Annotated in this window: 114 protein-coding genes, 1 pseudogene and 1 riboswitch (2 of these 116 cut by a window edge); of the genes and pseudogenes, 43 read left to right on the forward strand and 72 right to left on the reverse strand. The window is 59.7% G+C overall.

What is annotated here, in order from left to right; genetic code table 11:
• From ACR0C9_RS08475 to ACR0C9_RS08485, 3 genes are all read right to left on the reverse strand, one after another.
• Positions 1–514, reverse strand: partial view of a branched-chain amino acid ABC transporter permease gene (locus ACR0C9_RS08475; RefSeq protein ID WP_480780795.1) — the 5' portion only. 473 nt of this gene lie to the left of the window's left edge; the window shows 514 of its 987 coding nt (coding positions 1–514); the start codon lies at positions 512–514; its stop codon lies off the left edge, out of view.
• Between the two features lie 29 nt (positions 515–543).
• On the reverse strand, positions 544–1,362 hold the full coding sequence (locus ACR0C9_RS08480; protein ID WP_170453417.1) for an ABC transporter ATP-binding protein: 819 nt from the start codon (positions 1,360–1,362) through the stop codon (positions 544–546).
• A 75-nt stretch (positions 1,363–1,437) separates the two neighbouring features.
• Positions 1,438–3,381 (reverse strand): AMP-binding protein, encoded by a 1,944-nt coding sequence (locus tag ACR0C9_RS08485; protein WP_170453692.1) that lies wholly within the window; start codon positions 3,379–3,381, stop codon positions 1,438–1,440.
• A gap of 380 nt (positions 3,382–3,761) precedes the next feature.
• Here ACR0C9_RS08485 and ACR0C9_RS08490 point away from each other — a divergent pair, with 380 nt between their 5' ends.
• Positions 3,762–4,883: an amidinotransferase domain-containing protein gene (locus tag ACR0C9_RS08490; RefSeq protein WP_170623438.1), complete on the forward strand. Its 1,122-nt coding sequence runs from the start codon at positions 3,762–3,764 to the stop codon at positions 4,881–4,883.
• A 113-nt stretch (positions 4,884–4,996) separates the two neighbouring features.
• Here ACR0C9_RS08490 and ACR0C9_RS08495 read toward each other — a convergent pair whose 3' ends face one another.
• On the reverse strand, positions 4,997–5,386 hold the full coding sequence (locus tag ACR0C9_RS08495; RefSeq protein WP_170623440.1) for a MerR family transcriptional regulator: 390 nt from the start codon (positions 5,384–5,386) through the stop codon (positions 4,997–4,999).
• Between the two features lie 94 nt (positions 5,387–5,480).
• On the opposite strand from ACR0C9_RS08495, the gene ACR0C9_RS08500 reads away from it, so the two are divergent.
• Both ACR0C9_RS08500 and ACR0C9_RS08505 read left to right on the forward strand, forming a co-directional pair.
• Complete coding sequence (locus ACR0C9_RS08500; RefSeq protein ID WP_170520999.1) at positions 5,481–5,804, forward strand: hypothetical protein; 324 nt, start codon at positions 5,481–5,483, stop codon at positions 5,802–5,804.
• A 4-nt stretch (positions 5,805–5,808) separates the two neighbouring features.
• Positions 5,809–6,027: a GDCCVxC domain-containing (seleno)protein gene (locus tag ACR0C9_RS08505; protein WP_480780796.1), complete on the forward strand. Its 219-nt coding sequence runs from the start codon at positions 5,809–5,811 to the stop codon at positions 6,025–6,027.
• Between the two features lie 62 nt (positions 6,028–6,089).
• Here ACR0C9_RS08505 and mutT read toward each other — a convergent pair whose 3' ends face one another.
• The 3 genes from mutT to ACR0C9_RS08520 are packed head-to-tail and all read right to left on the reverse strand — an operon-like array spanning position 6,090 to position 8,566.
• On the reverse strand, positions 6,090–6,488 hold the full coding sequence (mutT, locus tag ACR0C9_RS08510; protein WP_480780797.1) for an 8-oxo-dGTP diphosphatase MutT: 399 nt from the start codon (positions 6,486–6,488) through the stop codon (positions 6,090–6,092).
• Complete coding sequence (gene argJ, locus ACR0C9_RS08515) at positions 6,485–7,711, reverse strand: bifunctional glutamate N-acetyltransferase/amino-acid acetyltransferase ArgJ (RefSeq protein WP_480780798.1); 1,227 nt, start codon at positions 7,709–7,711, stop codon at positions 6,485–6,487. Before argJ ends, mutT begins: the two co-directional genes overlap by 4 nt.
• Before the next feature lie 6 nt (positions 7,712–7,717).
• Positions 7,718–8,566, reverse strand: a complete 849-nt coding sequence (locus ACR0C9_RS08520; RefSeq protein WP_480780799.1) for a peptidylprolyl isomerase — start codon at positions 8,564–8,566, stop codon at positions 7,718–7,720.
• A 176-nt stretch (positions 8,567–8,742) separates the two neighbouring features.
• Here ACR0C9_RS08520 and secA point away from each other — a divergent pair, with 176 nt between their 5' ends.
• The 3 genes from secA (at position 8,743) to ACR0C9_RS08535 (ending at position 14,062) form a co-directional block, all read left to right on the forward strand.
• Positions 8,743–11,460, forward strand: coding sequence for a preprotein translocase subunit SecA (secA, locus tag ACR0C9_RS08525; protein WP_170453411.1), 2,718 nt, complete (start codon positions 8,743–8,745; stop codon positions 11,458–11,460).
• Between the two features lie 100 nt (positions 11,461–11,560).
• Positions 11,561–12,481, forward strand: coding sequence for a hypothetical protein (locus ACR0C9_RS08530; protein WP_480780800.1), 921 nt, complete (start codon positions 11,561–11,563; stop codon positions 12,479–12,481).
• 24 nt (positions 12,482–12,505) lie between these two features.
• A complete protein-coding gene (locus tag ACR0C9_RS08535; protein ID WP_480626497.1) occupies positions 12,506–14,062 on the forward strand; it encodes a phosphate ABC transporter substrate-binding/OmpA family protein in 1,557 nt (518 codons plus the stop codon).
• Between the two features lie 74 nt (positions 14,063–14,136).
• Here the strand turns inward: ACR0C9_RS08535 and radC are convergent, their stop codons facing one another.
• The 13 genes from radC to dnaK form a co-directional block, all read right to left on the reverse strand.
• Positions 14,137–14,892 (reverse strand): RadC family protein, encoded by a 756-nt coding sequence (gene radC / locus ACR0C9_RS08540; protein WP_170453408.1) that lies wholly within the window; start codon positions 14,890–14,892, stop codon positions 14,137–14,139.
• A gap of 35 nt (positions 14,893–14,927) precedes the next feature.
• Complete coding sequence (locus tag ACR0C9_RS08545; RefSeq protein ID WP_480780801.1) at positions 14,928–15,662, reverse strand: ABC transporter permease; 735 nt, start codon at positions 15,660–15,662, stop codon at positions 14,928–14,930.
• Positions 15,659–16,384 (reverse strand): ABC transporter ATP-binding protein, encoded by a 726-nt coding sequence (locus ACR0C9_RS08550; RefSeq protein ID WP_480626496.1) that lies wholly within the window; start codon positions 16,382–16,384, stop codon positions 15,659–15,661. The genes ACR0C9_RS08545 and ACR0C9_RS08550 overlap by 4 nt, the downstream gene beginning before the upstream one ends.
• Positions 16,381–17,055: a thiaminase II gene (gene tenA, locus ACR0C9_RS08555; protein WP_480780802.1), complete on the reverse strand. Its 675-nt coding sequence runs from the start codon at positions 17,053–17,055 to the stop codon at positions 16,381–16,383. Before tenA ends, ACR0C9_RS08550 begins: the two co-directional genes overlap by 4 nt.
• On the reverse strand, positions 17,052–17,987 hold the full coding sequence (locus tag ACR0C9_RS08560) for an ABC transporter substrate-binding protein (RefSeq protein WP_480780803.1): 936 nt from the start codon (positions 17,985–17,987) through the stop codon (positions 17,052–17,054). Before ACR0C9_RS08560 ends, tenA begins: the two co-directional genes overlap by 4 nt.
• Before the next feature lie 20 nt (positions 17,988–18,007).
• On the reverse strand, positions 18,008–18,970 hold the full coding sequence (locus ACR0C9_RS08565; protein ID WP_480780804.1) for a HesA/MoeB/ThiF family protein: 963 nt from the start codon (positions 18,968–18,970) through the stop codon (positions 18,008–18,010).
• Positions 18,967–19,563, reverse strand: a complete 597-nt coding sequence (locus tag ACR0C9_RS08570; RefSeq protein ID WP_170623459.1) for a thiamine phosphate synthase — start codon at positions 19,561–19,563, stop codon at positions 18,967–18,969. Before ACR0C9_RS08570 ends, ACR0C9_RS08565 begins: the two co-directional genes overlap by 4 nt.
• A complete protein-coding gene (locus ACR0C9_RS08575; protein ID WP_480780805.1) occupies positions 19,560–20,324 on the reverse strand; it encodes a thiazole synthase in 765 nt (254 codons plus the stop codon). Before ACR0C9_RS08575 ends, ACR0C9_RS08570 begins: the two co-directional genes overlap by 4 nt.
• Before the next feature lie 2 nt (positions 20,325–20,326).
• Positions 20,327–20,521 carry a sulfur carrier protein ThiS gene (gene thiS / locus ACR0C9_RS08580; protein WP_170520974.1) on the reverse strand — a complete coding sequence of 65 codons (195 nt, stop codon included), beginning with the start codon at positions 20,519–20,521 and terminating at the stop codon, positions 20,327–20,329.
• Entirely contained in the window at positions 20,505–21,482 is a 978-nt protein-coding gene (locus ACR0C9_RS08585) for an FAD-dependent oxidoreductase (protein WP_480780806.1), read from the reverse strand. The genes thiS and ACR0C9_RS08585 overlap by 17 nt, the downstream gene beginning before the upstream one ends.
• A complete protein-coding gene (gene thiD / locus ACR0C9_RS08590) occupies positions 21,479–22,282 on the reverse strand; it encodes a bifunctional hydroxymethylpyrimidine kinase/phosphomethylpyrimidine kinase (protein ID WP_170453398.1) in 804 nt (267 codons plus the stop codon). Before thiD ends, ACR0C9_RS08585 begins: the two co-directional genes overlap by 4 nt.
• A gap of 46 nt (positions 22,283–22,328) precedes the next feature.
• Positions 22,329–22,435: riboswitch (TPP riboswitch) on the reverse strand.
• Positions 22,436–22,702: 267 nt separating this feature from the next.
• Complete coding sequence (gene dnaJ / locus ACR0C9_RS08595; RefSeq protein WP_480583346.1) at positions 22,703–23,848, reverse strand: molecular chaperone DnaJ; 1,146 nt, start codon at positions 23,846–23,848, stop codon at positions 22,703–22,705.
• Between the two features lie 74 nt (positions 23,849–23,922).
• On the reverse strand, positions 23,923–25,830 hold the full coding sequence (gene dnaK, locus ACR0C9_RS08600; RefSeq protein WP_170453396.1) for a molecular chaperone DnaK: 1,908 nt from the start codon (positions 25,828–25,830) through the stop codon (positions 23,923–23,925).
• Between the two features lie 214 nt (positions 25,831–26,044).
• Between dnaK and ACR0C9_RS08605 the strand changes: the two genes are divergently transcribed.
• Positions 26,045–26,647 (forward strand): alpha-ketoglutarate-dependent dioxygenase AlkB, encoded by a 603-nt coding sequence (locus ACR0C9_RS08605; protein WP_170453395.1) that lies wholly within the window; start codon positions 26,045–26,047, stop codon positions 26,645–26,647.
• Here ACR0C9_RS08605 and ACR0C9_RS08610 read toward each other — a convergent pair.
• Positions 26,644–27,465 (reverse strand): ABC-2 transporter permease, encoded by an 822-nt coding sequence (locus ACR0C9_RS08610; RefSeq protein ID WP_170453394.1) that lies wholly within the window; start codon positions 27,463–27,465, stop codon positions 26,644–26,646. The two genes, ACR0C9_RS08605 and ACR0C9_RS08610, sit on opposite strands and share 4 nt — an antisense overlap.
• A 122-nt stretch (positions 27,466–27,587) precedes the next feature.
• Here ACR0C9_RS08610 and cysQ point away from each other — a divergent pair, with 122 nt between their 5' ends.
• The 7 genes from cysQ to ACR0C9_RS08645 all read left to right on the forward strand — a co-directional run bounded on the left by cysQ (position 27,588) and on the right by ACR0C9_RS08645 (position 35,612).
• A complete protein-coding gene (gene cysQ / locus ACR0C9_RS08615) occupies positions 27,588–28,385 on the forward strand; it encodes a 3'(2'),5'-bisphosphate nucleotidase CysQ (protein ID WP_480780807.1) in 798 nt (265 codons plus the stop codon).
• Positions 28,385–29,185: a 3-deoxy-manno-octulosonate cytidylyltransferase family protein gene (locus ACR0C9_RS08620; RefSeq protein ID WP_480780808.1), complete on the forward strand. Its 801-nt coding sequence runs from the start codon at positions 28,385–28,387 to the stop codon at positions 29,183–29,185. The genes cysQ and ACR0C9_RS08620 overlap by 1 nt, the downstream gene beginning before the upstream one ends.
• 70 nt (positions 29,186–29,255) lie before the next feature.
• Positions 29,256–30,239, forward strand: a complete 984-nt coding sequence (gene galE, locus ACR0C9_RS08625; protein WP_170631519.1) for a UDP-glucose 4-epimerase GalE — start codon at positions 29,256–29,258, stop codon at positions 30,237–30,239.
• A gap of 55 nt (positions 30,240–30,294) precedes the next feature.
• The gene (locus ACR0C9_RS08630) at positions 30,295–31,290 is read left to right on the forward strand and encodes a glycosyltransferase family 2 protein (RefSeq protein ID WP_170453691.1); all 996 of its coding nucleotides are present in this window, start codon (positions 30,295–30,297) and stop codon (positions 31,288–31,290) included.
• Positions 31,291–31,476: 186 nt separating this feature from the next.
• A complete protein-coding gene (locus tag ACR0C9_RS08635) occupies positions 31,477–32,463 on the forward strand; it encodes a glycosyltransferase family 2 protein (protein WP_170453690.1) in 987 nt (328 codons plus the stop codon).
• A complete protein-coding gene (locus ACR0C9_RS08640) occupies positions 32,460–34,160 on the forward strand; it encodes a DUF5927 domain-containing protein (RefSeq protein ID WP_480780809.1) in 1,701 nt (566 codons plus the stop codon). The genes ACR0C9_RS08635 and ACR0C9_RS08640 overlap by 4 nt, the downstream gene beginning before the upstream one ends.
• A gap of 6 nt (positions 34,161–34,166) precedes the next feature.
• Positions 34,167–35,612, forward strand: coding sequence for a nodulation protein NodH (locus tag ACR0C9_RS08645; protein WP_480780810.1), 1,446 nt, complete (start codon positions 34,167–34,169; stop codon positions 35,610–35,612).
• On the opposite strand, the gene ACR0C9_RS08650 is transcribed toward ACR0C9_RS08645, so the two are convergent.
• From ACR0C9_RS08650 to hslO, 8 genes are all read right to left on the reverse strand, one after another.
• The gene (locus ACR0C9_RS08650) at positions 35,596–36,114 is read right to left on the reverse strand and encodes a L,D-transpeptidase family protein (RefSeq protein WP_170453388.1); all 519 of its coding nucleotides are present in this window, start codon (positions 36,112–36,114) and stop codon (positions 35,596–35,598) included. The two genes, ACR0C9_RS08645 and ACR0C9_RS08650, sit on opposite strands and share 17 nt — an antisense overlap.
• Before the next feature lie 58 nt (positions 36,115–36,172).
• Positions 36,173–36,958 (reverse strand): ion transporter, encoded by a 786-nt coding sequence (locus ACR0C9_RS08655; RefSeq protein WP_170453387.1) that lies wholly within the window; start codon positions 36,956–36,958, stop codon positions 36,173–36,175.
• A 15-nt stretch (positions 36,959–36,973) separates the two neighbouring features.
• Positions 36,974–38,203 carry a class I SAM-dependent RNA methyltransferase gene (locus ACR0C9_RS08660; protein WP_480780811.1) on the reverse strand — a complete coding sequence of 410 codons (1,230 nt, stop codon included), beginning with the start codon at positions 38,201–38,203 and terminating at the stop codon, positions 36,974–36,976.
• A gap of 139 nt (positions 38,204–38,342) precedes the next feature.
• Positions 38,343–40,175 (reverse strand): ABC transporter ATP-binding protein, encoded by a 1,833-nt coding sequence (locus ACR0C9_RS08665; protein ID WP_170520946.1) that lies wholly within the window; start codon positions 40,173–40,175, stop codon positions 38,343–38,345.
• Positions 40,172–42,010 (reverse strand): ABC transporter ATP-binding protein, encoded by a 1,839-nt coding sequence (locus ACR0C9_RS08670; protein ID WP_480780812.1) that lies wholly within the window; start codon positions 42,008–42,010, stop codon positions 40,172–40,174. Before ACR0C9_RS08670 ends, ACR0C9_RS08665 begins: the two co-directional genes overlap by 4 nt.
• Before the next feature lie 192 nt (positions 42,011–42,202).
• A complete protein-coding gene (locus ACR0C9_RS08675; RefSeq protein WP_480780813.1) occupies positions 42,203–43,357 on the reverse strand; it encodes a CCA tRNA nucleotidyltransferase in 1,155 nt (384 codons plus the stop codon).
• Complete coding sequence (locus ACR0C9_RS08680; protein ID WP_170631535.1) at positions 43,354–43,968, reverse strand: CoA pyrophosphatase; 615 nt, start codon at positions 43,966–43,968, stop codon at positions 43,354–43,356. The genes ACR0C9_RS08675 and ACR0C9_RS08680 overlap by 4 nt, the downstream gene beginning before the upstream one ends.
• On the reverse strand, positions 43,943–44,929 hold the full coding sequence (gene hslO, locus ACR0C9_RS08685; RefSeq protein ID WP_480780814.1) for an Hsp33 family molecular chaperone HslO: 987 nt from the start codon (positions 44,927–44,929) through the stop codon (positions 43,943–43,945). Before hslO ends, ACR0C9_RS08680 begins: the two co-directional genes overlap by 26 nt.
• Positions 44,930–45,005: 76 nt before the next feature.
• Between hslO and ACR0C9_RS08690 the strand changes: the two genes are divergently transcribed.
• Positions 45,006–45,449: an NUDIX hydrolase gene (locus ACR0C9_RS08690; protein ID WP_170453380.1), complete on the forward strand. Its 444-nt coding sequence runs from the start codon at positions 45,006–45,008 to the stop codon at positions 45,447–45,449.
• Here the strand turns inward: ACR0C9_RS08690 and ACR0C9_RS08695 are convergent.
• Positions 45,446–46,717 (reverse strand): SpoIIE family protein phosphatase, encoded by a 1,272-nt coding sequence (locus tag ACR0C9_RS08695; protein WP_170453379.1) that lies wholly within the window; start codon positions 46,715–46,717, stop codon positions 45,446–45,448. The genes ACR0C9_RS08690 and ACR0C9_RS08695 overlap by 4 nt on opposite strands.
• Before the next feature lie 158 nt (positions 46,718–46,875).
• Here ACR0C9_RS08695 and ACR0C9_RS08700 point away from each other — a divergent pair, with 158 nt between their 5' ends.
• The gene (locus ACR0C9_RS08700; RefSeq protein ID WP_170453378.1) at positions 46,876–47,205 is read left to right on the forward strand and encodes an Hpt domain-containing protein; all 330 of its coding nucleotides are present in this window, start codon (positions 46,876–46,878) and stop codon (positions 47,203–47,205) included.
• Here ACR0C9_RS08700 and ilvA read toward each other — a convergent pair.
• Positions 47,202–48,428, reverse strand: coding sequence for a threonine ammonia-lyase IlvA (gene ilvA / locus ACR0C9_RS08705; protein ID WP_480780815.1), 1,227 nt, complete (start codon positions 48,426–48,428; stop codon positions 47,202–47,204). The genes ACR0C9_RS08700 and ilvA overlap by 4 nt on opposite strands.
• 58 nt (positions 48,429–48,486) lie before the next feature.
• Positions 48,487–49,254 carry a hypothetical protein gene (locus ACR0C9_RS08710; protein WP_480780816.1) on the reverse strand — a complete coding sequence of 256 codons (768 nt, stop codon included), beginning with the start codon at positions 49,252–49,254 and terminating at the stop codon, positions 48,487–48,489.
• 142 nt (positions 49,255–49,396) lie between these two features.
• Between ACR0C9_RS08710 and ACR0C9_RS08715 the strand changes: the two genes are divergently transcribed.
• The gene (locus tag ACR0C9_RS08715) at positions 49,397–50,623 is read left to right on the forward strand and encodes an argininosuccinate synthase (protein ID WP_480780817.1); all 1,227 of its coding nucleotides are present in this window, start codon (positions 49,397–49,399) and stop codon (positions 50,621–50,623) included.
• A 153-nt stretch (positions 50,624–50,776) separates the two neighbouring features.
• Positions 50,777–51,058, forward strand: a complete 282-nt coding sequence (locus tag ACR0C9_RS08720) for an SCP2 sterol-binding domain-containing protein (protein WP_170453374.1) — start codon at positions 50,777–50,779, stop codon at positions 51,056–51,058.
• Between the two features lie 18 nt (positions 51,059–51,076).
• On the opposite strand, the gene ACR0C9_RS08725 is transcribed toward ACR0C9_RS08720, so the two are convergent.
• On the reverse strand, positions 51,077–51,658 hold the full coding sequence (locus ACR0C9_RS08725; RefSeq protein WP_170453373.1) for a peroxidase-related enzyme: 582 nt from the start codon (positions 51,656–51,658) through the stop codon (positions 51,077–51,079).
• A gap of 139 nt (positions 51,659–51,797) precedes the next feature.
• Here ACR0C9_RS08725 and ACR0C9_RS08730 point away from each other — a divergent pair, with 139 nt between their 5' ends.
• Positions 51,798–52,904 (forward strand): hypothetical protein, encoded by a 1,107-nt coding sequence (locus tag ACR0C9_RS08730; protein WP_170735548.1) that lies wholly within the window; start codon positions 51,798–51,800, stop codon positions 52,902–52,904.
• Here ACR0C9_RS08730 and ACR0C9_RS08735 read toward each other — a convergent pair.
• The 4 genes from ACR0C9_RS08735 to ACR0C9_RS08750 are packed head-to-tail and all read right to left on the reverse strand — an operon-like array spanning position 52,893 to position 55,812.
• Positions 52,893–53,945, reverse strand: a complete 1,053-nt coding sequence (locus ACR0C9_RS08735; protein ID WP_480780818.1) for an aromatic ring-hydroxylating dioxygenase subunit alpha — start codon at positions 53,943–53,945, stop codon at positions 52,893–52,895. The genes ACR0C9_RS08730 and ACR0C9_RS08735 overlap by 12 nt on opposite strands.
• A 5-nt stretch (positions 53,946–53,950) precedes the next feature.
• Positions 53,951–54,286 carry a carboxymuconolactone decarboxylase family protein gene (locus ACR0C9_RS08740; protein ID WP_170453370.1) on the reverse strand — a complete coding sequence of 112 codons (336 nt, stop codon included), beginning with the start codon at positions 54,284–54,286 and terminating at the stop codon, positions 53,951–53,953.
• A gap of 14 nt (positions 54,287–54,300) precedes the next feature.
• Complete coding sequence (locus ACR0C9_RS08745; protein ID WP_170453369.1) at positions 54,301–55,062, reverse strand: amino acid ABC transporter permease; 762 nt, start codon at positions 55,060–55,062, stop codon at positions 54,301–54,303.
• Positions 55,063–55,071: 9 nt separating this feature from the next.
• Positions 55,072–55,812, reverse strand: a complete 741-nt coding sequence (locus ACR0C9_RS08750) for an amino acid ABC transporter ATP-binding protein (protein ID WP_170453368.1) — start codon at positions 55,810–55,812, stop codon at positions 55,072–55,074.
• Between the two features lie 121 nt (positions 55,813–55,933).
• Here ACR0C9_RS08750 and ACR0C9_RS08755 point away from each other — a divergent pair, with 121 nt between their 5' ends.
• Positions 55,934–56,704, forward strand: coding sequence for a transporter substrate-binding domain-containing protein (locus tag ACR0C9_RS08755; RefSeq protein WP_170453367.1), 771 nt, complete (start codon positions 55,934–55,936; stop codon positions 56,702–56,704).
• Positions 56,705–56,738: 34 nt separating this feature from the next.
• Here the strand turns inward: ACR0C9_RS08755 and ACR0C9_RS08760 are convergent, their stop codons facing one another.
• Entirely contained in the window at positions 56,739–57,347 is a 609-nt protein-coding gene (locus ACR0C9_RS08760) for an XRE family transcriptional regulator (protein WP_170453366.1), read from the reverse strand.
• A 55-nt stretch (positions 57,348–57,402) separates the two neighbouring features.
• On the opposite strand from ACR0C9_RS08760, the gene ACR0C9_RS08765 reads away from it, so the two are divergent.
• On the forward strand, positions 57,403–58,152 hold the full coding sequence (locus tag ACR0C9_RS08765) for a creatininase family protein (RefSeq protein WP_480780819.1): 750 nt from the start codon (positions 57,403–57,405) through the stop codon (positions 58,150–58,152).
• 100 nt (positions 58,153–58,252) lie between these two features.
• On the forward strand, positions 58,253–58,924 hold the full coding sequence (gene msrA, locus ACR0C9_RS08770) for a peptide-methionine (S)-S-oxide reductase MsrA (protein WP_170623512.1): 672 nt from the start codon (positions 58,253–58,255) through the stop codon (positions 58,922–58,924).
• Here the strand turns inward: msrA and ACR0C9_RS08775 are convergent.
• Entirely contained in the window at positions 58,921–59,793 is an 873-nt protein-coding gene (locus ACR0C9_RS08775) for a ribokinase (protein ID WP_170453363.1), read from the reverse strand. The two genes, msrA and ACR0C9_RS08775, sit on opposite strands and share 4 nt — an antisense overlap.
• 3 nt (positions 59,794–59,796) lie before the next feature.
• Positions 59,797–62,052, reverse strand: a complete 2,256-nt coding sequence (locus ACR0C9_RS08780; RefSeq protein ID WP_480780820.1) for an NADP-dependent malic enzyme — start codon at positions 62,050–62,052, stop codon at positions 59,797–59,799.
• Between the two features lie 161 nt (positions 62,053–62,213).
• Here ACR0C9_RS08780 and mutS point away from each other — a divergent pair, with 161 nt between their 5' ends.
• Entirely contained in the window at positions 62,214–64,829 is a 2,616-nt protein-coding gene (gene mutS, locus ACR0C9_RS08785; protein WP_480780863.1) for a DNA mismatch repair protein MutS, read from the forward strand.
• Positions 64,830–64,887: 58 nt separating this feature from the next.
• On the opposite strand, the gene ACR0C9_RS08790 is transcribed toward mutS, so the two are convergent.
• A complete protein-coding gene (locus ACR0C9_RS08790; RefSeq protein WP_170453361.1) occupies positions 64,888–65,451 on the reverse strand; it encodes a nucleotide exchange factor GrpE in 564 nt (187 codons plus the stop codon).
• A gap of 10 nt (positions 65,452–65,461) precedes the next feature.
• On the reverse strand, positions 65,462–66,526 hold the full coding sequence (hrcA, locus tag ACR0C9_RS08795) for a heat-inducible transcriptional repressor HrcA (RefSeq protein WP_480780821.1): 1,065 nt from the start codon (positions 66,524–66,526) through the stop codon (positions 65,462–65,464).
• Between the two features lie 112 nt (positions 66,527–66,638).
• Between hrcA and rph the strand changes: the two genes are divergently transcribed.
• Genes rph through ACR0C9_RS08815 form a run of 4 tightly spaced genes read left to right on the forward strand, consistent with a single transcriptional unit; the run spans position 66,639 to position 69,464 of the window.
• Positions 66,639–67,352, forward strand: coding sequence for a ribonuclease PH (gene rph, locus ACR0C9_RS08800; protein WP_480780822.1), 714 nt, complete (start codon positions 66,639–66,641; stop codon positions 67,350–67,352).
• Complete coding sequence (gene rdgB / locus ACR0C9_RS08805) at positions 67,349–67,963, forward strand: RdgB/HAM1 family non-canonical purine NTP pyrophosphatase (RefSeq protein WP_170453358.1); 615 nt, start codon at positions 67,349–67,351, stop codon at positions 67,961–67,963. Before rph ends, rdgB begins: the two co-directional genes overlap by 4 nt.
• Entirely contained in the window at positions 67,953–69,107 is a 1,155-nt protein-coding gene (hemW, locus tag ACR0C9_RS08810; RefSeq protein WP_480780823.1) for a radical SAM family heme chaperone HemW, read from the forward strand. The genes rdgB and hemW overlap by 11 nt, the downstream gene beginning before the upstream one ends.
• A gap of 3 nt (positions 69,108–69,110) precedes the next feature.
• On the forward strand, positions 69,111–69,464 hold the full coding sequence (locus ACR0C9_RS08815; RefSeq protein ID WP_170453356.1) for a YbaN family protein: 354 nt from the start codon (positions 69,111–69,113) through the stop codon (positions 69,462–69,464).
• Here ACR0C9_RS08815 and ACR0C9_RS08820 read toward each other — a convergent pair.
• The 7 genes from ACR0C9_RS08820 to ACR0C9_RS08850 form a co-directional block, all read right to left on the reverse strand.
• Entirely contained in the window at positions 69,454–70,350 is an 897-nt protein-coding gene (locus ACR0C9_RS08820; protein WP_170453355.1) for a ParB/RepB/Spo0J family partition protein, read from the reverse strand. The two genes, ACR0C9_RS08815 and ACR0C9_RS08820, sit on opposite strands and share 11 nt — an antisense overlap.
• Positions 70,351–70,370: 20 nt before the next feature.
• A complete protein-coding gene (locus ACR0C9_RS08825) occupies positions 70,371–71,174 on the reverse strand; it encodes an AAA family ATPase (RefSeq protein WP_170453354.1) in 804 nt (267 codons plus the stop codon).
• The gene (gene rsmG, locus ACR0C9_RS08830; RefSeq protein WP_170453353.1) at positions 71,167–71,787 is read right to left on the reverse strand and encodes a 16S rRNA (guanine(527)-N(7))-methyltransferase RsmG; all 621 of its coding nucleotides are present in this window, start codon (positions 71,785–71,787) and stop codon (positions 71,167–71,169) included. Before rsmG ends, ACR0C9_RS08825 begins: the two co-directional genes overlap by 8 nt.
• Positions 71,784–73,652: a tRNA uridine-5-carboxymethylaminomethyl(34) synthesis enzyme MnmG gene (mnmG, locus tag ACR0C9_RS08835; protein ID WP_480780824.1), complete on the reverse strand. Its 1,869-nt coding sequence runs from the start codon at positions 73,650–73,652 to the stop codon at positions 71,784–71,786. Before mnmG ends, rsmG begins: the two co-directional genes overlap by 4 nt.
• A 12-nt stretch (positions 73,653–73,664) precedes the next feature.
• Positions 73,665–74,951, reverse strand: a complete 1,287-nt coding sequence (mnmE, locus tag ACR0C9_RS08840; protein ID WP_480780825.1) for a tRNA uridine-5-carboxymethylaminomethyl(34) synthesis GTPase MnmE — start codon at positions 74,949–74,951, stop codon at positions 73,665–73,667.
• Between the two features lie 30 nt (positions 74,952–74,981).
• Entirely contained in the window at positions 74,982–76,253 is a 1,272-nt protein-coding gene (gene rho, locus ACR0C9_RS08845) for a transcription termination factor Rho (protein ID WP_170520887.1), read from the reverse strand.
• Between the two features lie 122 nt (positions 76,254–76,375).
• A complete protein-coding gene (locus ACR0C9_RS08850; RefSeq protein ID WP_480780826.1) occupies positions 76,376–76,825 on the reverse strand; it encodes a CopD family protein in 450 nt (149 codons plus the stop codon).
• A gap of 404 nt (positions 76,826–77,229) precedes the next feature.
• Here ACR0C9_RS08850 and ACR0C9_RS08855 point away from each other — a divergent pair, with 404 nt between their 5' ends.
• Genes ACR0C9_RS08855 through dnaQ form a run of 4 tightly spaced genes read left to right on the forward strand, consistent with a single transcriptional unit; the run spans position 77,230 to position 79,964 of the window.
• Entirely contained in the window at positions 77,230–77,829 is a 600-nt protein-coding gene (locus ACR0C9_RS08855) for a nucleoside triphosphate pyrophosphatase (protein WP_170453348.1), read from the forward strand.
• Complete coding sequence (locus tag ACR0C9_RS08860; protein WP_170623523.1) at positions 77,826–78,659, forward strand: shikimate dehydrogenase; 834 nt, start codon at positions 77,826–77,828, stop codon at positions 78,657–78,659. Before ACR0C9_RS08855 ends, ACR0C9_RS08860 begins: the two co-directional genes overlap by 4 nt.
• Positions 78,656–79,249, forward strand: coding sequence for a dephospho-CoA kinase (gene coaE / locus ACR0C9_RS08865; RefSeq protein WP_170453346.1), 594 nt, complete (start codon positions 78,656–78,658; stop codon positions 79,247–79,249). Before ACR0C9_RS08860 ends, coaE begins: the two co-directional genes overlap by 4 nt.
• Entirely contained in the window at positions 79,242–79,964 is a 723-nt protein-coding gene (gene dnaQ, locus ACR0C9_RS08870) for a DNA polymerase III subunit epsilon (protein WP_170453345.1), read from the forward strand. The genes coaE and dnaQ overlap by 8 nt, the downstream gene beginning before the upstream one ends.
• 24 nt (positions 79,965–79,988) lie before the next feature.
• Here dnaQ and secB read toward each other — a convergent pair whose 3' ends face one another.
• Both secB and ACR0C9_RS08880 read right to left on the reverse strand, forming a co-directional pair.
• The gene (gene secB, locus ACR0C9_RS08875) at positions 79,989–80,489 is read right to left on the reverse strand and encodes a protein-export chaperone SecB (protein WP_170453344.1); all 501 of its coding nucleotides are present in this window, start codon (positions 80,487–80,489) and stop codon (positions 79,989–79,991) included.
• 54 nt (positions 80,490–80,543) lie between these two features.
• Positions 80,544–81,044: an FxsA family protein gene (locus tag ACR0C9_RS08880; RefSeq protein WP_480780827.1), complete on the reverse strand. Its 501-nt coding sequence runs from the start codon at positions 81,042–81,044 to the stop codon at positions 80,544–80,546.
• A gap of 108 nt (positions 81,045–81,152) precedes the next feature.
• On the opposite strand from ACR0C9_RS08880, the gene ACR0C9_RS08885 reads away from it, so the two are divergent.
• Genes ACR0C9_RS08885 through ACR0C9_RS08895 form a run of 3 tightly spaced genes read left to right on the forward strand, consistent with a single transcriptional unit; the run spans position 81,153 to position 83,436 of the window.
• The gene (locus ACR0C9_RS08885; protein ID WP_480780828.1) at positions 81,153–81,812 is read left to right on the forward strand and encodes a Tim44/TimA family putative adaptor protein; all 660 of its coding nucleotides are present in this window, start codon (positions 81,153–81,155) and stop codon (positions 81,810–81,812) included.
• Positions 81,809–82,849 (forward strand): murein transglycosylase A, encoded by a 1,041-nt coding sequence (mltA, locus tag ACR0C9_RS08890; RefSeq protein WP_170623530.1) that lies wholly within the window; start codon positions 81,809–81,811, stop codon positions 82,847–82,849. The genes ACR0C9_RS08885 and mltA overlap by 4 nt, the downstream gene beginning before the upstream one ends.
• On the forward strand, positions 82,849–83,436 hold the full coding sequence (locus tag ACR0C9_RS08895; protein ID WP_170623532.1) for a Smr/MutS family protein: 588 nt from the start codon (positions 82,849–82,851) through the stop codon (positions 83,434–83,436). The genes mltA and ACR0C9_RS08895 overlap by 1 nt, the downstream gene beginning before the upstream one ends.
• On the opposite strand, the gene ACR0C9_RS08900 is transcribed toward ACR0C9_RS08895, so the two are convergent.
• The 3 genes from ACR0C9_RS08900 to hslU form a co-directional block, all read right to left on the reverse strand.
• Entirely contained in the window at positions 83,433–84,653 is a 1,221-nt protein-coding gene (locus tag ACR0C9_RS08900; protein WP_170623535.1) for an MFS transporter, read from the reverse strand. The two genes, ACR0C9_RS08895 and ACR0C9_RS08900, sit on opposite strands and share 4 nt — an antisense overlap.
• Complete coding sequence (locus ACR0C9_RS08905) at positions 84,650–85,750, reverse strand: alpha/beta fold hydrolase (protein WP_170520864.1); 1,101 nt, start codon at positions 85,748–85,750, stop codon at positions 84,650–84,652. The genes ACR0C9_RS08900 and ACR0C9_RS08905 overlap by 4 nt, the downstream gene beginning before the upstream one ends.
• 96 nt (positions 85,751–85,846) lie before the next feature.
• Positions 85,847–87,154 carry an ATP-dependent protease ATPase subunit HslU gene (gene hslU, locus ACR0C9_RS08910; RefSeq protein WP_480583233.1) on the reverse strand — a complete coding sequence of 436 codons (1,308 nt, stop codon included), beginning with the start codon at positions 87,152–87,154 and terminating at the stop codon, positions 85,847–85,849.
• Between the two features lie 200 nt (positions 87,155–87,354).
• Here hslU and ACR0C9_RS08915 point away from each other — a divergent pair, with 200 nt between their 5' ends.
• Both ACR0C9_RS08915 and ACR0C9_RS08920 read left to right on the forward strand, forming a co-directional pair.
• Positions 87,355–87,756 carry a DM13 domain-containing protein gene (locus ACR0C9_RS08915; RefSeq protein WP_170453336.1) on the forward strand — a complete coding sequence of 134 codons (402 nt, stop codon included), beginning with the start codon at positions 87,355–87,357 and terminating at the stop codon, positions 87,754–87,756.
• Between the two features lie 105 nt (positions 87,757–87,861).
• A complete protein-coding gene (locus tag ACR0C9_RS08920) occupies positions 87,862–89,103 on the forward strand; it encodes an MFS transporter (RefSeq protein WP_170453335.1) in 1,242 nt (413 codons plus the stop codon).
• On the opposite strand, the gene hslV is transcribed toward ACR0C9_RS08920, so the two are convergent.
• Positions 89,095–89,652 (reverse strand): ATP-dependent protease subunit HslV, encoded by a 558-nt coding sequence (gene hslV / locus ACR0C9_RS08925; RefSeq protein WP_170520858.1) that lies wholly within the window; start codon positions 89,650–89,652, stop codon positions 89,095–89,097. The two genes, ACR0C9_RS08920 and hslV, sit on opposite strands and share 9 nt — an antisense overlap.
• Before the next feature lie 197 nt (positions 89,653–89,849).
• On the opposite strand from hslV, the gene ACR0C9_RS08930 reads away from it, so the two are divergent.
• Entirely contained in the window at positions 89,850–90,044 is a 195-nt protein-coding gene (locus tag ACR0C9_RS08930) for a DUF1127 domain-containing protein (protein ID WP_170453333.1), read from the forward strand.
• Positions 90,045–90,105: 61 nt separating this feature from the next.
• Here ACR0C9_RS08930 and ACR0C9_RS08935 read toward each other — a convergent pair whose 3' ends face one another.
• The 10 genes and pseudogenes from ACR0C9_RS08935 to regB form a co-directional block, all read right to left on the reverse strand.
• Positions 90,106–90,468, reverse strand: a complete 363-nt coding sequence (locus ACR0C9_RS08935) for a Lin0512 family protein (RefSeq protein WP_170520856.1) — start codon at positions 90,466–90,468, stop codon at positions 90,106–90,108.
• Entirely contained in the window at positions 90,465–90,815 is a 351-nt protein-coding gene (locus ACR0C9_RS08940) for a Lin0512 family protein (RefSeq protein ID WP_170623541.1), read from the reverse strand. Before ACR0C9_RS08940 ends, ACR0C9_RS08935 begins: the two co-directional genes overlap by 4 nt.
• A gap of 75 nt (positions 90,816–90,890) precedes the next feature.
• Positions 90,891–91,229: pseudogene (trxA, locus tag ACR0C9_RS08945) on the reverse strand (thioredoxin); the annotation flags it as partial.
• Positions 91,230–91,271: 42 nt separating this feature from the next.
• A complete protein-coding gene (gene addA, locus ACR0C9_RS08950; RefSeq protein ID WP_480780829.1) occupies positions 91,272–94,631 on the reverse strand; it encodes a double-strand break repair helicase AddA in 3,360 nt (1,119 codons plus the stop codon).
• The gene (gene addB / locus ACR0C9_RS08955; RefSeq protein ID WP_480780830.1) at positions 94,628–97,552 is read right to left on the reverse strand and encodes a double-strand break repair protein AddB; all 2,925 of its coding nucleotides are present in this window, start codon (positions 97,550–97,552) and stop codon (positions 94,628–94,630) included. Before addB ends, addA begins: the two co-directional genes overlap by 4 nt.
• Entirely contained in the window at positions 97,545–98,231 is a 687-nt protein-coding gene (locus ACR0C9_RS08960; protein WP_480780831.1) for a nucleotidyltransferase family protein, read from the reverse strand. The genes addB and ACR0C9_RS08960 overlap by 8 nt, the downstream gene beginning before the upstream one ends.
• Positions 98,228–99,232 (reverse strand): aminoglycoside phosphotransferase family protein, encoded by a 1,005-nt coding sequence (locus tag ACR0C9_RS08965; RefSeq protein ID WP_480780832.1) that lies wholly within the window; start codon positions 99,230–99,232, stop codon positions 98,228–98,230. Before ACR0C9_RS08965 ends, ACR0C9_RS08960 begins: the two co-directional genes overlap by 4 nt.
• Positions 99,229–99,702 (reverse strand): tRNA (adenosine(37)-N6)-threonylcarbamoyltransferase complex ATPase subunit type 1 TsaE, encoded by a 474-nt coding sequence (gene tsaE / locus ACR0C9_RS08970; protein WP_480780833.1) that lies wholly within the window; start codon positions 99,700–99,702, stop codon positions 99,229–99,231. The genes ACR0C9_RS08965 and tsaE overlap by 4 nt, the downstream gene beginning before the upstream one ends.
• A 41-nt stretch (positions 99,703–99,743) precedes the next feature.
• A complete protein-coding gene (locus ACR0C9_RS08975) occupies positions 99,744–101,252 on the reverse strand; it encodes a PAS-domain containing protein (RefSeq protein WP_480780834.1) in 1,509 nt (502 codons plus the stop codon).
• Between the two features lie 68 nt (positions 101,253–101,320).
• Positions 101,321–102,718 carry a sensor histidine kinase RegB gene (gene regB / locus ACR0C9_RS08980; protein WP_170453323.1) on the reverse strand — a complete coding sequence of 466 codons (1,398 nt, stop codon included), beginning with the start codon at positions 102,716–102,718 and terminating at the stop codon, positions 101,321–101,323.
• A gap of 90 nt (positions 102,719–102,808) precedes the next feature.
• Between regB and ACR0C9_RS08985 the strand changes: the two genes are divergently transcribed.
• The gene (locus tag ACR0C9_RS08985) at positions 102,809–103,435 is read left to right on the forward strand and encodes an SCO family protein (protein WP_170453322.1); all 627 of its coding nucleotides are present in this window, start codon (positions 102,809–102,811) and stop codon (positions 103,433–103,435) included.
• 80 nt (positions 103,436–103,515) lie between these two features.
• The gene (locus ACR0C9_RS08990; protein ID WP_050604676.1) at positions 103,516–104,070 is read left to right on the forward strand and encodes an ActR/PrrA/RegA family redox response regulator transcription factor; all 555 of its coding nucleotides are present in this window, start codon (positions 103,516–103,518) and stop codon (positions 104,068–104,070) included.
• Positions 104,071–104,114: 44 nt separating this feature from the next.
• On the opposite strand, the gene ACR0C9_RS08995 is transcribed toward ACR0C9_RS08990, so the two are convergent.
• From ACR0C9_RS08995 to ACR0C9_RS09005, 3 genes are all read right to left on the reverse strand, one after another.
• Positions 104,115–104,603, reverse strand: coding sequence for a CHAP domain-containing protein (locus ACR0C9_RS08995; protein ID WP_480708456.1), 489 nt, complete (start codon positions 104,601–104,603; stop codon positions 104,115–104,117).
• A gap of 355 nt (positions 104,604–104,958) precedes the next feature.
• Entirely contained in the window at positions 104,959–105,675 is a 717-nt protein-coding gene (locus ACR0C9_RS09000) for a DUF2059 domain-containing protein (protein WP_480780835.1), read from the reverse strand.
• 14 nt (positions 105,676–105,689) lie between these two features.
• Positions 105,690–106,280, reverse strand: a complete 591-nt coding sequence (locus ACR0C9_RS09005) for an HD domain-containing protein (RefSeq protein ID WP_170623554.1) — start codon at positions 106,278–106,280, stop codon at positions 105,690–105,692.
• Positions 106,281–106,486: 206 nt separating this feature from the next.
• On the opposite strand from ACR0C9_RS09005, the gene ACR0C9_RS09010 reads away from it, so the two are divergent.
• The 3 genes from ACR0C9_RS09010 (at position 106,487) to ACR0C9_RS09020 (ending at position 109,053) form a co-directional block, all read left to right on the forward strand.
• On the forward strand, positions 106,487–106,801 hold the full coding sequence (locus tag ACR0C9_RS09010; RefSeq protein WP_170623556.1) for a hypothetical protein: 315 nt from the start codon (positions 106,487–106,489) through the stop codon (positions 106,799–106,801).
• Positions 106,802–106,904: 103 nt separating this feature from the next.
• Positions 106,905–108,293 carry an adenosylhomocysteinase gene (ahcY, locus tag ACR0C9_RS09015; protein WP_170623557.1) on the forward strand — a complete coding sequence of 463 codons (1,389 nt, stop codon included), beginning with the start codon at positions 106,905–106,907 and terminating at the stop codon, positions 108,291–108,293.
• A gap of 13 nt (positions 108,294–108,306) precedes the next feature.
• A complete protein-coding gene (locus tag ACR0C9_RS09020) occupies positions 108,307–109,053 on the forward strand; it encodes an extensin family protein (protein ID WP_170623559.1) in 747 nt (248 codons plus the stop codon).
• Between the two features lie 14 nt (positions 109,054–109,067).
• Here ACR0C9_RS09020 and ACR0C9_RS09025 read toward each other — a convergent pair whose 3' ends face one another.
• On the reverse strand, positions 109,068–109,715 hold the full coding sequence (locus ACR0C9_RS09025; RefSeq protein ID WP_170453317.1) for a DUF899 family protein: 648 nt from the start codon (positions 109,713–109,715) through the stop codon (positions 109,068–109,070).
• A gap of 191 nt (positions 109,716–109,906) precedes the next feature.
• On the opposite strand from ACR0C9_RS09025, the gene ACR0C9_RS09030 reads away from it, so the two are divergent.
• On the forward strand, positions 109,907–110,248 hold the full coding sequence (locus ACR0C9_RS09030; protein WP_170453316.1) for a DUF2853 family protein: 342 nt from the start codon (positions 109,907–109,909) through the stop codon (positions 110,246–110,248).
• 225 nt (positions 110,249–110,473) lie between these two features.
• Here the strand turns inward: ACR0C9_RS09030 and ACR0C9_RS09035 are convergent, their stop codons facing one another.
• The 3 genes in view from ACR0C9_RS09035 to ACR0C9_RS09045 are tightly spaced (at most 1 nt apart) and all read right to left on the reverse strand, a layout consistent with a single transcriptional unit that may run on beyond the window.
• Positions 110,474–110,896, reverse strand: coding sequence for an EVE domain-containing protein (locus ACR0C9_RS09035; RefSeq protein WP_170453315.1), 423 nt, complete (start codon positions 110,894–110,896; stop codon positions 110,474–110,476).
• On the reverse strand, positions 110,896–111,165 hold the full coding sequence (locus tag ACR0C9_RS09040; protein ID WP_170453314.1) for a YciI family protein: 270 nt from the start codon (positions 111,163–111,165) through the stop codon (positions 110,896–110,898). The genes ACR0C9_RS09035 and ACR0C9_RS09040 overlap by 1 nt, the downstream gene beginning before the upstream one ends.
• 1 nt (position 111,166) lies before the next feature.
• Positions 111,167–111,838, reverse strand: partial view of an NAD(P)H-dependent glycerol-3-phosphate dehydrogenase gene (locus ACR0C9_RS09045; RefSeq protein WP_480780836.1) — the 3' portion only. Its footprint extends 291 nt past the window's final position; the window shows 672 of its 963 coding nt (coding positions 292–963); its start codon lies beyond the right edge, outside the window — the gene reads right to left on this strand; it ends in the stop codon at positions 111,167–111,169.

Here is a 111,838-nt window from a genome sequence, read left to right on the forward strand (position 1 = left end):
CGATGAAGAACCCGTAATCAAAGATCTGATACGTCGTCTCATCAATCCAAAGGTTGATCCCCTGCGGCAACCCCACATCCAGCGTCTTGATCTCGGACCCCCACATCAGGTCGGCCACACCTTCAAGGAAATAGGCCAGACCGATTGTGGCCATGAACAGGATGATCGGTTCCTGCCCGACCAGATGGCGCATGACGAACCGCTGCACCGCCCAAGCCAGCAGGACCATCACCGCCATGGTCAGCAGGATCGCCAGCAGCGCGGGCACGTTCCAGCCGAAATAGTGGATATGCGTGCCGAAAATCGCGTTGATCAGATGCGCAAACGGCACCTGTCCGTTCATGATCCCCACCAGAGTCATCGCCGCAAACAGCGCCATAACCCCTTGGGCATAATTGAAAATCCCCGACGCCTTGTAGATCAGCACAAAGCCCAGCGCGACCAGAGCGTAAAGCACCCCGGCCATCAGACCGTTGAGGATGACCTCCATCGCAAAAACGAGTTGTTCAGGCATGCTTGCCTCCCCAAATATCTGCCCGGATATCAGTCATGGCTGACCCCCAGATAAGCGTCGATGACTTCCTGATTGTTGCGCACCTCGTCCGGTGTGCCGTCGCCGATCTTCTTGCCGTAATCCATCACGACCACCCGGTCGCTCAGGTCCATAACCACGCCCATATCATGCTCGATCAGGGCGATGGTGGTGCCGAACTCGTCATTCACGTCGAGGATAAAGCGGCTCATGTCCTCTTTCTCTTCGACATTCATCCCCGCCATCGGTTCGTCCAGCAGCAGCAGCTTGGGCTCGGCGGCCAGCGCGCGCGCCAGTTCGACGCGCTTTTTCAAACCGTAAGGCAGGCGCGCGACGGGTGTCTTGCGGATGTGCTGGATTTCCAGAAAATCGATGATCTTCTCGACCGCCTCGCGGTTTTCGGTCTCTTCCGCCTCGGCCTTGCCCTTCCACAGTGCCTGTTGAAGGATGTTGGTTTTCATATAGTTCAGCCGCCCGGTCATGACGTTGTCCAGCACGCTCATGCCTTCGAACAGAGCGATGTTCTGGAACGTCCGCGCGATCCCCTGCCGCGCCACCTCATAGGGGCGCATCGGCGGGCGTTTCGCGCCGTGAAACCAGACCTCGCCTTCCTGCGGGACATAGAACCCCGAAATCACGTTCAGCATCGAGGATTTACCCGCCCCGTTCGGCCCGATGATGGCGCGGATCTCACCCTCGCGAATGTCGAACGAGATATCCTTGATCGCCACCACACCGCCAAAGCGCAGGGTGATGTTCTTCATCTCCATCACCACACCGCCGATCTTGCGGCCGTCTTCGGTGACATATCCTTCGGAACTATCCAGCATCAGTCACTCCCTGACACAAAAAACGGGACGGCGGGCGGGGCGATGACCGCAGGTCGAGCGGCGCTCGAACGGCCCTCATTCCGCCGCCACCTTATGCTGTGCGACCGGCACAACCGGCGCGTCGACAATCTCCAGCGTGGCGCTGATCGAGCCCTTGCGACCGTCCTCATACGTCACCTCGGTGGTGGTCGAGACCGACTGAGATCCGTCATAAAGCGCATCGATAATGTCCTGGAATTTCTCTTCCACGAACCGACGTCGCACCTTGCGCGTCCGGGTCATCTCACCATCGTCTGCATCCAGTTCCTTGTGCAGCACCACAAAGCGATGCACCTGACAGCCCGACAGCATCTCATCGGCGGCAACCGACTTGTTCACCGCTTCCACATGGGCCTTGATCGTCTCTAACACACGGGGATGTCCCGCCAGTTCCTGATAGGACGCATAGGCCACATTGTTGCGTTCGGCCCAGTTGCCTACCGCTGTCAGGTCGATATTGATGAACGCCACGCAGCGATCCTTGCCGTTGCCAAACAGCACGACCTCAAGAATGTCAGGATAGAATTTCAGCTTGTTCTCGACATATTTCGGCGCAAACATCGACCCGTCAGCCATCTTGCCCACATCCTTGGCGCGGTCGATGATCCGCAGATGGCCGCTGCCTTCCTCGATGAACCCCGCATCGCCGGTGGCCACCCAACCCTCGGCATCCTTGGTCGAGGCGGTCGAATCCGGGTTGTTGTAATATTCAACAAACACCCCGGGCGAGCGGTAGTGAATCTCTCCACTGTCGTCGATTTTCAGCTCAACATCCGGCGCAGGCACGCCCACCGTATCCGCGCGTACTTCACCATCCGGCTGAACGGTGATGAACACCGTCGCTTCGGTCTGGCCGTAAAGCTGTTTCAGGTTGATCCCAAGCGAGCGGTAGAAATCGAAAATCTCCGGCCCGATCGCCTCGCCCGCGGTATAGCCCACGCGGAAACGACCATAGCCCAGGGTGTCCTTGAGCGGTCCATAGACCAGCAGATTACCCAGCGCGTATTTCAGCTTGTCACCAAAACCCACCGGCTTGCCGTCCAGCAGCAAGCCACCAACCTTCTTGGCATGGGCCATGAAGTGATGGAACATGCGCTGCTTCAGCTTGCCCGCATCCTCCATCCGGATCATCACATTGGTCAGCTGAGTCTCAAAAACGCGCGGCGGGGCAAAGAAATAGGTCGGCCCGATCTCGCGCAGGTCGGTCATCATTGTGTCGGCGCTTTCGGGGCAGTTCACGCAGAAACCGCACCAATAGGCCTGACCAACGGAAAAGATGAAATCGCCCACCCAGGCCATCGGCAGATAAGACAGGATGTCTTCGTTCCGGGTCAGATGATCGAATTCGGCCGAGTTCTTGGCGCTTTCGATCACGTTCCGGTTCGACAACACCACGCCCTTGGGCTTGCCCGTTGTTCCGCTGGTATAAAGCATCACGCAGGTGTCGTCATAGGTGATCGCGGCGATACGCTTGTCCAGTTCCGCATCAAACCGCGCGTGACCGGCGCTGCCCTCGGCCATGATGTCCTCAAGCGCATTCATCTGGGAATGGTCGTATTTCCGCATCCCTCGCTTGTCGGTATAGAGGATGTGTTTGACCTGATGCACGTTTTCCTGAATTTCGATGACCTTGTCGACCTGCTCCTGATCGCCGCAGACAACGTATTTCGCGCCGCAATGTTCCAGCACATAGGCCATCTCTTCGGCGACCGAGTCCTGATACAGCGGCACAGGCACCGCGCCGACCATCTGTGCGGCGACCATCGACCAGTAATGCGCCGGGCGGTTGCGGCCTATGACGGCGATATGGTCGCCCTTTTCAACACCCAGCTCCAGAAAGCCCAGCGCGATGGCGCGGATTTCCCGCGCGGCCTCGGCCCAGGTCCAGCATTGCCAGATCCCGAATTCCTTTTCGCGGTACGCCGGGGCATCCCCGAACTGCGTGACATTGCGGTGTAACAGCGCCGGAAGGGACTGCATCCCCTCAGCGCCCGACTGCGTCTGAGCCAATCTTCCTCTCCTCCCCATCCGGCCCCTCCTCCGGGCCGGAAATGGCGGGTCCGGGTCGTTGCCCGAACACCTGCGCCCCGATAAGGGACGGTTGCACGATCAGCGTCAACTTTTTCCTGATGTTTTCTCAATTCTTACGAATTGTAACAGGGGTCGTGCCGCCAATCCGGGTGACCTTGGCAACGCCCTTCTTCCCAACGCCTGCAAGCAATGCTATGTGGCCCGTCAAGCTCTTTGGCGATGGCGTCGCCAGAGGTAAATCAGCGACGAACCCCATATCCTGTACGCCGGGACTTTCAATCAGGAGATTGAGGGCCCCGTCCTGATCTCCGCCACAACAGGAGACAGCCATGGCCTGGTCCCCCGACAAAACCGAAGTCAAAAGCTGGAATGAATGGGACACCCTGCGCCACGTCATCGTGGGCCGCGCGGATGACTGCCACATTCCGCCCGAGGAACCCGCGCTGGACGCCAAGGTGCCCGAGGACAGCGACATGCGCGGCCAGTGGGGCCGCCGCCCGCAGGAAACCATCGACCGGGCCAACGAGTTGCTGGACAATTTCGCCGATCAACTGCGCAAGCGCGGTATTCGCGTGGATCGCCCGACGTCGATTGATCATTCGCAACCGGCTACCACTCCGGATTTTCACACCGAAAGCCAGTTCGGCTGTATGCCCCCGCGCGATGTGCTGCTGACCGTTGGGCACGAAATCCTCGAAGCGACGATGTCCTACCGCTGCCGCTGGTTCGAATACCTGAACTATCGCCCCCTGATGCAACAATACTGGGACGAAGACCCGAACTTCCGCCACGAGGCTGCACCCAAGCCGCGCCTGACCGATGCGGATTACCATCCCGATTACCTCAGCGACAAAATCGGCGTCGAAAAGCGCCTGCAATGGGCGGCCGAGAAGTTCTTTGTCACCACCGAAGAAGAGCCCCTGTTCGATGCCGCCGACGTGCTGCGTTTTGGCCGCGATCTGGTGGTCCAGCATGGGTTTACCACCAACCTCAAAGGGATCGAGTGGCTGCGCCGTCACTTCCCCGACCACCGCGTCCACACAGTGAACTTCCCCGGTGACCCCTATCCGATCCATATCGACGCGACGTTTACGCCGCTGCGCCCGGGCCTGATCCTGAACAACCCGCAGCGCCGCCTGCCCGAAGACCAACGCGGCATGTTCGAGAAAAACGGCTGGGAGATCGTGGACGCCGCCCAACCCGCCCACAACACGCCGCCGCCGCTGTGCTATTCCTCGACCTGGCTGTCGATGAACGTGCTGGTACTGGACCCGAAAACCGTCTGTGTCGAAAAGTCCGAGGTCTATCAGGCCGAACAGATGGACAAGCTGGGCATGGAAGTGGTCGAAGTCGAACTCCGCGACGCCTACGCCTTTGGCGGCGGTCTGCATTGCTGCACGGCAGACGTCTACCGCGACGGCGAATGCGAGGATTACTTCCCGAATATGTAAGGTGTTCGGATTGAAGACAGGGTGCCCGGGTTATGCTCGGGCATCTGTGTCCTGCGCCGGAAGACGGTGCTGCTTTGGTGTTGTGGGAATGGAAGCAATGAGCCCAAAGCCCACTATTCAGTGCGCAGCTTAGAGAGCATTGGACACGAGACATTCCCGCTGTCACAGTTGGCTGTAAGCTCGACTAACGCCGCTTCCAAGCGCCTCAGCTCGTCTACCCTTGCACGCACGTTGAAGATATGGAGTTCGGCCAGCTGCTTGACGGATTGACAATCCTCGGCATCGCCTTCGGACAGGTTAAGTAGCGTCTTTGCGTCTGCGAGCGAGAAGCCCAAATCGCGGCATTTCTTTAGGAAACGAAGCCTTCCAATATCATCTGCAGAGTACATCCGCCGGTTATTCGGTGCCCGTGCTGGCTTTGGCACAATCCCTTCGCGCTCGTAGTAGCGGATCGTTTCAATGCCGACGCCGCTTTGACGGGATGCTTCCCCAATCGCAAACACGTGAGATTCCCCAGCTTGATCCTGTAGCGACTACAGAAGTTATACGGAAGAATGTCACTTAGACAACTCCGCGCGAAAAGGGCCGTCAGAAAAAATGCAGAAGTACCTTAGCCTCAGTTACCTGGGATCGCTGTCCGCGCTTGGCGTCGCAACTTGCTGCGTATTGCCCATGACGATGATGCTGCTGGGATTGGGCGGCAGTTGGATGGCAATCTTCGGGAAGATCGCGGCGGCAAGCTACTATGTGCTGGCGATTTCGACCGTACTTGTCGCGGTAACTTGGCGAGTGTCTCATCAGCGCGGATTAATACCAAAGTTGAAGTGGTGGCTTTGGGGAACGACCGCGATAACCGGTTTAGCTTGGGTTGTCGTATTCTACGAGGCCCGGATCAACGATTTCCTGATTATGCAGATGTGAGACAATGACGGACCAAACTGTAGTGCTTGAAAGCACACTGACGTGCCCAAACTGTGGACACAGCGAAACCGAAGAAATGCCGACAGATGCCTGCCAGTGGTTCTATGAATGCAAGTCGTGCGAAACAGTTTTGAAACCCATGGAAGGCGATTGTTGTGTATACTGCTCTTACGCCACTGTTCCATGCCCACCAATCCAATTGGGCAGTAGCTGTTGCGGTTAAAGCCAAGGTCGGCTTTGTTCGCAATTCAGGCATATGACTACAACGCTGACACCAACCCGCAACTACAACCAATCCCGCAGGATCGGGATCAGCGGTACATCCGCCGCAGGCATCGGGTAGTTCCGCAGGTCATTCGCCCGCACCCATTTCAGCGCCTGCCCTTCTTTCGACTGTGGAATGCCCTCCCATTTGCGGCAGGCAAAGAGCGGCATCAGCAGGTGGAATTCGTCATAGCTGTGGCTGGCGAAGGTCAGCGGCGCGAGGCACGAGGCCCAGGTGTCGATGCCCAGTTCCTCGTGCAGTTCGCGGATCAGCGCGGCCTCGGGGGTTTCGCCGGGTTCGATCTTGCCGCCCGGAAACTCCCACAGACCGGCCATGGATTTGCCCTCGGGGCGTTGGGCCAGCAGAACCCGGCCCTCGATGTCAATCAGGGCCACAGCAGACACTAACAAGGTCTTCACGAGCGATAATCCGCGTTGATCTCGATATAGCCGTGGGTCAGATCGCAGGTCCAGACGGTGGATTGCCCCGCGCCCAGCCCCAGATCGACGGCAATCACCAGATCCTGACCCTTCATATAGGCGGCGGCGTCATCCTCGCGGTAATCGGGGCTGACCCAGCCTTTTTCGGCCACCAGAATGTCCCCAAAAGAAATGCTCAGCAGATCACGATCCGCTGCCGCGCCGGATTTGCCGATGGCCATGACGATGCGGCCCCAGTTCGGGTCTTCGCCCGCGATGGCGGTTTTCACCAGCGGAGAGTTGGCAATCGCCAGCCCGTGCACCTTGGCGTCTGCGTCCGAGGCAGCCCCGGTCACACGAATTTCCACGAATTTCGTGGCCCCCTCACCGTCGCGCACCACTTGCTGCGCCAGATCCAGCATCACACCTTCCAGCGCTTCGGCAAATGCCGCGTTGGTGGTGGCATCGACGCCCGAAGCCCCGGTGGCGCACAGCAGCAGGCTGTCCGAGGTCGAGGTATCGCTGTCCACGGTGATGCAGTTGAACGTCCGATCCGTCTGCGCGCCCAGCATCGCCTGAAGCGCCGATTGGTCCACCTGCGCATCAGTGAAGATGTAAACCAGCATGGTCGCCATATCCGGCGCGATCATGCCGGAACCCTTCGCAATCCCCGCAATAGAGACTGTTTTGCCGTCAATCTCGACCTGCGCCGATGCCCCTTTCGGGAAGGTATCCGTGGTCATGATCGCGCGCGCGGCGTCTTCGACGGCGTGGCGGCTGAGGCCCGATTTCAGCGTCTCAAGCTGGGTCACGATACGCTCATGCGGCAGGGGTTCCCCGATCACGCCGGTGGACGAGGTAAAGACGCGGTTGACCGGGACGCCGGTGGCATCCGCAACGGCCTGCGTCACCTCGGAAACCGAGGTCTGGCCGTAATGCCCGGTGAAGGCGTTGGCATTGCCCGAGTTCACAAGGATAGCCGCCGGGCCGTCACTTGGCCCGCCGATCTTGTCCTGACAATCCAGCACCGGAGCGGCGCGGGTGGCGGATTTGGTGAATACGCCTGCCACAGATGTTCCGGGGTCCAGCACGGCCAGCATGACATCCGTGCGACCCTGATACCGCACACCTGCCGCGACGGTGGCAAAGCGCACACCGTCAATCGCAGGCAGATCGGGGAAACTGGCCGGGGCCAGCGGCGAAACCTTGGTGATCGTGGCCACGGCAGATTACTCCTGCAGCAGTTCGATCTGGCGCAGCGTTTCGGGGCCTGCCCCTTCCAGCGCCGGACGCTCGATCTGAGCCTGCTGGGTCAGTTCATCGATGCGGGCCTGGATCGCCTCTTGCTGGATGGTCTGAGCCAGTTGATCGCGGATCGTGTCCAGCTCGGGCGCTTCGGATTTGCGGGTATCGTTCAGAATGATGACATGCCAGCCGAACTGGGTTTGAACCGGATCCGACACCTGACCTTTTTCCAAGCCAATCACGGCCTCTTCAAATGCAGGCACCATCTGGCCCTTGCCAAACCAGCCCAGCGCACCGCCATTGGGGCCCGAGGGGCCTGTGGACCGTTCACGCGCAAGCTCGGCAAAATCGGCACCATCGTCCAGTTGCGATTTGATGACCTTGGCCTCTTCCTCGGTATCTACCAGGATATGGTTGGCGTCGAACTCATCCTCGCCCGCAAAATCGGCAAACTGGGCGTCGTAAGCGGCCCGAATGGCCTCATCCGTGACGGCGGCATCGGTCAGGGCCTCGACCGCCTGTACCGCTTTCAACGAGCGACGCTCATTTTCAAGCGCGATTTCGTTCAGTTTGGACAGGTCGCCCTGTTCCTGGCTCAGCAATTGCTGCTGGATCAGCTGTTCCAGGATGAAGTCGAACAGCACGTCATCTTCAGCCTGCTGATACTGCGCCGGAAGGTTCGTGGCCATGGCGATGACGTGACCCAATGTGATCTCATCCCCGTTCACACGGGCGACGACGGTGCCTGCATCAGGCTTGGTTTCGGCGGCCAGCGGCAGGGCCATCACGGCAGCAAGCGCCAGAGATGGCAGAAAAGTGAGGCCTTTGGGCATGGATCAATCCTATTTCTTTGCCGCGACAGGGCGCAGCGTTGACACTTCAGAACCTGCCGCTTACATCGCTTTGAAGCCTTGGACAGGGCCGCCTTTCACCCCCCGTATCTATGGGTTGCGCGCAAGGTGGGCAAGCCTGTCGCAACCAAGACAAGAACAGATCCGCTGGAGTGAACATGCTGGGACTCGGAACGCTCGCCAAAAAGGTGTTCGGAACACCGAACGACCGCAAGATCAAGGCGACCCGCCCCCTGATCGAAAAGATCAACGCGCTGGAGCCCGAGTTCGAGAACCTGTCCGACGAAGGGCTGATCGAAAAGACCGCCGAGCTGCGCAAACGCGCGCTGGATGGCGAAAGCCTGGATGACCTGCTGCCCGAAGCCTTTGCCAATGTGCGCGAAGGGGCCAAGCGCGCGCTGGGTCTGCGCGCCTTTGACGTGCAGCTAATGGGCGGTGCGTTTCTGCATCAGGGCAACATCTCGGAAATGAAAACGGGTGAGGGCAAAACACTGGTCGCCACCTTCCCCGCCTATCTGAACGCGCTGACCGGCAAGGGTGTGCACGTCGTCACCGTCAACGAATACCTCGCCAAGCGGGATGCCGAGTGGATGGGCAAGGTGTTCGCCGCCGTGGGTATGACCACCGGCGTGATCTGGTCCGGCCAACCGGATGCCGAGAAAAAGGCCGCTTATGCCTGTGACGTGACCTATGCCACCAATAATGAGCTGGGTTTCGACTATCTGCGCGACAATATGAAGGCCGATCTGGCCGAGATTTACCAGAAGCACCACAATTTCGCGATTGTGGACGAGGTCGACTCGATCCTGATCGATGAGGCGCGGACACCGCTGATCATCTCGGGCCCGTCGCAGGACCGCTCGGATCTTTACACCGCGATTGATGCGCTGATCCCGTCGCTGAGTGACGATCATTTCTCGCTGGATGAAAAGTCCCGCAACGTGACCTTCACCGATGAGGGCAACGAATTCCTTGAACAGCAATTGCTGGACGCGGGACTGATCCCCGAAGGCCATTCCCTGTATGATCCGGAAAGCACCACGGTGGTGCATCACGTCAACCAGGGTCTGCGCGCGCATAAACTGTTCCAGCGCGACAAGGATTACATTGTCCGTGACGGCAATGTGGTGTTGATCGACGAATTCACCGGCCGAATGATGCCGGGCCGCCGCCTGTCCGAAGGTCTGCATCAGGCGATTGAGGCCAAGGAAAACGTCCAGATCCAGCCCGAAAACGTGACGCTGGCCAGTGTGACCTTCCAGAACTACTTCCGCCTTTATGACAAGCTGGGCGGCATGACCGGCACGGCGCTGACCGAGGCCGAAGAATTTGCTGAAATCTACGGCCTGGGCGTCGTCGAAGTGCCGACCAATAAACCGATTGCCCGTCTGGACGAGGACGATCAGGTCTATCGCACCGCGATGGAGAAATACGGCGCGATCATCCAGGAGGCGAAAGAGGCCAGCGCCAAGGGTCAGCCGGTGCTGATCGGCACCACCTCGATCGAGAAATCCGAAGTGCTCAGCCAGATGCTGACCAAAGAAGGCATCGAGCATAACGTCCTGAACGCCCGCCAGCATGAACAAGAGGCCCAGATCGTTGCCGATGCTGGCCGCTATGGCGCGGTGACCATCGCCACCAACATGGCCGGTCGGGGCACCGATATTCAGCTGGGCGGCAACGTGGAAATGAAGGTTCTGCAGGCACTGGCCGAAAACCCCGAGGCCGATCCCGTCGAACTGCGCGCTGCGGAAGAGGCGCGTCATGCTGAAGAAAAACAGAAGGTGCTGGAGGCCGGTGGCCTTTACGTCATGGCCTCGGAACGGCACGAAAGCCGCCGTATCGACAACCAGCTTCGCGGCCGCTCGGGCCGTCAGGGCGACCCGGGCCGCACTGTGTTCTACCTGAGCCTCGAAGACGACCTGATGCGCATCTTCGGCTCGGAACGGCTGGACAAGGTGCTGACCACGCTGGGCATGAAGGAAGGCGAGGCCATCGTCCACCCCTGGGTGAACAAGTCGCTGGAACGGGCGCAATCCAAGGTCGAAGGCCGTAACTTTGACATGCGCAAGAACGTGTTGAAGTTCGACGATGTGATGAACGATCAGCGGAAAGTGGTCTTTAGCCAACGGCGCGAGATCATGTCCGCAGACGACCTGTCCGAGATCGTGTCGGACATGCGCGAGCAGGTGATCGACGATCTGATCGACGAATACATGCCGCCGAAATCCTATGCCGATCAGTGGGATACCGATGGTCTGCACGAGGCGATCAAGGACAAGCTGACCATTGACGCGCCGGTTCAGGACTGGGCCGCCGAGGAAGGCGTGGATGACGAACAGGTCCGCGAGCGTCTGATCAAGGCCGCCGATGAGATGATGGCGCAGAAGGCCGTGGCCTTTGGCCCCGAGAACATGCGCAACATCGAAAAACAGGTCCTGCTGCAAACCATCGACAGCAAATGGCGCGAGCATCTGCTGACGCTGGAGCATCTGCGTTCAGTCGTGGGTTTCCGCGGGTATGCCCAGCGCGATCCGCTGAACGAATACAAGACCGAAAGCTTCCAACTGTTCGAAGGCATGCTGGACTCCTTACGCGAAACCGTATCGCAGCAACTGTCTCGCGTACGCCCGCTGACCGAGGAAGAGCAAAAGGAAATGCTGGCCCAGATGGCCGCGCAACAGGCGCAGGCGCAGCAGGCGGTCGATCAGGCCGCAGGTCAGGCCGAGGCAAAGGCAGAAGCCGCCGCCTCGGGCGATGCGTTGCCGGGCTTTGACGAAAACGATCCCGCGACCTGGGGCAATCCAAAGCGCAATGATCCCTGCCCGTGCGGGTCTGGCAAGAAATTCAAACATTGCCATGGCAGACTGACCTGACGTCAACGTTAACCAATCACAATGAGTCCGTCTCGCGGCCACAAATTGGCCTCGATTCGGGGCGAATGTCCGACTCGCTCCTTCAACTGGGGAGGGTGTCTTGTTTGTAGTACGGAATTACGTGACCATGTGCGGCACAGTAGCCTGTGCCCTGGCGATTGGTTACCTGATGCAAAATGGAAGTGCTGCGCAGCCGAACGGGGCGCAGGATACTGCCTCTTTGACCAATCAGAATTCGGTTCTGGCAGGGCTGGACAGCATCGTCCTGACATCTGCCTCCCCCAATGACGCCGACAGCGGCCAAAAGACCGTCACAGTTGAACCCACGCGCGCTGAACCGCAGGCCAGAGAACCGCATCAAAACTGCAACCTGACCGCGCGGGCCATTGCCGTACCCGGTGCGCAGGCCCGGCTAAGCATCAAATCCCCCTGCCAAAGCAACGCACGGGTGAATATTCATCACAGCGGCCTGACCGTGACTCAGATCACCGACGAAAACGGTGCGCTGAACGTGACCATCCCGGCGCTTTCGGAATACGCGATCTTCCTGATCTCGTTCCCGGATCAATCCGGTACCGTCGCCACAACCCATGTGCCTGACATCAACCAATTCGACCGCGTCGCGCTGCAATGGCAAGGCGATACGGCCCTGCAGATCCACGCATTGGAATTTGGTGCAAGCTATGGCGGTGACGGCCATGTCTGGGCGGACAGCACAACAGCAGGGGCGGGCAGCGTCGTAAGCCTGGGCCACACCGGTCTTGTCGACGCCAATAATATCGAGATCTACTCTTTCCCGGCGGGCCAATCGCAACAATCCGGAACCATCGATCTGACGGTCGAGGCCGAGGTCACAGAAACCAACTGCGGTCGCGATCTGAACGTGCAATCCATCGAATTGCGGGCAGACAACCGCCTGCGGTCCCGCGACCTGAGCCTCGCCGTGCCGGACTGCACGCAAACCGGTGAGTTTCTGGTGTTGCATAATCTGCTCTCAGACCTGACAATTGCGGCAAAGTAATCCGCAGGCAGGCTCGGCTCTCTTATGACATTTTTCCGTGTGGCGGTGGCCGCGCTGATTTCCGCAATCCTTGGAACCGGTGCGGCAGCACAGGACATCACGCTCACCTCGCATGACGGCAAAGTCGAAATCACTGGCAACCTGCTGGGTTTCGACGGCGAATTCTACCGCGTGGACACTCAGTTCGGCGAGCTGACGGTCGACGGCTCGGGCGTCACCTGCGACGGCCCCGCTTGCCCGAACCTGATCGATTTCGTGGCCGAGGTCCGGTTTTCCGGCTCGTCCGTGATGGCCGAAACAGTTCTGCCCGCGCTGATCATCGGCTTTGCCCGGCAAGAGGGGCTGACTGCCACGCCAAAGCGCGTGGATGAACGCACCTTTGCATACGAACTGTTTCAGGCCGACCGGCAGGCCCCGCTGGCCCGTCTGTTCTTCCGCGTAGGCAATACGGATCAGGGATTTGCCGACCTGACCCAAAACACCGCCGACATCGTCATGGCCCTGCGCGAAATCCGCGAGGGCGAAGTTGATGCGGCCCAACAGGCCGGGCTGGGCGATCTGACCCACGCGCGCCAGTCCCGCGTCATTGCACTGGATGCCATCGTGCCGGTGGTGGCCAAAGACAATATCGCGGCGCAGATTTCTCCGGCTGATCTGGCCCGCGTACTGGCGGGTGAGGTCACCAACTGGTCCGATCTGGGCGGGCCCGACGCGCCGATCGCGTTGCATATGCCCGATGCCGGGTCTGGTCTGGCCCAGGCGGTTGAGGACCAGATTTTGGCACCCGTGGGCACAGACCTGACATCCGGCGTAATACGCCACGCACGCAACAGCGATCTGGTGCAGGCGGTGGCAAAGGACTCATTCGCCATTGGGATCACCAGCCATGCCTCGGCTGATGCCGCCCGTGCCCTGCCCCTGACGGGCGGATGCGGCCACGGGCTGGCCGCAACGCGCCACGCCATCAAGACCGAAGATTACCCGCTGACCCTGCCCATGTTCCTCTATCTGCCGGAACGCCGCCTGCCCCGGATCGCGCGGCAGTTTCTGGCCTATAGCCAAAGCGCTGACGCCCAGATGGCGATCCGGCAAGCCGGGTATGTGGATCAGGCGCCTGAAACCACGCGGATCGGGTTGCAAGGGGATCGCCTGTCCAACGCCATCGTCTCGGGCGGGGCCGAGGTCGGGCTGGAGGAAATCCAGCGCATGATCCAAGCCCTGCGCCCCATGGCCCGCCTGTCCCTGTCGGTTCGGTTCGAGCCCGGATCGTCCCGTCCCGACGCGCAATCGCGGTCGAACATCCTGTATCTGGCACAGGCGCTGGAGACCGGCACCCTGAACGCGCGCAAGCTGGCCTTTGTTGGCTTCAGCGATGGGGACGGGGCCGCCGCCACCAATGCCCGCATTGCCCTGCGCCGCGCTCAAACCGTTCGCAACGCTGTCCTGGCTGCGGTTGAAACCGAAATCCCCGACAGTATCGACATCTCGGTCGAAGGCTTTGGCGAGGCCATGCCCATGGCCTGCGATGACACTGAATGGGGCCGCAAGGTCAACCGGCGTGTCGAAATCTGGATCGAGTAACTCCCGCATCTTCTTCTCGTAAAAAATACGGTGGGGGTGAATTGACCCGCAGGATCAAAAGGGGGCAACGCCCCCTACAAATACCCCTCGGACCGAAAACTCAGCTCGGTCGATTTTCCGATGATCAGATGATCATGCAACGTCAGACCCAGCGCCGTGCAGGCATCGTGAATCCGGTTGGTCATGTCGATATCCGACTGAGACGGAGTCGGGTCGCCGGACGGGTGATTATGCACCAGTATCAGGGCCGAGGCATTCAGCTCCAACGCCCGTTTCGCGACCTCGCGCGGATAGACAGGTACATGATCCACCGTCCCCTTGGCCTGCTCCTCATCCGCGATCAGCACGTTCTTGCGGTCCAGATAGAACACCCGGAACTGTTCGATCTCGCGATGGGCCATGGTGGTGTGGCAGTAGTCCAGCAGGGCATCCCATCCGGAAATCACATGCCGCTGCATCACCCGCGCGCGGGCCATCCGGTGGGCGCAGGCTTCGAGGATTTTCAGGTCGGTGATCACTGTCTCGCCAACACCTTTGATCTGGCGCAGCCGTTCTTCGGGCGCGGTCAGCACGCGATTGAAATCCCCGAACGTATCCATCAGCCGCCGCGCCAGGGGTTTCACGTCCTGCCGGGGGATCGAGCGGAACAGGACCAGTTCCAGCAACTCATAATCCGGCATCGCTGCCGACCCGCCCGACATGAACCGCTCACGCAGTCGTTTGCGGTGGTCCTTGATGTATGACGGCAACCTGCCACTCGGCAGTGGCTGTGCTGGTGCTTCGTCCGTATCGAACAGCATGGGGGCTTCGGCAAAGGCGTCCTGTGTCATGGGCTAACCTTGACGCAGAATCGGTTTCTGATTTGTTAACGCACCTCACCCGCCAGCCGCGTCGTGGCCCGGCGAACCCCCATGTGCAGCAGGATGGAAAAGACCCCCAAAGTCAGCATCGCCGCAAACATCAGGTCCGTCTTCGCGCGGCCATTGGCCAGCAGCATCAGATAGCCCAACCCTTGCGACGACCCCACCCATTCACCGATCACCGCCCCGATGGGCGCATAGACCGCCGCCAGACGCATCCCCGAGGCCAAGGACGGCAGCGCCGCCGGAATACGGATATACCACAGCACCGCCCGCTTGCTGGCCTGCATGGTCCGCGCAAGGTCCAGATAACCGGGCGGCGTCCGCATCAGACCGTCAAAGAAAGACGAGGTGATCGGGAAATAGATGATCAGCACCGCCATCGCCACCTTGGACCAAAGCCCATAGCCCAGCCACAGGGTCAGCAGCGGGGCCAGCGCAAAGACCGGCAGCGCTTGCGTAAAGACCAGCATCGGCTGCACCAGCACCCGCGCCGCCCGCGAATTGGCCAATTGCAGCGCCGTGACGACGCCCAGCACCGTACCAACACCCAGACCGATCACCACTTCGACCGCAGTGATCCATGTGTGCTCGGCGATCAGCCAGCGATTCTGCCACCATGTCTCGGCCACAAGCGCCGGGCCAGGCAGGATGAATTTCGGCAGGCCGGTGATCCAGACGATCCCCTGCCAAACCGCCACCGAGAACACAGCCGCCGCTAGGGCCGAAAGGTATCTCATGCCGCCTCCCGCATCAGGCGCAACAGGGCCCCTTGGGTTTCCAATGTCTCAAGATCGTCCACATGGCGCGGTGCGCGCGCGCGCGGAGGTTCACACGCAGTCAGCCCCTGCTGCGTCATCACTACGATGGACTGACCCAGCCGCGCGGCCTCGGCCGGATCATGGGTGACCAACAGCACGGTCCGGCCCTGCAACGCCTCTGCCGCCAGATCCTGCATATCCGCGCGCGTGCGGGCATCGAGGGCCGAGAACGGCTCATCCAGCAGCACAATCGGCCGATCCTCCATCAGCGTTCGGGCCAAAGCCACGCGCTGTCGCTGGCCGCCGGACAATTCACAAGGTTTCTTGGCCATGTGGTCCTGCAGGCGCATTCGCTGGATAAGGCGGTCGCGCCGCCCCAGGTCGGGCTTCTCACCCCGCAGCCGTGCACCCAACGAGACATTCTGCGCCACTGTGGCCCAAGGCAGCAGCAAATCGTCCTGCGCCATATAGGCCACGCGGTCCGGGACTGGTTGCGCGTCGCTTGCGGTGATCTCGCCGGTGAACGCCGCTCCGGTTTCCAAACCGGCAATCAGGCGCAGGACCGTGGTTTTGCCAACGCCCGATCCGCCCAGCAGGCAGGTCCACTGCCCCGCCGCAAGGGTCAGGGTCAGCGGCGCGAACAAAGGCGCGTCGCCAATATTCGCCCGCCCATTGACGGTCAGATCGGGTGCGGGGGTCACGGGGTCAGACCCATTTGCCAGAAATTGACCTCCAGCTCGGTGGCCGTTCGGAAGGTCTTGCACAGGCGATCCCAACGAGGTGAGGCCCTGAAATCCGGTCCAATCCGCCGTGTCAGAGCCGAATCCATCAACTCACCAATCGCCTTGCACCCGGCTTGGTACTCGTCGCTGGCATAGGTGTTGATCCAATCGCGATATGTCTCGGATGTGGCCTCGGACGCCAACCGGGTGCCGATCTCGCCATATCCCATAACGCAGGGCGCCAAAGCGGCAAGCAGATCCAGCAGATCCCCGCTATACCCCGCCTCAAGCACAAAGCGGGTATAGGCAAGGTTCTCGGTCCGTTCGGGCGTCGCGAACAACGCCTTCTGAGTAATCCCGGCCGCCTGACATATCGCGATATGCAACTGCATCTCTTCCCCGACCAGAGCATTCACGGTTTCCGCTGCCGCCAGCATTTCCGCATGCGTTTCCGACTTGACCACCGCCAGCGCCCAGGCGCGACTAAAATGGATCAGGAACACATAATCCTGACGCAGGTAATGCAGGAACGCGTCGCGCGGCAGCGTCCCGTCCTTCATCCCTTCGACAAAGGCGTGGCGGGTATAGTCCCGCCACGGCCTCTGCGCCGCATCGCGCATCAGCGCGAAGGCGTTGCCGTACCCCCTCATTGCGCGGTCACGTCGATGGTGATGTCGCTGACCGGTGTAAGGCTGTCGACCATGCCGCTTTCGTTCAAAAACGCCTCGAACCTTGCATAACGACCGGCGTCAAAGCCCGCAGGACGCAGCGCAAAACGCGGCAGCGTGTCGATCCAGGCACGGGCGTTCAGCTCATCCTGCAACTCGGGCGAGGTAGAGGCAAAGATCTCCCAGCTTTGTTCCGGGTTGTTGACGATGAACTGCGTCGCCTTTTCGGTGGCTGCCAGGAACCGGGCGATCATGTCTTTGTCCATCGTTTCGGGGTTTGCGACATAGATCAGCTCGTCATAGGACGGCACACCCTCTTCCTCGATATAGAAACAGGTGCCCGGACGGCCTTCGATATCCATCTGGTTCAGTTCGAAATTGCGATAGGCGCCGATGACGGCATCCACCTGCCCGGACATCAGCGAGGGCGAGAGCGAGAAGTTGACGTTGATCAGTTCAACGTCGTCCAGCGTGACGTCGTATTTGCCCAGCACGGTGCCCAGAACAGCCTCTTCCACGCCCGCAACCGAGTACCCGATTTTCTTGCCCTTCAGGTCCGCAGGCGATTTGATCGGACCGTCTTTCAGCACCAGAAGGCAACTCAACGGGGTCGCAACCAGCGTCCCAACACGTTTCAGCGGCAGACCCTCGTGGATCTGAAGATGCAGTTGCGGCTGATAAGACACGGCAAGTTCCGCCTGACCGGCGGCCACCAGACGCGGCGGGGCCGAGGGGTCGGCGGGCGGAATGATCTCGACCTGCAATCCTTCGTCGGCGAAATATCCGTTTTCCTGAGCCACGATGATCGGGCCATGGTCGGGGTTGATGAACCAGTCCAGCAGCACGGTCATCTTGTCTTCGGCCCAGGCCGGCGCAGCGGCCAGAAGGGCGATGGCTTTCATCAGCTTTTTCATGTCTCGCGTTTCCTTTTCACTCACGAGGTTGAGGCCGCGACGAGGACAATCTCGCCCGACCAATCCGGTTCAATCTGTTCTGCAGCGCGCCAGGCCCGCAGGCCGGTGGCGCAGCACAAAGCCAGTCTTTTTTCTTTGTTAGGCTCTGTTTTCAGGTCTTCGACACTCAGGCGTTGCGCCAACGGGTGGATCGGGTCCGGGGCTTCGCCCGTGTCCCGCAATTCGACGATCATGTCATAGGCGTCCAGTTGCGAGGCGGCCAGAAAGGGAAAGGCCCGCTGAGGCTCGGGCGCTGCATCAAAACGGAAGCTGGTGCTGCGCAGGGTGCGGGCATCGAGTTGCACCATCTGACCCAACGGCGAGGGGTCGATCCCCAAAATCAACGCCAGCGCCATCTGCGCCTGCATCGCGCCGATCATTCCCACGACGGGCCCCAGAACACCCGCCGTGGCGCAGCTTGCCCCGCTGTCCGGCGCATCCGGAAACACCGCGCGCAGTGAGGGCGCACCGCCGCAAAACCCGCCGACATAGCCAGACAGGCCCAGAACCGAGCCGCTGATCAGCGGCTTGCTCGCGATCAGACAGGCATCCGACAAGGTATAGCTGGCGGCATAGCTGTCCGCACAATCAAGGATCACGTCAGCCTGCCCGGTGAAATCCATCACATTGACGTTTGTTAGAGCCTGTTTTGCTGCAACAACCACAATCCCGGAATTCAGCGCACGACAGCGCTCTGCCGCAGCTTCGGCTTTGGACCGACCGCATTCCGCCTCGGCAAACAACGTCTGTCGATGCAGGTTCGACAGGGCGACATGATCCGCATCCATGACCGTCAGATGTCCGACACCCGCCCCAGCCAGCAACGGCAGGACCGGCGCCGCCAGCCCGCCCGCGCCCACAACCAGAACCCGCGCGCGCGACAGGCGGGCCTGCCCTTCGGCGCCGACCTCGGGCAGGATCATCTGGCGGGCATAGCGGCTCATCTGGTGACCTCGATCCATTGGCGCACGCGCGCCTCGGGGTCGGGGTTCAGGGTGATGTCTGTCACGACCGAAACGATGTCCGCCCCAGCCTCAAGCACCCCTTCCGCGCGTTCAACGCTCATGCCGCCGATCCCGACCAGAGGGATGTCGCCCACGCGGGCCTTCCACTCGGTGACTTTGGGCAGGCCCTGCTGTTCCCATTTCATCTTTTTCAGAATCGTCGGATAAACCGGGCCCAGCGCCACATAATCGGGGTTCATGGTCAGCACACGCTCAAGCTCATCATCATCATGGGTCGAGACGCCCAGCTTCAGCCCAGCCTTGCGGATCGCTTTCAGATCAGCGTCGTCCAGATCCTCCTGGCCCAGATGGATCCAGTCACAGCCTGCATCGATGGCGGCCTGCCAATAGTCGTTGACCACCAGCACCGCGCCATACTCGCGGCAGAGATCGCGAGAGGTCACGATCTGCGCCCGAACAACCGCGTCCGGTTGGTCCTTGACGCGTAGCTGCACCAGCTTCACACCCAAGGGCAGCATCCGCCGCAGCCAGTCCGAATGATCGAAGATCGGATAGAAACGGTCCAGCGTCATGACAGGAACGCCTTTCCAATGACGGGGGTTGAGGGTTCGGCCATATCCCGCGCCTCGATCGGGTCGGCCTGATGCGCCAGTTGCCCGGCCTCAACCGCCATCGCCATTGCCTGCGCCATTCGCACCTGATCACCGGCCCGCGCGACTGCGGTGTTCAGAAGAACGGCGTCATAACCCAGTTCCATCGCATGGGCCGCATGGCTGGGCAGGCCAATCCCGGCATCGATAACCAGCGGCACATCGGGAAATTCCGCTCGCATGGCACGCAGCGCGTATTCGTTGTTCAGACCACGACCCGACCCGATGGGAGCACCCCAGGGCATCAGAACCTCGCACCCGGCCCCTAACAACCGTTCGCCCACGATCAGATCATCGGTGGTGTAGGGAAAGACCTGGAACCCGTCCTCGGTCAGAATTCGCGCGGCCTCGACCAGTTGGAACACGTCCGGTTGCAGGCTGTCGGTGTGGCCGATCAGTTCCAGCTTGATCCAAGGGGTCTCGAACACTTCGCGCGCCATATGCGCGGTTGTCACCGCCTCTTTCACCGTGTGGCACCCGGCGGTGTTGGGCAGCACGCGTACCCCCAGATCGCGGATCATCTGCCAGAATGTCTGCCCCGCCCCGGATTCGCGCCGCAGAGACACCGTGGCCACGCCAGCACCACTTGCGCGGAAGGCCTGTTCCAGAATCGCAGGGCTGGGATATTGCGCGGTGCCCAGCATCAGCGGATTGGGCAAGTCGATACCATAGAAACTGCGCATCCTCACCCCCCCTGCATCGGCGACAGGATTTCGACCCGGTCGCCTTCGTTCAAAGCATGGGCAATGCGCAGGCCCGAGGGCACAAATTCTTCATTCACCGCCGTCGCGACGCGACCCGAGAAACCGCATTCCTCTAACAACTCGGCCAAAGTGACGGCCATCACGTTCTTGGGTTCACCGTTAAGCACGATCTTCATCGACCATCTCCGACTGTTTGTTGTCCAACGCCAGATCGGCCACGCCCTGCGCCAGCGCCGGGGCCAGCAAATAGCCGTGACGGTAGAGCCCGTTGGCATAGATCGTCCCGCCCAGACGCCGAATGCGCGGCAGGTTGTCCGGAAAGGCGGGGCGCAGATCGACGCCGATTTCCAGCACCTCGGCCTCGCCAAATGCAGGGTTCAGCGCATAGGCGGCGCTGAGCAGCTCCAGCATCGACCGGGCCGTGATACGGCTGCTGTCTTCGCTTTCGATCATCGTGGCACCCAGCATGTAGATGCCATCGCCACGCGGCACGATATAAAGCGGGATACGCGGATGCAGCAGACGAACCGGACGCGTCAGGGTCACGTCAGGGCAGCGCACGACCAGCATCTCGCCCTTCACGCCGCGCAGGTCCTGCAACACATCCCGCGCCGTCAGCCCGCGGCAGTCGATGAGGTTATCCAACTGCGCAGGCGCGTGATCGTTGCGGAATTCGACACCCTGTTCCTTGAGATTGCGGTACAGGTCATGCAGCGCCTGTCGTGGATCAAGGTGAGCCTCCCCTTCAAAAAACAAGCCCTGTCCGAATCCATACAAATCAGGCTCTAATTCAGACAATTTCGCACGATCTACTTCGGTAAACGCTTCGGTCCGACGCGCGAAGCGGCGCAAGTCCGGCACATCCCTGGCATTCGCCACGACCAGAGTGCCATTGCGATGCACCTGCGTTCGCTCCGCCCACCAGGCAATGGCCATCTGACCCAACCGCAAAACGGGTTCCTCGGCGTTTTCGTATTCGCACCACGGGGCCAGCATGCCGCCCGCCCACCACGAACACCCATGCGGACCGGGCGGGCCAGCGGGGTCAAAGACCTGCACCCGTTCGCCGCGCGAGACCAGCTCGCTGGCAACGGCCAATCCGGCAACCCCGGCCCCTATGACAGACCAGTGCGTCACGCGGGCCAAACCCGGTGAAAGTGATGCACCGGCCCGTGCCCCGATCCGACATTCAACTCATCCGCCCGCGCAATCGCGCCTTGCAGATAGTCATGCGCTTCGGCCACCGCCTCGGGCAGCGCCAAACCCTTTGCCAAACCGGCCGCAATCGCCGAGGACAGGGTGCAACCCGTTCCATGCGTGTTTCTGGTGTTTTGCCTTGGTGCCTGAAACTCGGCCACAACACCTGTTTCACCGATCAGCACATCGTGGCAGATGTCACCTGTGCCATGGCCACCCTTCATCAGAACCGTGCGCGCTCCCATTGCGCACAGCGCCTTGCCCTGTTCGATCATCTCGCTTCGCGACACCGCAGCTTTCTGATCCAGCAGGCAAGCCGCCTCGGGCAGGTTCGGTGTCAAAACACTCGCGCGGGGCAACAGGACGTCACGGAGGGTCTGCACAGCCGCGTCCGCCAGCAAGGCGTCGCCGGATTTCGCAATCATCACCGGGTCTAGAACAACGGGGCCGTCAAACCCCGATAATGCCCGCGCTACGGTTTGGATGATTTCAGGCGTTGCCAGCATGCCGATCTTGATCGCGTCAACGTTCAGATCGGTCAGCACCGCCTCGACCTGCGCGGCGATCACGTCCGGCGGGATACCGTGCACAGCCGTAACCGCCTGCGTGTTCTGCGCCGTAACGGCAGTGATGACGCTGGAGCCGTAAACTCCCAAAGCCGACATCGCCTTCAGATCGGCCTGAATCCCCGCGCCGCCGCCGCTGTCGGATCCTGCTATGGTCAGGGCAATTGCTGCCACTTCGTCGCTCCATCATTTTGGGGGCAACGCGGGCATGGAAAACGTCTGTATGCGTTAGACCGTTCCCTACGCCGGTATTGCCCGGATCAGGTTCGATGGGTTAGCGCATTCACGCCTCTCAGCCCTTTGATCAGGGCACCCCAACGGTTGATGCGGACAATCTCAGGGCAGGCGCTGGAAATCAAGCGCCAATCCACAGGTCATAAGGCCACTTTGGGCAAGAGATTAAGACCAAAGCGGCGTTTGAATTGCGGGGGGAATATGCGAGGCTCTGCCTCGCGCTCCGAGGTATTTTGGGCCAGATGAATAAAGGATCCCTTGCTTCATCTGGCTACAAATATCTCGGGGGAGACGCCCGGTACGGGCGGCGGGGGCAGAGCCCCCAATAGCGGACGACCTCCCCTATAGAGGCAGTCCGCCTTAACCCTTCATCCCGTCCCAAAAGGACTTGACGGACGAGAAAAAGCTTTTGGATTCCGGGTGGTTATCTTCCCCCAGATCATCAAACTCACGCAGAAGCTCTTTCTGTCGGCTGGTCAGGTTGACCGGAGTTTCCACGGCCAGTTCGATGAACATGTCGCCAACACCGCCACCGCGAAGGGCGGGCATGCCCTTGCCGCGCAGACGCATCTGACGGCCCGACTGGCTGCCTGCCGGGATTTGCACCCGACCGCGGCCACCGTCGATGGTTGGAACTTCGATCGACCCGCCCAGCGCAGCCTTGGCCATGCTTACCGGCACGCGGCAGTAAAGGTTCACGCTGTCGCGTTCGAACAGCTTGTGATCCGAAACCTCTACAAAGATATAGAGATCGCCCGGAGGGCCACCGCGCATTCCGGCTTCGCCTTCACCGGCCAAGCGGATACGGGTGCCGGTTTCAACACCGGCAGGGATGTTCACCGACAGGGCGCGTTCTTTTTCGACACGGCCCGCACCATTGCAGGATTTACATGGGTTCTTGATGATCTGGCCCAATCCCGAACAGGTCGGGCAGGTGCGTTCAACGGTAAAGAACCCCTGCTGCGCGCGAACCTTGCCCATACCGGAACAGGTCGGACAGGTGGTGGGCTCTGCACCGCCTTCGGCCCCCGTTCCTTCGCAGGATGAACAGGCCACTGCGGCGGGTACGTTGATGGTTTTCTGCAGCCCCGCGTAAGCCTCTTCCAACGACACACGCAGATTATAGCGCAGGTCCGAACCACGCGCCGCGCGACGTCCGCCACCGCCCCGCTGCCCGCCCATGAAATCGCCGAACAGATCGTCGAAAACGTCCGAGAACGCGCTGGAAAAATCGCCCTGACCAAAGCCGCCGCCGGGACGGCCCCCGCCGCCCATACCGTTTTCGAATGCGGCATGACCAAACCGGTCATAGGCCGCTTTCTTGTCGGCGTCGCGCAGCACGTCATAAGCCTCGTTGGCTTCCTTGAACTGCGCCTCGGCATCCGGGTTGTCCTTGTTGCGGTCGGGATGCAACTCTTTGGCTTTCTTGCGAAAACCCTTTTTGATCTCGTCCGCCGATGCGCCCTTGGTCACGCCGAGCACATCGTAGTAGTCGCGTTTTGACATCAGTGTTTCCTTCTGCCTCAACGTAATCGGGCCGGCCCGGCAACCGGACCGGCCCGCATTGGCCCGGTTACCCGTTAGTTACGCTTGTCGTCGTCCAGATCTTCAAACTCGGCGTCGACAATATCATCATCGCCCGGCGCGGCATCTGCTGCTGCCGGTTCTTCTTCGCCCTCTTCGGCTTGCGCCTTGTAGATGGCTTCGCCCAGCTTCATGGCCGCTTCGGTCACGTTCTGAATGCCCGACTTGATCTTGTCGGCATTCTCGGTCTCCAGCTCGTCCTTCAGCGCGGCAATCGCCAGCTCGATGGCTTCGATGGTGGTCGGGTCAACCTTGTCGGCATGCTCTTCCATCGACTTTTCGGTCGAGTGGATGAGGCTTTCCGCCTGGTTCTTGGCATCGACCAGCTCGCGGCGTTCCTTGTCGGCTTCCGCGTTCTCTTCGGCGTCCTTGACCATCTTTTCGATGTCCTCGTCGGACAGGCCGCCAGATGCCTGGATGGTGATCTTCTGCTCTTTGCCGGTGCCTTTGTCCTTGGCCGAAACCGAGACAATGCCGTTGGCGTCGATGTCAAACGTCACCTCGATCTGCGGCATACCGCGCGGTGCGGGCGGGATGTCTTCAAGGTTGAACTGACCCAGGATCTTGTTGTCCGAGGCCATTTCACGCTCACCCTGGAACACGCGGATGGTCACGGCGTTCTGGTTGTCTTCGGCGGTCGAGAAGACCTGAGACTTTTTCGTCGGGATGGTCGTGTTGCGGTCGATCAGACGGGTGAACACGCCGCCCAGAGTTTCAATCCCCAGCGACAGCGGGGTCACGTCCAGCAGAACAACATCCTTGACGTCGCCCTGCAGAACACCGGCCTGAATGGCGGCGCCCATGGCGACAACTTCGTCCGGGTTCACGCCCTTGTGCGGCTCTTTGCCGAAGAATTTGGTGACCTCTTCGATCACTTTCGGCATCCGGGTCATACCACCGACCAGAACAACCTCATCGACGTCGCCCGCCGACAGACCGGCGTCTTTCAGCGCGGCGGCGCAGGGCTTCATCGATTTCTTGATCAGATCGCCCACCAGCGATTCCAGCTTGGCACGGGTCAGTTTCATGACCATGTGCAGCGGCTGACCGTTCGAGCCCATCGAGATGAACGGTTGGTTGATCTCGGTCTGCGAGGTCGAGGACAGTTCGATCTTGGCTTTTTCAGCGGCTTCTTTCAGACGCTGCAGAGCCATCTTGTCCTGAGACAGATCAACGCCGTGTTCCTTTTTGAACTCATCCGCCAGGTAGTTGACGATGCGCATGTCAAAGTCTTCACCACCCAGGAAGGTGTCACCGTTGGTCGATTTGACCTCGAACAACCCGTCGTCGATTTCCAGAATGGTCACGTCGAAGGTACCACCGCCAAGGTCATAAACCGCGATGGTTTGGGTATCTTCCTTGTCCAGACCATAGGCCAGCGCGGCGGCGGTCGGTTCGTTGATGATCCGCAGCACTTCCAGACCGGCGATTTTACCGGCGTCTTTGGTGGCCTGACGCTGTGCGTCGTTGAAGTAGGCGGGAACGGTGATAACCGCCTGCGTGACGTCCTCACCCAGATAGCTCTCGGCGGTTTCCTTCATCTTGCCCAGAGTGAAGGCCGAGATCTGGCTTGGGGAGTATTTTTCACCGCGGGCTTCGACCCACGCGTCGCCATTGCCGCCATCGACGATGGCGTAGGGCACCATTTTCTTGTCTTTTTCGACTTCTGCATCATCCACGCGACGACCGATCAGGCGCTTGACGCCAAAGATCGTGTTGTCGGGGTTGGTGACCGCCTGACGTTTCGCAGGCTGACCGACCAGACGCTCTTCTTCGGTGAAGGCGACGATCGAGGGCGTGGTCCGCGCCCCTTCGGCGTTTTCGATGACCTTCGGCTGCGAGCCGTCCATGATGGCCACGCACGAGTTTGTGGTACCGAGGTCAATCCCGATGACTTTTCCCATTTTTGCAATCCCTTTCTCTTCAAGGCGATGTCCCGAGGGCCGGACCCGTTATGGCATCCTGTCCCCGATCTGATGTGCGCGACAGCACTACACCAACGCGCGTCCCGGCGTATATAAGGGCCGGACCAGAGGCCTGCAAGCACTCTGAATCGCAGCTTTTCGCGAATCTGCGGCCTTTTTGGGCAAGGATTAAGTAAGGAATGGGGAATCTGGGATGGCGCGGCTGCTTTTGCGGGGGTTCGACATCAGGAAAGGGTATCTGGACAGCGCCGCGCAGACCCGGGTGATCGAAGCGCTGCGCCCGATTCTGAAAGCCGCGCCGCTGTTCCGGCCCGTGACGCCGTCGGGGAAAGAGATGTCCGTGCGCATGACCTCGGCCGGGGATCTGGGTTGGGTCACCGACAGATCGGGCTATCGCTATCAGGATCGCCACCCCAAAGGCGCCAAATGGCCTGCCATACCCGAGGCGGTTCTGACCATCTGGCGCGATCTGGTCAGCCCGGATCGCGCGCCCGATTGTTGCCTGATCAATTACTATGACGAGGACGCAAAGATGGGGCTGCATCAGGACAAAGATGAGGCTGATTTTTCCTGGCCCGTTCTGTCCGTGTCACTGGGCGACGACGCGCTGTTCCGGATCGGCAATACGACACGCGGCGGCAAGACGGAATCGATCTGGCTGAGTTCGGGCGACGTCGTCATCATGGGCGGCCCGGCCCGGCTGACCTATCACGGCGTTGATCGCATCCGGCCCGGATCATCGCGGTTGTTGCCCAAAGGCGGACGGATCAACCTGACGATGCGCATGGCAACCTAACGGCGGGCGTTCCAGCTTTGGGACATGTGCTTGCGGGAAAAAAACTCGCCCAGCAAACCGATCATCAGCAGCGCTATTCCAACCCACAACGCGTATTCCCAACTGGTGTTGCGGGGGAAATAGTTGCGAAACACGAAGCCCCGACACTGATCGATCAGGTGAAACAGAGGGTTCCACGCAAACATCAACAGAACGCTTCCGCCCAATGCGTTGGCAATGAACATCTTACCGGAAAACACCATGTTCAGACGGCGGTAAATGTTGCTGAGCATCCCGGCGGCCGTCGGAAACCATGGGGTTAAGGCCATAAACACCAAACCAACCGAACAGCCGGTGAACCAGGACAGAATGAACATCCCAAACGCGCCGCCGGGATCCTGAACCTCAAGCGGCGCGACCGCCAGGCTGTAGACGAACAGGATCACCAGAACTGACATCAATTGCTTGTAAAGCGTGCCGAACGCGGCGGCCAGGATCATGACCATCGGGTTCATGGGCGAGTGCAGCATCATCGGACTGTTCTTGCCGCCAAGTTTCGAAATGCTGCCAACCGATTGAATATGCGTCATGAACAGGAAAACACCTGACAAAACATACAGGACAAATTCGCCCCGGATTTTGGCGACGCGTGTACCCATGAAGGACATGATCAGGTAAAACACCGAAGCCATCAGAACGACCTGCAAAATGTTGATCAGGATCGCAATAACCGCGTTGGAATGCCGCGCGCGCACGCTGCGCACCACGGCGTGGAACACCAGTTCGGCTGTGGTGAACGCACCGCTCAGCAGCGTTTGGTTACGCCTAAAATAAAACACTCGAAGGGTCTTTCCCGTTTTGCTGCCGTCAATCTGGCACGAATACCTTGCCGTTCGGTAACCGGCACATCATAAATCCGTCAGAGATTTGGATCAACAAACCACGTAAACGGAGCTTTTTTGTGACCTACGACGCGCTTATCCCCGTCATCCGACGTCTGGCCCTGGAAGCAGGCGACAAGATCATGGAGATCTACAACTCGGATGATTTCGACGTAAAGGTCAAATCTGACGCCAGCCCCGTGACCGAAGCGGATGAGGCCGCAGATGCCCTGATCTCGGCCGGGCTGCGCGCAGCGTTTCCCGATATTCTGCTGGTGACCGAGGAGCAAGCCGCCTCGCATTCCGAGAAAGGTGACACTTTCCTGATCGTCGATCCGCTGGATGGCACCAAGGAATTCATCAACCGGCGTGGGGATTTCACGGTCAATATTGCCCTGGTCGAAAACGGGGTTCCGACGCGGGGCGTTGTTTACGCGCCAGCCAAGGGGCGCATGTTCTACACGCAGGCCGATGGCCAATCGGTCGAGGAAACCGGTGCGCTGGATAAGGACCAGCCCGGCGACCTGACCGCAATATCAGTCTCTGAACCAGACAATTCGGCGCTTTTGATCGTTGCGTCCAAATCGCACCGGGATCAGGCGACCGAGGATTACATCAACAAATATCAGGTGCAGGACAGCAAAAGCGCGGGCTCGTCGCTGAAATTCTGTCTGGTGGCAACGGGTGAGGCTGATCTTTACCCCCGTGTCGGGCGCACGATGGAGTGGGATACCGCCGCCGGTCACGCGGTGCTGGCGGGCGCGGGCGGTCAGGTGGTTCGCTTTGACGACCATTCCCCGCTGACCTACGGCAAGGACGGCTATGCAAATCCGTTCTTTATCGCCTACGCTCCGGGTGTTGAGTTGAAGGAAGCCTGATGTCTGTTCTGATCGCCATCCCCGCCCGCTATGCCTCGACCCGGTATCCCGGCAAGCCTCTGGTTCCGTTGACCGGCGCGACCGGTAAGGCGATGACACTGATCGAACGGTCCTGGCGCGCGGCCTGTTCCGTCTCGGGCGTCGACAAGGTGGTTGTTGCCACCGATGACGACCGTATCCGCGAGGCCGCCGAGGCCTTCGGGGCCGAAGTCGTCATGACTTCCGAAGCATGCCAGAACGGCACCGAACGCTGCGCCGAAGCGCATGCCGCACTGGGCGGTGGCTATGAGATCGTCGTGAACCTGCAAGGCGATGCACCTTTGACGCCACATTGGTTTGTCGAGGATCTGATCTCGGGCCTGCGCGCGGCACCTGATGCGGGTGTGGCCACCCCGGTTCTGCGCTGTGACGGCGATGCGCTGAACAGTTTGCTGAACGACCGCAAACATGGGCGTGTCGGCGGCACCACAGCCGTTTTCGCGCGCGACAACAGCGCGATGTATTTCTCGAAAGAAGTCGTGCCGTTCACAGCCGAAACCTATGAAGACGACGCACCCACCCCGGTCTTTCATCACGTCGGCGTCTATGCCTATCGGCCCGATGCTTTGGCCGCCTATCCCGGCTGGCCAACCGGACCGCTGGAACAGCTGGAAGGTCTGGAACAGCTGCGCTTCATGGAAAACGGGCGCAAGGTTCTGTGCGTCGAGGTCGAAGCCAAAGGTCGCCAGTTCTGGGAGCTGAACAACCCGCAGGACGTACCGAAGATCGAAGAGATGATGGCCGCTATGGGTCTGGAGTGACCTCTTTTCCCCATGACCTTCGCACCTGCCATGGCGTAGGAACCTCCAACTCTGACCTTACGGATCGCATATGAAAACTGTTCTTGTAACCGGTGGCGCTGGCTATATCGGATCCCATGCCTGCAAGGCGTTGTCACAGGCCGGGTATGTGCCCGTCACCTATGACAACCTGATCACCGGCTGGCAGGATGCGGTCAAATTCGGCCCGTTCGAACAGGGCGACCTTCTGGATCGCGCCCGTCTGGACGAGGTTTTCGCGAAACACCAGCCAGTGGCGGTGATGCATTTCGCCGCGCTCAGCCAGGTGGGCGAGGCGATGAAAGAGCCCGGTAAATACTGGTCCAACAACGTGACCGGCTCGCTGACGCTGATCGAGGCCGCGGTTGCGGCAGGGTGTCTGGACTTTGTGTTCTCATCGACCTGCGCCACCTATGGTGAGCATGACAATGTCGTTCTGGACGAGACAACCTCGCAGCACCCGCTGAACGCTTATGGTGCCTCAAAGCGCGCGATCGAGGATATTCTGCACGATTTCGAGGCCGCGCATGGGCTGCGACACGTAATCTTCCGCTATTTCAACGTCGCGGGCGCGGACCCGGATGGCGAAGTTGGTGAATTTCACCGCCCTGAAACCCATCTGGTGCCGCTGATGCTGGACGCAATTGACGGCAAACGGGACGGGCTGACTGTATTTGGCACCGATTACGACACGCCAGACGGCACCTGTATCCGCGACTATGTCCATGTCTGCGATCTGGTTGACGCGCATGTACTGGGTTTGAACTGGCTGGAAGAGGGCAAAGGCAGCCGGGTCTTCAACCTTGGCACCGGCTCGGGCTTTTCGGTTCTGCAAGTCATCCAACATTCCAAGGCCGTCACCAACCGCGCGGTGCCCTATACGGTCGGGGCGCGCCGCGAAGGCGATTGCACCAAACTGGTCTCAGGGTCTGTCCGGGCCGAGGCCGAGTTGGGGTGGAAGCCCAAAAGGTCAACGTTAGAGACGATGATCGCCGACGCATGGCGCTGGCATCAGAACGGCCATTACGAGCAATGAGGCCCGGTTGACCAGCGCATCGGTACAGACCCTACCCCAAATCGGATGGGCCCAGATGTACCGTCTGCGCTGGAAACGCCGCCGTCTGCTAATGCGCGCTTGGCGCAGCCGACATCAACTGAGCAGCGCGAACGATCAGACCGACAAGATCACGCGCGGCAGCATTCTGGCCTTCACCACGCTGCGCAACGAAATCACGCGCCTGCCCTGGTTTCTGCACCATTATCGCAGCCTCGGGATCGATCACTTTCTGATCGTGGACAATGGTAGCGATGATGGCTCGGCTGAATTGCTGCTGGACCAGCCCGATGTCTCGCTATGGCAAACCCATGCAAGCTATCGGGCTTCGCGCTATGGGCTGGACTGGCTGACATGGCTCCAAATGCGCCATGGCCATCGCCATTGGTGCCTGATGGTGGATGCGGATGAGTTGTTGATCTATGCCCATCACGACACACGCTCGCTGCACGATCTGACAAAATGGCTGGACCAGACGGGGCGCGGGGCATTTGGCGCTTTGATGCTGGACCTGTATCCCGAAGGTCCGTTGGGGGATCAAAGCCATGACCCCGAAAGTGATCCGACGGCAGTACTGAGTTGGTTCGATGCCGGGCCTTATCGGGCCCAGCGTCAAAGCCCGGCGGGCAATCTTTGGGTGCAGGGCGGTGCGCGTGAACGCATGTTCTTTGCCACGACGCGACAGCGATCTCCGACCCTGAACAAGATCCCGCTGATACGCTGGTGCCGCCGCTACGCCTATGTGAATTCCTGCCACTCGGCCCTGCCCCGGCACTTGAACGCAGCCTATGACGGACCCGGAGGCTCGGCCCCTTCCGGTATCTTGCTCCACACAAAATTCCTGCCCGAGATCGTCGAGAAGTCGCGGATTGAGAAGCAGCGCCGCCAGCATTTTCATGACCCTGACCAATTCGGGCCATATTATGATGGGATTATCAATCGCCCGACCCTTTGGACCGCTCAATCGACGCGCTATGCAGGGTGGGAACAATTGCAGCAACTTGGGTTAATGAATGCCGGAGGATGGACGTAATGGGCGAAAACATGTGCATAAAAACCATGTTCACCGCTAACCGGTTCTAAATCCATTGCCCTGCAAGATGCATAGGTGGCATAAATCGGCATTAACCCGACCCTTTTTGCACGTTGAGGGGGGCGGAGGACGCTCGCGGCAAAACAAAGGTTGGATAATCACGTGAGCCTGTGGGACTCGTATCGGATGAGGTTGCGGCGCAAACGCCGTATCCTGCGCGGCGTCAGACGACGGCGCGAGCTTGGGCCCGTCAGCAACAACACCGCCGCCATTCGCCGCGAAGATATTCTGCTGATGAGCGTGGTGCGCAACGAAAAGATACGCCTGCCCTTTTTTCTGGACTACTACCGCAAACTGGGTATCGACCATTTTTTGTTTGTGGACAATGACAGCGATGACGGCACTTGCGAGTTCCTGAAATCACAACCCGATGTCTCGGTCTGGCGAACAAAGACCAGCTATAAACGCGCGGGGTTCGGGCTGGACTGGTCGAATTACTTGCTGCGCAAATACGCCCATAAACACTGGGTACTGACCGTCGATCCCGATGAGTTCTTCATCTATCCCTTCTGCGACACACGGCCCATCCGGGCGCTGACCGATTGGCTGGATGGATGCGCGGTGCGCAGTTTCGGGACCATGCTGATCGATATGTATCCGCAGGGGCCGGTGGACGCAGAGCCTTATCACGAAGGGCAGGACCCGTTCGAAATCGCGCGCTGGTTTGATGCCGGCAATTACATGATCACCAAGAACCCCGAGTATAAGAACCTGTGGATTCAAGGCGGCCCCCGCGCGCGCGTGTTCTTTCGCGACAACCCGTCAAAGGCGCCTGCGCTGAACAAGATCCCTCTGGTGAAATGGGACCGGCGCTATGTCTATGTCAGCTCGACCCATTCGCTGCTGCCGCGCGGCTTGAACCAGGTCTATGACGAATGGGGCGGTGAAAAAGCCAGTGGCGCGTTGCTACATGCCAAACTGATCGACACGCTGGGCGACAAGGCGCGTGAGGAGTTGCAGCGCGGTCAGCATTATCGCGGGTCGGGCGAATACAAAGCCTATGTCGATGGTCTGGACGAAAAGCCCGTCTTCTGGTGCGACTGGTCCGAAACCTATATCAACTGGCGACAGCTTGAGATTCTGGGCCTCATGTCAAAAGGAAACTGGGCATGAGTTCTTTGGGCATCGTCATGCTGGTGCATACCGCATTGGACCGCGCCGAACAGGTCGCCCGGCATTGGACGGCAGCGGGATGCCCGGTGGTGATCCATGTGGATCGTAAGGTGCCGGGCGATGTGTTCTCGAAATTCGTCGCCTCTTGCGCGGATGATCCGCTGATCGTGTTTTCCGAGCGTCACAAATGCGACTGGGGCGGTTGGGGCATCGTTGCCGGATCGCAGGCCGCATCCGAACTGATGTTGGAGCGGTTTCCGGACGTGCGGCATGTGTTCCTGTCCTCAGGGGCCTGCCTGCCGCTGCGCCCGGTGCAGGAGCTGGTTGACTACCTGTCCGACCGGCCCCGCGTCGATTTCATCGAAAGCGCCACCACCGCCGATGTCAGTTGGACCATTGGCGGGCTGGATCACGAACGCTTCACCCTGCGCTTTCCGTTTTCATGGCGTAAGCAGCGCAAATTGTTTGATGCCTATGTCAAGCTGCAACGCCGCCTGGGCCTGCGCCGCAGTATCCCCGAGGGACTGGTTCCCCATATGGGCAGCCAATGGTGGTGTCTGACCCGCCAAACCCTGTCCGCGATCCTGCAAGACCCGAAACGCAAGACCTATGACCGCTATTTCCGGCAGGTCTGGATACCGGATGAAAGCTATTTCCAGACGCTGGCACGGCTGTATTCGACACATATCGAAAGCCGCTCGCTAACCCTGTCCAAGTTCGACTATCAAGGCCGGCCGCATATCTTCTACGACGATCACCTGCAATTGCTGCGCCGGTCGGATTGTTTTGTTGCACGCAAAATCTGGTGGCGGGCGGATCGGTTGTATCAGGCCTTTCTGATCGATCAGACCGGCGCGATGAAACCGGCCGAGCCGAACCCCGGCAAGATCGACCGGGTGTTTTCCAAAGCGGTCGAGCGGCGCACCCATGGCCGCGACGGTCTTTATATGCAGGGCCGCTTCCCCCGGCATGGCAGTGAAAACGGCCTGACCTCATCGCCTTATTCCATGTTTCAGGGCTTTGGCGAATTGTTCGAGGATTTTGAAACCTGGCTGACCTCGGTCACCGGGGCACGGGTGCACGGGCGCTTGTTCGGACCCGATCGGGCCGAGTTCGCCCAAGGCCAGACAATCACCAACGGCGCGCTGAGCGATTGCGCCACCCTTCGGGACTACAACCCGACCGCTTTCCTGTCGAACCTGATCTGGAACACACGGGGTGAGCGTCAGTGTTTTCAGTTCGGCCCAAATGACACGCAGGCCATCAACTGGTTCATGGCCCGCGACAAGAACGCCCAGGTCTCGGTCATTACCGGGGCATGGGCCATTCCGCTATTCCGCTCGAACATGAATTTCGCGGATATCCGGTGCGAGGCAGCGCGCCTGCAACGGATCGAAAGCAAACAGCTTGAGGTTCTGACCTCGGTCTGGACCAAGGCAAATGTGCGCAGCTGGACCCTGGCCGATTTCATCGAGGCCCCGATGGAGCCTTTGCAGACAATCATCGATGAGATCGGCACCCAAGGTGCCAGTCACCTGACGGAAGCGCCGACCATGGTCGATCTGTCCGGCTTTGGTCAATTCCTGCAAAACCTGAAGAACCAGGGCATGCACCCGCAATTGATGGGGGATTTCCCTGCCGACGACGTTTTCGGCACACAAACCAAGCCATATCGCAAACCCTATCTGGTGCAGTGATCGCCGATGATGCGTAAGTTTGACTATTTCATCGTATTGGCTGCGATGCGAACCGGTTCGAACCTGCTGGAGTCGAACCTGAACGCGCTGGACGGTGTCACCTGCCATGGCGAGGCATTCAATCCTCATTTCATTGGCCGCGTCAAAGCGCAGGACGTGCTGGGCATCTCGCTGGAAGAGCGCGACGAAAATCCGGCGCGGCTGATCGAGGCGATGCGCGCAGACACAGGCGATCTGAACGGTTTTCGCTATTTTCAGGAACACGACCCAAGGGTGCTTGACCCTGTCCTGAACGACCCGCGCTGCGCCAAGATCATTCTGACGCGTAACCCTCTGGACAGCTACCTGTCGCTGAAGATCGTGCGCAAAACCAAGCAGTGGCAGTTGAAGAACATCAAACGCCGGCTTGAAGCACAGGTCGAGTATGATGGGCCAGAGTTCTCGGACTATCTGGATCAGCGCCAAGGCTTCCTGCATCAGGTCCACACCCACCTGCAACGCACCGGCCAAAGCGCATTTTACATCGATTATGACGATCTGACCCGGTTGGACGTTCTGAACGGGCTGGCCGACTGGCTGGGCATTCCGGCGCGCCTAAGCCAGTTGGACGACCTGCTGAAACCGCAAAACCCGATCCCGGCGCTGTCCAAGGTCACAAATCCGGACCAGATGCAGAGCGACCTGTCCGGGCTTGACCTGCTGTCCATGCACCGCAGCCCGTATTTCGAACCAAAACGCGGACCGGCGGTTGAAGGGTATGTGATCGCGCCAAAATCTCGGCTGCTTTATATGCCGGTGCACGGCGGAATCGATCCGGTCATTCATCAGTGGATGGCCACGCTGGACAATGTTGGCACAGATGGCCTGATAACAAGCCCCTCGCGGCAGGAGGTGCAAGACTGGATGCGCGCCACGCCCGGACACCGTAAACTCACCGTGCTGCGCCACCCGCTGGCGCGCGCGCATACGGCCTTTTGTCGACATATCCTGAACACCGGACCAGAGTGTTACGAGGACATCCGCAAACAATTGCGCAACCGCTTCAAACTGCCGATCCCCGGTCAGATACGTGCGCATAACTATTCAATGGATCAGCATTATGAGGCGTTTTCCGCCTTCCTGACCTTCCTGCGCCATAACCTTGCCGGGCAGACGCCGATCCGGGTGGATGCAACTTGGTGCACCCAATCAGAAGCGCTGGCAGGGGTTTCGAAATTCGCCCTGCCCGACCTGATCCTGCGCGAGGGTGAGCTGTCCGTTGCCCTGCCTGATCTGGCCCGCAGGATGGGCCACGCAAACCCGCCAATGCCCAACAATGGCACTTCGGAAGAACCCTATCGCCTGGACGAAATCTGCGATGCCAAATTGCAGGTGCTGGCAGCAGAAACGTACCAGCGCGACTTCGTGCAATTCGGATTCGGCGATTGGCGACCGATCAGGGGCGCAGAGTGATCAGCGTACCCCGGCCAACCATCGCGTAGATCTCTTCCATCTCGTCATTCTTGACCGCGATACAACCCGCTGTCCAATCCGGCGTCTTTTTCGCGCGCCGCAGTTCTGACCGCAGGTTGGGCTGGCCGTGAATGAAAATGTCACCGCCCGGATCAACACCTGCCGCCTTAGCCTGCGCGATGTCTTCCGAGTTGGGATAGGAAATCCCCAAAGACAGATGATACCGGCTGCGCGGGTTGCGGCGGTCGATCAGATAGGTGCCTTCGGGTGTGCGACCATCTCCACGCTTGGTCTTGGTGCCCCGGGGCGCAAAACCCAGATCAACGTCATAGTCACGCAAGACCTGCTCGTTATGCAGAAGATAAAGCTTGCGCGCGCCCTTGTTCACCACAAGAGACGTCACCTCGGGTCCGTTATAGGTCAGAAATCTGGGGCTGGCTGAGGCACAAGCCGAAAGGCTCAGCGTTGCCATCGCCCCCAATCCAAATGCTCGACGATCCATGTTTCACTGCCTGCTGCTCTTTTTTTGCGTATTATGCCAAAAAATCAAAAAACTGAAATCACTTTTTGATGTTTGATTGCTGAATAAGCCGTTGTTCAATGGCTTCCAGCCGTTCCAGCACCTCATCCCGGTAGGCGTCGGTTTTCACCTCATCCTCGGCATGGTGCGCATCCTGCATCGAATTCACGATCAGACCGACCAGCAGGTTCACCACAGCAAAAGTGGTGACCATGATGAAGGGCACAAAGAACAGCCAGGCGTAGGGATAAACCTCCATCACCGGGCGCACGATGCCCATGGACCAGCTTTCCAGTGTCATGATTTGGAACAGCGTATAGGCCGACAGACCCAGATCGCCGAACCAGTCCGGGAAGGAATACGAGAACAGCTTGGTCGAGATCACCGCGCCGATATAGAACAGGATCGCCATCAGCAGGAATACGCTGGCCATGCCCGGCAGGGCCGAGATGAACCCTTCGACCACCCGGCGCAGTCGCGGCGCGACCGAGATCACGCGCAGAACCCGCAGGATTCGCAGCGCCCGCAACACGGACAGGCCACCCGCACTGGGGACAAGGGCAACGCCCACGATCAGAAAATCAAACAGGTTCCAGCCGCTTTTGAAGAAGTTACGCCCGGTGGCGATCAGCTTCATCGCAATTTCGGCGACAAAGATCGCTAGGCACAACTTGTCGAGCGTCACGATCAGCGGGCCTGCAGCTTCCATCAGCACGGGCGAGGTTTCCATCCCCAACAGAATCGCATTGAAGATGATGACGCCGGTGATGAACCGACCAAAAGCCGGTGCCTCGATAATGTTCAGCAAACGCTGTTTGGACCCCATGCCTTGCCTGTCTCCTTAGGATGCGGGGTTCAGCACGAACCGCGCGGCCAGTTCCGTATGTGACGACCACCGAAATTGGTCAACGACCTGCACCCATTCAAGGGTATAGCCCGCATCGACAAGCGCTTTGGCATCGCGCGCAAAGGTGACCGGATTGCATGAGACATAGGCAATGACCGCTGGGCGTGCCTGCGCCAGTTCTGCCACCTGTGCCTCGGCCCCGGCGCGGGGTGGGTCAAGAACAACGGCGTCGAACGGCTTTAGTTCATCCGGCATCAAGGGGCGGCGAAACAGGTCGCGCGCCTCGACCGTGATGCGTTTCAGACCGGTCGTGCTGCGCCAGCCCTGATCCAAGGCTTGCGTCATCTCGGCCTCGCCCTCGACCGCATGAACCTCGGCCATCTGCGCCAGTGGCAGTGAGAATGTGCCGCTGCCTGCAAACAGGTCGACGACCCGCTTTGCCCCTTGAGTTGCCTCCAAAACAGCCTGTGTTAGAGCCTGCTCTCCGTCCTTTGTCGCCTGCAAAAACGCCCCGGGCGGGGGCGTGACTGCGGCCGATCCGAACCGCTGCGACGGGGCCTGCCGCATCGCGATCACCTCGCCATCCCAGCTGAGCCTTGCCAGCCCGTGTTTCTCGGTTTCTTGCGCCAGAGCCAGCTCCAGCGGGCCGTCCAGCGGTTTACCGCCTTTGACCGCCGCATCCAGCCCGCCCTCGGACAGGGTCAGCGTCACAGCCAGCACACCCTTGCGGCTGCCACCCAACAGGGCCAAAGCCTCGGCCACCGGAATGGCGGCGATCAATGCGGGGTCCAGCAGGTGACAATCCGGGATATCGGTGATCGTGTCCGACGCCCGTCCGTGAAATCCGGCCAGCGCGCCCTTTTTCGTCCGCCGTACGGCAATCGTCGCCCGACGACGGGACCGATCGGGCGACGTGTGAATGGGCCGCATCGGGGCATCGAGCCCCTGCGCGGCCAGCGCGTTGCGCACCACCGCAACCTTCCAGTCGGCCACGAACGCGTCTGAGGCATGCTGCAATTGGCACCCACCGCAGGCCTTGTAATGCCGACATGGGGCCTTCACGCGCTGATCGGATGGGCTGTCCACCCGGATATCGGTCAGAACCTGACCGTGCAGAGTACCGCTCACCACCTCACCGGGTAAGGTTCGCGGCGCATAGACGGGGCCATCGGCGATACCGTCGCCCTGATGCCCCAGGCGGATTATGGTGAAGGTCTGCGTCATGACGTGGCTGATAACGGCGGTTTGCCCGCAACAAAACCCCCTAGGGCACTTTGCGTTTACTTTGGATCGCAATACGCTGCCTCTCCCTTCGGTCGAACGCGCATTTCGATGCTGTTTGGTTCAAGAACCGCAAAGGCCCCTATTCCGCAGCTTCAGCCTGAATGAACCCGCCCGACTGGCGATGCCAGAACCGCGCATACAGCCCGCCCTGATCCAAAAGCGCCTCATGCGTGCCGGTTTCAACGATCCGCCCGTGATCCAGAACAACGATCCGGTCCATCTCGCTGAGAGTTGACAGGCGGTGCGCGATCGCCAGAACGGTTTTGCCCTGCATGACCCGATGCAACGCGGTTTGGATCGAAGCCTCAACTTCGGAATCCAGTGCCGATGTCGCCTCGTCCAGCACCAGAATTGGCGCGTCTTTCAGGATGGCGCGGGCTAAGGCGATCCGCTGCCGCTGACCACCGGATAGCTTCACACCACGCTCGCCCAGATGCGCATCGTATCCTTTGCGACCCTGCGCATCTTCAAGGCTCAGAATGAACTCATGCGCCTCGGCCTTTTCGGCGGCTTCGATCATGTCCGCCTCGGACGCATCCGGGCGACCATAGAGGATATTCTCACGGGCCGAACGGTTGAACATCGCGGTTTCCTGCGTGACCATGCCGATCTGACGGCGCAGACTGTCCTGCGTAACCTGCGACACGTCCTGCCCGTCGATGCGAATAGCGCCGTTTTCCCCGTCATAGAGCCTGAGCAGAAGCGACACGAGCGTCGATTTCCCTGCCCCGGACGCGCCGACGATGCCCAGTTTCTCACCCGGTTTGACGGTCAGATTCAGGTCGGCCACACCGCCGATATCGCGGCCATAGGCAAAGCTGACCGCGTCAAAGGCGATGCCACCTTCGGTCACCACCAAGTCCGTGGCCTGCGCGGCATCCTCGACCCGGTCGCGCTTGGCCAGTGTCTTCATCCCGTTCTCGATCTCACCGACATTTGCGTAAAGGCCCATCAGCGTAAAACTGACCCAACCGGTCATCTGCGCGATCCGGATCGAAACAGCACCTGCGGCCACGATATCGCCAGCGGTTGCCATGCCGAACTGCCACAGCCACAGGGTCGCGCCCAGCAGTAGCACGGGCAAAACGCCAGCCAATGTCATCAGGATGAAACGGAAACTGGCAGAGAGTTTGCCGAAATCCAGCGACCGCTCGCGCAGTTCCACCATCGAATCACGCGCGGCCTGATCCTCGAACGCGGAATGGGCGAACAGCTTGACCGTTTTGATGTTGGTGATCGTGTCAACGACCTGTCCCGACACCATCGCCCGTGCCCCGGCCCGAGCCCCCGACAGCTTGCGAATGCGCGGCAAGTACCAGCGAACCAGCAGAAAATAGACCGCCAACCAGCCGGCGAAGGGCAGCATCACCAGCGGATGAATAGACCCTAACAAAAGCAAAGAACCGACCAATGAAGCCAACGCAAACACAATCGCGCTGATCGTTTCCGAGACGACCGAGGCCATGGCGTTGGACGTTTGCATCTGCTTCTGGGCGATCCGCCCGGCGAAATCATCGTCGAAATAGGTCACCGACTGGCCCAGCGTCCAGCGGTTCAGCTTGGCCAGAACCAAAGGTGGGATATTGGGCATGACGATATAGTTGTTCGACACCGACGAGAGGCCAAACAGGATCGGACGCAGCAGCATGAAAAAGACCACCGCTGCGAAGATCATCCACATGTTCTCGGCGGTCAGAAAGTTTTCGGGGCCGCTGGAGGTTGCGACATCGATCACCTCGCCCAGAATCCAGGCCGTGACCGCCTCCATCGCGCCAGCGGTGGCCGAGAAGAAGGCCGCGACAAACAGCATGGGCCAGGCGCCGGACAGGCTCCAGCGAATGAACGCCCCCAACGTCTGCGGTGGGGGCGTTTCGATGTTTTTGAACGGGTTTATGAGGTCAGCAACCCTCATTCCGCGGCCTCCGGGTTCATGAAGCCGCCAGATTGCCGCGCCCAGAACTGCGCGTAAAGGCCACCCTGCGCCAAAAGATCGGAATGCGCGCCCTCTTCGACGATGCGACCGGCATCCATCACCAGAATGCGGTCCATCTGCGCAATGGTGCTGAGCCTGTGGGCAATGGCGATCACGGTTTTACCTTGCATCATGCCGTAGAGGGTTTCCTGAATCGACGCTTCGACCTCGGAATCTAGGGCAGAAGTCGCCTCGTCCAACAACAGGATCGGCGCGTCCTTCAGAATCACCCGTGCCAGAGTTACCCGTTGCCGTTGACCGCCGGACAGCTTAACGCCCCGCTCGCCCACATGGGCGTCATAGCCGGTGCGGCCCTGCGGGTCTTGCAGGTCCAGAATGAACTCATGCGCTTCGGCCTGTTTTGCTGCGGCAACCATCTGTTCTTCGGTCGCGTCGGGACGACCATAGAGGATGTTGTCGCGCACCGATCGATGCAGCAATGCGCTGTCCTGCTGGACCATCCCGATATGACTGCGCAAGCTGTCCTGTGTGACACCCGCGATGTTCTGGCCGTCGATCAAAATCGCACCGCGTTCAACGTCGTAAAACCGCAAAAGCAGCTTAACTAGGGTCGATTTCCCCGCACCGGACCGCCCGATCAGGCCGATCTTTTCACCCGGATGGATGGTCAGGTTGATGTGATCCAGACCACCGGTTTCACGGCCATAATGATGCGACAGGTCGCGAATTTCGATCTCACCTTTGCCCAGCTGTAATGGCTTTGCATCAGGTGCATCCAGCAATTGGATCGGCTGCGCAATTGTCTCCAACCCCTCGGCCACGACACCAAGCTGGCGGAACAGGCTGGTCAGCGCCCACATGATCCAACCGGTCATGGCGTTCAAACGCAGGGTCAGAGCGGTTGCCGCTGCCACAACACCAACTGAGGCTTGGCCTTGCATCCACAGAACGATGGCCCAGCCGACTACGCCCACAATCAGGAAGCCATTCAGAACGACCAGAATGGCGTCCATGATGGTGAAAATCCGCATCTCGACCTGAACGGTGCGACGCGTTTCGGAAATCGCTTCCTTCGCGTAGCCCAACTCTTGATCGGCATGCGCGAACATCTTGACCGAGTGAATGTTTGTATAGCTGTCCACCACGCGGCCCGTCACGGTTGAACGCGCATCCGATGCGGCCTGTGACGCCGGACCGACGCGCCGAACCGCCCAGTTGACCAGCACGACATAAAGCGCAAACCAGATCAGCAGCGGCAACAACAGCCGCGTGTCTGCGGCCATAAGCAGGATTGCAGCCCCGACCAGATAGGCCAGCGAGAAAGAAATCGCGTCGAAAACCTGAAACACCACCTCGCCAGCGGCGGGCGGGGTCTGCATGATCCGGTTGGAGATGCGCCCGGCAAAGTCGTTTTCAAACCAGCTAACCGACTGGCGCAGAACGTGCTTGTGGGCCCGCCAGCGAAACAGAGTGCCATACTGAGGCAGGATCGCGTTGTTGATCACAAGCACGTCCAGAATGTGCAAAATTGGCCGCAACAAAAGGATAAACGCAGCCATCAACAGCAGTTCTGTCCCGTGATCCTTCCATACATTGGCCGGAGACCCGCCAAGCAGGTCCACAACGCGTCCCATGTAATAGATCAGGCCGACCTCGACCCCAGCGACAACAATGGATAGCAGCGTTGCCCATACGAACACGCGGAAGAATGGCCGCGAGTATTCCAGCATGAAGGGCCACAGCCGCGTCGGCGGCGTGTCGGTCTCATGATAGGCGACAAAAGGGTCAACAAGGTTTTCGAAATAGCGAAACATGGAAGCGTGCTCCGATTGAGCAAAACAAAAGACGTGCGAAGAAGAATGGCGCCTGAACACCACCCTTTACGGGGCAAGTGTCCCGGCTTTAGCCGAACCAGATCCCGTAATACATTCGCATTCCTCCATCCATGTGACAGGCGCACGTAACCACAAACCCGTTGGTTTGTCATCCCCTTTTGAGACTTCCCGTCAGCCGGTCAGCAAATCCTCGCGGGTCAGGGTGAAGCCCGACGCGATCCAGCGCGCCTCAAGCTCTGCCAGTTTTTGGCCCAGCGCGGGGCCGGTGAAATCGGGGATCAGATCTGCCGCCTTGATCGGAAAGCGCGCGGCTGCGCCGCTGTGCAACTGGGTCCTCAGGTCGTCGGACCACGGTTGTTCCAGAAACGCGCAGCGCAGCAGGGTTTCGTGCAGGCCGCCCTCATCGCCATAGCGATAGCCCAGTTCGGCCACGCTGGTCGGTGCCTGTGCTTCGTCCCGCATTCGGGTCAGCCGTTGCAATTGAGACCGGCTGAGGCGCAGGGTGGCGGCGTTTTCGGGCGTGGCGATGGCGGCAAGGCGGCGCACTGGCTCGGGTTCGGCCCCTGCGGCCTGTTCAATCGCCACCAAGGGCGCAAGCGCGCGGTCATTGGCACCGGGCAAAAGACGCGCCAGAACGCCGGTGCTGCGCATCGCGGCAACTGACGGGGCCGGATCGGGCGCAGCCAGCAGTTTCAGCAACTCGGCCCCGACGCGTTCGCGGGACAGGGTGGACAGCCCGTCCAGATTGCCCGCAATCGCCGCCAAGGCATCCGCATCGAACCCGGCCTCGGCATCGCCGTACCAGGCGTGAAACCGGAAGTACCGCAGAGAACGCAGATAATCCTCGCGGATACGGTTTTGGGCGGTTCCGATAAAGCGCACGCGGCGTGCCTCAAGATCGGGCAGGCCCAAAAGCGGGTCTAACACGGTGCCATCTGGCCGGGCATAGATCGCATTCATGGTGAAATCGCGCCGCGCTGCGTCTTCCTCGACCTTCTCGGAAAAGGCGACAACGGCCCGGCGACCATCGGTTTCAACATCGCGGCGAAAGGTGGTGATCTCATGCGGGATGTGATCGCAGACCACGGTGACTGTACCATGGTCAATCCCGGTCGGAATCGCCTTGAGGCCTGCGGCCTGTGCCAGCTCAACCACCCGGTTCGGCAGCGCATCGGTCGCAATGTCGATATCCAAGACCGGCGCGCCCAGCAGGGCATTGCGCACGCAGCCCCCGACAAACAGGGCCTGCGCCCCGCCTTTGGTCAGGGCCGCGCAAACCCTCTGAGTTGCTGGGTCTGAAACCCAGGCCGCGCTGATCTGCTTCATTCACTCACCCGTGCTGCCAACCCGCGCAATATGCGGGCGGTCGCGCCCCAGATGTAATAGGGGCCATAGGGCACGGCGTAATACCTGCGCCGCTGACCCCGCCATCTGCGCGACTCGATCACATAATTCGCAGGGTCCAGCACATGTGCAAGCGGAACCGAGAAAACCTCGTCGACTTCGCCGGGTTCGGGCACGGGGTCAAACCCCTGCCGGACGATGGCAACCACCGGGGTCATCGAAAACGAGGTCACGGTTTCATGTTCCGGCAAAAACCCGATCACATCGGGCAGATCGGGCGGCAGGCCGATTTCCTCGCGCGCCTCACGCAAGGCTGCGGCGGTGATGTCCACATCCCCTTCATCCTGCTTGCCCCCCGGAAAGGCGATCTGACCGGGATGGTGTTTCAGGGCGGATGATCGTTTGGTCAGAATCAGATGCGGCTCATCGCCGGTCAGCAGGATCGGCACCAACACCCCCGCCGGACGCAATTTGCGCCCGGGCGGAAGCACGGTTTCCGGGTTCAGGTCAAAATCGCTGGACCCGTAACCCGGACGACGCAAGGCCGCAGCAATGCGGGCGGTAAGGTCATGCACCGCTGGCGTCTTCTGCATCAAATCCAACCGTTGCGGGATCGAGCACATAGTGGGCCCCGCAGAACTGACAATCGGCTGTCACCTGCCCTTCGGGCGTGGTCATCTTTTCGATGTCCTTGGCCGAATAGATCGACAGGCTTTGGCGCACACGTTCCTCGGAGCAGGTACAGCCAAACTGCACCGCCTGCGCGTCATAGACGCGGGGGCCTTCCTCGTGGAACAGGCGAATCAAAAGGTCGGTGGGCGCGACCGAGGGGCCGATCATCTCAAGATCTTCGACCGTATCCAGCAGGATGTTGACACGGCCCCAGTTCTCGCCCTCTTCGCCATCAACCAGATCATTTGCGGTCAGGATCTCGCCGGTACCCTCACCCGAGGCTGCAAAGGGCGAGGCTTTGGGCATGTGCTGCAACATGATGCCGCCCGCGCGCCAGTGTTCGCCCACACCCGGCTCGGTCGATTTGCCGAAGCTGAGCGAGAAGCGCGTCGGCAACTGTTCCGACTGGGCAAAATACGCCTCAGCGCAGGCGCTGATCGAGCCTCCGGCCAGCGGGGTGATGCCCTGATAGGGCTGGGTGCCTTCGCCCTGATCGATCATGATCGCAAAATACCCCTCACCCACCTGATCGAAAGGGGCGGAATCTGTCAGACGATCCCGGTCGAAACTGGCATAGGCCCGGATGCGGGCCGGTTCGCCCTCGACCTTCGGTGCGTAATAATCCGTGGCGATCATCCGCACCGCGCCCTTGGATTGCACCTGCAAGGACAGTTTCCAGCGCAGCGAAACGGTCTGGCCAATCAACGCGGTCAGCAGGGCCATCTCGGCCACCAAAGCCTCAACCTGTTCGGGGTAGTCATGCTGCTTCAGGATGCCGTCCAGCACGCCATCCAGACGGGCCACGCGCCCGCGCATATCCGATACATCGAGTTGAAAGGGCAGGACGGTATCGTCCCACGCGATTTTTGTTCCAAGAGACATGGGGTTTCCTTACACGCCAAGGGTTGGCATACCGGCACCATATAGGTCGCAGAGATTGGGTTGTAAGGGGCCATACATGATCAGACGGTTTGGCGAAACCCCCGAACCCGGGCGCAGATACACCCAAAGGGTTGGTGTTTACGCTTTGCTGCCGCGCGGCAGAAGCCTGCTGCTGACCTGCCAGACCGAACCGGGCCCGGATCTGCAACTGCCCGGCGGCGGGATCGACCCAGGCGAATCGCCTGTTACCGCGCTGCACCGCGAGGTTTATGAGGAAACAGGTTGGCGCATCGCCAAACCGGAACGCGTGGGGGCGTTTCGCCGGTTCACCTATATGCCGGAATATGACCTGTGGGCCGAGAAGGTCTGCCTGATCTATCGTGCCCGCCCGGTCCGCCGCATGGGTCCGCCGACCGAAGATATTCACGAGGCGCTTTGGATGGACACCGCGGATGCGGTGGAACTGCTGGGCAATGACGGTGATCGCCACTTTGCCAACCTGCATCTTGGCCGCCTTTAGGGGCCGTTATATTCGAAATACACCGCCGACACGTCATCACCCATACCGTCCTCGGGCGACATGAGCTGTGTCAGGCGCCAGAACATATCGTCCAGAAATTCGGACCCACCGCGCCCGGTGGCGCAGTCGAGGGCCATGTCGCGCAAACCCTCCTCTTCCAGCAATCCGCCCTCTGCCAGATGGCATTCGGTGAACCCATCGGAATACAGCAATAGCCGATCCCCCGGATGCAGTTGGGTTTCGATCTGTTGAAACGACACGTCCGAGATCAACCCGATTGGCAGCCCCCCTTCGCCCAGAAACTCGGTGCTGCCATCCTTGCGCAAAACCAACGGGTGAGGGTGCCCGGCCTGTACCAGCTTCATATGCCCGTTGCGCAGATCGACGATGGCGTAAACCATCGTGAAGTACTCCTCGATACCGGCATCCGCCATCAACCGCATATTCAGCATCCCGGCCACCTCATCCGGCGGCAACAGGGCGTAGAATTTATCGAAACGACGCTCCATCGCCACGTTCTGATCGAAATGCTTGCTGGACAGATAGCCACCCAGCCGCGCCGTCATCATGGCCGAGGTGATGCCATGGCCCGACACGTCAATGCTGTAGAAACCCAGCCGGTTTGGACCGGGTGAGAACATGCCCACCAGATCACCACCAATATGACCGCAGGGTTTCAACAACAGACTGACGCGGGATTTGCCGAATGTCTGCGTCAGTTCAGGCACCAGCGATTCCTGAATCTTGCGGGCCTGCATCAGGTCCTTGTCGATAGCGTCATGTGCCAGCTTCAACTCGTCCAAGGCGGATTCGATCAGCCGGTTCTTTTCGGACAATTCGCGCTGCATATCCAGAATTCGCGCCCCTGCCGATATACGGGCGCGCAGTTCATCGGCCTCAAGCGGTTTGATCAGGAAATCATCGGCCCCGGCATCAAGGCCGCGCGCGACCTCCTGCTTTTCGCTTTTTGAGGTCAACAGGATGAAATAGCTGTAATGCTCGGCCTCAAGCGCGCGGAAGGCGCGGCAGAACTCCAGCCCGCTCATCCCCGGCATGACCCAATCGCTGAGCACAAGATCGGGCACGGACCGGGCGCATAACTCGATAGCGGCTTCGCCAGTGTCGGCCTCAAGCACCTCGAAGCCCCATTTCTTGAGCGAGGCAACCAGAATCCGACGTTGCAGGCGGCTGTCATCCACAACCAGCACCTTTCGGATCGCGCCGAAATCCAGATCCGATCTGGTTTCCTCAAGATTTGCCGCTGGCACTCTGCAACCCCATGCTGTTCCTCTGACCGGGACAGGGTGACCGTATCGCCCGGGGGTTTAACATCAGGTGAAGGCCCTCGGGCCCCTCGGAGTTTAACCCGACATTTACCCGTACCGAGTTACCAAGGGTCAGCCCAATCCGATGCAGGAGGATGACAATGATCCACTGGCCCCGAGTCAGACAGTTGCGGGACGAGGTCGGCGCGGATGAGTTTGACGAGGTTATCCAGATCTTTCTGGATGAGGTGCAAGAGGTCATCGCCCGCCTGCACGCCGATACCCAGCGGCTTGAGCTGGAACAGAACCTGCATTTCCTGAAAGGCAGCGCGCTGAGCCTTGGGTTCGACCAGTTCTCAAGACTCTGTCAGGATGGTGAGCGGCGCGCCGCAGCCGGTCATGCGGCCGAGGTGGATCTGTCCGAAATCCTGTCCGTCTATGACGCATCCAAATCGGTGTTTCAGGCGGATCTGGCCCGGAACCTGACCTAGATCACAAACTGCGCCAGGGTCTCATCCTCGGTGATGTCGGTATAGGTGAACCCGGCCTCATCAAGATGCGCAAACAGGCGCATGAAATTCTCGGGCTTGCGGGTTTCGATGCCGATCAGGACCGAGCCGAAGTTGCGGGCCGATTTCTTCATGTATTCGAATCGGGCGATGTCATCCTCGGGGCCGAGGGTGTTCAGGAACTCTTTCAACGCGCCGGGACGCTGCGGCAGGCGCAGGATGAAGTATTTTTTGACCCCGGAATAGCGCTGAGCCCGCTCCTTGACCTCGGGCAGGCGTTCAAAGTCGAAATTACCACCTGAGGTAACGCAGACCACCGTCTTGCCCCGGACAAAGCTTTGCACATCGCCCACCGCCTCAACCGCCAGCGCACCGGCGGGTTCCAGAACGATGCCTTCGACATTCAGCATTTCGATCATGGTGGCGCAGATGCGATCCTCGGACATCACCAGAACATCTGACAAATGGCGAGAGCGCAGCAGGTCAAAGGGTTTCGCGCCGATCCGGCCCACCGCCGCCCCGTCGACGAACGTATCCACCTGATCCAGTGACACCGGATGCCCCGCCGCCAAAGCCGCGCGCAGGCACGCCCCGCCCCCGGGCTCGACAAACAGGCAATGGGTGCGCTCGCCGAACCACGTTGCTACGCCCGCCGACATACCGCCGCCGCCCACCGGCAACAGCAGATGATCGGGTACACCGCCAAGCTGTTCCTCGATCTCGACCGCCAATGAGGCCTGTCCTTCGATCACATCTTCATCGTCAAAGGGCGACAGGAAATGCCCGCCCTTTTGCGCGCACCAGGCCTGCGCGGCGGCCAGAGTGTCGTCGAAATAGTCGCCGGTCAGGTGAATCTCGATATTGTCCCCGCCAAAGATGCTGGTCTTCTGGATCTTCTGCTGCGGGGTTGTCACCGGCATGAAGATCACGCCTTTGACGTCCAGATGCTTGCACATGAAGGCCACGCCCTGCGCGTGATTGCCGGCGCTGGCACAGACAAACAGGTCCTGCCCCTGCTGCTTGCGCATGGCATTGAACGCACCGCGAATCTTGTAGGACCGCACCGGGCTGAGATCTTCGCGCTTGAGCCAGATATCGGCGCCATAACGGTCGGACAGATGCGCATTCCGCTGCAGCGGCGTTGCAGGGAAAACAGTGCGCATCGCCTGTTCGGCAGCGCGGGCGCGGGTCATGAAATCACTCATGACCGTTTCACTGACCCATCCCGGCTAAAAGGGCAAGGAATACATATGTGTACGCGGGTCAGGAGAGCTCGCGCTTTTCGACGAAAACACCGTACATCGTGGTCAGGATGCTGACATTGACAAGGTAGAGGATCAACGTGACTGCAAAAACAACCAGCGCTCCGACAATCGAAACACCCATCAATGGCGCTGTGATGAGGTTCACCGCACCCTGAATAAGCCCGGACACGATCAGCAAAACAAAGATCGCGCCCTCGGCACCTCGGGTAGCGTCCCATGCCTGTTTGAACGTCAGGGGCTGACCAATCGCGGCAGCTGGCAGCAACACGACCAGCCGGTACAGGCAGACGATTACGCCCAGCGCCCCAAGACCCAGCACAACAATGCCCGACGACTGAGACATCGATGAGGAAATGCCAGAGGCAATAGCGACTGGTATCAACAGGATAACGGCGGCAAGACCCAACAAAAACCCGTGGCCGACATAGGACAACACGCGATCAACCCGGAACTGCGGAATCCATCCCGTCGGGTATTCGGCCAGCAATACAAATCGGTGCCATTCGACAACGATCCAGCATGCCGTGATCAGCATGCCAATCCAGATCACGATCAGGACTAGGAAGATCGTTGCATTCCCTGATGAGAACAGATCGTTTTCCGGTCCCCCGGGGGACATCATCCTTTGCAAAATACTCGCAACGACAAACACGACAATTGCACCGCCGAACCAGAGTGCAACCGGGACGAGACCGATCTGCAAGGCCTGCCTGAAATTGCCCAAAACCATCCGCACCGAATGCACAAAGATCTTCCAGCCCAACATCCGAAAACCGCGCCTCTCAACCAATTCTTGTTCTCTATCGCCTCGTTTCACCCCAATTCCCGGACGTGGTCAACGCACATAACTTGCCCCCGCGTTCAAAACCCGTTAGGGGCCAATCGTCTTACGAATAAGGGGAAGTCAGATGTCCGCGCCCAAGAAAGTTGTTCTGGCCTATTCCGGTGGCCTTGATACCTCGATCATCCTGAAATGGCTGCAGACCGAATATGGCTGTGAGGTCGTGACCTTCACCGCCGATCTGGGTCAGGGCGAGGAGCTGGAACCCGCCCGCCAAAAGGCCGAGCTGCTGGGGATCAAGCCCGAGAACATCTATATCGAGGATATCCGCGAGGAATTTGTCCGCGATTTCGTCTTCCCCATGTTCCGCGCCAATGCACAGTACGAAGGGCTGTACCTGCTGGGCACTTCGATCGCACGCCCGCTGATCTCGAAACGTCTGGTCGAGATTGCGCAAGCGACCGGTGCCGATGCAGTTGCACACGGTGCAACCGGCAAGGGCAACGATCAGGTGCGGTTCGAGCTGGCGGCCTACGCGCTGAACCCCGACATCAAGGTCATTGCACCGTGGCGCGAATGGAACCTGACCAGCCGCACCAAGCTGCTGGAATTTGCCGAACAGAACCAGATCCCGATTGCCAAGGACAAACGCGGTGAGGCGCCGTTCTCGGTCGATGCCAACCTGCTGCACACCTCGTCGGAAGGTAAGGTTCTGGAAGACCCTGCCGATATGGCACCCGATTACGTCTATCAGCGCACCGTCCACCCCGAGGACGCACCCGATCAGCCCGAGTTCATCGAGATCGGCTTTGAAAAAGGTGACGCGGTCAGCATCAATGGTGAGGCGATGAGCCCCGCGACCATCCTGACCAAGCTGAACGAATATGGCGGCAAGCACGGTATTGGCCGTCTCGATCTGGTCGAAGGCCGTTTTGTCGGCATGAAGTCGCGCGGTATCTACGAAACCCCCGGCGGCACCATCCTGCTGGAGGCGCATCGCGGCATCGAATCCATCACCATGGACCGCGGCGCGATGCACCTGAAAGACCAGCTGATGCCGCAATATGCGGAACTGATCTATAACGGTTTTTGGTACAGCCCCGAGCGCGAGATGCTGCAGGCCGCCATCGACAAATCTCAGGAACATGTCACCGGAACCGTGCGGGTGAAGCTGTACAAAGGTCTGGCCTCGACCGTGGGCCGCTGGTCGGATCATTCGCTCTATTCCGAGGCGCATGTGACCTTTGAGGAAGACGCCGGTGCCTATGACCAGACCGATGCGGCGGGCTTTATCCAGTTGAACGCGCTGCGCCTGAAACTGCTGGCGGCGCGGGACAAGCGCCTGGCGAAGTAACCGCCGTCGCAGACTGAAGCTATGACCACGGCGACCCTTGAGGATGCCGGGGTTTTCTTTATCCGATCAACGCTCTGTCAGTTCCCGCCACGTCAGGCTTGCCTGACCTCCGGGTTTGTCCTTACGCAAAGGTCAACTTGGGAAGGACAGATCATGCTGCAAGACATTGCCGACGGAATTCAAAAAGGCCTGAACGGCAAAAGCTTTGATGGCTCGCTCAAATTCGATTGCGGCGACGATGGGGTGATCGTTCTGGCCGACAATACCGCCAGCACCCAGGATCGCGACACTGATTGCACGATCCGGATTTCCAAAGACAATCTGGGCAAATTGCTGACCGGCAAGCTGAACCCGATGACCGGCGTCGCGCTGGGGAAACTCAAGATTTCGGGCAACATGGGCGTTGCGATGAAGCTGGGGCAGTTGCTGGGCTGAGGTCAGCCCAACCCCCGGCTAGTCGTCGCCTTTGTAATACCCGATCACATCGTTCTCGGTCGTGGCCCCCAGCCCGTTCAGCAACCGGTTGGAATAGTTGAAATACGCGCAGACCTGATTGACCTCGAGGATTTCGCCATCCTCGCACCCGGCGATTTTCAGCGCCTCGAAATCCGATTTCACCATTTTGCCCACGTCCGTGGTCAGTTTGCCCGCATAGCGCAGCAGGGCCAGTTCCTTGCCGTCGAACTCATCTTCGGGCCGATGCGCCTTGAGCGCGACAAAGATCCGGTCGCTGCGCGGCTGATCCTTCAGCAGATTGCGCACATTCATGAAGTGATGCGTCAGCGAATAGGTGCAATCGTTCAGGATCGAGGTATAGCTGGCCACCACCTCAAGAAACCAGAACGGCAGCTTGTTGTCCTGTGAATGCAGGACCGACCGATACAGCGTGACGTGCCCGTTCATCGTCTCGGGCCGCAGCGAATGCACCCGCATCACGGTGTCGACAGTGCCGTGCGGGGTCCGCGCCTTGTCCAACAGCTCTTTCAGGCGACCTTCGGCTTGTTCATCGGGGATCATGTCGATCCAGGCGCTCATCTGGGGTTCTCCTGCGGTTGATTGCCGGTGTTTTTGGGAGTGTCAGTAAAAGTTTTTACTGGCAAGAGATTTTTGATTATAACAAAATCGTGAACAGACCAGCGAGTCTTGGGATCATTCTTGGTAAGGGGCAAGCGGAATGCACCGGTCTGATTTGTATTCAGGCGCTGAAAACCTGTTGCTGCGATGCGGTGGCCTGTCCCGGGGCGATCGCCTGCTTGTTCTGTGCGAAGACCCTGGAAACGCCTACTACGATGAAGAGATCGGACAGGCCATTCTGGACTGCGCCCGCACCCTGCAGATCGACACATCCGTACAAACAGTGCCTTTTGACCCGATTGAGGTCAAACTGTCCGATCAATTGATTGCCGATATGAAGGCTGCGGATCGAACGCTGTTCCTGTCCCGCACCGGCGACCAGATCAGGTTTGACACGGGCTTGTCGGGCATTCAGCCCATCATGTCTTATGCGTTGGACGCGCAGATGCTGGCCTCGGGCTTTGGCCGGGCGAACTATACCGGGTTTGTTGCGCTGAAGAACGCGGTGAACGCCGTTATGGCCGAGGCCGAGCGCATCCGCGTCACCTGCCCCTTGGGCACGGATTTCAGCGGGCCGGGGGCCGCGTATCCTAAGCAAGGCGCCGCGGATGTCAGCGTGGCGCGCTTTCCGATGTCCGTTTTTGCGCCCGTCCCGGCCCAGGGCTTTTCCGGCATTGTGATGCAGGATGGATTTCTTGTGGGAACCGGGTCGAAATTCTATCAGCCTTATGGCTGCGACCTGAGGGAGCCATTGGCGGTTCACTTTGACGGCGGGCGTTTGACCGGGTTTTCCGGTCATGACATGGACGTGCATTGCGCACAGATGCATTATCAGAAGGTCGGGCAGATGTTTGATCTGGACCCGATGACCATGCATTCGTGGCATGCTGGCATTCATCCGGGATGCGCCTATACCGCGCCTGCTTTCGAGAATTTCGAACGGTGGAGCGGGTCGGCCTTTGGCAATCCCCGCCTGTTGCATTTTCACACCTGCGGGCATTACGCACCGGGTGAGATTTCGCTGAACGTGCTGGACCCGACGATTGCCGTGGATGGTGTGGCGATCTGGGACAACGGTATCTTCAGGCCCGAGCTGATCCCCGGCGGGCAGGCAGTTCTGGACGAATACCCCTGTATCAGAGCCGTTTTTGACGCGCCCGAACAGCGGGTCGGTCAGGGCGCAAATGGCCGGTTGTCAGCCCACTGATTCGGACGCGATCATCTTCGCCACCCGCGACCGGAACCGCATCGCGCCCGCATCCAGCCCAAGGTTGATATAGCCGGATTTGCGCTGCGCCATACCGGTCTGGACGTATTCCAGCACCTCTTTGTCCTCGTTGAACGCCATAACCGCGCCGTCGAACATCCGCTGGGACATAGCCGCGTCATCGGCATGCATGTTGCGATGCTGGAACCAGAAATAGCGTGCGCTTTCGTGATCCACCGGCGTGATGAAGTTGTAAGAGATATTGATGAACGCATTGTCCGAGATGGGACGATCCGCCCCGCCCTCACCCACCGGCGTATAGACGGACATGTTGATCGCGGTCGATGGCAGGCGGCATTCGTAATGCTGCTTGCGGTCGCAGGTTGGGCCAAAGGGCAGGATCGGCGCATAGTATGGCGGTGCAGGTTCGTCCGCGATCCAGCGTGAGACGATGACGCCGCTTTCGGTCTCTTCCAGATCAAGGGGCCGGTTGTCGGTTCCGGCCCCGGCAAATGAAGTCAGATGCACCCAGGCCACATGGCTGGGGTCCAGCAGATTGTCGATGATGTACAGGTAGTGGCACGCCATCTCCATCGCGCCGGTCTGGGTCTTGCCCCAGATTGGGTTGTCGAAATTCGGGATGTCGATGATGTCATCCGGATTGGCCTGCGCCGGGTCACCCATCCATAGCCACAGGAAGCCCCAGCGGTCCTCGGCCGGGTAGGAATGCACAGCGGCGCGGCGCGGGGGGTTGTCCAACTGCGTTGGCGCGATCACACACTCGCCGCTGCAATCGAAGGTCAGCCCGTGATAGCCGCAGACCACGTGATCGCCCTCGACAGTTCCGCGCGACAGGGGCAGTTTGCGGTGGGGACAGGCATCTTCCAGCGCAATGGCCACGCCTTTGGTGTCGCGATAGATCACTATCTCTTCGTTCAGCATCCGCACAGGGCTGAGGTCGCGGCCGAAATCCTCACTGCGGCCCGCGACGTACCAGCAGTTTCGGATAAAGCCCTCGGCTCCGGCCAGATCAGGACGCATGGGGGTTACTCCGAAAACACATCAAAGGCTTTCAGGGCCTTTGCACTGTATCCGAAGGATGGGCCTCCACCCATATAGGTTGCCATGGCAAGCGCCTCGCACAGTTCCTCGCGCGTAGCACCAAGGCGGACGAGCGATTTCACGTGAAACCCGATGCAGCTGTCGCATTTTGTGGCAACGGCAATGCCCAGCGCGACAAATTCCTTGGTCTTTTCGCTCAGCGCGCCATCAGCCTTGGCGGCCTTTCCCATGATGCCAAAACCGCGCACGGTTTCGGGCACTTCTTTCGAGAAGGTTCCGATATTGGCCTCGGTCTCGGCCATGAAGTCTTTCCAGTCCATTTATTATCTCCGTCTTAACCGCGTTCATCCGCGCCCATGCGGCGTTCCAGCCATCGCACACCGGCGCTGATGATCAAAACCAGGATCAGGTATTCGAAAATCAGCAGGGTGTAGATTTCCAGCGGGCGGTATTCCGTCACCACCAGCTCGTTCGCGCGGCGGGTCAGTTCCTGCATGCCGATGACGCTGGCAAAGGCGCTCATCTTGACGATGTAGATGAACTGGTTTGCCAAGGGGGGCAGAATGCGCCGGATCGCCTGCGGCAGGATCACGTAGCGCATGGTTTGCACATAGTTCAGCCCGATGGTCTGCGCCGCTTCGCGCTGCCCGCGTGCGATGGATTGAATGCCCGCGCGGTAGATCTCGGCCGTAAAGGCGCTGTCGGAAATCGCCAGCGTGATGATCGCGCCCCAGAACGGATCGATGGGGATGTTCATGCCCATCGACTGGAACACAATCGGCAGGCCGTAGAACACCCAAAACAGCATGGGCAGCAGCGGAATCGCGCGGATGAACTCGACATAGATCCTGTTCAACAACCGCCAGCCGCGTTTTTCTGACAGACCGGGCAAGGCGACCAGCAAGCCGATCACAATCGACAGAACGGCGGCGATCAGAGAGATCTGGATCGTCGCCCCCATGCCCGAAATCAGGAATTTCACATTGGTCCAGCCCGTATCCGTCGTGGGGTCGATCACGTACCAGCCCCAGGTCTGGGACGAGGAACAGCCGGTCAGAGCCAAAAGCGGGATCAGAAGAAGAAGGTTTTTTTTCATCATGCCCACTCAGTGCTGTAAAATCTGGCTCAGGAACTTCCGACACCGATCCGAGGTGGGATTGGTGAAGAAATGTTCCGGCTTGCCCTGTTCCACGATCTCGCCCGCATCCATGAAAATCATGTTGTCGGCGACCTTGCGGGCAAAGCCCATCTCATGGGTGACAACAACCATGGTCATGCCTTCATTCGCCAGTTCGACCATCACATCGAGCACCTCGGCAATCATTTCCGGATCGAGGGCCGAGGTCGGCTCGTCAAACAGCAGAACCCTGGGCTCCATGCACAGGGATCGGGCAATCGCCACGCGCTGTTGCTGGCCGCCAGACAGTTGGATCGGGCGTTTATCGGCCTGATCTGGGATATGCACCCGCTCAAGGTAATGGCGCGCGCGGTCTTCGGCGTCTTTCCGGCTGAGGCCGCGCGCCTTGATCGGGCCCAGCGTCAGGTTTTCCAGAACGGTCAGATGCGGGAACAGGTTGAACTGCTGAAACACCATGCCGACCTCGGACCGGATCGTGGCCACGGATTTGGCATCGTCCTTCAGTTCGACCCCATCGATGCGGATGGTGCCTTTCTGGTGCTTCTCCAACTGATTGATACAGCGCACAACAGTGGATTTGCCCGACCCCGAAGGTCCGCAGATCACCACCTTTTCGCCGCTGTTGACCGTCAGATTGATGTCCTTGAGAACGTGAAACGTATCGAACCACTTGTTCACATCAACAAGCTCGATGGCGGCGTCTGGCATTGGCTGACCTGCCCTTATTTTATTCACAGTGGAATATTTTCTTGAGGTTATCTTCCCCTTCGCGCTTAAATCAAGGAACAATATGGCAGCAAGACCCAACCGCCACCAACGGGAGAAATAAATGAACACGATTTGGAAAGCTGCGGCAGCCGCAGCGCTTGGACTGGTATTGTCGGGCGCGGCACATGCACAATCGGCCCTGAACGAAGTGCTGGATTCGGGCGTTCTGAAAGTCGGCACAACCGGCGACTGGAACCCGATGTCCCTGCGCGATCCGGCGACGAACAGCTACAAGGGCTATGACATCGACATCATGAACGAACTGGCCACCGATCTGGGGGTCGAGGTCGAATATGTGCCGACCGACTGGAAAACCCTGGTCAATGGCGTGGTTGCGGGCAAGTACCACCTGACCGGCTCGGCTTCGATCTCGCCGCCGCGCATGAAGGTTGCCGGGTTTTCGGACAGCTATATCGCGGTCGAGTTGTTTCCCTACACCACCAAGGACAAGGCCGACAAATTCGACGGCTACGACTCGATCAACCAACCCGACGTGACGGTTGCCACCACTTTGGGCACCACCTTTGAAAAGCGCGTGCGTGAATGGTTCCCGAATGCGGAAATCAAGGTTGTCGAAGCGCCGGCCCGTGGCTTTCAGGAGGTTATCGCCGGACGTGCGGACGTGTTCATCACATCGAACATCGAAGGCTCGACCCTTGAAGACAAATTCCCGGTTGTCCGCGTGAAGAATGCGGGCCCCCGTTCGCCTTCGCCCATCGCCATGATCCTGCCGCAGGACGATCAGGTCTGGATCAACTACGTCAACAACTGGATCGAGGTGAAGAAGGCGCAGGGTTTCTTCGAAGCGAATCGAGAGAAATGGGGTCTCTGACCTGACCAGCGCCCGGCCTTACCGCCGGGCGTTTTCAATTTCCGCTGGGTACGGCCTTGGCCACAACGGTTATGAAACTGACCTTGTCCGTCTTCAGCTCAACCGGCCCATGCGCAGCGTTTGAATCAAAGCTTAAGGAGTCGCCGGGGCGCATATGATAGGCCTCATCCCCGCAGCCATAGACCATCTCACCATCGGTGACGTGGATGAACTCGATCCCCTGATGTTGATATGATGGTCGTGGCCCCAGAGGCGATTCCAGCGTTACGCTGAAGCTTTCGAAACTGACATGCTTGGCCTCGGCGCGGCCGATCAGCTTGTAGCTATGACCGTAACCGCTGCCCAGCCGCTGCACCGTCACACCCTCGCCCGCCGCAACAAAGGACACGTCGGACCGTTCGACCGTTGCGGCAAAGAAATTGATCAGGGGGACACCGATCCCGTTTGCCAGCGCATCCAGCGTTCCAAGCGAGGCCGAGACCTGTCCGCGCTCGATCTTCGAGATCATCGCGGTCGAGACCCCGGACTGACCCGACAACTCGGCCAGCGTCAGACCTGCGAGCATGCGATGGGTTTTGACGGCCAGCCCGATCACATGATCAAGCGGCGGCTTCTGGGTTTCAATGGTACGTGGCTGTTCCATGCGCTCAGCGTATCGGCGTGTTGCCAAAAGGAAAAGCGATAGTCAGGCTGTAATCATGAAACTGGATCATATGACATGGTATGAGGTCGAGGCCCGGATCAAGTCCGGGGCCGCAATCCTGCTGCCCGTGGGATCGACCGAGCAGCATGGGCCGATGGGCCGGATCGGAACCGACACGATCTGCGCCGAAGCGATAGCGCTGGCCGCAGCCAAGCGGTGCGACGCCATCGTGGCTCCGGCGCTGGCCTACACCCCGGCCCCGTTCAACACGGCCTTTCCCGGTACGGTCTCCCTGTCGGAGCCGATTTTTCAAACCATGGCGAGCGAGGTCATCTCGGGCCTGCTGGCGCAAGGGTTTACCGGTGTTTTTGTTGTGAATGGTCACGGCGCCAATCTGGCACCGTTTAACCGCATCGCTGACGCCCTGCCCGCAGGTCGGATTCAAATTGTCAGCTGGTGGGAGCCGCCCAGCGTCAACGCCCTGCGCCAGAACCTTTATGGCGCGTGGGAGGGGATGCACGCCACCCCGTCCGAGATCGCGATCACGCAAAGCCTGTTGGGGGCTTTGCCAACGGGATTGGCCGCCGATCCCCCCAAGAAACTCAGCTCTGATTATATCCGCGCCCATAGCGGCGACCGTCACGGCCCACCCGAAGAACACCGGGCCGCGTTCCCGGATGGCCGCGTCGGATCCCATTCCGCGCTGGCCACGCCCGAGGACGGCGCGCGGCTGCTGGACACCGCCGCACAGGCGATCGCAGAACAGTTTGCAGCGTTTCAGGATCTGGCGCGACAGGTTCGTTAGGCTGCGGATAAACTCGTCTCACCAGCGCGTGACAATCGATGTCAGGCGATTGCAACGGGTCGGTTCTCGGGCCACTTTCAGTCTCGGAAGGAGACCTGCCATGACCCGAACTGCCTACCTCGATTTTGTGAAGCCCGCCCTGTTGCTGACGTTCATAACTTTGGCCGCGATGCTGCGGGTCCTGCCCGCTCAGGCGGCAGGCACCGAGACACTGACCGTTGCGGGCGGGTGTTTCTGGTGCGTCGAATCCGATTTCGAATCCGTCCCCGGTGTCGTGGGCGCGGTGTCGGGATATACCGGTGGCAAATCGGCCAACCCAACCTATGATCAGGTCTCAAAAGGCGGTACAGGCCATTACGAAGCGGTTCAGATCACCTTCGATCCGGCCCGGGTTTCCCGTGAAACGCTATTGAACATGTTCTTCCGCTCGGTCGATCCCACCGATGCGGGCGGTCAGTTCTGCGACCGGGGTGACAGCTATCGCACAGCGATTTTCGTCTCTAACTCGGGCGAAAAGGCGCAAGCGGAAAAGGCCAAGGCACAGGCGCAGGCCGCATTGGGTCAGACGGTGGTGACGCCAATCTTGCAAGAATCTACCTTTTACCCGGCCGAGGCCTACCATCAGGATTATTACAAGGGCGAAAAACTGGTCTTCACCCGCTTTGGTCCGAAACGTCAGAAGAACGCCTATAAGGCCTATCGCAATGCCTGCGGTCGGGATGCGCGTGTGAAACAGCTTTGGGGCACAGACGCACCCTTTGCCGGGTCTTAATCGAAAGACGCGTCGCGCACTTCGCGCAGATCAGGAATGACATCCGCCGTACCGTGCCGCGTGACCATCAGGGCCGCGGCACGATTTGCTTGCAGGATCGCCTGTTCCATCGGCATCCCCCGGTCCATCCCGGCCAGAACATAACCGGTGAACGTATCCCCCGCACCGGTCGTATCGACCGCCTGAACCTTGTGGGCCGCAAAATCAACCGGTTCACAGCCCTGTTGCAGATACCGCGCGCCTTTTGCGCCAAGGGTGACGATGACATGGCGCACCGGCAGTTGCGCGGCATCCAGCCCGGTTTCCTGCCGCAATTGCTCGGCCTCAACCTCATTCAGGATCAGAAAATCCAGATAAGGCAGAACGTCCTGCACGGCTTGGGCCTGAAACGGGGCGGCCGCGTAGCAGACGGTCAGGCCCAGCTCGCGCCCCATCCGGGCGGCCTCGACCTGCGCATTGGTTTCGTTCTGCAGAACCAGAAGGTCCCCGGTATTGGCAGACGCCAGCGCCTGCCCGACCTGCGACACCTCCAGCGCGTGGTTGGATCCGGGGAAGAGGACAATCAGGTTCTCACCCTGCGCATCCACGGCCACGATGGCATGGCCGGTGGGCACATCGACTTCGGCAATAAACCTTGTATCGACGCCATATTCGGTCAGCCGATCCTTCGCCCAGCGCCCGTCGGCCCCGACCGCGCCAATATGGCTGACCCGTGACCCGGCCCGCGCTGCCGCGACCGACATATTGGCCCCCTTGCCGCCCAGAAAACGCTCCAGCCCGCTGGCCGCCAGCGTCTCCCCCGGCGCGGGCAGATGCGGCAGGGCATAGACCATATCCGCATTGATCGAGCCGAGGTTCCAGATCGTCATGGCTTATCCAATATCGCAAGAGGCCAGAATGGCCATGTTCAGAATGTCATTCGCCGTCGACACGGTCGAGCAGATCTGGATCGGCTTGTCGACACCGGACAGGATCGGGCCGATCACGGTGGCGCCGCCCATTTCCTGCATCAGCTTGGTCGAGATGCTGGCCGAATGGCGTGCAGGCACGATTAGGATATTTGCCGGGCCGGTCAGGCGCGAGAAGGGGTACGCCTCTTGCTGATCGAGGTTCAGCGCCACATCGACGGTCATCTCGCCTTCGTATTCGAAATCGACGCCGCGACGGTCCAGAACTTCGGGCGCGACATGCATTTTCTCGGCCCGTTCCGATACCGGATAGCCGAAGGTCGAGAAGCTGACGAAGGCCACACGCGGCTCCAGCCCCATATGACGCGCCACAGCGGCCGAGCGTTCTGCGATGTTGGCCAGATCGTTTTCGTCCGGCCATTCATGCACCAGCGTATCGCCGATCAGCACGATGCGGCCCTTATGCAGCAACGCAGTCACGCCCGCCGCGCCATGGGCGGCATCGGCGTCGAATACATGGTTGATCCGGTCCATCACATGGGCCGATTTGCGCGTGGCACCGGTGACCAACCCGTCCCCATGCCCATGTGCCAGCATCAGCGATGAGAACACGTGCCGGTCGCGGGCCGCAAGGCGGTGGATGTCTTTGCGATCGAACCCTTTGCGCTGCAAACGCTTGTAAAGGAAATCCTTATAGGTCTCGAGATGCGTGGTGTTCGCAGCGTTGACCACATCAAGCTCACGCACGGCGTCGCCCAGACCTGCCTCTTCCAGCTTGGTTTTCACCTCGTCGGGCCGACCGACAACCAACGCCTTGCCAAAGCCCGAGCGCTGATACATCACCGCCGCGCGCAGCACGCGGGGATCGTCGCCCTCGGCAAAGATCATTCGGCTTTGCGCCTGACGGGCGCGGGCGTTCAACCCGCGCAGAATGCTGGCCGTCGGGTCCATGCGGGATTTCAGGCTCAGCTCATAGGCGTCCATGTCGATGATCGGACGCCGCGCCGCGCCGGTATCCATCCCGGCCTTGGCGACCGCAGGCGGGATACGGTGGATCAGGCGCGGATCGAACGGCGTCGGGATGATGTAATCGCGGCCAAAGGTCAGCGATTTACCGTAGGCCATGGCGACTTCATCCGGCACATCCTCGCGCGCCAGACGGGCCAGCGCATGGGCACAGGCGATCTTCATCTCGTCATTGATGGCGCGGGCATGGATGTCCAACGCGCCACGGAACAGGTAGGGGAAGCCCAGAACGTTGTTCACCTGGTTCGGGTAGTCGCTGCGCCCGGTGGCGACGATGGCATCGACGCGGACCTCGTGCGCTTCTTCCGGCGTAATCTCGGGATCCGGGTTGGCCATGGCGAAAATCACCGGGTTGTCGGCCATGCTGGCGACCATATCCTGCGTCACCGCACCTTTGACCGACACGCCCAGGAACACGTCCGCGCCCTTCATGGCCTCTTCCAGCGTGCGCAACTCGGTGGTGATCGCGTGGGCCGATTTCCACTGGTTCATGCCCTCGGTCCGGCCCTGATAAATCACGCCCTTGGTGTCACAGACGATGCAATTTTCATGCTTTGCACCCATCGCCTTGAGCAGTTCGATACAGGCAATCCCCGCAGCGCCTGCCCCGTTCAGAACTATCTTCACATCCTCGATCTTCTTGCACGAGATATGCAGCGCGTTCAGCAGACCCGCCGCACAGATCACCGCCGTGCCATGCTGGTCGTCGTGGAAGACGGGGATGTCCATCTCTTCCTTCAGGCGCTGCTCGATGATGAAACATTCCGGCGCCTTGATGTCTTCCAGGTTGATACCACCAAAGGTCGGCCCCATCAGCTTGACCGCGCGGCAGAACTCATCCGGGTCCTCGGTGTCCAGTTCGATATCGATCGAGTTCACGTCAGCAAACCGTTTGAACAGGACGGATTTCCCCTCCATCACCGGTTTCGAGCCCAGCGCGCCAAGATTACCCAGGCCCAATACGGCGGTCCCGTTCGAGATCACGGCCACCAGATTGCCCTTGTTGGTATAGTCATACGCCGTCTCGGGCGCTTCGGCGATGGCTTCGCAGGGAACCGCCACGCCGGGGCTGTAGGCCAGCGACAGATCGCGCTGGGTGGTCATGGGGACGGTGGCTTGCACCTCCCACTTGCCGGGGGTGGGGTCCAGGTGAAAGGCCAGCGCCTCTTCTTTGGTGATCTTCGCTTTGGGCATTTTAAACGTCGGTTCCATGACTTCGGGGCTGATGCCTCATAGCGCAGGCGGGGCTGCGCCTCAACGGGAATACGTTTTCACCTTTCGTCGCGGGGGCCGCGTTTGTAAGGTCGCGCCCGGAATACGCCAGAAGGGGGCCGCTTTTGTCCACAGTCACGCCGATGATGGCGCAATATCTCGAGATCAAAGAGGCCCATGCCGATGCCCTGCTGTTCTACCGCATGGGCGATTTCTACGAGATGTTCTTCGAGGATGCGGTGAATGCCGCCGAGGCGTTGGATATCGCGCTGACCAAACGCGGCAAGCATAACGGCACCGACATTCCGATGTGCGGCGTGCCGGTTCATGCCGCCGAGGGCTATTTGCTGACCCTGATCCGCAAAGGGTTCCGCGTGGCCGTCTGCGAACAGATGGAAAGCCCGGCCGAGGCGAAGAAAAGAGGCTCTAAATCGGTGGTAAAGCGCGATGTCGTACGTCTGGTGACACCCGGCACTCTGACCGAGGACGCGCTGCTTGAGGCCCGCCGCCACAACTTTCTGGCCGCTTATGCCGAGGTCCGGGATGAGGCCGCGCTGGCCTGGGCCGACATCTCGACGGGCGCGTTTCACGTGATGCCTTTGACATATGTGCGCCTCAGCCCAGAACTGGCCCGGCTCGCGCCGTCCGAGTTGATCGTGGCGGACGGGTCAGAACAGCCCCTGCAAGACCCTGTCCGCGATCTGGGCATTTCACTCACCCCCATCGGGCGCGCCAGTTTCGACAGCACCGCGGCAGAAAAACGCATCTGCGGGTTGTTTCACGTGGGCGCTTTGGACGCGTTCGGAAATTTTGGGCGCGCCGAAGTTTCGGCCATGGGCGCACTGATCGACTATTTGGAAATCACGCAGAAGGGCAAATTGCCCTTACTGCAAACGCCCTTGAAGGAATCCGAGGACCGTGTGGTGCAAATCGACGCCGCCACGCGCCGCAATCTGGAGCTGACGCGATCCCTGTCCAGCGGTCGCGCCGGCTCTCTGTTGTCCGTTGTCGACCGGACCGTCACCCCCGGTGGCGCTCGGCTGCTGGAACAGCGCCTCTCCAGCCCGTCCCGCAATCTGGACATGATCCATTCCAGGCTGGACGCGGTCAGTTTCGCTGCCGAGGACAGCCTGACTGCATCAGACCTGCGCGAGGCGTTGCGCAAAACCCCCGATCTGGACCGCGCCCTGTCGCGGCTTTCGCTGGAACGCGGCGGCCCCCGCGATTTGGCCGCTATCCGCAACGGTCTGACACAGGCGGCGACCATCGCCGAACTCTGCGCCCCGCAGGACCTGCCCGTCCTTCTGGCCACTGCCGTGCAGAAACTGACCGGTTTCGACGACCTGCTGACCCTGCTGGACGACGCCCTTGTCGCCGAACCGCCCCTTTTGGCCCGCGACGGTGGCTTCATCGCCCCCGGTTTCGACACCGAACTGGACGAAGCCCGCACCCTACGCGATGAAGGCCGATCCGTCATCGCGAGTTTTCAGCAGAAATACGCGGAACATACCGGCATCACCTCGTTGAAGATCAAGCACAACAACGTGCTGGGCTATTTCATCGAAACCACGGCCACTCATGCCGAAAAGATGCTGAACCCGCCGTTCTCCGAGACCTATATCCACCGTCAAACCACCGCCAATCAGGTGCGGTTCACCACTGTGGAACTCTCCGAGATCGAAACCCGCATCCTGAACGCCGGAAATCTGGCGCTCGAGATCGAAAAACGGCTCTACCAAAGACTTTCTGGCGAGATTCTGGCCAAGGCCGCGCATCTGAATCAAGCCGCCCGGGGGCTGGCTGAACTCGATCTGACCACAGCGCTGGCCGATCTGGCACGCGGCGAAAACTGGTGCCGCCCGCAGGTCGACACCTCGCGCGCCTTCGATGTGCGGGGCGGTCGCCATCCGGTCGTCGAACACGCCCTGCGTCAACAAGGCGGCGATGCCTTCATCGCCAATGACTGCAACCTCAGCGCCGACAAGGGTGCCGCCATCTGGCTGTTGACCGGCCCCAACATGGCCGGTAAATCAACCTTCCTGCGCCAGAACGCCCTGATCGCCCTGCTAGCACAAATGGGCAGCTACGTTCCGGCAGAGCAGGCCCATATCGGCGTCGTCAGCCAGTTGTTCAGCCGCGTCGGAGCTTCGGACGATCTGGCCCGAGGCCGCTCGACCTTCATGGTCGAAATGGTCGAAACCGCCGCCATCTTGAACCAGGCCGACGACCGCGCTCTGGTGATCCTCGATGAGATTGGCCGCGGCACCGCCACTTATGACGGGTTGTCGATTGCCTGGGCCACGCTGGAACATCTGCACGCCGCCAACCAATGCCGCGCGCTGTTCGCCACCCACTACCACGAACTCACCGCGCTGGCCGGTAAACTGGAAGGCGTCGACAACGCCACCGTGGCGGTCAAGGAATGGGAAGGCGAGGTGATCTTCCTGCACGAGGTCCACAAAGGCGCCGCCGACCGGTCCTACGGCGTACAGGTCGCCCAACTTGCAGGCCTGCCCGCATCGGTGGTGGACCGGGCGCGTATCGTACTGGACCAGCTGGAAAAAACCGAACGCGAAGGCGGCAAGCAAAAGGCACTGATCGATGACCTGCCCCTGTTCTCCGCCGCGCCGCCCCCGCCGCCGCCAGCCCCCAAGGCTTCCCCTGTCACCGACATGCTGGCCGAGATCCTACCGGACGAGCTTACCCCGCGCGAAGCGCTCGACCTGATCTACAAGTTGAAAGAAGCGGCCAAATCCTGACCGCCCCTTCATCTTTTCAAAAATACTCTCGCCGAAGGCTTGGCCTCGCAGAGGCCAATCAGCTTGCCGGCGTCGACGACACCCCAACCTGCGCCGGGCGAAGCAACCGGTCATGCAGCATGAACCCCTCAGCCGACACCTGAATGATATCGCCCGCGCGGGTCCCCGGCACCGGAGCCTCAAACATCGCCTCATGCACATTCGGATCGAAACGGTCGCCAACTTCGGGCGTGATCACCTCGATCCCGTGCTTCTGGAACACGTCCTTCAACGCCCGCATGGTCAGCTCAACACCTTCCAGCAAACCGGCAGCAACCTCTTTCTGCTCGTCCGTTGCCGCCTCAAGCGCGCGTTTCATGTTGTCGTAAACCGGCAGCATGTCGCGTGCCAGTTTCGATCCGCCATACTGTTCCGCATCGCGGCGCGCCTTGTCGCCACGCTTGCGCGCGTTCTCGGCATCCGCCAGCGCGCGCATGAACTTGTCCTTGTAATCGTCCCGCTCGGCACGCAGCGCGTCGATCTCCAGCGCCTCTTCGCTGATATCCATCAGCTCTTCGGCCAGCTCTTCCGCCTCGGCGGTTGCGATATCGTCCAGAAAATCTTCGTTCTTGGGCTCTGCCATCTCTTACCCTCTAGCTCCGGTCGGATATCAGCTTGCCGACCAGTTGCGCCGTATAATCCACGATCGGCACGATCCGTCCATAGTTCAGACGCGTTGGCCCGATGACCCCGACCGCACCGATAATCTTTCGATCAGCGTTCATATATGGAGACACCACCAAAGAGGAACCCGAAAGTGAGAAAAGTTTGTTCTCGGAGCCGATAAAAATGCGCACACCATCGCCTTCTTCGGTCAATTCCAGAAATTCCGCGATGTCCCGCTTGCGTTCCAGATCGTCAAACAAGGTGCGGATACGATCCAGCTCCTCGGCCTCACCCGAGTCACCCAGCAGATTCGCCCGCCCCCGCACGATCAAACGGGCCGAGTCGCCCCCGTCCCCATCCCAGGCGGCCATGCCGCTTTCGACCATCTCGCGTGCCAGCACGTCGATTTCCTGTTTGCGCGCGTCGATCTGACTTTGCATCTGACGGCGCACTTCGCTCAACGTGCGCCCCTCGATCAGCGCATTCAGGAAATTCGCCGCCTCGCGCATCGAACTGGGCGTCTGTCCGGGTGGTGGCGTGAACAGACGGTTTTCCACATGCCCGTCCGAGAACACCAGAACCACCAGCGCGCGATCATGCGCCAATGAGACAAACTCGATATGTTTGATCTCGGTTTCATGTTTGGGGGTCAGAACCAGCGAGGCGCCATGTGTCACGTGTGACAAGGCCGACCCCACGCGGTCCAGCATCCCGCCCACATCGCCCGCGTTAGAGCCTAATGTCTCATCCAGCTTCTGCCGGTCATCAGCCCCCAGATCGCCAACTTCAAGCAAGCCATCCACAAACATCCGCAGACCCTGCTGGGTCGGAATCCGCCCGGCGCTGACATGGGGGCTGTCGAGCAGGCCGAGATATTCCAGATCCTGCATCACGTTACGCACGGTCGCGGCGCTGACTTTCTCGGACAGCGTACGGGTCAGGGTGCGGCTTCCAACGGGTTCACCACTGTCCAGATAGCTTTCGACGATCAGCCGGAACACCTCACGCGACCGGTCATTCATCTCGTCCAGAATTCTGCTTGCTTCGCTCATCTGCGTTCCCCTGCTGGGCCGTCATTAAATCGCAGGCAAATGAAAGGTCAATCGGGGTTGCATCGTAACGCTGCGGGGCGTTATCCCCAACCCAGCAAACAAAGGATTTTCCATGCGACCCTCAGGACGTGATCTAAACGAAATGCGCGCGGTTTCAATCGAGACCGGCTTTACCAAACATGCCGAAGGTTCCTGCCTGATCAAGATGGGCGATACCCATATACTGTGCACCGCCACCATCGAGGATCGCGTGCCGCCGTTCATCAAGGGCTCGGGTCTGGGCTGGGTTACTGCCGAATACGGAATGCTGCCCCGCGCGACCAACACAAGGATGCGGCGTGAGGCGGCAAGCGGCAAGCAAGGCGGGCGCACCGTGGAAATCCAGCGCCTGATCGGCCGCGCCCTGCGTGCCGGTGTGGATCGGGTTGCCTTGGGTGAACGTCAGATCACAATAGACTGTGATGTGATCCAGGCCGATGGCGGCACCCGTTGCGCCTCGATCACCGGCGGTTGGGTGGCGCTGCGTCTGGCGGTGAACAAGCTGATGAAGGCGGGCGATGTGATTTCCGATCCGCTGGTGGACCCTGTTGCCGCCGTGTCCTGCGGGATTTACGCTGGTCAGCCGGTTCTGGATCTGGACTACCCCGAGGACAGCGAAGCGGGCGTCGATGGAAACTTCATCATGACCGGCTCGGGCAAACTGATCGAAGTGCAGATGAGCGCCGAAGGCTCGGTCTTCAGTCGCGCGCAGATGGATCAGCTGATGGATTTGGCCGAAAAAGGCGTCGGTGAACTGGCCGCCGCACAGAAAGCCGCCACCGCATGACCCGCAAGTTCGACGGCGACAGGCTTCTGGTCGCCACCCATAACACAGGCAAGCTTGAGGAGATGGCGCATCTGCTTGAGCCCTTTGGTGTGACCGTCGTGGGCGCAGGCGAGATGAACCTGCCGGAACCGGAAGAGACCGAGGATACCTTTGTCGGCAACGCCCGGATCAAAGCTCATGCCGCGGCAAAGGCCACCGGCCTGCCTGCCCTGTCGGACGATTCCGGGATCACCATCGACGCGCTGGACGGTGCGCCGGGCGTTTACACCGCCGATTGGGCCGAAACCGGCGAGGGCCGCGATTTCCTGATGGCGATGACCCGCGCCCATAACGAACTCGAGGCGAAAAACGCCCCTCATCCGCGCACCGCGCAATTCCGCTGCACGCTGGTTCTTGCCTGGCCCGACGGGCATGATGAGGTGTTCGAAGGCATCGCCCCCGGCCATCTGACCTGGCCAATCCGTGGCAAGGACGGGTTCGGCTATGATCCGATGTTTGTCCCCGAGGGCCATGACATTACCTTTGCCGAAATGGATCGCTGGGAAAAGAACAAGATCAGCCATCGCGGCCGCGCGGTGGAGATGTTCGTGAAAGGCTGCTTTGGCGGATGATTGGCGCAACGGGGGCTTTGGCCTGTATGTGCATTGGCCCTTTTGCGAGGCCAAATGCCCCTATTGCGACTTCAACAGTCACGTTTCCAGAAATATTGATCAAAAACAATGGCTTGTTGCGTATCTGGGCGAGTTGCACCGCAGCGCCGCCGAAACCCCGGATCGTGTCCTTGATACGATTTTCTTTGGCGGCGGCACGCCTTCCCTGATGGACCCCGAAACGGTCGCGGCGGTAATAGATACGGCCCGCGCCCTGTGGCGCCCGTCGAACGATATGGAAATCACGCTTGAGGCCAATCCCGGCTCGGTCGAGGCTGGCCGGTTCGCCGCTTATCGCGACGCGGGTGTGAACCGCATCTCGATGGGCGTGCAGGCGCTGAATGACGACGACCTGCGCCGGTTGGGCCGCATCCATACCGTGGCCGAGGCCCGCGCCGCCTATGACATCGCGCGCAATTGCTTTGACCGGGTCAGTTTCGATCTAATCTATGCCCGCCAACACCAGACGCTGGACGCGTGGCGCGCGGAACTGTCTGATGCATTGTCGATGGCTGTCGACCACCTGTCGCTGTACCAACTGACCATCGAGGACGGCACCGCCTTTGGCGACCGTTACGCCGTCGGCAAACTGCGCGGCCTGCTCGAAGATGACAGCGCCGCCGATATGTACTTGGCCACGCAGGACATCTGCGACGCCCACGGCCTGCCTGCCTATGAGGTCTCCAACCATGCCCGCCCCGGTGCGGAATCCCGGCACAATCTGATCTATTGGCGCTATGGCGATTACGTGGGGATCGGTCCCGGTGCCCATGGGCGGGTCACGTTGAACGGCCAGAAACACGCAACCGAGACCTACCTGAACCCGGACCGCTGGCTGAAAGCGGCCACACAAGGCAACGGGGAAAAAGAGCGCACAACGTTATCCCCGACGGATCAAGCCAAAGAATACCTTATGATGGGTATGCGCGTAGCTGAAGGACTAGATATTGATCGATACAGTCGGTTATCTGGCCTACCCCTGCCCTCGGACGCACTGGATCACCTGACCGATATTGGCATGATCTGCCATCAGAACGGGCGGCTTAGTGCAACAGCAGATGGGCGCGCGGTTTTGAATGCCGTGATCCGAGAGCTTTTGGAGTAGCGAATGCAGTTTCTCTGGGCCGGGCTGGGACTTGTTTGCGTTGCGCTTGCAATGGTCGGCGTCGTTCTGCCGTTGCTGCCTACGGTGCCTTTTCTGCTGCTGGCTGCGTTTTTCTTCGCCCGATCCTCCTCCCGCCTACATAACTGGCTGATCACGCACAGGCTGTTCGGGCCAATGATCCTGGACTGGCAGCGATCCGGCGCTATCCGCCCGGCTGCAAAAAAGGCGGCCACCTTGTCGGTCGCCGCCGTATTCAGCCTCGCAGTCATGTTATCTGCGCCGCCCCATGTCTTGATCATTCAAGCCGTCGTTCTGGGCGGCGTCATGGTCTTTATCTGGACCCGCCCTAACGGCTGAGTTTCGCACACAGATCGTCCAGCTGATCCAGATTCTCATAGGTCAGAACAACCTGCCCGGTCTCGGTTCCCGGCTTGTGATTGATCGACACTTTCATCGCCAGAATAGCCGAAAGATCCTTCTCAAGCGCCCGCGTATCCGCATCCTTGCCTGCATTCAGGTTTCGCGACTTCGGCGCGGGGCGGTCAGTATCACCCTGCTGCTGCTTCTTCACCAAAGCTTCGGTGGCGCGAACAGACAGACCTTCCTTAACAACCTGTTTGGCAAGTTCCGACGGATTTTCGGCCGTGATCAGCGCCCGCGCGTGCCCTGCGGACAGTTTGCCTTCGATCACCAATGTCTGCACATCCATCGGCAAGGACAAAAGACGCAGAAGGTTTGCAATATGGCTGCGGCTTTTACCCAAAGCCTCGGCCAGTTTTTCCTGCGTGTGACCAAACCGGTCCATCAACTGCTTATATCCGGCGGCTTCTTCCACCGCGTTCAGATCGGCCCGCTGAATGTTTTCAATGATTGCAACTTCCAGAACCTCGGTATCGTCGAAATCCCGAACTATGACTGGAATATCATGCAGTTGCGCCATTTGCGCCGCGCGCCAACGACGCTCACCCGCGACGATTTCATAGGCGCCTTCACCAATGGACCGCACGATCAGGGGCTGGATGATGCCCTTTTCCTTGACCGAGGTCGCGAGCTCATCCAACTGCTCTGGCGAAAACGTCCGGCGCGGCTGATTTGGGTTGGCTTGCAGCTTTTCAATCGGAACCGTCAGGTCAGGTCGACGCGGCTGAGTCGGTGCCAGATCATCAGCTTCCTGAGTTACGTCCGCCATCAGGGCAGACAACCCGCGTCCCAGACCCCTTGGCTTTGCTTTCTTGGCGCTCACGTCGCCCTCCTCACTGCCGCCTAAGCGGCGACTTTATTGTTCTTGTGCATGACTTCGCGGGCCAGATGCCGATACGCCATCGCCCCAAGCGAACCTGAATCATATTGCAAAACAGGCAACGCATAAGACGGGGCCTCACTGACCCGGACATTCCGCGGTATCTTGGTTTTAAAAACCATCTCACCCAGATTGTCACGCGCATCTTTTTCGACCTGACGGGACAAGTTGTTGCGGTTGTCATACATGGTCAACACAACACCTTCGATTCTCAGGTCCGGATTCGCGGTTTGCCGAACCTCTCTGATCGTCAGCATAAGCTGCGAAAGACCTTCCAGCGCGAAGAATTCGCTTTGCAATGGAACCAGCACCGAATGGGCGGCAACCATGGCGTTCACAGTCAACAAATTCAGGGATGGGGGACAGTCGATCAGAACAAAATCAAGCTCAAAACTGTCGATCGAGGTCTGACGCAGCGCATCATGCAACAGATAGCTGCGTTTTTCGTTGGAAATCAGTTCGATATCGGCAGAACTCAGGTCAACAGTGGCCGGAACGACAAACAGCCCATCAATCTCGGTCTCCTGCACAACCGCTTCCAAGGGCGCATCGTCAAGAATGAGGTCGTAGGTGGTCCAATCCCGATCTTCGACACCCAGCCCGGTTGAAGCATTACCCTGAGGATCCAAGTCAACCACCAAAACGCGGCATCCGGCCTCGGCCAACCCTGCTGCCAGATTGATCGCCGTGGTTGTCTTTCCAACTCCGCCCTTCTGATTGGCAACCGCAATTATCCGGGGCCCGGAAGGACGAGATAGATCAACCACGTGATACTCCTTTGATCTTAAGGATGACAGCCTGGGGTTCTGTTAAACTTGTAATCGGCTCGGCTTCGAATTTCCATTCTTCCTGTGCCTCGACCAGTTCTTTTTTCCAGTTCGCGCCTTTCGGCAACAAGGCCGTGCCGAACTCGCTTAAATGCCTGTCACAAAATGACAAAAGCGTATTCAAGTCTGCCAGGGCCCGGGCTGATAGGATGTCAGCGCCCAATGGATCAATCGCTTCGATCCTTTTGGAGATCACCTGGCAGGAAACCCCGCATTCCCGCGCGACATTCCGCAGAAAAGCAGATTTCCTTTGATCGCTTTCGACAAAATGAAAATGGGTGTTCGGCGCCTCTTCCACAGCAATGATCGCACAGACCATCCCGGGAAAACCGCCACCGCTACCCAGATCAGCCCAGGCTTCAAAGGGATCAGCGCACCGGAACACCTGTACTGAATCCAGAATGTGCCGATTCCAGATGTCATTCATGCTGTTACGCGATACCAGGTTGATCCTTGGATTCCAGCGCTTCACCAGGTCAACATAGAGGCTCAGCCGCTCGAATGTTTCACGTGAAACATCGAGCGCATCGAGTTTTGAATGGTCCAGAGTCATGCTTTTCGCGCTTTTTCGTCCCGACGCAACTTGGCCAGCACCAGTGTCAAAGCCGCCGGAGTCACGCCTTCAACCCTGCTGGCTTGGGCGATATTTGCTGGTTTGGCTTGCGAGAGTTTCTGTTTCATCTCTGATGACAACCCATCGAGCGAAAAGAAATCGAATTCGCGCGGAATAACATAGGACTCATCACGCTTCATGGCTTCGACGTCGCGCTGCTGTCGTGCGATGTAATTCGCATACAGCGCATCCCGCGCAATCTGCAGCCGAATATCAGGTTCCACCGAGGTCAACTGAGGAATGAGCGGCAACATATCTTCAAAAGAGACGTCAGGAAACGCCAGAATCGCCATCCCATCCCGGCGATTTCCGTCCTGATTGACGTTGATTCCAGCCTCTCGGACCTGTTTTGGGGTGTATGTCTGCTGGGTCAGCAGCGATTTGGCGGCATCCAACTTGTCCATTTTGGCTTCAAAATGGACACGGCGTTCCTGACCAACACATCCAGTCTGCACCCCCAGCGGGGTCAAGCGTTGGTCCGCATTGTCCGCCCGCAGAGACAACCGAAACTCGGCGCGTGAGGTGAACATACGGTACGGCTCAGCCACCCCTCGGGTTGTCAGATCATCAATCATGACGCCGATATAGCTATCGGCCCGCGTGAAATGCAGCGGATCTTTGCCCTGTACGTCCAATGCCGCGTTGAGGCCCGCGACCATGCCTTGGGCTGCCGCCTCCTCATATCCTGTGGTGCCATTGATCTGACCCGCAAGATATAGTCCGGGAACATCCGGCAGAGACAATCTTGCGGTCAACACACGCGGATCGACGTAATCATATTCAATCGCATATCCAGGCTGAAGGATCTCGGCCTGTTCCAACCCTTTGATCGACCGGACATAGTCCAGCTGCACGTCTTGCGGCAGCGAGGTTGAGATCCCGTTGGGGTATATTGTATGATCATTCACGCCTTCCGGTTCCAGGAAGATCTGATGCGAGTCCTTATCCGCGAACCGAACAATCTTATCTTCAATTGACGGGCAATACCGAGGCCCAACACCGTCGATATGACCGCCATACATCGCCGATTTACTTAGGTTTTTTTCAATAATCTCATGGGTCCGCGCGTTTGTATGTGTGATCCCGCAGGAGATTTGGGGCGCGACAACCGAAGTCGACAAGAACGAAAACAGGGTCGGTTCATCATCCCCGTCCTGCCGCTCTAACCCGGTCCAGTCGATGGTTCGCCCGTCCAGCCGAGGTGGTGTACCTGTTTTCAGGCGTCCGGTCGGCAGGTTGTAGCTGTCCAGCCGCTCTGCCAGTTTGACAGAGGGTCGGTCGCCCATGCGGCCTCCGGGCTTGGACACGTCACCGATATGAATAACGCCGCGCAGGAAGGTACCGGATGTAAGGATGACAGCGCGCGCTTTGACCTCTGAACCGTCGCCGAGTTTCACTCCGGCCACGCGCTCCCCATCCATCAGAAAATCGATCACTTCACCAACAATGACTGACAGATTGCTCTGGCCTTCCGTCTCTTTCTGCATCGCCGCGCGGTACAGCGCGCGGTCGGCTTGGGTTCTGGGCCCCTGCACCGCCGGGCCTTTGCGGCGGTTCAAAAGACGAAACTGGATACCCGCCTGATCCGCGACCCGACCCATAACGCCATTCAGCGCGTCGATTTCGCGCACAAGATGGCCCTTCCCCAGCCCACCAATGGCCGGGTTGCAGGACATGACCCCGATGTCGGATGCGGACAACGTGACCAGTGCTGTCGCCGCTCCCATACGGGCCGCGGCGTGAGCGGCTTCGGTTCCCGCATGGCCGGCGCCTATGACTACAACATCGAAGTCCGAATGTTTCACGTGAAACACTCCTTATTTTCCAAGACAGAAGCTTGAGAAGATTTCGTCCAACAAATCTTCGACCCCAATTCTGCCGACCAAAACCTCAAGCGCGCGGATCGCGGTGCGCAGTTCTTCTGCTGCAATATCATACAGGTCCGGGCCTGATTCCAGAACCGACATGGTAACGGTCAACGCCTCTTTGGCGTTGATCAGCGCAATCCTGTGCCGTTCGCGGGTAGCTATACCATGGCTAGTGGTTCGTTCACCAAGAACACACGATATGTTGGAAATCAGCTCATCTATCCCTTGCCCGGTTTTACCCGAGACACCGAGCGTACCACCTTGCTGAAGATCCGCTTTCGGCCTGACCTGAATGTCACCGGACCGCATTTCGACGCCAAGCTCTGATGGATCGTCGGTGAGGAAAACACGCAAGTCAGCTGCTTCCGCGCGCTTCTTCGCCAGCGCAATACCCAGGCTTTCGACATGATCTTCGGTGTCGCGCAACCCGGCTGTATCCAACAGAGTGACCGGCAGCCCGGCCAGATCCATGCGCACTTCGATCACATCCCGCGTTGTACCCGCATATTCCGACGTGATTGCAGCCTCGCGCCCGGCCAAAGCGTTCAACAGAGTGGACTTGCCTGCATTGGGCAGGCCTACAATGGCAACTTCGAACCCGGTTCGTATGCGTTCTGCGATCCGAACACTGTCTGCTTCGCGTTGCAACTCTGTGCTCACGCCTAAGATCAACTGCCGGACTTCCGGGGTCACATCGGTGGGAACCTCTTCATCGGCGAAATCAATCACAGCCTCCAACAGGGATGCAGCCCGGATCAGATCGCGCCGCCAGCGTTCGGCCAGATTACCCAACTCTCCGGCCAGAATCGTCTGTGCCTGTTTGCGTTGCGCTTCGGTTTCGGCGTCGATCAGGTCTGCCAGACCCTCGACCTGAGTCAGGTCCATCTTGCCGTTTTCAAGGGCGCGACGGGTGAATTCTCCGGGTTCGGCCAGACGCAGCCCGTCAGTCTCAGACAGGCATCGCATCACAGCATTGATGGCGGCGGTACTGCCGTGGATTTGCAACTCGGCGACGTCTTCACCAGTAAAGCTGGCCGGGGCCTGAAAGGTCAGGATCAGCCCATCATCCAAACGCGCGCCATCTGCGTCCCGCAGGGTGCGCAGGTTCATACCCCGTGGCGGAAGAGGGCCACCGGTTATCTTTTCCGCAGCGGTACGGGCGACAGGGCCAGAGAGGCGGATGACCGCCACCCCTGCTTTGCCTTGCGCGCTGGCCAAGGCGAATATCGTATCCATTCGAAGGCCTCGCGTGGGTTAAGACCTGTGTCAGGTGTTCATCGAATCGAAGAACTCGCCGTTTGTCTTGGTCTGTTTCAACTTGGACAACAGGAACTCGATCGCGTCGGTCGTGCCCATCGGGTTGAGGATACGACGCAGAACGAAGGTCTTGGCCAGATCGCCCTTGTCGACCAGCAGGTCCTCTTTCCTTGTACCGGACTTGAGGATGTCGATCGCCGGGAACACGCGTTTGTCGGCAATCTTGCGGTCCAGGACGATTTCCGAGTTACCGGTGCCTTTGAATTCTTCGAAGATCACCTCGTCCATCCGGCTGCCAGTGTCGATCAGCGCCGTGGCGATGATGGTCAGCGAGCCACCCTCTTCGATGTTCCGTGCCGCGCCAAAGAACCGCTTGGGCCGTTGCAGGGCGTTTGCGTCCACACCGCCGGTCAGAACCTTACCCGAGGATGGCACCACGGTGTTGAACGCCCTACCAAGTCTTGTGATTGAGTCGAGAAGAATAACAACATCTCGTTTGTGTTCGACCAGACGCTTAGCTTTTTCGATCACCATCTCGGACACGGCCACGTGACGGGTCGCCGGTTCGTCAAAGGTCGAGGATACAACCTCACCCTTCACCGAGCGCTGCATGTCCGTCACCTCTTCGGGGCGTTCGTCAATCAGCAGGACGATCAGATAGCACTCCGGGTGGTTCTGTTCGATGGAATGGGCGATGTTCTGCAGGATCACTGTCTTACCGGTCCGCGGCGGGGCCACGATCAGCGACCGCTGACCCTTACCGATGGGCGAGACCAGATCGATCACGCGGGCCGATTTGTCCTTGATGGTCGGGTCTTCGATCTCCATCTTCAGCCGCTCATCTGGGTAGAGCGGCGTCAGGTTGTCGAACAGGATTTTGTGCTTGGCCTTTTCGGGGTCTTCAAAGTTGATTTTGGTGACCTTGGTCAGCGCAAAATACCGCTCGCTATCATCAGGCGCTTTGATTTCGCCTTCAACGGTGTCGCCGGTGCGCAGCGAATGCAGGCGGATCATGTCGGGCGAGACATAGATGTCATCGGGACCCGGCAGATAGTTCGCCTCGGGCGAGCGCAAGAAGCCGAAGCCGTCCTGCAGAACCTCAAGCACACCATCGCCGCCAACGGTCCAGCCCTCATCCGCGCGTTCGCGCAGGATCTGGAACATCATCTCGCCCTTGCGCATGGTCGAGGCGTTTTCGATTTCCAGCTCTTCGGCCATCGCCAGAAGGTCTTTGGGGCTTTTGGCCTTCAGGTCGGCCAGATTCAGGGAGTCAGTGGACATGATAAATACCTTCACCGCTGACAGCGCGGCACGAAGTGGAATTTCAGTACGGAAGATACGCCGCCCGGACGGGCGTGTTACGGCTTAGATAAGCGCTTACTTAAGCAGAGTCAAACGGTGCCTCAGAACTTCAGAACGACCGCCAGGACGATGATTACCATCAAAACGGTCGGAACCTCGTTCATCATGCGATACTGCCGCCCTGTGAGCGTATTTTGTCCCTCAACGAAGTCCTTGCGCCGCGCCATCAGCCAGTGATGGAACCAGGTCATCCCGATCACGGCTGCCCCTTTCAGCCAGGGCCAGGTAAAATCCCATCCGACGATGCCCGGCGTGAACACCATGATCAGGCCACACGCCCAGGCGACGATCATCGCGGGACGCATGATCACGCGCAGCAGCTTTTCTTCCATTTCAAAGAATATCTCTTGCGCGCCATCGACAGCCTGCGCCTTTTCAACGTGATAGACGAACAATCGGGGCAAATAGAACAGGCCAGCCATCCATGAGATCACGGCCATGATATGCAGTGCCTTCACCCATGGGTAGATCGTGAAAAGCAGATCAGTCATTCCGGCTCCGGTCGTTGCTCGGAACTCTCCCTAATAAAAAAATAAGAAAGAAGAAAGGAAGATGGTTTTGTAGGGTGCGTAATTTCCGTGGATTACTTTTTTGCCCCTTGGTTTTCCCCAGGTGGACAGTTTTGACGAGACGCAGGCCGATTTTGTGAGTTTCAGAAATAGATATTAAATAACAGACACTTATACCTTATCTGTCTAGCACCCTCTGGGGATAACTGCCTGAATATCTATGGGGGATTCAGTTATCCCTTGGTTCCGAGTTATCCTTGTCCCGGATGGACAGCGTTCGGGCGACTCGGGGAAGTTTCGAGCAGATTTCCCGGGCTTGCGTGTCAATCGGAAAACCATACAAAGCGTCCAAGAACGCTCAACGATTTGCACACGGGGTTGTCCACATGTCTGTCCCCATCATCCTGGCCTCGGGCTCAAGCATTCGCGCGCAGCTGCTGGAAAATGCAGGCGTGCCTTTCACTGTGCAGGTGGCGCGCGTGGATGAGGATACTATAAAGCGGGCGTTGCTGGCAGAAGAGGCCTCGCCCCGCGACATCGCAGATGCGCTGGCCGAGATGAAGGCGCGCAAGATCAGCGACAAGTCCCCCGGCGCGATGGTGCTGGGTTGCGATCAGGTGCTGGATTTCGAGGGGCAGTTGCTGTCGAAACCAAAAACGCCCGAGGACGCGTTTGCGCAGCTCAAGGCGATGCGTGGCAAGCGGCATATGCTGTTGTCGGCAGCTGTGATCTATCAGGATGGTGAGCCGATCTGGCGACATATAGGACAGGTCCGCCTGCGGATGCGGATGAGTTCCGATGCCTATCTGCGCAACTACATTGATCGCAATTGGGAAAGCATTCGCCACTCGGTCGGTGGCTACAAGTTGGAAGAAGAAGGTGTGCGCCTGTTTGCAACCATTGACGGCGACTATTTTAACGTTTTGGGTATGCCCTTGTTGGAACTGCTCAACTATCTGGCTGTCAAAGGGGTGATCGATCAATGACGGACTATCGGGTACCTCTGGCCGGGGTGATTGGGCATCCGATCGGGCATTCCCGGTCGCCCAAGCTGCATGGGCATTGGCTGAAGACTTATGGCTTGTCCGGGCACTACATTCCGATGGACGTGGCCCCTGCGGATCTTGAGACCGTATTGCGAACCCTGCCCAAGGCCGGGTTTGTGGGCGCGAACGTGACCGTGCCCCATAAAGAAGCCGCTTTGCGGATTGCCGATCATGTCTCTGACCGGGCAACGGTGATCGGGGCCGCGAATACGCTGGTGTTTCGCGAGGATGGCTCGATCCATGCCGACAACACCGATGGGTACGGGTTCATGGAGAACCTGCGCAGCGGCGCGCCGGACTGGAACGCTCAGGACGGGCCAGCCGTGGTGTTTGGGGCCGGGGGGGCGGCGCGCGCAGTTCTGCAGGCCTTGTCCATTGCTGGCGTGCCCGAGATTCTGCTGACCAACCGCACGCGCGCGCGGGCGGACCATCTGAAAGAAGAGTTCGGCCAGCGCATCACGGTGGTCGATTGGGTTCAGGCCGGAAATGTCGTGGAAAATGCTGAGCTTGTGGTCAATACAACCTCGCTGGGCATGCAGGGTCAGCCGGAATTGCGCGTGCCGCTGGACGGGTTGCAGCCCGGAGCGGTGGTGACCGATCTGGTTTACGCGCCGCTAAAGACCAACCTTCTGAAAACAGCAGAAGACGCCGGGTGCACCACGGTCGATGGCCTTGGCATGTTGCTGCATCAGGCGGTTCCTGGGTTCGAGCGTTGGTTCGGTGTCCGCCCCGAGGTTGACACCGATACTCGCGCGGCGGCATTGGCATGAGCTTTGCGCTTGGCCTGACTGGCTCGATTGGCATGGGGAAAAGCACCACTGCGCAGATGTTCGTCGATGAAGGCTGCGCGCTGTGGGATGCGGATGCGGCGGTGCATCGGCTTTATGCGCCGGGTGGTGCGGCGGTTGCCCCGATGGGTGCGGCCTATCCTGACGCCATCATCGACGGATCGGTCAGCCGGGACGCGTTGAAACAGATCATTTCACAGGACGGGTCTGCGCTGAAAGCCATTGAGGCCATTGTCCATCCTCTGGTCGCGGGGGACCGGGCGGCTTTTCGCGAAAGCGCGACGGCAGACATTCTGGTGTTCGACATCCCCCTGCTGTTTGAAACCGGCGGCAATGCGGCAATGGACGCGGTCGCCTGTGTTTCGATCCCGGCCGAAGAACAAAAGCGCCGCGTCATGGCGCGCGGCACGATGACCGAGGCGCAGTTTGAGCAGATCAGAGCCAAACAAATGCCAAATGACGAAAAATGCGCCCGGTCGGATTATGTGATCGTGACCGACACTCTGGACCACGCCCGCGCGCAGGTGCAGGATGTGGTCAGGCAGATACGGGCGGGGATGGCAGATGCGTGAGATTGTACTCGATACCGAAACCACAGGCTTTGATCCCGAAAGCGGCGACCGGATTGTCGAGATCGGCGCGGTCGAGCTGTGGAACCATGTGGCCACGGGTGAGACCTATCACGTCTATATCAACCCCGAACGGTCGATGCCCGAAGAGGCATTTGGTGTGCATGGAATTGGCCCCGATCTGCTGGACACCCCGCGCCCGCCCGAAAAGGGTGAGGTGACGCTGAAAGACAAGCCCGTTTTTGCCAAGATCGGGCAAGGCTTCCTGGATTTCATCAGGGATTCAAAACTGGTGATCCACAACGCATCCTTCGATATGAAATTCCTGAATGCGGAACTCAGATGGATGAATCTGCCGCAGATTCCCATGGATCAGGCGCTGGATACGTTGGCCATAGCGCGCAAACGGTTTCCGGGCTCACCCGCGTCATTGGACGCGCTGTGCCGCCGGTTCAACATCGACAATACCAATCGGGTGCTGCACGGGGCGTTGCTGGACTCGGAAATTCTGGCCGAGGTCTATCTGGAACTGATCGGCGGTCGGCAGCCCGATTTCGGCCTGTCCACCTCGGCTGCATCAGGTGCAGGTGGTGCGGATGACTGGCGTCCGACGCCGCGCGCAATGGCCCTGCCCCCTCGGATCACCGATGAGGAACGCACAGCGCATCAGGCTTTTGTCGAGAAACTGGGCGACAGCGCCCTGTGGACCCGCGCCTGAACCAGTCAGGCACGGGTCAAACCCTTAGGCGTCGGTCTTTTCGGCCTGCGCGGCCTGACGACGCATCAATTCGTTGCGGTAGAGAGCCACGAAATCGATATTGTCCAGGTTCACCGGCGGGAAGCCACCGTCGCGGGTGATGTCGCTGACGATGCGGCGCAGGAACGGGAACAGCATCCGCGGGCACTCGATCATCAGGAACGGATGGATCTGATCCTCTGGCACGCCTTCCACGTGGAACAGGCCGCAATAGTCCAGTTCGCACAGGAACAGAACATCGTCCATGCCCTTGGCTTTCGAGGTCAGCTTCAGCTTGACCGAAACCTCGTACTGATGCTCGGTCGGGCGCTTCTTTGCGTCCAGGTTCACCTGAACCTGAATCTCGGGCTGTACGTCACCCGACACACCTTTTTGCGCCATGACGTTTTCAAAAGACATGTCACGGATGAACTGTCCCAGAACACGCATCTGAACCTGCGGGGCAGCTTGGGCCGCAGTGTTTTCTGCAGCGTTTTCTTCGGCCATGGATCTACTCCAAAAATGAAATTCGACACTGCTTAGCAACTTGAGGGCGGTACCTCAATGCTGGGGCGGGTCTTCGACCCATTTTGAAGGCTTCGAGGGCTCTTTCCTTGGGCGCACCTCGGTAAATTCTCCGTCAATCACGTCGCCCTGATCGAAGGGGTCGCGCCCGGCCTGAAACCCGGCACCCGTGCCCATCTGGAACTGGGTGACTTTGACTTTGGACTTCAGATACCGGAACACAGCCACCCGAACACCGGGAATAAGCAGGGCAAAACCAATGGCATCGGTGAAAAAGCCAGGTGTCAGCAGCAATGCGCCGGATAACAGGATCATGGCCCCATGGGCCAAAGGCTCGGTCGGGTCGTCCAGCTTGGCAAAGGATTGCTGCAATTGTCCCAGCGCCATGCGACCTTGTGTCCGCACCAAAACAGTGCCCAAAACCGCTGTCAGGACCACAATTCCCAGCGTTGGCCATAGGCCGATCAGACCACCCACTTGAATAAACAGGGCGATTTCGATGATCGGAACCAACAAAAATGCCAAGAACAGATACATTTGCGTTATCCTTTCCATATGGCCGGGCTGTGGACTTGCCACCAACTGTCACCTACATAGTGGCAGGAGGCCGCGTACACAAAGTCTCGGTTCTGAAAAGAGGATGAAATGAACGAACCCATGATCCAGTTGCTGGTCCTGGCCGGAATTGCCATTTTCCTGATCCTGCGCTTGAAAAGCGTATTGGGTTCGCGTGAAGGTTTCGAGAAACCTCCTGTTCCGCATCAGCCCGATGCGGGCGCATCCCGTCGTGATTTCGAGGTGATCGAAGGCGGCCCCGATCATGACATCACCGACCACGTCCCCGAAGACAGCGAACAGGCGCAGACCCTGGCCGCGATGAAGCGGGTCGAGCCCAGCTTTTCCGTCGGCGAGTTTGTTCAGGGCGCGCGCGGTGCTTATGAGATGATCGTGATGGGGTTCGAAAAGGGCAATCTGGACGAAATCCAGCCCTTCCTGGCGGAAGATGTGTTTGACACCTTCGTCTCGGTTGTCGCGGCCCGCGAAGATCAGGGCCTGACCATCGAGGCCGAGTTCATCGGTGTGCGCGAAACCACGCTTGCGGATGTGTCCTTCGACAAGGACACCAATGAGGCCGAGATCACCATGAAATTCATTGGTGAGCTGACCTCGGTCGTGCGCGATCGCGGGGGTGACATCATCGAGGGCAACCCGAACACCGTGAAACGCCAAAAGGACAGCTGGACCTTTGCCCGTGTGATGGGCAAGGACGATCCGAACTGGCTGCTTGTTGCCACGGACGCATGATTGCCACGCTCCGGTCGCTTTTACTGGTGGGCGTCATGACCACCGCCAGCGCCGCCGGAGCCGAGGCGACGCGATCTATCCTGTCGTTTGACGATCTGCAGGGCTGGGCCGAGGATGACCACGGCGCGGCCCTTTCCGTTTTTCTCAACACCTGCGGCGATCTGAAAGACCCGGACTGGCGCGCGCTATGTGGCGTGGCCCGGACCTATGAGCCGGATGCCGCGCGGGCGTTCTTTGAACTGTTCTTTCGCCCGGTTCTGGTCGAAGACGGTGAAGACGCGCTGTTCACCGGGTATTTCGAGCCCGAACTGGACGGATCGAAAACCCGCACCGACCGTTTTAAATATCCGATCTACAAGATGCCCCCCGAAGCACGGGCCGAGGGGCCGTGGCTGAGCCGCAGGGACATCCTGACCGGCGATGTGATGCAGGGGCGCGGGCTTGAGATCGCCTGGGTCGATGACCCGGTCGAGCTGTTCTTTCTGCAAATTCAGGGCTCGGGGCGGGTTCGGTTGCCGGATGGTGGGGCATTGCGTGTTGGATACGGCGGCGCGAATGGTCATCCCTACCGGTCGATTGGCGTGGAACTGGTCCGGCGCGGGATTTTGGGCTCGCATGAGGTCAGTGCCCAGATGATCCGCGCCTGGGTGCGCAAGAACCCCGAAGCCGGGGCAGAACTGCTGTTTCATAACCCATCTTATGTGTTCTTTCGCGAAGTCAGCCGCGTCGCGCCCGAACTGGGGCCGCTGGGGGCCATGAATCGATCCATCACCACCATGCGTAGTATCGCCGCCGATCCCGCCTATACGCCGCTGGGGGCCCCTGTCTGGGTGGAAAAAGACGGGAATGCCCCGCTGCGCCGATTGATGATTGCGCAAGACACCGGCGCGGCGATCAAAGGCGCGCAGCGGGCGGATATTTTCTTTGGGACCGGGGACGAGGCCGGTCAAGCAGCCGGGCGACTGAAAGACCCCGGCCGGATGGTTGTACTGCTGCCAATCCAGCGCGCCTACGCTCTGTTGCCGGATGAATTCTGATGACCCGGCGCAAACTGACCAGTGAAGAGATCGATCTGTGGCGCAAGGTCGCCAAGCAGGCTGAGCGGCTGCACCCCGAGATCCCTCAGACCGTGCAACCGACGACCTTGCCGAAACCAACGCCCAAGAAACTGCCAAAACCGCGGATCGAGGCGTTTGAGTTGGGGCAATCCCATCAGAGTAAACCTTCTGGGAACACGCTGAAGCCGTCGATCACGGAAACGCTGCGGTCTGCACCGGTGCAGATGGACACCAAGGCGTTCGGTCGCATGAAGCGCGGCAAGTTGAAGCCCGAGGGCAAGCTGGACCTGCATGGCATGCGGATCGATACGGCGCATCCAGCGCTTGTGCGCTTCGTGCTGACCGCGCAGGCACAGGGAAAGCGGCTGGTGCTGGTGATCACCGGCAAGGGCAAAGACCGCGATGAGCCCGGGCCGATCCCAACACCACGTGGCGTGCTGCGCAATCAGGTGCCGCATTGGCTGTCGATCCCTCCGCTGGCGCAGGCGGTGATGCAGGTGACGCCCGCCCATATCAGCCATGGCGGGGATGGGGCGTATTACGTCTATCTGCGGCGCTCACGTTAGAAATCGGCCTTGGCACGGTGAATGCCCAGCCAGATCAGCGCGCAGACCAGCAGGAAAAACCCGGCGACCCACAGAAATTGCGCGCTGAGTGAAACACCAAGGTCGATCAGCACGCCGGTCAGAACCGGGCCGATGGCGGATCCCAGAACCATCAGCGCTGTTGCCAATGCCTTGATCGCGCCGATATGCCGGGTGCCGTAGAACTCGGCCCAGAAGGCGCTGGGCAGGGTGTTATGTGCCCCTGCGGTGATGCCCAGAAAGATCAATCCGATCAGAGCATTGCCGATGGTGTCCGAATAGGCCAACACACCAAATCCGATGGCCATGGGGATCTGGTAAAACGGCATGATCCGCGCGGTGCCCCATTTGTCCAATGCCCAGCCTGCCGCAAACATGGACAGGATCGAAACCCCCGTGAATATCGGAAACAAGGCAACCAGCTGGATATGAGGCCAGTCCTTGACCTCGGCCAGATGTACCTGATGGAAGAAGAAGGCGGTGATGAAGGCGGACGGCCCCAGAATTGCCGGGGCCATGCACCAGAACAGCGGATGAAACAGCGCCTCACGTCGGGTCCAGTGACGCCCCTGCATGCCGGTTGCCGCGTATTCGTCCGCAAGGGCTTGGGGCGTTCGTTCCTGACGCAGCAAACGGATCAGAACCGGGATGCCCAGCAGGATCAGACCCGCCGCAATGACCCAAAGCCAGCGCCAGTCCAGAAACGCCATCGTAGCGACAAAGGTCAAAGGCAGCAGCGATTCGCCAATCGAATAACCCAATGAGGCGATGGACAGGGCTTTGCCCCGCGATGCGGTGAACCAACGCGCCATCGCCACCTGCGCCAGATGGACGCTCATCCCCTGCCCGAACAGGCGCAGGAAAAAGACAACCAGCGGCAACAGAACGATCCAGCTGTTCAGCGCCATCGCCAGCGCGGCCAAGGCCAGACCTGCCAGAACGACGGGGCCCAGCGCCCGCACGCGGAAGACGTCGGTCAGCCCCCCGGCCCAGACCATCACGCCTGCCGCCACCAGCGTACCCAGCGAATAAAGCCCGCCCCAGGCCCCGTGGCTTAGCCCGTAATCCGCCCGGATTTCCCCTGCGAAGATCGAAATGAAGAAAGTCTGCCCAAAGCTGGACAGGAAGGTCAGCAATAATCCTGTGCCAAGCCAGGATGCGTTGTCGAAAAGAAACTGACGCAGGCTGAACCGCGTCACGGGGTCGACACCTCGGCCTGTCCGGATTCGGTCAGAACAATCTCGGTCGCGCCTGTTGGATTGCGCTCGCTGGGCGGAACCAGAATATCGATGCCCGGCCGCTCATCCGGCCCGAACGTGTTGCTGACCCGTCGCAGCGAACTGAGAATGGCCAACAGCGCCGGCGAGGTCGCGGCCACAAAATGCGAAGATTGCGCATCGCTGTTAAAGGCGGTCGTGTCGATCACGTTGATCGGAAACTCCTGCAAGGTCTCAATCGAACTGATATTGCCCAGCCGTTCGCCCTCGGCCGTGCCGCGCAGCCGTGCCGAGACGTTCAGGATCTTGTCCTTCTGCGATACCATCACGATGAACGGGTCAGGCGGGGTCGCGATCCGGCTCATCTGCGAGCGGAACAGATCCACATCCAGATCGGGTGAGATCAGGACAACCCCATCGAGGTTGCGTTTCGACCAGCCGGGTTCCTGAAGCTCGGCCTGTCGCATCATCTCCATCGACAAGGCGCTGCCCATGGAATGCGCCAGCAGGATCACGCGTTTGACCCCCATGGACTTCAACTCTCGAATGGTCTGTTCCAATCCGTCTCGGGCAAACAACATGCTGTCCAGATCATATGCATAACCATAGCCGGTCGCCCGGCTGGGCCATGAATAGACCAGCGTCGTTCCGGGAATGCCGATGTCATGAGACAGCTGAGCCGCGCGAAAAATGGTCTCGGTCTGGGTCGAGTTATAGCCGTGGACAAAGATCGTCACATCATCCTGACCCCGCAGATGCTGCCGCAACCCTTGGGCGCCGTTCAGCTGCTCGACTTCCGCCAGCACAAATTCCTTTTGCGGGTTCGGGTTGGCGTAAGAGAATTTCAGGCTGCCGGGCGTATGCGAGGGCGGGATGGACACGGTGGTCTCAAGAAATTGCAGCGCCTCGCCGCGCCGAAAGCCAAAGGATCCGTCAGGTTCACGCGCGCGGGTCGTGCTGGCAAAGACGGTCTTGGGCGTGCCAACCGACAGCGCGGTTGGAACGATTTCCGAAATCGTCCTGTCGACGCAGGCCCCCAGAGACAGGGATAGAAACAATAGGATGAAATAGCGCAACACGACCTGCCCCCGGAACGTTTGGCGCTAAGCTATCGAATTCTGGCCCCACGTCCAGCAACATGGGGCCTGTGCGACGGCAAGTTTCGGCTGAATCTGTTACAGAACGTAACGGCTGAGGTCGGTGGACCTGGTCAACTCGCCCAGATTGTCTTCCACGAATTGCGCGTTCACAGTGATCTCGGCCCCGGCCTGATCCGGTGCGTTGAACGAAAGCTCTTCGAACACCCGCTCCATCACCGTGTAAAGCCGCCGCGCGCCGATGTTTTCGACGCTTTGGTTCACATCCGCCGCAATCCGCGCCAGCGCCGCGATCCCGTCTTCGGTAAAGCTGACCGTGACCTCTTCGGTGCCCATCAGGGCGGTGTATTGGCGGGTCAGCGCGTTGTCGGTTTCGGTCAGGATGCGAACGAAATCCTCTTCCGTCAGGGCGCGCAGTTCGACGCGGATCGGCAGACGGCCCTGCAATTCCGGCAACAGGTCGGACGGCTTGGCAATGTGGAACGCACCGGACGCGATGAACAGGATATGGTCGGTTTTCACCGGGCCATGTTTGGTGCTGACTGTGGTGCCTTCGATCAAAGGCAGCAGGTCGCGCTGCACCCCCTCGCGGCTGACATCGCCGCCGCGCGCGTCCGAGCGGGCACAGACCTTGTCGATTTCATCCAGAAACACGATGCCGTTCTGTTCGACCGAGTCCAGCGCAGTCTTGGTGACGGTTTCATCGTCCAGCAGCTTGTCTGCCTCTTCCCCGATCAGCGCGCCATAGCTTTCGGCCACGGTCATGCGCTTTCTGACGGTGCGCCCGCCAAAGGCCTTGCCGAAAATGTCACCCAGATTCATCATCCCCATCTGCCCGGCCGGCTGGCCGGGAATGTCCAGCATGGGCATCGGGTTCGAGGTATCGGACAGTTCCAGCTCGATCACCGTATCGTCCAGCTCGCCCGCTTTCAGCTTCTTGCGGAACATCTCACGCGTGCCTTCGCGTGCGTCTTCGCCTGCAATGGCGGTGATGACGCGATCCTCGGCGGCCTCATGGGCACGGGCCTTTACATCCTCGCGCATATATTCGCGGGTCTGGACAATGGCCGCATCGGCCAGATCGCGCACGATCTGTTCGACGTCGCGACCGACATAACCGACTTCGGTGAACTTGGTGGCCTCGACCTTGATGAAGGGCGCGCGGGCCAGCTTGGCCAGACGGCGGCTGATCTCGGTCTTGCCGACGCCGGTGGGGCCGATCATCAGGATGTTTTTTGGATATACCTCATCCCGGATATCGTCGGCCAGTTGCTTGCGCCGCCAGCGGTTTCGCAGCGCCACGGCCACGGCGCGTTTGGCGTCTTTCTGCCCGATGATAAAGCGGTCCAGTTCCGAGACGATCTCGCGCGGGGTCAGGTCGGTCATATGCGTTCTATCCGTTTGTTTCGCAGCGGAACCTAATCATACCGGGCGAAAACACAAGCCGATCACGAAAACATCACGCCAACTCACAGAAAGCACACGGATTTTCGTGGTGATGTGAATCGCCATACCGGCATGGGCTGCGGCATAACCATGCGCGACGGGCAAGCCAGCCCGCGTCAATCTTATGGAGATACCTCTTCATGATGACTCGTCGTTCGCTTTTTGTGAAAGCTGCAGCCACCGGCGCGGCCCTGACCCTGGCCGGCACCACCACTGCCCTGGCCGGCGGCGCCAAAAAGAAAGGCAATTTCGAAGGCCGCTCGAACCACATCACAAGCGGTTCGGTGAAACTGGTCAAGGATGGCGACCGTTACATCGTTGAGCTGGGCGACGACTTCTCGCTGGATGGTGGCCCCGACCCGCGCGTGGCCTTTGGTAAAGACGGCACCTACGCCCCCGACAGCAAACTGGGCGCGCTGCTGAACCTGACCGGCAAGCAATCCTACGCCGTACCGCCGACCATGGATGTGTCGGGCTACAACGAGGTTTACATCTGGTGCGAGGTTGCCGGTGTACCGCTGGGCGTTGCGTCGCTGAAGTAACCACTCTGGTCAGAGGTCGGGCCAACCGACCTCTGACACTCGGTTAGGTAACAGGACAACTGTCTGTTACACTCGCCCCAAGGTATTGGAACCGGGGGCGTTTTTATGACCAAGATTGCCAAGATCACCTTGCTGTTCGTGGTGTTTGTCGACCTGATCGGGCAAGGGCTGGTCTTTCCGATCATCAATTCCCTGATCATGGAACCCAAATCCGGCTTCCTGCCCGACAGCACCCCCGAAGGCCGGAGGCATTTTTACTATGGTCTCGTGATCGGGTGTTTCTTTCTGTCCTGGTTTCTTGGGGTCGTTTACGTCTCGAAAGTCTCGGATTCCATCGGGCGCAAGAATGCGTTGCTGGTCTGTCTGGGTGGCGCGTTGGTCGGTTATGCCCTGACCATCGCGGCGCTGTATATGAACAGCCTGCTGATGCTGATCATCGGGCGCTCGATCACCGGGTTCACGGCGGGCAACCAACCCATCGCGCAGGCGGCGATGATTGATGGCAGCACCGATGCCGCCGACCGCGACCGCAACATGGGCTATATCGTGACCGGTGTCAGCTTTGGCCTTGTCGGCGGCCCGATTATCGGCGCCGTCCTGTCCGATTCCGCCCTGCTGGGCAGTTATGCCACCCTGAAAACCCCATTCTACGGGGCCTTCGTTCTGGTGCTGGTCGCCATCTTCCTCGTGACGACATTCTTCAAGGACACCCGCACCGACCGCGAACCCTTTGTCTTCCGCCCGCGCGACATCACCGACAGTCTGATTGCCGTGCGCGGTCATCCGATGGTTCTGAAAATCCTGCCGGTCTATTCATTCTTCATGATCGCCAACGTGACCTTCTATGTCTTTGTCGACAATTTCCTGACCAGCCGCTTTGGCTATGGCGTGATCGGGGGCAGCATGGCCATGGTGGTGATCGGCGTCGCGCTGGCGTTCTCCAGCACCTTCCTCGTCAAACCCGCGCAAGAGAGGTTCAGCAAGCATTCGATTATCTACACATCACTGATCGCCATGGTGATCTGCGGGCTGGCATTTGCCTTCAGCCCCAGCGGTGTGCTCAGCTATGTGCCGGTTTTCCTGTTCTATTTCCTGTTCGGCGTCGCCTATCCGACCCTGCTGGGCCTGTTCTCATCCAGCGTCAGCGAGGCGGATCAGGGCTGGGTCATGGGCGTGACCACCGCCGTTTTCTGTCTGGCGGGTGGCATCATGTCCCTGATCGGCGGCGGGTTGATGAGCATCGATATCCGTGTGCCCTATTACATCGTGGTCATTGCCGCGATTTTCGGGCTGATCGGAATGCACCGCCGCTGGAAAGGGAAAGAGATCAAGGCGCTGTTAGCCTGAAATGGTCTCAACCGTCAGATTGCCGTTGGTATAGACGCAAATATCTGCGGCAATCGCCATCGCCTCACGCGCCACCTGCTCGGCCTCTTTGTCGCTGTCCATCATCGCGCGGGCTGCGGCCAAGGCGAAGTTCCCGCCCGATCCAATCGCGGCCACGTTATGCTCGGGCTCCAGCACGTCCCCTGCCCCGGTGATCACCAGCAGATCCTTGCCATCGGTGACGATCAGCATCGCCTCAAGCTTTTGCAGGTATTTGTCGGTGCGCCAGTCCTTGGCCAGCTCGACCGAGGCGCGGGCCAGTTGGCCGGGCGTGGCCTCAAGCTTGGCCTCCAGCCGCTCCAGCAGCGTGAACGCATCGGCGGTCGAACCGGCAAATCCGGCGACAACCTCGAACCCGCCCGGTGTCAGGCGGCGCACCTTGCGCGCGGTGCCTTTGATCACGGTCTGGCCCAGGCTGACCTGCCCGTCCCCGGCAATGACAACCTGCCCGCCTTTTTTGACGCCAATGATCGTTGTGCCATGCCAACCGGGAAATTCGCTGTCTGCCATGAAAGCCTCCGTTCTTGTCGGCGTTATATATGGGCCGGGCGCGGGATCGGCGCAACCCGTTGTGAAACTGCCCAAAAGATATGCAATAAATGCAAATCAGGACTGCCAAACCAGCAATTGTGAGTCTCAGATGAAGACCCTACATGGGCCTCACAACCGACAATGGGTCGGCTGTTTCACATCAAAGGACTGCGCACATGGCAACCACTGCAAACATTCATGCGCCGCTCGGAGCAGCTACCATCCTGCACGTAGTGGACGCGTTCACCAACGCTTTCGAAACCGTTGTCGAATGGAACGAGAGCCGTAAGACCCGCAAGCTTCTGTCGGAACTGAGCGACACACAGCTGGAAGATATCGGTCTGGTTCGCGCGGATATCGCGAAGCTCTGATCCATCGACCGGATCGACAAATCGGAACAGCCGCCCGGATCCCCGAGCGGCTTTTTCTTTGTCATTTCAAAGCGTATTTACCGACCTGAGACGGCACAAATGCCTCGATTGCAGCCGTTGCCACGATGTGTCGGGTGCCAGCCGCCTGATCCACCACGTCCTGTCCGCCCAGCACTGCATGTACTTCGGCCTGTCCGCGCGGAAGGTCGGCCGCCACCTGGGCACAATCGACCTGATCGGGGTTTTGTACGCCGATTGTCACCTGCACCCGCATCTCGCCGTGATCGACGCCAAGATTCGAGAACAGCGTGATTGAGGAGTGATGCAGCGCGTCCTGCACCGCACGCCGCGCGGCCTTGGTATAGTCCTGACCATAGAGGTCATTGCCCATCCCCATTTCCAGAATGATGCGCTGTTCGCTCATTGCACCGCCTCCATGTCGAACGAAACCGCAAGCGCGGCATTGGCGATGACCGTGTGACCGGTACCGCCGGGCTTGTCGATGTCCAGACCGCCCTTGGTGACGGTGACACTGGGCGAGCCATAGGGAAATACCTCGACCAGCTTGCTGGTATCCACCTGATCGGGCTGTTGCACCCCGATCTCGACATCGATGATCATCGCCTCTTTCGGAAAGCCGAACAGCTCGGCCATGTTGATCGAGTTATGCCACAGCGCATCCTTGATCGCGCGCAGCGCAGCTTCGGTATAATCCATCCGGCGCAGCGATGTGCCCATGCCGAATTCCACCAATACCCGTGTTTTGGCCATCTGCCCCCTCCGGTTTCTCAATAAAAAAGGCGCCCGGTTGCAGGCGCCTTTGATCTTTCATCAATCCAAAACGGATCAGATGGATTCTTCGATCCAGCTTTGCAGCGCCGCCTTCGGTGCCGCGCCCGCGCGGTTCGAGACGACCTGACCGTCCTTGAAGATGAACAGCGCCGGGATGCCACGGACGCCCATGGCGGCGGCGGCGTTGGGGTTGCTGTCCACGTCCACTTTGGCGATTTTCACCTTGTCGCCATATTCGGCAGCCAGTTCTTCCAGCGCGGGGCCGATCTGTTTGCAGGGGCCGCACCATTCGGCCCAAAAGTCCACAACTACGGGAACGGCCGAGTTCTTGACTTCGGCATCAAAGGTATCGTCGGTAACGGCTACGGTCGACATATTCTGTCTCCTGAATGGGGTAAACTCGGGAACAGAACGTAGGTGCCGGTTCGGGTAAGGTCAAGATATCTGGGTGCGGGCCAGTGCATCCGTCACAAGATCGTGTGGCAACCACATCAGGTCCGCCGTGCGGGTCCACAGGATCGCCGTGCGAATGGTCTTGTCGGGATAGATCTGCGCCAGCGCCTGCGCATAGGCCCCCATCTGGCGCAGCAGGCCTTCGGGGCAGGTCTCGGCACTATCCGGAACGGTGGCATTTGATTTGAAATCAATCACATGCACTTCTTCTTCCGTCACGATCAGCCGGTCAATAACACCGTGCATCCGCTGCCCGTTCAGGTCGGCGGATACCGGCACCTCGGCCAGCGTATCCGGGGCGAACACGGGGCTGAGGGGGGGCGCCGTCAGAACGGCCATGGCTTCGTTCAGCAACTCGGTTCGATCCGCGTCGTGCATATCGGGCAGAAGCCGGGCGCAAAGCTGTGCCCAGGTGTCCTGTGCGCTGCCGGGCAGGTGCTCCAGCAACAGATGCAGCCGAGTGCCGCGCAGCTTTGCGGCCTCTTCATCCTGACCGGCATCACCGGGCAGCGCCTTTGCCCCGCCAAGTTCCGACGGGCTGATGGTTTCCTCGATCTGCGGTGCATCTGGGGCGGCTTGCGCGCAGAACGCGGGCAGATCATACGCCGTTTCCGGCGCGGCGTGGTGTTCAACGCATGGCAGGGCATCCCAATCCCCATTCGCCAATCGCCGCTTGCCCGAACCTTCAAGCTGGGTCGCCCCTGCCCGTTCCATCGCGGTCTCGACCATCTGGTACCAACTGGTCCCATCCTTGCCGACATCCCCCGCGGCCGCCACGATCAACCACTTTTCAGCCCGTGTTAGAGCCACATAGAGCAGGCGTAGCCGTTCGTTTTCCTCGCGGCTTCGGGCCTCATCCCGTGCCTGAGAGATCAGCTTGGGCGACACATCCGCAGGCACCTTCCACAACGGCGTTCCATCCGCGACCATGATCTCGGCATCGCGCGGGGCCTGCCGTTTTCCGGTATCTGGCAGGATCACGATGGGCGCTTCCAACCCTTTTGAGCCATGCACCGTCATCACCCGGATCATGTCGCCCACACCGCTCATCTGCCGTTTGATTTCCAGATCGTCGGTCTGCATCCAGACCAGAAACCCGGTCAGGCTGGGAATATCCGTGCGCTCATAAGCCAAAGCCTGCGATAGCAGCGCGTTGATCCCATCCTCGGCCTCGGCCCCCAACCGCCCCAACAGCTTTCGCCGCCCGTCATGGCGGGTCAGAATGCGTTCGATCAGGTCATAAGGGCGCAGGAAATCGATCTGCCCGCGCAGGTCGTTGAGCACGGCCAGCGTTTCAGGAAATTCCTCGGCCCGGTTGCGCAGCGCGGCCCACAGGAATTTCTCTTTCCGCCGATGGGCCAGATCGAACAACGCCTGTTCGCTCCATCCGAACATCGGTGATTTCAGGACGGTGGCCAGCGACAAGCTGTCCTCGGGTGTGGCAAGGAAACTCAGCAGCGCGGCCAGGTCCTTGACCGCCAGCTCAGCGCCGACTTTCAGGCGATCAGCCCCGGCAATGGGCAGGCCCTGGGCCTTGCAGGCGCGAATGATCTCGGCAAACAGGTCTGAGCGGCGCTGGACCAGGATCAGGAAATCACCCGGCCGTACTTTGCGGCGGACAAACGTACCGGGCGTTTCGCCATCTTCGGGGACCGTCTCACCCTGCTCGATCATGCGCTTGATCGACCCTGCCACCTGCTCGGCCAGAATGACGGTGTGGTGGCGCGAACCGGGCCGGTCAACGGGGTCGGTCCAGTCGCCATCCTCGTCATCTTCGACCTTTTCGACCACCGGCCACAGATCGACGCGCCCCGGCAGATCCGCCTTGAACGCGCGGTGTTGGCTGTCCTTGTGAAACCCCGCATCGGTGCGGTTTTCGAACAGAATATCGACCAGCGACAGGATCGCGCTGGAGGATCGGAACGAGTATTCCAGCGTAGAATCCCAAAGTTTAGAGCCTGATTCTGTCAGCTTTCGCCCAAACTCAGCCTGCATCCGATCAAAGGCTTGCGGGTCCGCGCCCTGAAACGAGTAGATCGACTGTTTCTTGTCCCCGACCACGAAAATCGTGCGTTCGACTCCGGATCGGGCCCCCTCCCCGCTGGTGAATTCCTGAGCCAGCTTCTCGACCACATCCCATTGATCCGGGCTGGTATCCTGCGCCTCATCCACCAGAATATGGTCGATGCCACCATCGAGTCGGTACAGCACCCATTCGGCCACCGCCGGGTCGTTCAAAACCTGTCGTGCGCGCAGGATCAGGTCGTCGAAATCCAGCCAACCGCGCAGCTGCTTGCGCCGCTCGTATTCCGGCAGGAAAGCGGCGGCAAAGCGATGCAGAACGGCCGTTTTCTGCGAGGCCACCAGTGCGAGGCGCTGTTCGCGCGCGGCCTCGACCCGCAACATCAACGCTTCGAGTTGCGGCATCCGGTCAGCCAGCGCGCCTTCGCGCAGGGCCTTGGTCGGGAAGCCGTTGATCTTGGCGGTAAAGGGTTCTTTTGCGCCTTTGCCGGTCAGAAACACAGCCTCAAGCATGGGCAGATGTGTCAACCGCGCCTCGGTGAAGCCAGAGAGTTTCGCCGCCGCCTTGGCGTTGTTGCCGCCGCTTTCGATCAGCGCGGGCAACATGGATTGAATCAACTCGACCTCGCCACCCAGAAACACCCGGGCCAGCAACTGGTCTTCGTCGAACCCTTCGGACAGCCCAAAACGCTGCAACAGGTCGGTGTGTTGTAACGGCTGTGCGAACAGGTTGCGCCGTTGCGCAACCGCTGCTGTCACCTTGTCAAAATCTGTATCGGTGACGAACCGTACAACATCCTCGATCAACCCGGCTTGGGGGCCTTCGGCGAAATCCTCAATGATTTCTTCGCGCAACAAGGCGGCGGCCCGGTCTTCCATCTCGGCGAATTGCGGGCTGACCCCGGCTTCCAACGGGAAACGGCGCAGCAGCGAGGCGCAGAACGAGTGAATGGTCTGGATTTTCAGCCCGCCCGGCGTTTCAATCGCGCGCGCAAAAAGCGTGCGTGCCTGCGCCAGCCGGTTGGGATCGATGATACCTTTGACCCCCAAATCGGTCAGTTGTTGCAACAGCGATGCGTCGCCCAGCATCGCCCATTCGCCCAGCCGTTTGAACAACCGGTTCTGCATCTCGCTGGCGGCGGCTTTGGTATAGGTCAGACACAGGATGTGTTGGGGCTGCACCCCGTCCAGTAACAACCGCGCCACGCGGTCGGTCAACACCCGCGTTTTGCCCGACCCCGCATTGGCCGCCAGCCAGGTCGAAGCATCGGGGCGCGCGGCCTGCACCTGCCGCTCGGTCGCGTCGTTGCGAGGGGTCATGTCAAGTCCTCGGGGCGGGTTTCGGCGGTGCGATCCCATTCGCCGAACCGGGCCAGATGGTCATAGTCGCCAATGTCGGTGTCCTTGTGCAGCATCCGGCGAGAGGAAAAGCCCTGATCAGGCTCTAAATAGGCCGAAACAAGCTCTTTCAACTCAGCCAACACCTTGTCTGCGGGTTCCTTGTTCAGCGGTGCGGCGACCTCTTTGTAACTGCCGCCCATGCCGATAAAGATCGCCTCGGCCACGCTGACGGGGTCGATCCCTTCGATGGCACCCTGCTCGGCCATGGCGGACTCGATCAACAGCTGTTTGTCGAACTTGGCCTGCTGGCTTTCGCTCGGTGGCGCGCCGGTTTTGTAATCGATAATCCGCAGCGCGCCCCGGCTGTTGCGGTCGATCCGATCGGCGCGCCCGACAATGGTGAAATCCAACGGCGCAAGCACCAGCTTCATCGCGGCCTCAAAGGCCACCGGCCCGCCATCGCCCCGGCGCGCGGTTTCGGCGGGCAGGAAAGCGTCGGCAATCCGTTCCAGCCGCGCCAGCCATAATTTGCGCGCGGTCGGCCAGGCGACATGGGTTTCCAGCAGATCATGTGCGCGTTTCAGGAAATTCTCGCGGGTCAGCAAGGCGGTATCCAACACGCTGTCCTTGACAAAATGTTCGAGGATTTCGTGGATCACGATCCCGCGCAACAAGGCATCTGGGGCCTGCACCAACGGGTCCAGCGGTTTCAGGCGCAGCACATGCTTGGCGTAGATCGAGTACGGATCGCGGATCAGCCGCTTGATTTCGGTCACCGACAGACGCCGGGGCCGCGCCGCGACCGGAGGGCGTGGGGACGGGCGGTGCGCCGCATCGATCCGGGGGGCCTGTTCCAGCGCTTTCGCCCAACTCAGGTACGTTTGACCGCGCGCGCGCATGTCTTTCAGAGCCTCTCGGCCTCCCTGATCGGGCAAACCCTGCAGCAGGTTGGTCAGGCGGTTCAGCCACCGCGACGGCACAGTTTCCGCATCGTCCGAGCGGGTGGCGCGGGTCAGGCAGACCTCGGTCGCGCCGATGGCCTGCTGGAAATCATGCGCCGAAAGGCCGATCCGGCGTTCTGGCAGCAACAGCCCCGCCTTGTCGCGCATCTGACGGTTCAGCCAGGGGTCAGGCGCAGGGGCCTCGGGCCAGCTACCTTCATTCAGGCCGCCCAGAATCAGCAGATCGGCCCCCTGCACGCGGGCCTCAAGCGTTCCCCAGATCATGATGTTGGGATGCGGGGCGTCGCGGTCGCGGACCTCTTCCCCGGCCAAAAGCGCACCAAGTAAGTCGGCGAAATCATGGGCGGTCATGGGCCCGCCATGGTGCGCCTCATCCTGCAGGGCGGTCAAAACGGCCAGCGCCTTTTGCCCCGCGTTTTTGTCCCAGAGCGTGCCTTGTTCGCCTGCACTGCCGGCTGAAATGGCTTCGGCCAGAGGCCGCAAGCGGTCAACCCATTCGGTCAGCGGGCGCTCACCGGTGACTTGCTGATCACAGAAATGCGCTCCGACCCAGTTCAGCCAATCCGCAGGCGCGTCGGTGCGAATGGCCGAGGCCGTCAGGCTGACATGATCGGGAAACGGGGCGCCATAGCGGCGCAGATCCAGTTCCAGATCGCGGGTGTGCAGCAGATGCGCGCCACGCTCAGCTCCGTCATGGCAAAGCGGGTGTTTCAGCAGGGTCAGCAAAGCCTCACCATCCAGCCGACGGGCATACAACCCCGCGACATGGCGCAGAAACCGGCCCGGAGGCGACAGTTGCAAGGGCAGGCCTGCGCTGTCATCGGGCAGGATGTTCCAACGGTCCAGCGCCGCACTGACCTGTCGGGTCAGCATCCGATCCGGCGTGATCAGGGCGGCGGTCTGGCCGGTTTCAGCCGCTTGCCGCAGTCGCAGGGCGATGGCCAGCGCTTCGGACCGGGGCGAGTCCGCCTCGATCAGTGTCAGGTCCTTGGTCGCAAGGTCCAGATCCGCCAGTTGCGGGCCTTCGGACATCCAGGCGTCGGTGATCGGGGCAGGGCGCAAAGCCAGCGAAACCAACCGGTTACGCGCGGGTGACGGTGGTTGCTTGTCCGTCCAGGGCTGAATCTGATCGGGGGTCAGTTCCAGCGCGTGCATCAGCTTGCGGAAGCGGTATTGCGGATGATCCTCTGAGGTCAGCGCCTCATCCAGACGATCCCAAACGGCATCCGGCTGGTCAAAATCATAACCCGGCAAGATCAACGCGCCCTGCGGCAAGCGCGCAACGGCCTGCATCAGCATCAGCGTTGTACCGCGCGATCCGGTCGATCCGGCCAGGATTACGGGATGCTGAGGCGGCGCGCCCTGCCAGCGGGCAATCAGGTTCTCGACCACACGACGTTGGCGGGCCTGCGCATCCATCGCCTGATCGCCTGCATCGACAAAATGATCGGCGATGCCGATAAACGCCTGTGCCCGCGCCCAATGGCCAGACATGTCGCTGACATCCAATTGCCGGATCGCGTCGGGTGAGACACCTTCGCCCTGCATCTCATCAATCAGCGCCGCCAGACTGTCGGACAGATCAAACAGTGAGGCGCGCGCGGCCAGATCGGGCTGTTGTTCTAACAGTTTCGAGATCAGCTGCGTCAGTTCCAACCGCCGCCGCAGGGGCGGAATGGCGGGCGGGATTTGCGCCAGATCGACGCTTTCCCCCAGATCGGTGACCAGAGACAGCCGGGGCAGCAGGCAGGGCGGGCCCTGATCGAACAGGTCCCGCACGCGGCGCGCCATGCGGCGGGTATTGACCACCAGTTGCACCCGCGCCAGCGCCTCGGGCGGGCCATCGCTGCGTTGGTGCAGCCCGTCGACCAGCGCCTTGGGAAAGTCGGTGCCGGGCGGAACGGCGAATACGCGGGGCAGGGCGCTGGGTTTAAACATCGGCCAGCAACCCTTCGGCCAGGGCAATCCCCTCGGGTCGTCCGACATCGCACCATCGACCGGGGTATTCGGTTGCAAACAGCCGATTTTGGTCCTGCATCCGGTTCCAAAGCAGGTTGAGAGAGAACGCCTGTTCCGAAAATTCTGCCAAGCGATCCGTTTTGATGATCTGCGCGCCACCATAAACCAGGCCCGGCCCGCGCGTGATCCGGCCTTCGGCATCTGCAGTGAAATCGCCGGTGCCGCTGTGACCCACCGTGTGGGCAATGGGGATGCACATCAGCAGGGCATCCATCCTTTGCGGATCCCACACGTTTTGCAGCAAGGTCAATGGGTTCGGCCCGGCCCAGACCGCGTCGGTGTTCAAGGTGAAGACCGGGTTTGACGCCAGCAGGGGCAAGGCGGCACGCAACCCGCCACCGGTTTCCAGAATCTCGGGCTCTTCCCGCGATAGCAGCACCCCCTTGGGCGTAAGATGCGCCGCAAGCTGATCGGCATGGTAGTGCAGGTTTACGACCACGCGTTCGGGATTTAAACCTGCCACATGGTCCAAAGCGTGATCGATCAGAGGTTTCCCTGCCACTTCGATCAAGGGTTTGGGCCGGTCTTTGGTCAACGCGCCCATGCGGGTTCCAAACCCGGCGGCAAACATCATGACCGCGGTCGGAGCGTTGGTCATACCGCCCTCAGCCTCGCCAGATTTTCAGGGGTCGGCTCGGGCAGCGCCTCCCGCACTACATCTGCCACGGAAAGCAGGGCAGGATGTTCCAGATCGCGCATCAGGTGCGACCATGTCGCAGGGATCAGGTCAATGTAATGTCGTTTTCCATAATCCGTGGCCAATCGCGCAAACCCGCCCAGAATACGCAGGTTCCGTTGTGCGCCCAGAACGCTGTAAGCGGTTCGGAAATCGTGATCATTCATGCCCGAGGCCGCAACATAGCGGTTGATCATCTGCATCTCGGTCCCCACCGAAACCGACCGGCGGACATCCTGCAGCAAGGACACCAGATCATAGGCCGGGTGCCCCAGCATCGCGAGTTGGAAGTCCAGCAAGCCGACCCGCTGCACCCCGTTACGATCCGGCATCCAGATCAGGTTTTCGGCGTGATAATCGCGCAGAACCACCACCTTTGTGCCTGAGGTTTCACGGTGCAGAATATCGGAAAACCGGCTTTCGAACCGGGCCAGCGCGTCGGTGTCGTGGTGCCCCAGAATGCCCTGGGCATATTTCGTGAAGGACAGCGATGACAGCTCGGTCATCAGCGCCGGGTCGTAGGACGGTAAAGACAGCGAGGGCGCATTGTGCAGGTGAAGCAGCACATCGGTCGCGGCCTCATACAGCGCGCGTTCCTTGCCGGGGTCTTTGTCCAGAACGCGGGCGAACAGGTCATCGCCCAGATCCTCCAGCAGCAGAATGCCAAATTCGGCGTCTTCGGCGTAGATCTCGGGGACGTTCAACCCGACCGAGCGCAGGTATTCTGCAACCCGCACAAACGCGTTGACGTCTTCGCCCTTTTCGGGCGGCGCATCCATCAGAACGGCGGTGCGGCCGGTCGCGTGATCGGTCAGACGCTCATAGCTGCGGTTCGACGCGTCCCCGGCCAGAGGCGCGCGGCGGGCCCCGGCCCATGGGGTCTGCGCGATCAGCGCCTCGGTCAGTATGGCCCGGTTGGTCATGTGGTCGTCTCCAGTTTTTGCGACCATTTCGGGTCGGACCATTTAAGCGTCAGGTGGCGGGTTTCTTCCGCGTTAGGGTCTGTTTCGAACACAAGACTTAACGCAGATTGCGGCGTCAGAGGACCCAGTTTATCGGGCCATTCAACCAAGCAGATCGCGGTTTCAAACGCGTCGATCAGGCCCAGTTCTTCGACCTCTTCGACCATGCTCAGCCGGTAGAGATCGCAATGCCAGACCTCACCGGCTTGCGTGTCATAGGCCTGAACTAGAGTGAATGTGGGTGAGGGCACATCCTCGGGCACCTGCATCAGCGACTGGATCAGGCTGCGGGCGAAATGCGTCTTACCGCTGCCGATGGGCCCTTCAAGCAGCACAATATCGCCGGGGCCGAGGGTGTTGCCCAATCGGGTGGCAAAATCGGCGGTGTCGTCCGGGGATGTCAGGGTAAGGGAAACAGGCGGCATCGTCATGGCGCCACAATGGCCTCGCGCCCGCGCGGCTGCAACCCGGTTCAGGCGCTGATTTGCTGGATTGGAGTTCGGTCCAGCACGGCGGCGTCACAGGCAAAGCGCACAATGGTCGCGCCGTTCTGCATTGGGGTCACCGTGCACTCCAGTTTGGTGCCGTCGCGCATCCCGATCTCAGCTGACCATTCGGCCCGGTTGTCGCGCATTTCAACGAAATCGCGGATCTCGCCCAGAATGGGCGTGGCAACACAACGCTCCTGCCATTTGCGGGTCACATCCATGACCGAGTCGCTGTGGAATCCTGCATCCTCGGCATCGCCCCAAAGCTTTTGATAGGCGTAGTTGGTCAGCGCCAGCGTGCCATCATCCGCAAAGACGGCAATGGCATCTGCCAGCTTGTCCAGAATCGATTGCATCAGGTCCATTTCCGCACGGAACCGGCGGGTCAGGGTGATTTCGGCTGTAATATCTTCGAACAGAAAGGCGACGGCCCCATCGGGGTGTGGACGGCCGCTGACGGAATAGACCGAGCCGGACGGCAGCGACCAGGTTTCCTGATAATTCCCATCCTCTGCCGCCTCGAGCAGATCGTTCATCTGCTTGCGCCAAGACCGGTAATTTTTGGGTTCCGGCATCATATGCTGATCCCGCAGCCGGTCAAAGAAACTGGACAGGCTGGGACGGCAGCTTAGGAAATCCGGGGGCAGGGTGGTCAGGTCGATCAGGGCCGGGTTGAACAGGGCCAGCTGACGGTTGCGGTCAAAGATGGCCAGACCGATGGACAGCTGAGCAAAGGTCTTGGTCATCGTCTGCACGAATTTGCGCTGGGCGGTTTCCGCCTCGACAATCGCGTTGACGTCCATGGCATAGCACAGGCAGCCCTCGTCATGTTCGATCTGGGTCAGGTCGAACCATAACTGACTGTCGCTGCCGACAACATCAATCGGGATGCGGGTTTTCCCGGCAGGTCTTGGGTCACCCTTTTGGGTCGGAAACAGTGGCGCAGTCAGATCCACGTCCTGACCGCGCGCCTTGCGGGCCAGCGCGATATAAGCGGCGTTGCACCACGTAACCCGGTTTTTGTGGCCCCAAAGCCAGACCGGATAGGGGGCCTGATCCATCGCCAGACGGATCGGATCGTTCGGATCGCGCAGTTGGCTTTCGGATGATTTCGCAGGTTCGTGCAATTGCACCCGTACGATTCCGTCGATCCATTCGCACAGAACCTCTCGTTCAACCGTGCAATCGATGGCAGAGACCACCAGACTTCCCTGATCGCGCACGATATCCGGCGTTTCCGGAAAGTTGGGGAAGTCCCGCTGCAACAAGCGGCGCAGCCCGTCCCAATCTCCCACCTGCTCGAACCCTGCCAGCGCGATATCGGAATGGCTGATCAGCCGGTCCCCGTCGAACAGAAACACCGCGTCAAACAGCGAGGCGTTCGAAAACATCCCATAGCTGTCATCCCGGCGCGCGCGGCGCGGAAGCAGCCATTGAATGGCCAGACAGCACGATACAAGGCTGATTGTGGCCAGGATGATCCAGTCAGCCATAGAAAACCCCATGCCGGAACAAATGCTGGGATCAGACTATGGCTCTGATTGGTTAACGGTCTGTTAATTCAGACCTGGATGTGCTGGTTGCTGCCCGAGGGCACCGGCGTGTCGCCCTTTTGCGCGTCAATCAGCTTGCGCGGCCAGGACACTCGCACAATCGCACCCTTGTGGGCTGGGTTGTCGGACAGGTGCTGATAGGGGTCCGATCCGTTGGCAAATTCCAGTTCGGCCCCGCTGCGTTCCAGCAGGGTCTTGGCGATGAACAGGCCCAGCCCCATCCCTTCGTATTCCGGGCGGGCGCGCTGATCGGTCTCGGCCCGGCGACGGCGCATGAACGGATCCCCGATCCGCCCAATCAGGTGCGAGGGGTAGCCGCGACCGTCATCCATGATGCTGACGGTGATCTGATCCGTGGTCCAATGCGCCTCGACCCAGACATTGGCGCGCGAGAAATCCACTGCGTTCTGGATCAGGTTGCGCAGGCCATGAATGATCTCGGGTTTGCGCAGGATCGAGGGCTGTTGCACGTCCCCATCCTGTGCCGGGCCTTCGGCGAAGTGAACCATCTTGCCGCGCTCGATATGCGGTTCCGCGGCCTCATGCACCACGGTCGAGATCGGCGCCTGCCGCAGATGCAGGTCATCCTTCCCGGCTCGGCCCATATCGCGCAGGATATCGCGGCAGCGGTCGGCCTGTTCGCGGATCAACGCGGCGTCTTCTTTCAGGTCGGGTCGGTCATCCAGCTCTTCGATCAACTCGGAACTGGTCAGTTTGATCGTGGCCAGAGGCGTCCCTAATTCGTGTGCGGCAGCGGCAACCACACCGCCCAGATCGGTCAGCTTCTGCTCACGCGCCAGGGCCATATGGGTGGCCGACAGCGCCTCGGACATGGATTGCACCTCGGAACTGACGCGGTGCGAATAAGCGCCGATGAACACGATGGCGATCAGGATCGCGGCCCAGTTGCCGAACAGAAGAATATCCGGAATGCGCAGAATCAGCCCGATATCGGTGCGCAGGGGCAGGTGAAATTCGGCCAGCAGGGTGGCCAGAATGATGGCAACGCCACCAACGATCAAAGTGGACCGCGTGCTCATGACATTGGCCGAGATCGTGACGGGCCCCAGCAACAGCAGGGCAAACGGATTGTTCAGACCGCCGGTCAGGTACAGCAGAAACGCCAGTTGCATCAGGTCGAACAGCACCATCAGGAAGTTTTCGAATTCGGTCAGGCGCTTGTTCTGCGGGAACAGGAAAATCGCGGTCAGATTGCCCATGACCGAAACACCGATGGCCAGATAGCACAGCCCAACCTCAAGCTGCACGTGATAGGTTTGCTGGGCCACGGTGATCGCGGTGATCTGCCCCACGATGGCCACCCAGCGCAACAGGATCAGCGTGCGCAGCCGGATCCAGCTGCTGCGCTCCTGGCCGCGCCAAAACGTCTGGTTGGAATCTGCCATCGGTCGATTATGTCCTGTTGCATCGGCTGATCATCTTGATAGGTGTCCCGGCCGAAACGATCAACAACCCCTTGCGCACGGATAATCGCCATGACCCGCCTGTATGCTGTTCTCGCAACCGTTGTTCTGGCTATTGGCCTTGGGGCCATGTGGCTTTTGACGCAAGGGTCGGGCTCGGACGACAAGTTCGCGCAATGCCGGTCCAGTCAGATCGCCGGGGGTACAGCGGCCATTGGCGGGCCGTTCGAGCTGATTAACGGCAAGGGCGAGACGGTAACTGACGCAGATGTGATCACCGAACCGACGCTGGTTTATTTCGGCTATACCTTTTGCCCCGATGTCTGCCCGTTCGATATGTCCCGCAACGCCGAGGCGGTCGATATTCTGGCCGGGCGCGGGTATTCCACGACGCCCCTGTTCATCTCGATCGATCCGGATCGGGACACGCCCGAGGTGGTCGGCGACTATGCCTTCAACCTGGGTGGCAAAACCATCGCGCTGACGGGATCGCCCGAACAGGTCAAGGCCGCCAGTCAGGCCTACAAGACCTATTACAAGGCCCATGACAAAAGCGATGAATACTATCTGGTCGATCATTCGACATTCACCTATCTGGTGACGCCCGAGGATGGGTTTCTGGAGTTCTTCAAGCGCGACGACACCGCCCAGCAGATGGCCGACAAGGTTGGCTGTTTCCTCGATCAAGGCGCGTCCTGACAAGGTTGTTTGACCTTTGTTCCCGCGCTGCTATTACTCTTGTTCAAGCCAACGGCATGACATAGCGGAAAGACCCAAGAATGGCAGACAGTTCTCAGCTTGATATCGGCCCTGACAAATCCCTGCTTCTGGTGGATGATGACGAGCCGTTTCTGAGACGTCTGGCCAAGGCCATGGAAAAGCGCGGGTTCGAGGTTGAAACTGCCGGTTCCGTCGCCGCAGGTCGCGCGATCTCTACCGCCCGTCCGCCCGCCTATGCAGTTGTCGATCTGCGGCTCGAGGATGGCAATGGTCTGGATGTGGTCGAGGTTCTGCGTGAAAAACGCCCCGACAGCCGGGTTGTTGTACTGACCGGCTATGGTGCGATTGCAACCGCCGTGGCGGCTGTGAAGATCGGCGCGACGGATTACCTGTCAAAGCCCGCCGACGCCACCGACATCACCAACGCGCTGCTGGCCAAGGGTGATGAACTGCCCCCGCCGCCGGAAAACCCCATGAGCGCCGACCGCGTGCGGTGGGAGCATATCCAGCGGGTCTATGAGCTGTGCGACCGGAATGTCTCGGAAACCGCACGGCGGCTGAACATGCACCGCCGGACGTTGCAGCGGATTTTGGCGAAGCGTAGCCCTCGGTAAAAAGCAGAGCTTTGACTGGTCTGTTCAAAGGGTAGTCTTTAAGACTACTCGCCAGACTTCGGATAGATGAACCCGTTCACCGGGTACAAACTGCCATACTGACCCGGAAGGCTTTCGACCCGAACCAGCGTCCAGTCGTTGTTTTTGGACACATCCCTCACGCCCATCTTCAACGACACCTTGTTGCGGTGCCAGTTGGCGTGGTTCACGATGACTTCCCGCTCGGTCACAACATCGGACACAACTGCCACGTGGCCCAGCGGCATCCCGCGGGTTGCCCGAAACGACATGACCGAACCGACAACCGGTTCATTGCCCCGCGCGAAACCACTGCGCGCCTTGCCCCACCAGTCCTTGGCGTTGCCGCGAATTTCGATACCGCTGAGGTCGCGCGCATAGGGCACGCACCACACCCTCTGCCCCCGAGACTGCTTTTGCGAGACCTCGCGCAGCGCCATTGACTGACGTTCCGGATCGAGCTGTTCATCGCTTGGACCATGGGCGCAGGCAGAGACCAGACTCAAAAGTCCCACCGCAATTGCGGTTCGGGCTGCGCCGGACAAGCGCGGCCAAGTCGTGTCTGTTTTGCGTGTGCCGGTGCTCAAGAATCTTCACTGTCCATTCGAAGACACGTGAGTTTTAGGGGGATCAGATGTGTTGTGAAAAGAGGTCTGTCAGCTCGTGGCAAGATTTCGCCGGTTCTTTGTTACACAAATAGGACAATAGCCGGGCCAGAAGGGGAAGATAACGAAGTGTTTGACTACCTGATATGGGCACAGCTTGTTCGAGACGGCGCGACGTCTGAGAATGCATGCAGGACATAGTAGTGGAATTTGGCGGCGTGTAGTCGTAGGTGATTATTGTCTCTTGAGCGCGCTTTTTGATCAACTAGTGTTTTATCTCGCTCTCGAGTTTTGCAATAAAATCCTTGCGAGCTATTGGGTTGGAGAACCAGAAAAGCCCCTTTGTTTTGAGCGCGCTGAGTACAAACTCTGTTCTTATTGCCGCCTCACCGCTTCGTAGAGAAAACACGCCCGTCGTCATAAGTCCATCACCACAAGAAACTTGGTGCTCAGAACTCGCGCCGAAGGCCTTTCCGGTTTCGCTTTCGAAGAAGTATCGAAAATCCCTGAACTCTTGAGGTGAAAGAAAATGGCGGATTTTAGTTTCTTCATATCCCCAAGCCAGAGGAGAAATAACAATTCTGTCTGCCGCCTCTGCCTTACACTCCTTGTAACTAAGTCTTCTTAGTTTTTGCCAGACACCGGTTTGGTAAAAGGATTTGATCTCGGTTAATTGCTGTGCATCGAATGTCTTAAGATATGATTTCGCAAAATCGTCAAGCTGCTCGTCGATGGCAACATCTGTGATTTCATTAGGAACAAGGATTTCGAGGCGCTCGGCATCTCTTACTCTTATGCTGTGGTTTCTCAACAGACTATCGAGGTACCTAACATAATACTTTGAAGCATTGGTTCTCATCGTGCGAAGTTCTTCTTCTAGAAACCGTTGGCTAGCGATATATTTCGCATCGTCTTCTGGAGATGCAGATGCCGTAAGTGCAAGGCAGCACAATAAAATCACTGTGAAACACAGCCTATTCATCTCGAAACTTCCTACTATCTCTCAAGCAACGCGCTATGCCGTGCCACATACGCTTCTCTTACCTCAACCGGCGGTCTTAGCGTGATCGTCAGCCCCTCCGTCACCGCCCGATCCGGGCGACCGAAGAACTTCGTCGCCTCAGCCTCGGAAAACCCCGCGATCTGGGTGGCCTCCATCCAGGCGCTGATCTTGTCGGCTTTCTTGATCTGCCGTTTCACCGTTTTCGGCACCTCTGCCGGCAACCCGAACCGGATGTGGATGGCTGCTGCCAACCGGTCATCCAGCGCGCCATAGTCCGGGCCGACGGCGGATTTGACGGGTGAGATCATGTCGCCGATCACATATTCCGGCGCGTCGTGTAACAGGGCTGCAAGTCGCCATTTCGCGGGCGCTTTGGGGGCGATACGGCCAAAAATCTCTTCGACCAGCAAGGAATGTTCGGCCACGGAATAGGCGAAATCGCCGTTTGTCTGCCCGTTCCAACGCGCCACAAAGGCCAGACCATGCGCGATATCTTCGATCTCGATATCCACCGGTGTCGGGTCCAGCAGGTCCAGCCTGCGGCCTGACAGCATCCTCTGCCATGCTCGGGGTTGTGTTGCCATTCTGCCATGCCTTGTGAAGTGGGACACATTAAAATCGTATTTTTCTGCTATGATGTACCTGTCAGGATCACTTGCTGCCAACGTTTTCTTGAGCGTTCGTGCTTTGAAACATCACCACTCGATCCCGACATAAAAACCGAGGGGGGCACACGCTTCTCCCGGTGTGCGCCTCTCACAAATGCAACGCGAAGTGAAAGGAGCAAGTTATGTTCAAGCGTTTATTTGCAATTGCCCTGACTTTTGGCATGGCCGCCACGGCCCCGCCCGCCCTTGCCCGCACCTGTGCAGAGCGCGAGCATGTGATTGCCAAGCTGCAGGATAGTTACTCGGAAGAGTTGGCTTTTGGCGGTTTGCAGAAAACACGCGGCGCGCAGTCGGTCATGGAGGTTTGGACCTCAAAAGAAACGGGCAGTTATACCGTTTTGGTGACCCAGGCGAACGGCATTTCCTGTATTGTCGCCGTTGGCACCGATTTTTTCGAAGCGATCCCGAAAGTCAAAGTTGACGGCACGCCAAGCTGATAAAACTGGCGTAACACTCCGTTTTCGGACATCCACATTGCCACCTGCCCCAAGGGATGTTAGGGGCAGCCAAGTGTGATTGACCGGAAAAATGGAGCGCCAGATGGCCGGGGACTATATCGTTAAAGACATTTCGCTGGCCGGGTTTGGCCGCAAGGAACTGGATATCGCCGAAACCGAAATGCCGGGGCTGATGTCCTTGCGTGCGGAATATGGCGACAGCAAGCCATTGTCGGGCGCGCGCATCGTCGGTTCGCTGCACATGACCATCCAGACAGCCGTTCTGATCGAAACGCTGACAGCACTTGGCGCGGATGTGCGCTGGGCCTCGTGCAACATCTTCTCGACCCAGGACCATGCGGCGGCAGCGATTGCCGAGGCTGGTGTTCCGGTCTTTGCCATCAAGGGTCAAACGCTGGAAGAACACTGGGATTATCTGGACAAATCCTTCCTGTTCGAAGACGGCCCCAACATGATCCTGGACGATGGCGGCGACGCGACGCTTTATATCCTGCTGGGCGCCCGCGCCGAAGCGGGTGAGGACATCATCCCCGTTCCGGGTTCGGAAGAGGAAGAGGTGATCAAGAAGCAGATCGCCAAGCGTATGGCGGCAAGCCCCGGCTGGTTCACCAAGATGCGCGACCAGATTCAGGGCGTCTCTGAGGAAACCACTACCGGCGTGAATCGTCTGTACCAGCTGGTGAAAGACGGCCACCTGCCGTTCCCGGCGATCAACGTGAATGACAGTGTCACCAAGTCGAAGTTCGACAACAAATATGGCTGCAAGGAATCGCTGGTTGACGGCATCCGCCGCGCCACCGACACCATGATGGCTGGTAAGGTTGCTGTTGTGTGCGGCTATGGCGACGTGGGCAAAGGCTCGGCGGCTTCGCTGCGTGGCGCAGGTGCCCGTGTGAAAGTCACCGAAGTTGATCCGATCTGCGCGCTGCAAGCCGCGATGGACGGGTTCGAAGTGACCCTGCTGGAAGACGAAGTCGAAAGCGCGGATATCTTCATCACCACCACCGGCAACAAGGACGTGATCCGCATCGAGCATATGCGCGCGATGAAGGACATGGCCATCGTCGGCAATATCGGCCATTTCGACAATGAAATTCAGGTGGCCAGCCTGAAGAACCACAAATGGACCAACATCAAGGAACAGGTGGACATGATCGAGATGCCCTCGGGCAACCGTATCATCCTGCTGTCCGAAGGTCGCCTGCTGAACCTCGGCAACGCCACCGGGCACCCGTCTTTCGTGATGTCGGCGTCCTTCACCAACCAGGTCCTGGCGCAGATCGAGCTGTTCACCAAAGGCGACCAGTACGAAAACAAGGTCTACATCCTGCCCAAGCATCTGGATGAGAAAGTCGCGCGCCTGCATCTGGACCGCATCGGTGTGAAGCTGACCAAGATGGACAATGAACAAGCGGCCTATATCGGTGTTGCGCCGGAAGGCCCCTATAAGCCCGAGCATTACCGCTACTGATCGCGGATCGGGTATGAGCAAACGCACAGGACGCCGCCGGATTTCGTATCTGGCGGCGTCTTTCTTTTCGATCATCGTATTTCTATTTCTTGTTGGTTCGGGCGGGTATCTGTTGCTGTCCCATCCGCAATCGCCTGTTCCATCGCATTGGAATCCGATGCGGGATCTGGCCGTGAAAGCCCGGGTCACACCAGTTACCAGATACCAATTGAGCCGGGCGCTGGCGGATGAGGCGCAGTGCCGGGCGGCCCTGTCCGACGCGGGCGCGGCGTTTGAACCGATGGAGGATCTGGTCGTTGATCAGAATTGCGGCATTGCCGGTCGGGGCGCGTTGTCGCAACTGACCTCAGCCAAGGTCGCGCTTGTTGAGACACGCTGCACCACCGCCCTGCGTCTGGCGATGTGGGAACATCACGTGGTCCAGCCAGCCGCGCAGGAGATTCTGGGCACCACAGTCCGGTCCCTGCGCCATCTGGGCAGCTATAACTGCCGCCGCATGCGCACCGCCCAAGGTGAAAACAGCGGGTGGAGCAGCCATGCCACGGCGGATTCGATCGACATCATAGGCGTTACCCTGGCCGACGGACGGGCGCTGAACCTGTTGGACGACTGGACCGAACCCGGCCCCGAGGCCGATTTTCTGCGTCAGATCGGGCGCGGCGCATGTGATTGGTTTCGCGTGGTGCTGGGCCCTGATTTCAACCGCTTGCATGCCGATCATTTTCACCTTCAGGGGCCCGGCTGGGGCTATTGCCGATAGCCGAGCGCGCCGTTTCAGCGTAGGGAGGGCATGAAATCTTCGCGGCCCTGCGGTGTGAAATCCAGAACATTCCACAATGGCCATGCCGCATCCACATGCCGGGGATGCCAATCGCTGGGTTCAAAGAACAGCTCGGAACTCCAGAAATGGTGAATGCCGTCCGAAAGGCGCTGAAAGACATTCAGGATGGGAAGCTGGTCACCCCCGTCGGTCTCGGCCAGATAGTCGCTCTGGTACCGCGTCCCAAGCGCGGAATATAACGGGAGCGCATTCCAACCCATCTTGTCTTTGAGGGACAACAGTTTTTCGGGCGTGTTCTGCGCCACCACCGCAACCGATGCCTTTTGCGCCAGATGATGGATCTGAGAGTTCAACCCATCCAGAAAGGCCGAGCACATCGGGCAAGGGCGTTCCGCATCCGGTCCGTACATCAGCGAATAGATGATCAGCGTATCCTTGTCGCTAAACAGCGACGACATCGGTGCGGCCTCGCCGGTAAGTTCTCGGAACGCGTAATCGTTTGGGATCTTGCCCCCGACAGGCAGAGCACGGCGCAAGGCCGCGACCTCTTCAACCTTTGCTCTCAGGTCCCGCTCGGCGGACAGAAGCGCGTTACGAGCGGATCGATATGCGGTGGTTTCATTGGGTAGGGAAACGGGCATCAGGACCTCCGGGATTCGTAATTAACAAAAAGGTTAAATAAAAAATTCACGAAAATCAATTCGCGGCGTTCCGCAAAGTTCGGCCTAGGGGGAAACCTTGTGATTTTTCCCTTTTGGGAAATCTCATTGCAAGGCTAGTCTCTCGGGCATCGGTGAAAAGTGCCGTGACAACGGATTAAGGAGAATGGGACATGGGCAAACGCGACGATTTGATCGCCAAATACGCTGAAGATCTGAAAGGCAAATGTGGGATGGACCCCGATATGGACCTGCTGACAAAGGTCACCATCGGTTGCGGTCCGGCGATCTATGACGCGGATGCGTCGACAGTGGCGGCCAGCCAGGAAGGTGAACTTGAGACCGTCAAGAACAACTTCCTGATCAAGAAACTGGGCCTGTCCGACGGTCCCGAGCTGATGGAAGCGATCAACAAGGCCATGGAGACCTATGGCATGTCCGAGCGCAACAAATACCGCGCGGTCGTCTATTACATGCTGACCAAGCATTTCGGGAAAGAATCCGTTTACGGTTGATCCCCGGACAATACGATTACGAACGCCCGCCTGTCCCCAAGGCGGGCGTTTTGCATTTGAATTGGATTCTAAGGACTTGCCGTTTGAAACGCGGTCGCGGATCGGGCTATGGTCAATCCAGTGACCAGGACGGTCAGAACCAGATTTTCGATACACGTGTGGTGAGTAGGGAGCACGTGGGGTAGGGAAGGTTCTGCGCCGTGCAGGGCCTTCCCTTTTTTACGTTCAATCCGCTTGGGTTTCGCCCAGAGCACAGATTGTAACCCATTCCGCATCGCTGACAGGCTGCACGGACAGGCGTGAGTTTTTGACCAGCACCATCTCGGCCAACCGCTCATCCGCTTTGATCTGATCCAGCGTCACGGGCTCGGCGAACGGGCGCACCGCCTTGATGTCAACGCATTCCCAGCGTTCGTCATCGGTGGTGCTGTCGGGATGGGCTGCGGCGCAGACCTCGACGATACCGACAATCGCCTTGTCCTTTTGCGAATGATAGAAAAAGCCGCGATCCCCCACGGCCATCTGCCGCATGAAATTGCGTGCCTGATAGTTGCGTACGCCATCCCATTCTTCGCCCACATTGCCCTTGGCGACCTGCTGATCCCAGCTCCAGGTCGAGGGTTCGGATTTGAACAGCCAATACGCCATCAGCCGATCACCCTTTTCCAGGGGATCAACTCGACCGACTCGAACAGCCCCGCCAAAGCATAGGGATCGTTTTCAGCCCAGGTTTTGGCCTCGGCCATGTCCTCGACATCCAGAATGACCAGAGATCCGATCATGTCCTCTTGCTCCAACAGTGGCCCGGCTTGCGAGACGACGCCGGTTTCCTCGATATAGGCCAGGTGGGCCGCGCGGTTGTCCAGACGGGTTTGCAGCGCGCCAGCTTTGTCTTTGGCGATCAGGGCGATGAGCATTCTATTCCTCCTTAAGCGGCCGACCCAGCAGGGACTGAATCGCCTGAGATACACTGTAGGCACCGTCGCTGAGTTCCGCCACCGTTGTGCTGATTGGCATGTCCAGACCCTCGGCCTTGGCGATCTTGGCCATGGCGCGGGCGGTGGCGACACCTTCGACGGTTGTGGTCTTGTCGAACGGCTGATTCAGACCCAAACACAGGCCAAAACGATAGTTTCGCGACAGTTCGGATGAACAGGTCAGCACCAGATCGCCCAGCCCGGACAGCCCCATCAACGTATCCGGTTGCGCCCCGCGCCGGGCAGCAAAGCGTTGCATCTCGGCAAAACCGCGGGTGATCAGGGCAGCCCGTGCGCTGTCGCCCAGCCCTGCCCCGATGGCGGCGCCGCAGCCGATGGCCATGACGTTTTTCAACGCGCCGCCCAACTCGGCCCCGGTGGTGTCAGTGGTGCGGTAAAGGCGCAGGTTTGCGGTGGTCAGCCGGGCTTGCAGGTCTTCGCCCGTAAAGGCGTCAGCACAGGCCAATGTCAGCGCCGTAGGCAGGCCGCGCGCGATGTCATCGGCAAAGCTGGGCCCGGTCAGCAGTGCTGGTTGGGCATCCGGAACGGTTTCGCGGATCACCGCCACCGGGCCAAGCCCAGTGGACAGTTCAATCCCTTTGCAGCAGGCGAC

Source organism: Ruegeria sp. C12 (assembly GCF_056537745.1).

Excerpts from the sequence above, each read along its gene's own strand:
- addA (WP_480780829.1), bottom strand. The coding sequence starts at position 94,631 with ATGACCCCTCGCAACGACGCGACCGAGCGGCAGGTGCAGGCCGCGCGC.
- ACR0C9_RS08710 (WP_480780816.1), bottom strand. The coding sequence starts at position 49,254 with ATGTTGGGCTGGAAGATCTTTGTGCATTCGGTGCGGATGGTTTTGGGC.
- hslV (WP_170520858.1), bottom strand. The coding sequence starts at position 89,652 with ATGGCAGACAGCGAATTTCCCGGTTGGCATGGCACAACGATCATTGGC.
- tenA (WP_480780802.1), bottom strand. The coding sequence starts at position 17,055 with ATGAGGGGGTACGGCAACGCCTTCGCGCTGATGCGCGATGCGGCGCAG.
- rsmG (WP_170453353.1), bottom strand. The coding sequence starts at position 71,787 with ATGACTCTGGACCATTCAAAACTCGATGCGCTCGATGTTTCACGTGAA.
- rdgB (WP_170453358.1), top strand. The coding sequence starts at position 67,349 with ATGACCCGCAAGTTCGACGGCGACAGGCTTCTGGTCGCCACCCATAAC.
- ACR0C9_RS08480 (WP_170453417.1), bottom strand. The coding sequence starts at position 1,362 with ATGCTGGATAGTTCCGAAGGATATGTCACCGAAGACGGCCGCAAGATC.
- ACR0C9_RS08815 (WP_170453356.1), top strand. The coding sequence starts at position 69,111 with ATGCAGTTTCTCTGGGCCGGGCTGGGACTTGTTTGCGTTGCGCTTGCA.
- ACR0C9_RS08500 (WP_170520999.1), top strand. The coding sequence starts at position 5,481 with ATGCAGAAGTACCTTAGCCTCAGTTACCTGGGATCGCTGTCCGCGCTT.
- ACR0C9_RS08960 (WP_480780831.1), bottom strand. The coding sequence starts at position 98,231 with ATGACCAACGCTCCGACCGCGGTCATGATGTTTGCCGCCGGGTTTGGA.
- ACR0C9_RS08620 (WP_480780808.1), top strand. The coding sequence starts at position 28,385 with ATGTCTGTTCTGATCGCCATCCCCGCCCGCTATGCCTCGACCCGGTAT.
- ACR0C9_RS08650 (WP_170453388.1), bottom strand. The coding sequence starts at position 36,114 with ATGGATCGTCGAGCATTTGGATTGGGGGCGATGGCAACGCTGAGCCTT.
- ACR0C9_RS08735 (WP_480780818.1), bottom strand. The coding sequence starts at position 53,945 with ATGCGTCCTGATCTGGCCGGAGCCGAGGGCTTTATCCGAAACTGCTGG.
- ACR0C9_RS09035 (WP_170453315.1), bottom strand. The coding sequence starts at position 110,896 with ATGGCGTATTGGCTGTTCAAATCCGAACCCTCGACCTGGAGCTGGGAT.
- ACR0C9_RS08640 (WP_480780809.1), top strand. The coding sequence starts at position 32,460 with ATGAGTTCTTTGGGCATCGTCATGCTGGTGCATACCGCATTGGACCGC.
- ACR0C9_RS08680 (WP_170631535.1), bottom strand. The coding sequence starts at position 43,968 with ATGCAGAAGACGCCAGCGGTGCATGACCTTACCGCCCGCATTGCTGCG.
- ACR0C9_RS09010 (WP_170623556.1), top strand. The coding sequence starts at position 106,487 with ATGTTCAAGCGTTTATTTGCAATTGCCCTGACTTTTGGCATGGCCGCC.
- ACR0C9_RS08605 (WP_170453395.1), top strand. The coding sequence starts at position 26,045 with ATGGCGCGGCTGCTTTTGCGGGGGTTCGACATCAGGAAAGGGTATCTG.
- ACR0C9_RS09040 (WP_170453314.1), bottom strand. The coding sequence starts at position 111,165 with ATGCTCATCGCCCTGATCGCCAAAGACAAAGCTGGCGCGCTGCAAACC.
- ACR0C9_RS08750 (WP_170453368.1), bottom strand. The coding sequence starts at position 55,812 with ATGCCAGACGCCGCCATCGAGCTTGTTGATGTGAACAAGTGGTTCGAT.
- ACR0C9_RS08920 (WP_170453335.1), top strand. The coding sequence starts at position 87,862 with ATGACCAAGATTGCCAAGATCACCTTGCTGTTCGTGGTGTTTGTCGAC.
- ACR0C9_RS08670 (WP_480780812.1), bottom strand. The coding sequence starts at position 42,010 with ATGTTTCGCTATTTCGAAAACCTTGTTGACCCTTTTGTCGCCTATCAT.
- ACR0C9_RS08940 (WP_170623541.1), bottom strand. The coding sequence starts at position 90,815 with ATGGCCAAAACACGGGTATTGGTGGAATTCGGCATGGGCACATCGCTG.
- ACR0C9_RS08545 (WP_480780801.1), bottom strand. The coding sequence starts at position 15,662 with ATGAGATACCTTTCGGCCCTAGCGGCGGCTGTGTTCTCGGTGGCGGTT.
- rho (WP_170520887.1), bottom strand. The coding sequence starts at position 76,253 with ATGTCCACTGACTCCCTGAATCTGGCCGACCTGAAGGCCAAAAGCCCC.
- dnaJ (WP_480583346.1), bottom strand. The coding sequence starts at position 23,848 with ATGTCAAAACGCGACTACTACGATGTGCTCGGCGTGACCAAGGGCGCA.
- ACR0C9_RS09025 (WP_170453317.1), bottom strand. The coding sequence starts at position 109,715 with ATGCCCGTTTCCCTACCCAATGAAACCACCGCATATCGATCCGCTCGT.
- ACR0C9_RS08965 (WP_480780832.1), bottom strand. The coding sequence starts at position 99,232 with ATGACCAACCGGGCCATACTGACCGAGGCGCTGATCGCGCAGACCCCA.
- ACR0C9_RS08780 (WP_480780820.1), bottom strand. The coding sequence starts at position 62,052 with ATGCCCAAAGCGAAGATCACCAAAGAAGAGGCGCTGGCCTTTCACCTG.
- galE (WP_170631519.1), top strand. The coding sequence starts at position 29,256 with ATGAAAACTGTTCTTGTAACCGGTGGCGCTGGCTATATCGGATCCCAT.
- ACR0C9_RS08740 (WP_170453370.1), bottom strand. The coding sequence starts at position 54,286 with ATGGACTGGAAAGACTTCATGGCCGAGACCGAGGCCAATATCGGAACC.
- ACR0C9_RS08975 (WP_480780834.1), bottom strand. The coding sequence starts at position 101,252 with ATGGCTGACTGGATCATCCTGGCCACAATCAGCCTTGTATCGTGCTGT.
- ACR0C9_RS09020 (WP_170623559.1), top strand. The coding sequence starts at position 108,307 with ATGAGCAAACGCACAGGACGCCGCCGGATTTCGTATCTGGCGGCGTCT.
- ACR0C9_RS08930 (WP_170453333.1), top strand. The coding sequence starts at position 89,850 with ATGGCAACCACTGCAAACATTCATGCGCCGCTCGGAGCAGCTACCATC.
- ACR0C9_RS09000 (WP_480780835.1), bottom strand. The coding sequence starts at position 105,675 with ATGAATAGGCTGTGTTTCACAGTGATTTTATTGTGCTGCCTTGCACTT.
- ACR0C9_RS08745 (WP_170453369.1), bottom strand. The coding sequence starts at position 55,062 with ATGAAAAAAAACCTTCTTCTTCTGATCCCGCTTTTGGCTCTGACCGGC.
- hrcA (WP_480780821.1), bottom strand. The coding sequence starts at position 66,526 with ATGAGCGAAGCAAGCAGAATTCTGGACGAGATGAATGACCGGTCGCGT.
- ACR0C9_RS08690 (WP_170453380.1), top strand. The coding sequence starts at position 45,006 with ATGATCAGACGGTTTGGCGAAACCCCCGAACCCGGGCGCAGATACACC.
- mnmE (WP_480780825.1), bottom strand. The coding sequence starts at position 74,951 with ATGGATACGATATTCGCCTTGGCCAGCGCGCAAGGCAAAGCAGGGGTG.
- ACR0C9_RS08730 (WP_170735548.1), top strand. The coding sequence starts at position 51,798 with ATGCACCGGTCTGATTTGTATTCAGGCGCTGAAAACCTGTTGCTGCGA.
- mutS (WP_480780863.1), top strand. The coding sequence starts at position 62,214 with ATGATGGCGCAATATCTCGAGATCAAAGAGGCCCATGCCGATGCCCTG.
- ACR0C9_RS08490 (WP_170623438.1), top strand. The coding sequence starts at position 3,762 with ATGGCCTGGTCCCCCGACAAAACCGAAGTCAAAAGCTGGAATGAATGG.
- ACR0C9_RS08990 (WP_050604676.1), top strand. The coding sequence starts at position 103,516 with ATGGCAGACAGTTCTCAGCTTGATATCGGCCCTGACAAATCCCTGCTT.
- ACR0C9_RS08535 (WP_480626497.1), top strand. The coding sequence starts at position 12,506 with ATGACATTTTTCCGTGTGGCGGTGGCCGCGCTGATTTCCGCAATCCTT.
- ACR0C9_RS08635 (WP_170453690.1), top strand. The coding sequence starts at position 31,477 with ATGAGGTTGCGGCGCAAACGCCGTATCCTGCGCGGCGTCAGACGACGG.
- ACR0C9_RS08885 (WP_480780828.1), top strand. The coding sequence starts at position 81,153 with ATGAACGAACCCATGATCCAGTTGCTGGTCCTGGCCGGAATTGCCATT.
- secA (WP_170453411.1), top strand. The coding sequence starts at position 8,743 with ATGCTGGGACTCGGAACGCTCGCCAAAAAGGTGTTCGGAACACCGAAC.
- regB (WP_170453323.1), bottom strand. The coding sequence starts at position 102,718 with ATGGCAGATTCCAACCAGACGTTTTGGCGCGGCCAGGAGCGCAGCAGC.
- ACR0C9_RS08505 (WP_480780796.1), top strand. The coding sequence starts at position 5,809 with ATGACGGACCAAACTGTAGTGCTTGAAAGCACACTGACGTGCCCAAAC.
- ACR0C9_RS08485 (WP_170453692.1), bottom strand. The coding sequence starts at position 3,381 with ATGCAGTCCCTTCCGGCGCTGTTACACCGCAATGTCACGCAGTTCGGG.
- addB (WP_480780830.1), bottom strand. The coding sequence starts at position 97,552 with ATGTTTAAACCCAGCGCCCTGCCCCGCGTATTCGCCGTTCCGCCCGGC.
- secB (WP_170453344.1), bottom strand. The coding sequence starts at position 80,489 with ATGGCCGAAGAAAACGCTGCAGAAAACACTGCGGCCCAAGCTGCCCCG.
- ACR0C9_RS08725 (WP_170453373.1), bottom strand. The coding sequence starts at position 51,658 with ATGAGCGCCTGGATCGACATGATCCCCGATGAACAAGCCGAAGGTCGC.
- radC (WP_170453408.1), bottom strand. The coding sequence starts at position 14,892 with ATGACACAGGACGCCTTTGCCGAAGCCCCCATGCTGTTCGATACGGAC.
- ACR0C9_RS08755 (WP_170453367.1), top strand. The coding sequence starts at position 55,934 with ATGAACACGATTTGGAAAGCTGCGGCAGCCGCAGCGCTTGGACTGGTA.
- ACR0C9_RS08645 (WP_480780810.1), top strand. The coding sequence starts at position 34,167 with ATGATGCGTAAGTTTGACTATTTCATCGTATTGGCTGCGATGCGAACC.
- ACR0C9_RS08715 (WP_480780817.1), top strand. The coding sequence starts at position 49,397 with ATGTCCGCGCCCAAGAAAGTTGTTCTGGCCTATTCCGGTGGCCTTGAT.
- ahcY (WP_170623557.1), top strand. The coding sequence starts at position 106,905 with ATGGCCGGGGACTATATCGTTAAAGACATTTCGCTGGCCGGGTTTGGC.
- dnaK (WP_170453396.1), bottom strand. The coding sequence starts at position 25,830 with ATGGGAAAAGTCATCGGGATTGACCTCGGTACCACAAACTCGTGCGTG.
- ACR0C9_RS08675 (WP_480780813.1), bottom strand. The coding sequence starts at position 43,357 with ATGAAGCAGATCAGCGCGGCCTGGGTTTCAGACCCAGCAACTCAGAGG.
- ilvA (WP_480780815.1), bottom strand. The coding sequence starts at position 48,428 with ATGAGTGATTTCATGACCCGCGCCCGCGCTGCCGAACAGGCGATGCGC.
- ACR0C9_RS08575 (WP_480780805.1), bottom strand. The coding sequence starts at position 20,324 with ATGCGCAGTTTCTATGGTATCGACTTGCCCAATCCGCTGATGCTGGGC.
- ACR0C9_RS08790 (WP_170453361.1), bottom strand. The coding sequence starts at position 65,451 with ATGGCAGAGCCCAAGAACGAAGATTTTCTGGACGATATCGCAACCGCC.
- ACR0C9_RS08855 (WP_170453348.1), top strand. The coding sequence starts at position 77,230 with ATGTCTGTCCCCATCATCCTGGCCTCGGGCTCAAGCATTCGCGCGCAG.
- coaE (WP_170453346.1), top strand. The coding sequence starts at position 78,656 with ATGAGCTTTGCGCTTGGCCTGACTGGCTCGATTGGCATGGGGAAAAGC.
- ACR0C9_RS08560 (WP_480780803.1), bottom strand. The coding sequence starts at position 17,987 with ATGAAAAAGCTGATGAAAGCCATCGCCCTTCTGGCCGCTGCGCCGGCC.
- ACR0C9_RS08570 (WP_170623459.1), bottom strand. The coding sequence starts at position 19,563 with ATGACGCTGGACCGTTTCTATCCGATCTTCGATCATTCGGACTGGCTG.
- ACR0C9_RS08655 (WP_170453387.1), bottom strand. The coding sequence starts at position 36,958 with ATGGGGTCCAAACAGCGTTTGCTGAACATTATCGAGGCACCGGCTTTT.
- ACR0C9_RS08660 (WP_480780811.1), bottom strand. The coding sequence starts at position 38,203 with ATGACGCAGACCTTCACCATAATCCGCCTGGGGCATCAGGGCGACGGT.
- ACR0C9_RS08880 (WP_480780827.1), bottom strand. The coding sequence starts at position 81,044 with ATGTATCTGTTCTTGGCATTTTTGTTGGTTCCGATCATCGAAATCGCC.
- ACR0C9_RS08860 (WP_170623523.1), top strand. The coding sequence starts at position 77,826 with ATGACGGACTATCGGGTACCTCTGGCCGGGGTGATTGGGCATCCGATC.
- ACR0C9_RS08665 (WP_170520946.1), bottom strand. The coding sequence starts at position 40,175 with ATGAGGGTTGCTGACCTCATAAACCCGTTCAAAAACATCGAAACGCCC.
- ACR0C9_RS08850 (WP_480780826.1), bottom strand. The coding sequence starts at position 76,825 with ATGACTGATCTGCTTTTCACGATCTACCCATGGGTGAAGGCACTGCAT.
- tsaE (WP_480780833.1), bottom strand. The coding sequence starts at position 99,702 with ATGACGATGCCGCCTGTTTCCCTTACCCTGACATCCCCGGACGACACC.
- ACR0C9_RS08760 (WP_170453366.1), bottom strand. The coding sequence starts at position 57,347 with ATGGAACAGCCACGTACCATTGAAACCCAGAAGCCGCCGCTTGATCAT.
- hslU (WP_480583233.1), bottom strand. The coding sequence starts at position 87,154 with ATGACCGACCTGACCCCGCGCGAGATCGTCTCGGAACTGGACCGCTTT.
- ACR0C9_RS08520 (WP_480780799.1), bottom strand. The coding sequence starts at position 8,566 with ATGCCCAAAGGCCTCACTTTTCTGCCATCTCTGGCGCTTGCTGCCGTG.
- ACR0C9_RS08700 (WP_170453378.1), top strand. The coding sequence starts at position 46,876 with ATGATCCACTGGCCCCGAGTCAGACAGTTGCGGGACGAGGTCGGCGCG.
- thiS (WP_170520974.1), bottom strand. The coding sequence starts at position 20,521 with ATGAAGATCGTGCTTAACGGTGAACCCAAGAACGTGATGGCCGTCACT.
- msrA (WP_170623512.1), top strand. The coding sequence starts at position 58,253 with ATGACCCGAACTGCCTACCTCGATTTTGTGAAGCCCGCCCTGTTGCTG.
- ACR0C9_RS09005 (WP_170623554.1), bottom strand. The coding sequence starts at position 106,280 with ATGGCAACACAACCCCGAGCATGGCAGAGGATGCTGTCAGGCCGCAGG.
- ACR0C9_RS08630 (WP_170453691.1), top strand. The coding sequence starts at position 30,295 with ATGTACCGTCTGCGCTGGAAACGCCGCCGTCTGCTAATGCGCGCTTGG.
- hslO (WP_480780814.1), bottom strand. The coding sequence starts at position 44,929 with ATGTCTCTTGGAACAAAAATCGCGTGGGACGATACCGTCCTGCCCTTT.
- ACR0C9_RS09030 (WP_170453316.1), top strand. The coding sequence starts at position 109,907 with ATGGGCAAACGCGACGATTTGATCGCCAAATACGCTGAAGATCTGAAA.
- rph (WP_480780822.1), top strand. The coding sequence starts at position 66,639 with ATGCGACCCTCAGGACGTGATCTAAACGAAATGCGCGCGGTTTCAATC.
- ACR0C9_RS08765 (WP_480780819.1), top strand. The coding sequence starts at position 57,403 with ATGAAACTGGATCATATGACATGGTATGAGGTCGAGGCCCGGATCAAG.
- ACR0C9_RS08775 (WP_170453363.1), bottom strand. The coding sequence starts at position 59,793 with ATGACGATCTGGAACCTCGGCTCGATCAATGCGGATATGGTCTATGCC.
- ACR0C9_RS08985 (WP_170453322.1), top strand. The coding sequence starts at position 102,809 with ATGACCCGCCTGTATGCTGTTCTCGCAACCGTTGTTCTGGCTATTGGC.
- ACR0C9_RS08935 (WP_170520856.1), bottom strand. The coding sequence starts at position 90,468 with ATGAGCGAACAGCGCATCATTCTGGAAATGGGGATGGGCAATGACCTC.
- ACR0C9_RS08895 (WP_170623532.1), top strand. The coding sequence starts at position 82,849 with ATGACCCGGCGCAAACTGACCAGTGAAGAGATCGATCTGTGGCGCAAG.
- ACR0C9_RS08565 (WP_480780804.1), bottom strand. The coding sequence starts at position 18,970 with ATGAGCCGCTATGCCCGCCAGATGATCCTGCCCGAGGTCGGCGCCGAA.
- ACR0C9_RS08720 (WP_170453374.1), top strand. The coding sequence starts at position 50,777 with ATGCTGCAAGACATTGCCGACGGAATTCAAAAAGGCCTGAACGGCAAA.
- dnaQ (WP_170453345.1), top strand. The coding sequence starts at position 79,242 with ATGCGTGAGATTGTACTCGATACCGAAACCACAGGCTTTGATCCCGAA.
- mltA (WP_170623530.1), top strand. The coding sequence starts at position 81,809 with ATGATTGCCACGCTCCGGTCGCTTTTACTGGTGGGCGTCATGACCACC.
- ACR0C9_RS08915 (WP_170453336.1), top strand. The coding sequence starts at position 87,355 with ATGATGACTCGTCGTTCGCTTTTTGTGAAAGCTGCAGCCACCGGCGCG.